General features: G+C 47.1%; 126 protein-coding genes, 1 other RNA gene, 1 pseudogene and 1 riboswitch (2 of these 129 running past the window's edge). Of the genes and pseudogenes, 40 read left to right on the top strand and 88 right to left on the bottom strand.

Features of this window, described 5'->3' with window-relative positions; all coding sequences use genetic code 11:
* From L985_RS06995 to L985_RS06980, 4 genes are all read right to left on the bottom strand, one after another.
* Positions 1-780, bottom strand: partial view of a PTS ascorbate transporter subunit IIC gene (locus tag L985_RS06995; RefSeq protein WP_047395867.1) — the 5' portion only. 483 nt of this gene lie to the left of the window's left edge; 780 of the gene's 1,263 nt are visible here — the first part of the coding sequence; its start codon is at positions 778-780; its stop codon lies beyond the left edge, outside the window.
* A gap of 32 nt (positions 781-812) precedes the next feature.
* Positions 813-1,079, bottom strand: a complete 267-nt coding sequence (locus L985_RS06990) for a PTS sugar transporter subunit IIB (RefSeq protein ID WP_047395870.1) — start codon at positions 1,077-1,079, stop codon at positions 813-815.
* 3 nt (positions 1,080-1,082) lie between these two features.
* Complete coding sequence (locus L985_RS06985; protein WP_047395877.1) at positions 1,083-3,098, bottom strand: BglG family transcription antiterminator; 2,016 nt, start codon at positions 3,096-3,098, stop codon at positions 1,083-1,085.
* 237 nt (positions 3,099-3,335) lie between these two features.
* Positions 3,336-4,292, bottom strand: coding sequence for a sensor domain-containing diguanylate cyclase (locus L985_RS06980; RefSeq protein WP_047395880.1), 957 nt, complete (start codon positions 4,290-4,292; stop codon positions 3,336-3,338).
* A 385-nt stretch (positions 4,293-4,677) separates the two neighbouring features.
* On the opposite strand from L985_RS06980, the gene L985_RS06975 reads away from it, so the two are divergent.
* From L985_RS06975 to L985_RS06950, 6 genes and pseudogenes are all read left to right on the top strand, one after another.
* Positions 4,678-5,670, top strand: a complete 993-nt coding sequence (locus tag L985_RS06975) for a siderophore ABC transporter substrate-binding protein (RefSeq protein ID WP_047395883.1) — start codon at positions 4,678-4,680, stop codon at positions 5,668-5,670.
* Between the two features lie 20 nt (positions 5,671-5,690).
* The gene (locus L985_RS06970) at positions 5,691-6,686 is read left to right on the top strand and encodes an ABC transporter permease (RefSeq protein WP_148662051.1); all 996 of its coding nucleotides are present in this window, start codon (positions 5,691-5,693) and stop codon (positions 6,684-6,686) included.
* Positions 6,687-6,719: 33 nt separating this feature from the next.
* Positions 6,720-7,747: pseudogene (locus L985_RS06965) on the top strand (iron chelate uptake ABC transporter family permease subunit).
* The gene (locus L985_RS06960) at positions 7,744-8,496 is read left to right on the top strand and encodes an iron ABC transporter ATP-binding protein (protein ID WP_029341425.1); all 753 of its coding nucleotides are present in this window, start codon (positions 7,744-7,746) and stop codon (positions 8,494-8,496) included. The pseudogene L985_RS06965 and the gene L985_RS06960 overlap by 4 nt, the downstream one beginning before the upstream one ends.
* 27 nt (positions 8,497-8,523) lie before the next feature.
* Positions 8,524-9,219, top strand: a complete 696-nt coding sequence (locus tag L985_RS06955) for a bifunctional nitric oxide dioxygenase/dihydropteridine reductase 2 (RefSeq protein ID WP_047395892.1) — start codon at positions 8,524-8,526, stop codon at positions 9,217-9,219.
* A gap of 124 nt (positions 9,220-9,343) precedes the next feature.
* Positions 9,344-10,123: an HAD-IIB family hydrolase gene (locus tag L985_RS06950; RefSeq protein ID WP_029341423.1), complete on the top strand. Its 780-nt coding sequence runs from the start codon at positions 9,344-9,346 to the stop codon at positions 10,121-10,123.
* A gap of 53 nt (positions 10,124-10,176) precedes the next feature.
* Here the strand turns inward: L985_RS06950 and L985_RS06945 are convergent, their stop codons facing one another.
* Entirely contained in the window at positions 10,177-10,443 is a 267-nt protein-coding gene (locus L985_RS06945) for a hypothetical protein (protein WP_029341422.1), read from the bottom strand.
* Positions 10,444-10,622: 179 nt separating this feature from the next.
* On the opposite strand from L985_RS06945, the gene L985_RS06940 reads away from it, so the two are divergent.
* From L985_RS06940 to L985_RS06930, 3 genes are all read left to right on the top strand, one after another.
* On the top strand, positions 10,623-11,729 hold the full coding sequence (locus L985_RS06940; protein WP_029341421.1) for a citrate synthase/methylcitrate synthase: 1,107 nt from the start codon (positions 10,623-10,625) through the stop codon (positions 11,727-11,729).
* 57 nt (positions 11,730-11,786) lie between these two features.
* Entirely contained in the window at positions 11,787-12,698 is a 912-nt protein-coding gene (locus L985_RS06935) for a helix-turn-helix transcriptional regulator (protein WP_052169508.1), read from the top strand.
* 75 nt (positions 12,699-12,773) lie between these two features.
* A complete protein-coding gene (locus L985_RS06930; protein WP_029341419.1) occupies positions 12,774-13,412 on the top strand; it encodes a type 1 glutamine amidotransferase family protein in 639 nt (212 codons plus the stop codon).
* Between the two features lie 1,019 nt (positions 13,413-14,431).
* On the opposite strand, the gene L985_RS06920 is transcribed toward L985_RS06930, so the two are convergent.
* The 9 genes from L985_RS06920 to L985_RS17120 form a co-directional block, all read right to left on the bottom strand.
* On the bottom strand, positions 14,432-14,986 hold the full coding sequence (locus L985_RS06920) for a DUF1349 domain-containing protein (RefSeq protein ID WP_047395900.1): 555 nt from the start codon (positions 14,984-14,986) through the stop codon (positions 14,432-14,434).
* Positions 14,987-15,027: 41 nt separating this feature from the next.
* Positions 15,028-15,741, bottom strand: a complete 714-nt coding sequence (locus L985_RS06915; protein ID WP_029341416.1) for an N-acetylmuramoyl-L-alanine amidase — start codon at positions 15,739-15,741, stop codon at positions 15,028-15,030.
* Between the two features lie 123 nt (positions 15,742-15,864).
* Positions 15,865-16,392, bottom strand: a complete 528-nt coding sequence (locus L985_RS06910; RefSeq protein WP_029341415.1) for a hypothetical protein — start codon at positions 16,390-16,392, stop codon at positions 15,865-15,867.
* Entirely contained in the window at positions 16,389-17,435 is a 1,047-nt protein-coding gene (locus L985_RS06905; protein WP_029341414.1) for a DUF871 domain-containing protein, read from the bottom strand. Before L985_RS06905 ends, L985_RS06910 begins: the two co-directional genes overlap by 4 nt.
* An 82-nt stretch (positions 17,436-17,517) precedes the next feature.
* Entirely contained in the window at positions 17,518-18,891 is a 1,374-nt protein-coding gene (locus L985_RS06900) for a PTS transporter subunit EIIC (protein ID WP_029341413.1), read from the bottom strand.
* A 12-nt stretch (positions 18,892-18,903) separates the two neighbouring features.
* Positions 18,904-19,788 (bottom strand): N-acetylmuramic acid 6-phosphate etherase, encoded by an 885-nt coding sequence (gene murQ / locus L985_RS06895; RefSeq protein WP_029341412.1) that lies wholly within the window; start codon positions 19,786-19,788, stop codon positions 18,904-18,906.
* A gap of 120 nt (positions 19,789-19,908) precedes the next feature.
* Positions 19,909-21,462, bottom strand: a complete 1,554-nt coding sequence (gene lysS / locus L985_RS06890; protein ID WP_051656243.1) for a lysine--tRNA ligase — start codon at positions 21,460-21,462, stop codon at positions 19,909-19,911.
* A 419-nt stretch (positions 21,463-21,881) separates the two neighbouring features.
* Positions 21,882-22,559 (bottom strand): SMI1/KNR4 family protein, encoded by a 678-nt coding sequence (locus L985_RS06885; RefSeq protein ID WP_235609875.1) that lies wholly within the window; start codon positions 22,557-22,559, stop codon positions 21,882-21,884.
* Positions 22,556-22,870, bottom strand: coding sequence for an SMI1/KNR4 family protein (locus L985_RS17120; protein ID WP_235609873.1), 315 nt, complete (start codon positions 22,868-22,870; stop codon positions 22,556-22,558). The genes L985_RS06885 and L985_RS17120 overlap by 4 nt, the downstream gene beginning before the upstream one ends.
* A 156-nt stretch (positions 22,871-23,026) precedes the next feature.
* Here L985_RS17120 and L985_RS06880 point away from each other — a divergent pair, with 156 nt between their 5' ends.
* Together L985_RS06880 and L985_RS06875 are read left to right on the top strand one after the other, a co-directional pair.
* Positions 23,027-23,938, top strand: a complete 912-nt coding sequence (locus L985_RS06880; protein WP_047395904.1) for an EamA family transporter — start codon at positions 23,027-23,029, stop codon at positions 23,936-23,938.
* 3 nt (positions 23,939-23,941) lie between these two features.
* Positions 23,942-24,403, top strand: a complete 462-nt coding sequence (locus L985_RS06875; protein ID WP_047395906.1) for a hypothetical protein — start codon at positions 23,942-23,944, stop codon at positions 24,401-24,403.
* Between the two features lie 79 nt (positions 24,404-24,482).
* Here the strand turns inward: L985_RS06875 and L985_RS06870 are convergent, their stop codons facing one another.
* The 6 genes from L985_RS06870 to L985_RS06845 form a co-directional block, all read right to left on the bottom strand.
* Complete coding sequence (locus L985_RS06870; protein WP_047395909.1) at positions 24,483-24,959, bottom strand: glutathione peroxidase; 477 nt, start codon at positions 24,957-24,959, stop codon at positions 24,483-24,485.
* Positions 24,960-25,032: 73 nt separating this feature from the next.
* A complete protein-coding gene (locus tag L985_RS06865; RefSeq protein ID WP_047395912.1) occupies positions 25,033-25,251 on the bottom strand; it encodes a hypothetical protein in 219 nt (72 codons plus the stop codon).
* 74 nt (positions 25,252-25,325) lie between these two features.
* A complete protein-coding gene (locus L985_RS06860) occupies positions 25,326-25,550 on the bottom strand; it encodes a hypothetical protein (protein WP_047395924.1) in 225 nt (74 codons plus the stop codon).
* 46 nt (positions 25,551-25,596) lie between these two features.
* Complete coding sequence (locus tag L985_RS06855; RefSeq protein ID WP_047395926.1) at positions 25,597-26,070, bottom strand: GNAT family N-acetyltransferase; 474 nt, start codon at positions 26,068-26,070, stop codon at positions 25,597-25,599.
* 25 nt (positions 26,071-26,095) lie between these two features.
* Positions 26,096-26,386 (bottom strand): hypothetical protein, encoded by a 291-nt coding sequence (locus L985_RS06850; RefSeq protein WP_029341403.1) that lies wholly within the window; start codon positions 26,384-26,386, stop codon positions 26,096-26,098.
* A gap of 46 nt (positions 26,387-26,432) precedes the next feature.
* A complete protein-coding gene (locus L985_RS06845) occupies positions 26,433-27,761 on the bottom strand; it encodes a M20/M25/M40 family metallo-hydrolase (RefSeq protein ID WP_051656242.1) in 1,329 nt (442 codons plus the stop codon).
* A gap of 116 nt (positions 27,762-27,877) precedes the next feature.
* On the opposite strand from L985_RS06845, the gene L985_RS06840 reads away from it, so the two are divergent.
* Complete coding sequence (locus L985_RS06840; RefSeq protein ID WP_158513335.1) at positions 27,878-28,789, top strand: tol-pal system YbgF family protein; 912 nt, start codon at positions 27,878-27,880, stop codon at positions 28,787-28,789.
* 85 nt (positions 28,790-28,874) lie between these two features.
* Positions 28,875-29,063 carry a hypothetical protein gene (locus L985_RS06835; RefSeq protein ID WP_029341400.1) on the top strand — a complete coding sequence of 63 codons (189 nt, stop codon included), beginning with the start codon at positions 28,875-28,877 and terminating at the stop codon, positions 29,061-29,063.
* On the opposite strand, the gene L985_RS06830 is transcribed toward L985_RS06835, so the two are convergent.
* Together L985_RS06830 and L985_RS16930 are read right to left on the bottom strand one after the other, a co-directional pair.
* Positions 29,056-29,553 (bottom strand): hypothetical protein, encoded by a 498-nt coding sequence (locus tag L985_RS06830; protein ID WP_029341399.1) that lies wholly within the window; start codon positions 29,551-29,553, stop codon positions 29,056-29,058. The genes L985_RS06835 and L985_RS06830 overlap by 8 nt on opposite strands.
* A 101-nt stretch (positions 29,554-29,654) precedes the next feature.
* Positions 29,655-29,807, bottom strand: a complete 153-nt coding sequence (locus L985_RS16930) for a hypothetical protein (RefSeq protein ID WP_158513334.1) — start codon at positions 29,805-29,807, stop codon at positions 29,655-29,657.
* A gap of 202 nt (positions 29,808-30,009) precedes the next feature.
* On the opposite strand from L985_RS16930, the gene L985_RS06825 reads away from it, so the two are divergent.
* On the top strand, positions 30,010-30,204 hold the full coding sequence (locus tag L985_RS06825) for a hypothetical protein (protein WP_029341398.1): 195 nt from the start codon (positions 30,010-30,012) through the stop codon (positions 30,202-30,204).
* Between the two features lie 519 nt (positions 30,205-30,723).
* Here the strand turns inward: L985_RS06825 and L985_RS06820 are convergent.
* Both L985_RS06820 and rnpB read right to left on the bottom strand, forming a co-directional pair.
* Complete coding sequence (locus L985_RS06820; RefSeq protein WP_029341397.1) at positions 30,724-31,869, bottom strand: THUMP domain-containing class I SAM-dependent RNA methyltransferase; 1,146 nt, start codon at positions 31,867-31,869, stop codon at positions 30,724-30,726.
* Between the two features lie 111 nt (positions 31,870-31,980).
* Positions 31,981-32,354: RNase P RNA component class B (gene rnpB, locus L985_RS06815), an RNA gene on the bottom strand.
* 134 nt (positions 32,355-32,488) lie between these two features.
* Between rnpB and L985_RS06810 the strand changes: the two genes are divergently transcribed.
* Positions 32,489-32,932 (top strand): hypothetical protein, encoded by a 444-nt coding sequence (locus L985_RS06810; RefSeq protein ID WP_029341396.1) that lies wholly within the window; start codon positions 32,489-32,491, stop codon positions 32,930-32,932.
* Positions 32,933-32,979: 47 nt separating this feature from the next.
* On the opposite strand, the gene L985_RS06805 is transcribed toward L985_RS06810, so the two are convergent.
* The 4 genes from L985_RS06805 to L985_RS06790 form a co-directional block, all read right to left on the bottom strand.
* Entirely contained in the window at positions 32,980-34,323 is a 1,344-nt protein-coding gene (locus L985_RS06805; protein ID WP_047395931.1) for a S8 family peptidase, read from the bottom strand.
* Between the two features lie 49 nt (positions 34,324-34,372).
* The gene (locus L985_RS06800) at positions 34,373-34,786 is read right to left on the bottom strand and encodes a hypothetical protein (protein WP_023467922.1); all 414 of its coding nucleotides are present in this window, start codon (positions 34,784-34,786) and stop codon (positions 34,373-34,375) included.
* 59 nt (positions 34,787-34,845) lie between these two features.
* On the bottom strand, positions 34,846-35,538 hold the full coding sequence (locus L985_RS06795; protein WP_029341394.1) for a hypothetical protein: 693 nt from the start codon (positions 35,536-35,538) through the stop codon (positions 34,846-34,848).
* A 69-nt stretch (positions 35,539-35,607) separates the two neighbouring features.
* Positions 35,608-36,603, bottom strand: coding sequence for a potassium channel family protein (locus L985_RS06790; protein WP_231884689.1), 996 nt, complete (start codon positions 36,601-36,603; stop codon positions 35,608-35,610).
* Positions 36,604-36,671: 68 nt separating this feature from the next.
* On the opposite strand from L985_RS06790, the gene L985_RS06785 reads away from it, so the two are divergent.
* From L985_RS06785 to L985_RS06775, 3 genes are all read left to right on the top strand, one after another.
* Complete coding sequence (locus L985_RS06785; protein WP_023467919.1) at positions 36,672-36,899, top strand: DUF1659 domain-containing protein; 228 nt, start codon at positions 36,672-36,674, stop codon at positions 36,897-36,899.
* A gap of 36 nt (positions 36,900-36,935) precedes the next feature.
* Positions 36,936-37,142 carry a DUF2922 family protein gene (locus L985_RS06780; protein ID WP_029341392.1) on the top strand — a complete coding sequence of 69 codons (207 nt, stop codon included), beginning with the start codon at positions 36,936-36,938 and terminating at the stop codon, positions 37,140-37,142.
* An 89-nt stretch (positions 37,143-37,231) separates the two neighbouring features.
* Complete coding sequence (locus L985_RS06775) at positions 37,232-38,125, top strand: hypothetical protein (protein ID WP_029341391.1); 894 nt, start codon at positions 37,232-37,234, stop codon at positions 38,123-38,125.
* Between the two features lie 90 nt (positions 38,126-38,215).
* On the opposite strand, the gene L985_RS06770 is transcribed toward L985_RS06775, so the two are convergent.
* The 8 genes from L985_RS06770 to L985_RS06735 all read right to left on the bottom strand — a co-directional run bounded on the left by L985_RS06770 (position 38,216) and on the right by L985_RS06735 (position 45,520).
* On the bottom strand, positions 38,216-39,313 hold the full coding sequence (locus tag L985_RS06770; protein ID WP_047395941.1) for an ABC transporter permease subunit: 1,098 nt from the start codon (positions 39,311-39,313) through the stop codon (positions 38,216-38,218).
* Positions 39,310-40,362 carry a hypothetical protein gene (locus L985_RS06765; protein ID WP_158513333.1) on the bottom strand — a complete coding sequence of 351 codons (1,053 nt, stop codon included), beginning with the start codon at positions 40,360-40,362 and terminating at the stop codon, positions 39,310-39,312. Before L985_RS06765 ends, L985_RS06770 begins: the two co-directional genes overlap by 4 nt.
* The gene (locus tag L985_RS06760; RefSeq protein ID WP_047395950.1) at positions 40,359-41,240 is read right to left on the bottom strand and encodes an ATP-binding cassette domain-containing protein; all 882 of its coding nucleotides are present in this window, start codon (positions 41,238-41,240) and stop codon (positions 40,359-40,361) included. The genes L985_RS06765 and L985_RS06760 overlap by 4 nt, the downstream gene beginning before the upstream one ends.
* 54 nt (positions 41,241-41,294) lie before the next feature.
* Positions 41,295-42,365 (bottom strand): hypothetical protein, encoded by a 1,071-nt coding sequence (locus L985_RS06755; RefSeq protein WP_047395952.1) that lies wholly within the window; start codon positions 42,363-42,365, stop codon positions 41,295-41,297.
* A 12-nt stretch (positions 42,366-42,377) separates the two neighbouring features.
* The gene (locus L985_RS06750) at positions 42,378-43,196 is read right to left on the bottom strand and encodes a hypothetical protein (RefSeq protein ID WP_029341386.1); all 819 of its coding nucleotides are present in this window, start codon (positions 43,194-43,196) and stop codon (positions 42,378-42,380) included.
* On the bottom strand, positions 43,193-43,873 hold the full coding sequence (locus tag L985_RS06745) for an ABC transporter ATP-binding protein (protein ID WP_047395957.1): 681 nt from the start codon (positions 43,871-43,873) through the stop codon (positions 43,193-43,195). Before L985_RS06745 ends, L985_RS06750 begins: the two co-directional genes overlap by 4 nt.
* Before the next feature lie 402 nt (positions 43,874-44,275).
* Positions 44,276-44,710, bottom strand: coding sequence for a hypothetical protein (locus L985_RS06740; RefSeq protein WP_235609872.1), 435 nt, complete (start codon positions 44,708-44,710; stop codon positions 44,276-44,278).
* 135 nt (positions 44,711-44,845) lie between these two features.
* On the bottom strand, positions 44,846-45,520 hold the full coding sequence (locus L985_RS06735; protein ID WP_052169510.1) for a CPBP family intramembrane glutamic endopeptidase: 675 nt from the start codon (positions 45,518-45,520) through the stop codon (positions 44,846-44,848).
* Positions 45,521-45,627: 107 nt separating this feature from the next.
* Between L985_RS06735 and L985_RS06730 the strand changes: the two genes are divergently transcribed.
* From L985_RS06730 to L985_RS06720, 3 genes are all read left to right on the top strand, one after another.
* Positions 45,628-46,311, top strand: coding sequence for a lytic transglycosylase domain-containing protein (locus L985_RS06730; RefSeq protein WP_047395963.1), 684 nt, complete (start codon positions 45,628-45,630; stop codon positions 46,309-46,311).
* Positions 46,312-46,326: 15 nt separating this feature from the next.
* Complete coding sequence (locus L985_RS06725; RefSeq protein ID WP_047395966.1) at positions 46,327-46,908, top strand: DUF1643 domain-containing protein; 582 nt, start codon at positions 46,327-46,329, stop codon at positions 46,906-46,908.
* Positions 46,909-47,013: 105 nt separating this feature from the next.
* A complete protein-coding gene (locus tag L985_RS06720; RefSeq protein WP_047395969.1) occupies positions 47,014-47,814 on the top strand; it encodes an SMI1/KNR4 family protein in 801 nt (266 codons plus the stop codon).
* 75 nt (positions 47,815-47,889) lie between these two features.
* Here the strand turns inward: L985_RS06720 and L985_RS06715 are convergent, their stop codons facing one another.
* The 8 genes from L985_RS06715 to L985_RS06680 form a co-directional block, all read right to left on the bottom strand.
* The gene (locus tag L985_RS06715; protein ID WP_047395972.1) at positions 47,890-50,265 is read right to left on the bottom strand and encodes a glycoside hydrolase family 31 protein; all 2,376 of its coding nucleotides are present in this window, start codon (positions 50,263-50,265) and stop codon (positions 47,890-47,892) included.
* A 152-nt stretch (positions 50,266-50,417) separates the two neighbouring features.
* A complete protein-coding gene (locus tag L985_RS06710) occupies positions 50,418-51,941 on the bottom strand; it encodes a cardiolipin synthase (protein ID WP_047395976.1) in 1,524 nt (507 codons plus the stop codon).
* Positions 51,942-52,052: 111 nt separating this feature from the next.
* Positions 52,053-53,174 (bottom strand): GTP-binding protein, encoded by a 1,122-nt coding sequence (locus L985_RS06705; protein ID WP_047396172.1) that lies wholly within the window; start codon positions 53,172-53,174, stop codon positions 52,053-52,055.
* A 507-nt stretch (positions 53,175-53,681) separates the two neighbouring features.
* Positions 53,682-54,569 carry an alpha/beta fold hydrolase gene (locus L985_RS06700; protein WP_047395978.1) on the bottom strand — a complete coding sequence of 296 codons (888 nt, stop codon included), beginning with the start codon at positions 54,567-54,569 and terminating at the stop codon, positions 53,682-53,684.
* A 19-nt stretch (positions 54,570-54,588) separates the two neighbouring features.
* Complete coding sequence (locus tag L985_RS06695) at positions 54,589-55,035, bottom strand: DinB family protein (RefSeq protein WP_047395981.1); 447 nt, start codon at positions 55,033-55,035, stop codon at positions 54,589-54,591.
* Positions 55,028-55,546 (bottom strand): GrpB family protein, encoded by a 519-nt coding sequence (locus tag L985_RS06690; protein WP_047395986.1) that lies wholly within the window; start codon positions 55,544-55,546, stop codon positions 55,028-55,030. Before L985_RS06690 ends, L985_RS06695 begins: the two co-directional genes overlap by 8 nt.
* Positions 55,547-55,636: 90 nt before the next feature.
* Positions 55,637-56,374 (bottom strand): acetoacetate decarboxylase, encoded by a 738-nt coding sequence (locus L985_RS06685; RefSeq protein WP_029341374.1) that lies wholly within the window; start codon positions 56,372-56,374, stop codon positions 55,637-55,639.
* A 13-nt stretch (positions 56,375-56,387) separates the two neighbouring features.
* Positions 56,388-57,407 carry a ketopantoate reductase family protein gene (locus L985_RS06680; protein WP_029341373.1) on the bottom strand — a complete coding sequence of 340 codons (1,020 nt, stop codon included), beginning with the start codon at positions 57,405-57,407 and terminating at the stop codon, positions 56,388-56,390.
* Between the two features lie 101 nt (positions 57,408-57,508).
* On the opposite strand from L985_RS06680, the gene L985_RS06675 reads away from it, so the two are divergent.
* A complete protein-coding gene (locus L985_RS06675) occupies positions 57,509-58,390 on the top strand; it encodes a LysR family transcriptional regulator (RefSeq protein WP_047395991.1) in 882 nt (293 codons plus the stop codon).
* Between the two features lie 38 nt (positions 58,391-58,428).
* Here L985_RS06675 and L985_RS06670 read toward each other — a convergent pair whose 3' ends face one another.
* From L985_RS06670 to adhE, 3 genes are all read right to left on the bottom strand, one after another.
* Entirely contained in the window at positions 58,429-61,149 is a 2,721-nt protein-coding gene (locus tag L985_RS06670) for a bifunctional 2',3'-cyclic-nucleotide 2'-phosphodiesterase/3'-nucleotidase (protein ID WP_047395994.1), read from the bottom strand.
* A gap of 471 nt (positions 61,150-61,620) precedes the next feature.
* Positions 61,621-63,021, bottom strand: a complete 1,401-nt coding sequence (locus tag L985_RS06660) for a hypothetical protein (protein ID WP_047395999.1) — start codon at positions 63,019-63,021, stop codon at positions 61,621-61,623.
* Positions 63,022-63,212: 191 nt separating this feature from the next.
* Positions 63,213-65,807, bottom strand: coding sequence for a bifunctional acetaldehyde-CoA/alcohol dehydrogenase (adhE, locus tag L985_RS06655; RefSeq protein WP_047396002.1), 2,595 nt, complete (start codon positions 65,805-65,807; stop codon positions 63,213-63,215).
* A gap of 336 nt (positions 65,808-66,143) precedes the next feature.
* Between adhE and L985_RS06645 the strand changes: the two genes are divergently transcribed.
* The 8 genes from L985_RS06645 (at position 66,144) to L985_RS06605 (ending at position 73,117) form a co-directional block, all read left to right on the top strand.
* The gene (locus tag L985_RS06645; RefSeq protein ID WP_035397969.1) at positions 66,144-66,695 is read left to right on the top strand and encodes a beta-class carbonic anhydrase; all 552 of its coding nucleotides are present in this window, start codon (positions 66,144-66,146) and stop codon (positions 66,693-66,695) included.
* Between the two features lie 315 nt (positions 66,696-67,010).
* Positions 67,011-68,330, top strand: coding sequence for a Na+/H+ antiporter family protein (locus tag L985_RS06640; protein ID WP_047396175.1), 1,320 nt, complete (start codon positions 67,011-67,013; stop codon positions 68,328-68,330).
* A 123-nt stretch (positions 68,331-68,453) separates the two neighbouring features.
* Positions 68,454-69,047, top strand: coding sequence for an undecaprenyl phosphate transporter UptA (locus L985_RS06635; protein WP_023467894.1), 594 nt, complete (start codon positions 68,454-68,456; stop codon positions 69,045-69,047).
* Between the two features lie 58 nt (positions 69,048-69,105).
* On the top strand, positions 69,106-69,990 hold the full coding sequence (locus L985_RS06630; protein WP_052169511.1) for a hypothetical protein: 885 nt from the start codon (positions 69,106-69,108) through the stop codon (positions 69,988-69,990).
* A 163-nt stretch (positions 69,991-70,153) separates the two neighbouring features.
* Positions 70,154-71,524, top strand: coding sequence for an amino acid permease (locus tag L985_RS06625; protein WP_035397971.1), 1,371 nt, complete (start codon positions 70,154-70,156; stop codon positions 71,522-71,524).
* Positions 71,525-71,857: 333 nt separating this feature from the next.
* On the top strand, positions 71,858-72,400 hold the full coding sequence (gene amaP, locus L985_RS06615) for an alkaline shock response membrane anchor protein AmaP (RefSeq protein ID WP_047396014.1): 543 nt from the start codon (positions 71,858-71,860) through the stop codon (positions 72,398-72,400).
* Between the two features lie 20 nt (positions 72,401-72,420).
* Positions 72,421-72,627 carry a DUF2273 domain-containing protein gene (locus tag L985_RS06610; RefSeq protein ID WP_029341361.1) on the top strand — a complete coding sequence of 69 codons (207 nt, stop codon included), beginning with the start codon at positions 72,421-72,423 and terminating at the stop codon, positions 72,625-72,627.
* Between the two features lie 52 nt (positions 72,628-72,679).
* Positions 72,680-73,117: an Asp23/Gls24 family envelope stress response protein gene (locus tag L985_RS06605; RefSeq protein WP_047396019.1), complete on the top strand. Its 438-nt coding sequence runs from the start codon at positions 72,680-72,682 to the stop codon at positions 73,115-73,117.
* Between the two features lie 55 nt (positions 73,118-73,172).
* Here L985_RS06605 and L985_RS17115 read toward each other — a convergent pair whose 3' ends face one another.
* The 6 genes from L985_RS17115 to L985_RS06580 all read right to left on the bottom strand — a co-directional run bounded on the left by L985_RS17115 (position 73,173) and on the right by L985_RS06580 (position 76,976).
* Entirely contained in the window at positions 73,173-73,613 is a 441-nt protein-coding gene (locus L985_RS17115; RefSeq protein WP_235609870.1) for an ABC transporter permease, read from the bottom strand.
* Positions 73,520-73,939: a hypothetical protein gene (locus L985_RS17110; protein WP_235609868.1), complete on the bottom strand. Its 420-nt coding sequence runs from the start codon at positions 73,937-73,939 to the stop codon at positions 73,520-73,522. The genes L985_RS17115 and L985_RS17110 overlap by 94 nt, the downstream gene beginning before the upstream one ends.
* A 1-nt stretch (position 73,940) precedes the next feature.
* Entirely contained in the window at positions 73,941-74,864 is a 924-nt protein-coding gene (locus L985_RS06595; RefSeq protein WP_047396178.1) for an ATP-binding cassette domain-containing protein, read from the bottom strand.
* Positions 74,865-74,971: 107 nt separating this feature from the next.
* The gene (locus tag L985_RS06590) at positions 74,972-75,253 is read right to left on the bottom strand and encodes a hypothetical protein (protein WP_047396025.1); all 282 of its coding nucleotides are present in this window, start codon (positions 75,251-75,253) and stop codon (positions 74,972-74,974) included.
* Between the two features lie 102 nt (positions 75,254-75,355).
* Positions 75,356-76,153, bottom strand: coding sequence for a transporter substrate-binding domain-containing protein (locus L985_RS06585; protein WP_047396029.1), 798 nt, complete (start codon positions 76,151-76,153; stop codon positions 75,356-75,358).
* On the bottom strand, positions 76,146-76,976 hold the full coding sequence (locus tag L985_RS06580) for a transporter substrate-binding domain-containing protein (protein WP_047396032.1): 831 nt from the start codon (positions 76,974-76,976) through the stop codon (positions 76,146-76,148). Before L985_RS06580 ends, L985_RS06585 begins: the two co-directional genes overlap by 8 nt.
* 264 nt (positions 76,977-77,240) lie before the next feature.
* On the opposite strand from L985_RS06580, the gene L985_RS06575 reads away from it, so the two are divergent.
* On the top strand, positions 77,241-77,879 hold the full coding sequence (locus L985_RS06575) for an SDR family oxidoreductase (protein WP_047396036.1): 639 nt from the start codon (positions 77,241-77,243) through the stop codon (positions 77,877-77,879).
* 53 nt (positions 77,880-77,932) lie between these two features.
* Here L985_RS06575 and L985_RS06570 read toward each other — a convergent pair whose 3' ends face one another.
* The 10 genes from L985_RS06570 to L985_RS06525 all read right to left on the bottom strand — a co-directional run bounded on the left by L985_RS06570 (position 77,933) and on the right by L985_RS06525 (position 86,895).
* The gene (locus L985_RS06570; protein WP_029341353.1) at positions 77,933-78,550 is read right to left on the bottom strand and encodes a hypothetical protein; all 618 of its coding nucleotides are present in this window, start codon (positions 78,548-78,550) and stop codon (positions 77,933-77,935) included.
* A 20-nt stretch (positions 78,551-78,570) separates the two neighbouring features.
* The gene (locus L985_RS06565; RefSeq protein ID WP_148662011.1) at positions 78,571-79,704 is read right to left on the bottom strand and encodes a hypothetical protein; all 1,134 of its coding nucleotides are present in this window, start codon (positions 79,702-79,704) and stop codon (positions 78,571-78,573) included.
* 285 nt (positions 79,705-79,989) lie between these two features.
* A complete protein-coding gene (locus L985_RS06560; RefSeq protein WP_052169512.1) occupies positions 79,990-80,517 on the bottom strand; it encodes a DUF2812 domain-containing protein in 528 nt (175 codons plus the stop codon).
* Positions 80,510-80,839: a PadR family transcriptional regulator gene (locus tag L985_RS06555; protein WP_029341350.1), complete on the bottom strand. Its 330-nt coding sequence runs from the start codon at positions 80,837-80,839 to the stop codon at positions 80,510-80,512. Before L985_RS06555 ends, L985_RS06560 begins: the two co-directional genes overlap by 8 nt.
* A gap of 135 nt (positions 80,840-80,974) precedes the next feature.
* A complete protein-coding gene (locus L985_RS06550; protein ID WP_029341349.1) occupies positions 80,975-82,633 on the bottom strand; it encodes an FAD-dependent oxidoreductase in 1,659 nt (552 codons plus the stop codon).
* A gap of 20 nt (positions 82,634-82,653) precedes the next feature.
* Complete coding sequence (locus tag L985_RS06545; RefSeq protein WP_047396041.1) at positions 82,654-83,958, bottom strand: arsenic transporter; 1,305 nt, start codon at positions 83,956-83,958, stop codon at positions 82,654-82,656.
* A 127-nt stretch (positions 83,959-84,085) separates the two neighbouring features.
* Positions 84,086-84,400, bottom strand: coding sequence for an ArsR/SmtB family transcription factor (locus L985_RS06540; protein ID WP_029341347.1), 315 nt, complete (start codon positions 84,398-84,400; stop codon positions 84,086-84,088).
* Between the two features lie 183 nt (positions 84,401-84,583).
* Positions 84,584-85,594, bottom strand: a complete 1,011-nt coding sequence (locus L985_RS06535) for an ABC-2 transporter permease (RefSeq protein ID WP_047396044.1) — start codon at positions 85,592-85,594, stop codon at positions 84,584-84,586.
* A gap of 68 nt (positions 85,595-85,662) precedes the next feature.
* Positions 85,663-86,085, bottom strand: coding sequence for a MarR family winged helix-turn-helix transcriptional regulator (locus tag L985_RS06530; RefSeq protein WP_029341345.1), 423 nt, complete (start codon positions 86,083-86,085; stop codon positions 85,663-85,665).
* A gap of 75 nt (positions 86,086-86,160) precedes the next feature.
* A complete protein-coding gene (locus L985_RS06525) occupies positions 86,161-86,895 on the bottom strand; it encodes a nuclease-related domain-containing protein (RefSeq protein WP_029341344.1) in 735 nt (244 codons plus the stop codon).
* A gap of 130 nt (positions 86,896-87,025) precedes the next feature.
* Between L985_RS06525 and L985_RS06520 the strand changes: the two genes are divergently transcribed.
* The gene (locus L985_RS06520) at positions 87,026-87,331 is read left to right on the top strand and encodes a hypothetical protein (RefSeq protein ID WP_047396048.1); all 306 of its coding nucleotides are present in this window, start codon (positions 87,026-87,028) and stop codon (positions 87,329-87,331) included.
* 151 nt (positions 87,332-87,482) lie between these two features.
* On the opposite strand, the gene L985_RS17105 is transcribed toward L985_RS06520, so the two are convergent.
* Positions 87,483-87,785 carry a GyrI-like domain-containing protein gene (locus L985_RS17105; RefSeq protein WP_235609867.1) on the bottom strand — a complete coding sequence of 101 codons (303 nt, stop codon included), beginning with the start codon at positions 87,783-87,785 and terminating at the stop codon, positions 87,483-87,485.
* Positions 87,786-87,824: 39 nt separating this feature from the next.
* Positions 87,825-88,304 carry a MerR family transcriptional regulator gene (locus L985_RS17100; RefSeq protein WP_235609865.1) on the bottom strand — a complete coding sequence of 160 codons (480 nt, stop codon included), beginning with the start codon at positions 88,302-88,304 and terminating at the stop codon, positions 87,825-87,827.
* Between the two features lie 191 nt (positions 88,305-88,495).
* On the opposite strand from L985_RS17100, the gene pssA reads away from it, so the two are divergent.
* Genes pssA through L985_RS06500 form a run of 3 tightly spaced genes read left to right on the top strand, consistent with a single transcriptional unit; the run spans position 88,496 to position 90,052 of the window.
* Positions 88,496-89,011, top strand: a complete 516-nt coding sequence (gene pssA, locus L985_RS06510; RefSeq protein ID WP_047396051.1) for a CDP-diacylglycerol--serine O-phosphatidyltransferase — start codon at positions 88,496-88,498, stop codon at positions 89,009-89,011.
* Positions 89,011-89,484 carry a DedA family protein gene (locus L985_RS06505; RefSeq protein WP_047396184.1) on the top strand — a complete coding sequence of 158 codons (474 nt, stop codon included), beginning with the start codon at positions 89,011-89,013 and terminating at the stop codon, positions 89,482-89,484. The genes pssA and L985_RS06505 overlap by 1 nt, the downstream gene beginning before the upstream one ends.
* Positions 89,485-89,509: 25 nt before the next feature.
* Positions 89,510-90,052 carry a GNAT family N-acetyltransferase gene (locus tag L985_RS06500; RefSeq protein WP_047396054.1) on the top strand — a complete coding sequence of 181 codons (543 nt, stop codon included), beginning with the start codon at positions 89,510-89,512 and terminating at the stop codon, positions 90,050-90,052.
* A gap of 42 nt (positions 90,053-90,094) precedes the next feature.
* On the opposite strand, the gene L985_RS06495 is transcribed toward L985_RS06500, so the two are convergent.
* From L985_RS06495 to L985_RS06475, 5 genes are all read right to left on the bottom strand, one after another.
* Entirely contained in the window at positions 90,095-90,832 is a 738-nt protein-coding gene (locus tag L985_RS06495; protein WP_047396056.1) for a Bax inhibitor-1/YccA family protein, read from the bottom strand.
* 57 nt (positions 90,833-90,889) lie between these two features.
* The gene (locus tag L985_RS06490; protein ID WP_047396058.1) at positions 90,890-91,681 is read right to left on the bottom strand and encodes an AAC(3) family N-acetyltransferase; all 792 of its coding nucleotides are present in this window, start codon (positions 91,679-91,681) and stop codon (positions 90,890-90,892) included.
* A gap of 13 nt (positions 91,682-91,694) precedes the next feature.
* The gene (locus L985_RS06485; RefSeq protein ID WP_047396061.1) at positions 91,695-94,700 is read right to left on the bottom strand and encodes an AAA family ATPase; all 3,006 of its coding nucleotides are present in this window, start codon (positions 94,698-94,700) and stop codon (positions 91,695-91,697) included.
* On the bottom strand, positions 94,682-95,803 hold the full coding sequence (locus L985_RS06480) for an exonuclease SbcCD subunit D (protein ID WP_047396187.1): 1,122 nt from the start codon (positions 95,801-95,803) through the stop codon (positions 94,682-94,684). Before L985_RS06480 ends, L985_RS06485 begins: the two co-directional genes overlap by 19 nt.
* Positions 95,804-96,008: 205 nt before the next feature.
* Positions 96,009-96,248: a hypothetical protein gene (locus L985_RS06475; RefSeq protein WP_047396064.1), complete on the bottom strand. Its 240-nt coding sequence runs from the start codon at positions 96,246-96,248 to the stop codon at positions 96,009-96,011.
* Positions 96,249-96,479: 231 nt separating this feature from the next.
* On the opposite strand from L985_RS06475, the gene L985_RS06470 reads away from it, so the two are divergent.
* Entirely contained in the window at positions 96,480-96,848 is a 369-nt protein-coding gene (locus L985_RS06470) for a hypothetical protein (protein ID WP_047396066.1), read from the top strand.
* 130 nt (positions 96,849-96,978) lie between these two features.
* Here the strand turns inward: L985_RS06470 and L985_RS06465 are convergent, their stop codons facing one another.
* The 8 genes from L985_RS06465 to L985_RS06430 form a co-directional block, all read right to left on the bottom strand.
* Positions 96,979-97,335 (bottom strand): hypothetical protein, encoded by a 357-nt coding sequence (locus L985_RS06465; protein WP_047396069.1) that lies wholly within the window; start codon positions 97,333-97,335, stop codon positions 96,979-96,981.
* Between the two features lie 122 nt (positions 97,336-97,457).
* Complete coding sequence (locus L985_RS06460) at positions 97,458-98,465, bottom strand: ThiF family adenylyltransferase (RefSeq protein ID WP_071908758.1); 1,008 nt, start codon at positions 98,463-98,465, stop codon at positions 97,458-97,460.
* A complete protein-coding gene (locus L985_RS06455; RefSeq protein WP_047396072.1) occupies positions 98,462-99,226 on the bottom strand; it encodes a thiazole synthase in 765 nt (254 codons plus the stop codon). Before L985_RS06455 ends, L985_RS06460 begins: the two co-directional genes overlap by 4 nt.
* A gap of 2 nt (positions 99,227-99,228) precedes the next feature.
* A complete protein-coding gene (thiS, locus tag L985_RS06450) occupies positions 99,229-99,429 on the bottom strand; it encodes a sulfur carrier protein ThiS (protein ID WP_047396075.1) in 201 nt (66 codons plus the stop codon).
* Entirely contained in the window at positions 99,426-100,370 is a 945-nt protein-coding gene (locus L985_RS06445) for an FAD-dependent oxidoreductase (protein ID WP_047396194.1), read from the bottom strand. The genes thiS and L985_RS06445 overlap by 4 nt, the downstream gene beginning before the upstream one ends.
* A complete protein-coding gene (locus L985_RS06440; protein WP_071908755.1) occupies positions 100,367-100,960 on the bottom strand; it encodes a thiamine phosphate synthase in 594 nt (197 codons plus the stop codon). The genes L985_RS06445 and L985_RS06440 overlap by 4 nt, the downstream gene beginning before the upstream one ends.
* 82 nt (positions 100,961-101,042) lie before the next feature.
* Positions 101,043-101,145, bottom strand: a riboswitch (TPP riboswitch).
* A gap of 56 nt (positions 101,146-101,201) precedes the next feature.
* Positions 101,202-102,422, bottom strand: coding sequence for a beta-N-acetylhexosaminidase (gene nagZ / locus L985_RS06435; protein ID WP_047396078.1), 1,221 nt, complete (start codon positions 102,420-102,422; stop codon positions 101,202-101,204).
* The gene (locus L985_RS06430; RefSeq protein ID WP_023467853.1) at positions 102,419-102,844 is read right to left on the bottom strand and encodes an OsmC family protein; all 426 of its coding nucleotides are present in this window, start codon (positions 102,842-102,844) and stop codon (positions 102,419-102,421) included. The genes nagZ and L985_RS06430 overlap by 4 nt, the downstream gene beginning before the upstream one ends.
* Before the next feature lie 190 nt (positions 102,845-103,034).
* On the opposite strand from L985_RS06430, the gene L985_RS06425 reads away from it, so the two are divergent.
* Positions 103,035-104,219 (top strand): MFS transporter, encoded by a 1,185-nt coding sequence (locus L985_RS06425; RefSeq protein WP_047396081.1) that lies wholly within the window; start codon positions 103,035-103,037, stop codon positions 104,217-104,219.
* 127 nt (positions 104,220-104,346) lie between these two features.
* The gene (locus L985_RS06420) at positions 104,347-104,835 is read left to right on the top strand and encodes a DoxX family membrane protein (protein ID WP_051656236.1); all 489 of its coding nucleotides are present in this window, start codon (positions 104,347-104,349) and stop codon (positions 104,833-104,835) included.
* A 28-nt stretch (positions 104,836-104,863) separates the two neighbouring features.
* On the opposite strand, the gene L985_RS06415 is transcribed toward L985_RS06420, so the two are convergent.
* The 8 genes from L985_RS06415 to L985_RS06380 form a co-directional block, all read right to left on the bottom strand.
* On the bottom strand, positions 104,864-105,157 hold the full coding sequence (locus L985_RS06415; protein ID WP_047396084.1) for a hypothetical protein: 294 nt from the start codon (positions 105,155-105,157) through the stop codon (positions 104,864-104,866).
* A gap of 82 nt (positions 105,158-105,239) precedes the next feature.
* Positions 105,240-106,334, bottom strand: a complete 1,095-nt coding sequence (locus L985_RS06410) for a hypothetical protein (RefSeq protein ID WP_029341328.1) — start codon at positions 106,332-106,334, stop codon at positions 105,240-105,242.
* A 10-nt stretch (positions 106,335-106,344) separates the two neighbouring features.
* Positions 106,345-107,160, bottom strand: coding sequence for a hypothetical protein (locus L985_RS06405; protein ID WP_047396088.1), 816 nt, complete (start codon positions 107,158-107,160; stop codon positions 106,345-106,347).
* A complete protein-coding gene (locus L985_RS06400) occupies positions 107,157-107,834 on the bottom strand; it encodes an ATP-binding cassette domain-containing protein (RefSeq protein WP_029341326.1) in 678 nt (225 codons plus the stop codon). The genes L985_RS06405 and L985_RS06400 overlap by 4 nt, the downstream gene beginning before the upstream one ends.
* Entirely contained in the window at positions 107,827-108,207 is a 381-nt protein-coding gene (locus L985_RS06395) for a GntR family transcriptional regulator (protein WP_023467846.1), read from the bottom strand. The genes L985_RS06400 and L985_RS06395 overlap by 8 nt, the downstream gene beginning before the upstream one ends.
* A 152-nt stretch (positions 108,208-108,359) precedes the next feature.
* Positions 108,360-108,548, bottom strand: a complete 189-nt coding sequence (locus L985_RS06390; RefSeq protein ID WP_047396090.1) for a hypothetical protein — start codon at positions 108,546-108,548, stop codon at positions 108,360-108,362.
* Positions 108,549-108,561: 13 nt separating this feature from the next.
* Positions 108,562-109,437, bottom strand: a complete 876-nt coding sequence (locus L985_RS06385; RefSeq protein WP_047396092.1) for an SDR family oxidoreductase — start codon at positions 109,435-109,437, stop codon at positions 108,562-108,564.
* Positions 109,438-109,524: 87 nt separating this feature from the next.
* On the bottom strand, positions 109,525-109,986 hold the full coding sequence (locus tag L985_RS06380; protein ID WP_047396095.1) for an NUDIX hydrolase: 462 nt from the start codon (positions 109,984-109,986) through the stop codon (positions 109,525-109,527).
* A 326-nt stretch (positions 109,987-110,312) separates the two neighbouring features.
* Between L985_RS06380 and L985_RS06375 the strand changes: the two genes are divergently transcribed.
* A complete protein-coding gene (locus L985_RS06375; protein ID WP_047396097.1) occupies positions 110,313-111,050 on the top strand; it encodes a peptidoglycan DD-metalloendopeptidase family protein in 738 nt (245 codons plus the stop codon).
* A gap of 258 nt (positions 111,051-111,308) precedes the next feature.
* Positions 111,309-112,247 carry a peptidoglycan DD-metalloendopeptidase family protein gene (locus L985_RS06370; protein ID WP_047396100.1) on the top strand — a complete coding sequence of 313 codons (939 nt, stop codon included), beginning with the start codon at positions 111,309-111,311 and terminating at the stop codon, positions 112,245-112,247.
* 61 nt (positions 112,248-112,308) lie between these two features.
* On the opposite strand, the gene L985_RS06365 is transcribed toward L985_RS06370, so the two are convergent.
* Complete coding sequence (locus L985_RS06365) at positions 112,309-113,460, bottom strand: FAD/NAD(P)-binding protein (protein ID WP_047396103.1); 1,152 nt, start codon at positions 113,458-113,460, stop codon at positions 112,309-112,311.
* Between the two features lie 147 nt (positions 113,461-113,607).
* Positions 113,608-114,585, bottom strand: the 3' portion of a protein-coding gene (locus L985_RS06360) for a glycerol dehydrogenase (protein WP_029341318.1). Its footprint extends 135 nt past the window's final position; the window shows 978 of its 1,113 coding nt (coding positions 136-1,113); its start codon lies off the right edge, out of view — the gene reads right to left on this strand; its stop codon occupies positions 113,608-113,610.

Below are 114,585 nucleotides of genomic sequence, written 5' to 3'. Positions count from 1 at the left end.
AATGATGGAGAAGACGATATAGTTCGAACCACTCGATAATTCTTTTTCAATAAATCCTGGTCCAGCAAACAGAGCAACGACAACAAAAAGTAATGTCATCGTCAAAGAAACGGCAACGGATGTATCTCTTAAGAAGCCTAGTTGTTTGGGCACCTTAATTTGCTCAGTTGAGTGTTCTTTATTTCCTGCATATTTACCAATCGTTCCAGAAATAAAGTATCCAAGAGAACCAAAATGTCCGACTGCAAAGTCATCAGAACCAGTGATTTGTCGAACAAATGGTTGTAAGAGAGCTGGGAAAAGAACCATACATAATCCTAGTAGAACTGATCCTACAACAACTAATAGAACACCACTCAATCCGGACACCGAAAGAATTGCTGCAAGTAAACTCGCCATGAATAACGTATGATGTCCAGTCAAGAAGATGTACTTGAATGGTGTAAACCGTGCCAAAACAATGTTCATGACCATTCCGAACACCATGATCATTGCAGTCTCTACACCAAATGCATCTTGAGCAACTGCTACGATTGCTTCGTTATTTGGAATGATTCCCCGAATGCTGAATGCGTGATCGAACATTTTACTAAAGATTTCAAGTGCTGCGATGATGACACCGGCTCCTGCTCCGATAATGATAAAGCCCATGATTGTCTTCAGTGTCCCCGAAACAACTGTTGCAATATCCTTCTTTTGCAACAGTAATCCAACAAGAGCAAATATACCGAGCAAGATTGCTGGCGTTCCTAAAATATCTCGCATAAGTAAATCAAGCAAGGTCAGTCCCCCCTTCTGTTATGTGTTGTTACTTAAAGTCTCGTACTAAGTTGTGCCTTAATGTCTTCGATATTCATGACATTTTCAAGAGCAACAATGTCACGAGTACCGTTGTCGAGCGAAATAATGATATCTTTTGCACCTAAATAAATATCAGCAGGTTCAGTTTGTGCAGTCGAAAGATCTGTATGAGAAACATCTGCTTCTTTCCCCATTTGTTCAAGTGCCTTTTTAACGTTAAGTTCTATGATAAAACTTGATCCAAGTCCGTTTCCACATACTACTAAAATTTTCTTCATGATTTAGTCCTCCTCAGAATATGGTTCAATGATTGTTTCGATTTCTGTTACAGAGCTTGCCTCTAGTAAACGTGTGACATCTGCTTGATTTCCTAAAAGATTCGTCAGTTGGCTTAGCGCTTTTAGATGCGTTGTTTGATCAATGGCTGCAAGAACAAAAAACAGACGTACTTCTTTATCTTGTGGAAATAAAACAGGTTCTTCTAATTTCAAAATACTCATTCCTAGTTGAAGTACACCGTCTTCCGGTCGTGCGTGTGGAATCGCCACATCTGGCATTAAGACAATATATGGACCATGAGACTCAACGTTTTGAATCATCGTTTCGATATACGCTGGTTGAATTTTCTTTTCAAGTAGTAAAGGACTTGCTGCCACTCGAATGGCATCCATCCATGATTCCACCCGTTGGTGTATCTGTATTTGGTTTGTTGTGATTAAATCATTTAGCACCGGTTGCCCTCCTTGTAGCAGTTTTGGTTGTCTTGGATATAACAGCTGATTTAATTCCTGTCGTAACGCTGATTCACTTTGGATTGTTGCATGTTGTTTGATGACAGCAATCAAATCCTCCAATTGAATTTCATCTGATTGGTTTCGTTTTAGAAAACGCTGCTCCACCGACCGTCTTAATGTAATTTGCTCAAAACGTGTCGGCAAGGTAGGTACAAGCATGACATCTGCCTGCAAATGAATGCTCTCTTCTAACGGAACTGTCGTAAAAATTACATCGATAATTTCCACGAATTGACCCACTTCACGTTGTGACACCGGTGGTAAAAATACAATCTCAGGAAATTGATTTTTTAGAATGTAATCGAGCATATGCGATACACTAATCCCACTTGGACAGACAACAATTGCTTTTAACTTTTTATCCAGTTGCTCTCCTTGCTGATTTAGATGTGTGGCAAAGTGAAGCGTATAATACATGATTTCGACATCTGGTATGTCTTGATTCATGAACTTGCGGAATGGTTCTAACGCTTTCGATACAAGAACATGTAATACTTGGTGTTCTTCCATGACATACCGCTTTAATTCCGATGATGATTCCAAACCTGAATAGAGGCGCTGCATCGTAGCTTTCGAGTGAAGTACTAACTTTTCACAAAGAGCCTCTTTTTCGATAATGAAAGTGCAAGAAATCGTCTCAAAATGAGTAATCACCTCATGCATGATTTTGAAAAGACGAGCATGAAGATCTTTTTGAATTTCCTCTTCTACCTTCGGACCACTTTGGATAAGGAGATCTAACGTATCAACGAATAATGTCCGTTCTTCGAAATAAGAAATGAGCGTTGAATCAATGTTCTTCACGAACAGCGGTTCTTCACTGGGTACTACTTCCTTGATAACTATTGATCGACCTAACATCAAAAAATAAGATAGTTTCTCTCGATGCTCTTCTACAAATTGAAATTGTTGTTCTGCTTCATATGATTCGATGTGTTGTTTCGCTTTAATTAAACGCTCTGACCAATCATCAATGATCATAGACATCAAATCGTTTTTCGTAGAAAGTCGAATTAGGCGCTCAATCGCTCGGTACAAATACAAATAAATAGTTTGTAGATGCCCGTAGAAGTGATATCCATCTTTTCGAGAATAATTGAGTGTAATCCCAAATTGAACAGCATCTTTTTTCACGGCGTTTAAGCTTTCTTGCACTGTAAATTTCGATACATTCAACAACTGTTGATAATGAACGGAAGACACAAAATCTTTTTCCATCATCGTATAGAATGTGATCAACAACTCACGTTCTTCTTCCGAAAAGATTAATTCAGCTTTCTCTAATTTTTCTCCAATCCCCTTATCAGATGGAATCTTCAAAATCGGTCCATTCACATTAATCAATGGTAATTGATGATATCCAAGCCATTCTTGAATACGTTCGATTTCATATTCTAAAGTTCGTTTAGAATACGGTAAGATCGTTAATAAAAATGGAATTTGTACGATTTCTTCATGAAGCATCACATGAAGGATTCGTTTACTTTTTTCGTTCAGTAACATAAGTGGAGGCCTCCTACGCATTCAGTATAAAACGAAAACACTATCTTTTTGTAAGCGTTTACGGTTGATGTTTGTTCTAGCTATTAACAAAAAACTGTCTCTAATACTTCAAAACAAAAAAAACACTCATTCGTCACATGAGTGTCTTACAAGCAATTTAATTTTTATTTCTATTTTACCATAATAAACCAAACACCCTGTTCTATATCGAATAAATATTCATCCGAATGATAGACTTCACTCTTTTACTAACTCGTAGAATTGATACGTATTCTTTCCAGACGACTTAGCAACATAAAGCGCAACATCCGCCTGTTGTAACAAGGCTTGCAACTCTGGACGAAACGCAGTGTCATACATCACGATTCCGATACTCGTCGACACGCGATAGTCCGTTTCCCACTCACTTAACGCAGTGACGATCCGCTTTGCGAGTCGTTCCCACCCTTCCCTTGAATCCGAATGGCCGAAATGTAAGATGAACTCATCGCCACCTAGTCGTACAGCCATCGCATCATCTTGTTCGCGGACGAACTGTCGCAAGCGTTGTGCGACTTCTTGCAGGACGACGTCTCCTGTTTCGTGTCCATAGACATCGTTGACTTGCTTAAAGCCATCGAGATCAAGGAAGAAGACGGCTCCTGTCTGCCCGGGATGCTCCTCGAACTGCTTCGTTAAGTACCTCCGATTATGCAGTCCTGTCAACGCATCCTTCCAAGCATGACGTTCGAGCTCCAAGTAGTACAAGAAAAGCCGGACGATTCGTTGCAATAGCTGAACATTTTTCTGTTCATACAAGCTGACTCGATTATTGATCGCACATAATGTCCCGAACGTCTCCCCGCTCGTCAAGACGATTGGAATACCCAAGTAGGACCGGACATGAGCCTCCTCCAAACCCTTTCGCCAGTCGCCGAGTTGTTCCGCGTTCGGAATATCTTCGAGGACGACCGGCTGTCTCGTCTCGAAATCAATCAGCTTGCATAACGATTGGTTCAATTCAATCTGCATGCCTTCCACCATTGGGATATCCGCTTTATCGTTCGCGATCTTCAACATCCGTTGTTGCCCTGCTTCGATCGCTGATAAATACAGCATCTGCTCCGGTAAGATCTCTTTCGCAAAATCGAGGACATCATCTGCAAGCTCATCAAAATTTTGATACATCTTCAAGTCTTCAAATGGTTGATTCATACAGCACCTCATTTCGAAGTCATCCTCTGCAGCGTCTCTGATTTGAAAAACAAAAAGGTTACATTTATTACCACTTTCTCTTTTCACTGTCGCTTAAACCTGTTTTTGTAAAAAGCGTTCGATGGTCCTATTTCGAGTCCTAATTGAGAAAGATTATCATTTTTTATTTTCGTATAGTTTATAGAAGTAAAAAATTTGGACAGTCAATTGACTGGAAATTAGCGTTGCATCTTCCAAATTCGTTTGCTATGATTCTCGGTGAACATGACAATGATAATCATTATCACTTATTGAGAACAGATTAATCACGTAGGTATACATAATCCATCTGCTACTCAATCCGTGATCCATGTTTATCAAATCGAACAAGAGGAGCTGAATCATCATGGGGAAATGGAAAACACCACTCGTCGTGAGTTCGCTTGCTGTCTTACTGGCGGCATGCGGGAACGCAGGAGAAGCAGACACGAAGAAGAACGCGGAGGCACCGAAGACGGTCAAAATCAAGGACGCACACGGAACGGTCAACGTCCCAGTTGATCCGAAGAAAGTCGTCGCACTCGACAACCGGACGTTTGAAACACTTGCTGCATGGGACGTCGAACTCGCAGCAGCACCAGTCGGACTACTCCCGGCTGAGTCACCATACGCAAAAGACAAGGATATCGTCGATGTCGGCATGCACTTCGAACCGAACCTCGAAGCGATCGCTGGTGTCAATCCGGACGTCGTCATCGTCGGACAACGATTCGCTGATCATTATGAAGACATCAAAAAACTCGTTCCGAACGCCGCTGTCATCGACCTTGATATCACATTACCGGAAGACTCAGGTACACCAGGGGAATTACTCGTCAAAGGACTTGAAGATACGACAGAAACACTCGGACAAATCTTCGATAAGAAACAAGAAGCCGACCAACTCGTGACAACGCTTGAGCAATCGATCAAAGACGTTAAAAAATCGTATAACGGTCAGGACAGCGTCATGTCGGTCATCGTCTCAGGCGGTGATATCGGTTTCTCGGCTCCGATGAGTGGACGTGTCTTCGGACCGATGTATGATCTGTTCGACTGGAAACCAGCACTCGAAGTCAAACAAAAATCGGGCAACGACCAAGGGGACGAAGTCTCGGTCGAAGCGATTGCTCAAAGTAACCCGGACTGGTTACTCGTCCTTGACCGCGACGCACCACTCGGAAACGCTGAAGGTGCCGTGCCGGCGCAAGACGTCATCGACCGCGCGCCTGCCCTGCAAAAAACGAAAGCAATCAAAGACGACAATATCGTCTACGCACCAAAAGATACGTACTTGAATGAATCGATCCAGACGTACTCGGAATTCTTCAACGATATCGCGAAAGCACTTGCGAAGTAATGGCACACGCACAGCAACAAATGAATGGAAGAGTCGAGCCACCCGCTCGACCTTCCTTTTCTGTCGTTTGGACGAAACCGTTCGTCTTCACCTTATGTCTGGTTTTAGCGCTTGCAACGGCGTCCCTTTTCACGGGCGTCTACGAACTGCGTAGTGCAGCGAACGATTTCGATATGTTCTGGATCACGCGTGTTCCACGGACACTTGCCTTGATGCTGACGGGTGCTGCGATGGCAATGGCAGGACTCGTCATGCAACTGATCACGCAAAATCGGCTCGTTGAACCGACGACGACGGGAACGATCGAATGGGCGGGACTCGGACTGTTAGCCGTTTACTTACTCGTTCCGGCACCGTCCTTGTTGATGCGGATGACCGGAGCCATCGTGTTTGCGTTCATCGGGACGATGGTCTTCTTCTGGTTTCTCCGTTCGGTCCGACTGCGTTCATCGTTGATCGTCCCGATCATCGGTCTGATGCTCGGAGCCGTCATCTCCGCGATATCGACGTTTCTCGGGTTGTTTTTCCGTGCTAGCCAAGCGATCGAAGGCTGGTTCGTCGGTTCGTTCGCGTCCGTCCAGATCGGTCGCTACGAATACCTCTGGATCATCATCGGTGTCACGGTCTGTATCTTCTTTCTCGCGAGTCGCTTGACGCTCGTCGGACTCGGGGAGGACGTCGCGACGAGCCTTGGCGTCAACTACAATCGACTGATGCTGATCGCGACTGGGCTGATTGCCCTATCAGTCGGTGTCGTCGCGACTGTCATCGGCAATTTGCCCTTCCTCGGCTTGATTGTTCCAAACATCGTCTCGATGTTTCGCGGTGACGATCTCCGTAGTAATCTACCGTGGGTCTGTCTGATCGGGATGGCGACGATTCTAATCAGTGATTTGATTTCGCGCACGATCATCCGTCCGTTTGAACTGCCGGTCTCGTTGATTCTCGGAACGGTCGGGGCAGCTGTCTTCATCATCATTCTGTTACGTCGACGGAAGACTGGAGGTGTCAGATGAGTACCGCGATTAGACAACACGAACAAACACAATATCAACCGGACGTTACACGTGAAACCAATCGCCGTGCGTCTGCATTTCAGTCGAAACGACTCGAGCGCCGCTACTGGATTCTCCTCATCCTGTTCCTCAGCGGCGGAGTGCTCAGTACAATCGGTCTCTTGCTCTACAATAATCCGGTTCCGTTTGATTCTCCGTCCTTTTGGCCGGTTGTCGAACGCCGAATCACCGCTGTCATCACGATGGCGATTGCAGCAATTTGCCAAAGTCTTGCGACCGTCGCCTTTCATTCGGTCACGAGCAACCGGATCATCACACCATCCTTGCTTGGTTTTGACGCTCTCTATTCGACGATCCAGACATCGATGATCTTCTTCTTCGGTGCGGGAGCACTCGTCGGCTTTACCGGCACGAGCGCCTTTTTGACACAAGTCGCGATCATGCTCGCGATGAGCCTCTTATTATACGGATGGCTCTTATCCGGAAAATACGCGAACCTGCAGCTGATGTTGCTCATCGGAATCATTCTCGGCACTGGTCTCAACTCGCTGTCGTCATTCATGCGAAAGATGCTCGCGCCGTCCGAGTTCGATATCTTACAAGCACGATTATTCGGTTCGGTCACGAATGCCGACGCGTCCTACTTCCCGATCGTCATTCCGGTCGTCCTTATCGTCGGTCTGTTGCTCTACTTCTCTGCTGGACGACTCAACGTCGTTGCGCTTGGAAAAGACGTCGCGACATCGTTAGGTGTCAATCATCGCGGCAGTGTCATCTACTTCTTGATCCTGATTTCACTCCTGATGTCAATGTCGACGGCATTGATCGGACCATTGACGTTCTTCGGTTTCTTAGTCGCGACTCTCAGTTATCAGGTCGCTGCGACGTACGATCACAAATACGTTTTCCCGATGGCATTCGCAATTGGTTTCTTCGTTTTAACAAGTGCTTATTTCTTCATGTATCACATTTTCAACACGCCAAGCGTCGTCTCCGTCATCATCGAACTGTTCGGCGGTCTGATTTTCCTTATCGTGTTGCTTAGAAAGAGGTCCCTATGATATCACTCGAACAAGTAAAAAAATCGTATACGGACGACGTCCGGATCGGTCCAATTGATCTATCGATTCCAAAAGGCGGATTCACGGCATTGATTGGTCCAAACGGTGCCGGCAAGTCGACAACGTTGATGATGATCGGCCGGTTGCTTGATCTCGATGCTGGGCAGATTGAAGTCGCTGGCATGGATGTGACAAGTAGCAAATCGAAAGACTTAGCGAAGATCATCACCATCTTACGACAGGAAAATCATTTCGTGACCCGGCTGACGGTCCGGCAGCTCGTCGGCTTCGGACGTTTCCCCTACTCACAAGGTCGCTTGACGGCTGACGATGAGACGATCATCTCGAAATACATCGATTTTCTCGAGTTGACGTCGCTTGAGAACCGCTATCTCGATGAATTATCGGGTGGTCAGCGGCAACGGGCGTATGTCGCGATGGTACTCTGTCAGGAAACGGAATATATTCTACTCGACGAACCCCTCAATAACCTTGATATCGCCCGCTCAGTCCAAATGATGGGTTATCTACGACACGTCGCCGATACGTTCGGACGGACGATCATCACTGTCTTGCACGACATCAATTTTGCTGCGAAATATGCCGATCACATCTGTGCGATGAAGGACGGACAAATTGCCGCTTTCGGAACGGTCGCCGAAGTCATGGATGAAGCGCTGTTATCCGAGATCTTCGAGACACGACTTGAGATCATCGAAGGTCCATACGGTCCGATTGCTGTGTATTGATACTTATATAGAAATGAGGAATGAACGATGCAGATCGATTGGCTACCACTAGTACAGGTAACGCAAGAAGGCGAACACACCTATACGTTTCATTTGAAACGCCCAGATGGTTTCGTTTGGGAGGAAGGCGCCCATACGCATATGGCGCTAGAAGGGTTTAATGCAGGCGAAAAGCCGAACCGCAGTCTGATTCGGCATATGTCGATCTCGACGCTCCCACATGAAGGAACGATCGGCATCACGACACGGATCAAACCGGAATGTTCCGTCTTTAAGGAGACACTTCGGCAGCTGAAACTAGGTGAGAAGATTGCTTTGTTTAAGACGCATTCGAACATTCCACTACGCCGGGAACATCGTTCGGTGTACTTACTGTCAGCAGGCGTCGGTCTGGCAACGTTTCGTCCGATCATCCTGCAACATCAGGCTGATAGAAGTGGCATTCCGCACATGCACTCGTTGAACGTCGATTCTGCGCAAACTGAACTATTCAAAACTCAGCTTCCTTCGCATGAGCAGTTCAGCCCGGCTTATGTCGAGAGTCGCGCTGCCTACTACGATGCTGTCAAAGCGATGACAGCGGACAAGGAAGGGTTGTTCTACATCGTTGGTAGTGATGAATTTCTCCGAGACACGATTGACGTGTTGCAGACCGCTAACATTCCGGCAGCACAGATCATGATTGATAAACGTCAGGACCAGCGAGATACGTTTTTAGCATAAGGTACCAATGATTAGACTTCAGCATTGACTGGAGTCTTTTTGTTTTCTCAAAATAAAGAATTGGTATGTTATCTGTAAATATTTGTTATGATAAGTGCATCAACTGACTTTCGGAGGGTTGCTTATGAATTTTGTATTTGATCTCGACGGCACAATCTGTTTTAAAGGAGAACCGATGTCTCAAGACATCGTACAAGCGCTTCATGCAGTCGAGAACGACGGGCACCGTGTGATTTTTGCTTCAGCACGTCCTATCCGTGACATGCTACCTGTCATTCATCCTTCATTCCATGATCATATCTTAATCGGCGGAAACGGATCGTTGGTCGCATCGGAACAAACAATCGTTCAGTCCAAATCGTTCGACGATCGTGAGCTTTCTTTTATCACAGAATTACTCGACAAGCACAAAGCCACATATTTAATCGATAGTGATTGGGATTATACATATAATGGACCGCAAGACCATCCTATCCTGAACAATCTAGATCCGGCTAAGACGGCACAAAATGTTCCGCTAGCTCACCATGATCGAATCATAAAAATCCTCATTTTGAGTGCCAACAATCTGAAATCCTTAGAAAACGAGCTACTTCGAATGGATGTCGTTGTTCATTATCATGGATCGGAACAAGTATTGGACATTAGTCCGACCACCATCAATAAACGGACTGCTTTACAATCACTTGGGATCGAGAGCGAGGGGTACATTGCTTTTGGGAATGACGCGAATGATATCGAGCTATTCAAAGGAGCACAGTATGCGGTCATGATCGGAAGCCATAAATCACTCCGTTTTTACGCAGATCACACCATTGACTCCACCAGTCCTTTAGAATCTCACATAGTCGAACAAATCAGGCATCTAAGCCAAAAATACGTCTATTCCACGTCGTATTCCTAAATAACGCCTGGTGAAATTTTCGGATCAATAGTTAAATCTCTATCAATAGTTACTCATCCAAAGAGGAATACGATGGGTAAGAATAATCCGCCCATCAGGAGCATCCCTAATACGACAACGAGACTCGATTTGAAAACCGACAGGGTTTGTTCTTCTAGTGGCTTAAATCGTTTTACGGGAATGAGCATGGTCAATGAAGCAACGACTAATGCAAGCGGCTCAAGAATCGTTCGGCTCACTGAAAAGAAAATATCGATCATTAAAAAAACATTTAATACAAAGAAAAATCCCAATAAGCGAATGATCATTGCTTTATTCATATGTACTCCTTCTTCAACTATGTACGTCATAGTAGATACAATTTTCTATTAAACCATTATAATTTCTTCTTTGATTATAGAACAGCTCAGAATAATTTTGGAAACGCATTCAAATAACTGGTGATTTGGTATCGTTGTAAGTCATACTGACAGTAGATATTAGAAAAGGAGTGTTGAAGATGGAATACAAAAAAGGACTCGAAGGCGTCATTGCCGCTGAAACACAAATCGGTTTAGTCGATGGAACGTTAGGTCACCTTATCTATCGCGGACACTGGGCAAAGGAACTCGCATTATCCTATTCATTCGAAGAAGTGGCGTATTTCATCTGGAATGGTGAATTCCCGACTGAATCGGAACTTTTGACATTCAAAGAACAGATGACGAGTTATCGCGAACTTCCTTCTTACGTTAAAACGATTCTCGATACATTGCCGAACGAGATGGATGTCATGAGTACGATGCGAACAGCAATCTCGGCACTTGGTACACCCGCTTTCGCTTGGCCACCGACAATTGATCAAGCGATGCACGTAACAGCACTCTTACCAACAATCATTGCCTATAAATATCAAAAAAATCAAGGTGCTGACTTCATCGAACCGAATCCGGAACTCGATCACGTCGCGAATTACATCTATATGATCAAAGGACAATTGCCGAGTGAAGTCGAGATCAAAGCACTGACGGCGTATCTGATCCTAACGATTGAACACGGCATGAATGCTTCAACGTTCGCTTCTCGTGTCGTCGTCTCGACGGAATCGGAAATGATTTCTGGCGTCTGTGCCGCGATCGGATCCATGAAAGGACCGCTTCATGGTGGTGCTCCGTCAGAAGTCATTGAGATGATTGATGAGATCGGAACAATCGACAACATCGAACCGTGGATCCGGAACAAGTTAGAGAAAGGCGAAAAACTGATGGGCTTTGGTCACCGCGTCTACAAAACACGCGATCCGCGTTCAGAAGCCTTAAAAGTCGTCTCAAAGAATCTCGCACAAGAGAGCGATTGGTTCAACCTGATTACACAAATGGAGCAAACAGCGATCGATTTACTCGAGGAATACAAACCGGGTAGAAAACTGTATACGAATGTTGAATTCTTCGCGGCAGCCGTCTTAAAAGGACTCGACATTCCGAAAGAACTGTTCACACCGACGTTCACCTCTAGCCGTATCATCGGCTGGACGGCACACATCCTCGAACAATCGCAAGACAACCGGATCTTCAGACCTCAATCGTCATACACAGGACAGATGCCGGAACAAGCAGCTAAGTTTTGATGAATCATTGATTGGAGGACCTCTTTTGGCGAAAAGTGATCACCTATTAGCAATTCTTTGGATGCTACAATCCGGAAAAAAGTAACGGCTCAATACATCTCCGAACAACTTGAGATGAACATCCGGACCGTCTATCGATATATTGATACGCTTTCCGCAAGTGGAGTTCCGATTGTTGCCGAAGCAGGTCATCATGGCGGATACAGCTTATTACCTCAATTTATAGAAGCACCTTTATTCTTCGATGCTGAAGAGCAGCAGTCTTTATATCACGCTGCTCTTTTTGCAGAAGAAGCCGGTTACTATGGTAATACAGCTTTAAATCGCGCGATTAAAAAAATAAAACAGCACGCTTTAAAACCATCGACAAGTGCTCCGCTCTTGGATGTAATTCCCTATCAACCCGAAATGTCGTCGAGAGCCGAAATCCTGTTACGAGAAATCGATCAAGCCATTCGCAGTCGAACAACAATACATATTCAATACTGTCGCGCGAACAATGAAGATGTTCAATCACGTGACATCAATCCTTTTAGATTAACTTATTGGAAACACGCTTGGTACGTCACTGCATTCTGTCAGTTAAGAGAAGAAATCCGCCATTTTAAAATCAATCGTATAAACAGCTTTAAATTGTTGTTGAATCAATTCGATATTCCAGATGATTTCGATGTTCAGTCTTCTTTTATGACCGATTTACTACCAAATCCAAGAGAAACTCAAGGTGAACTAATCCTCTCCGGTGACACCTCTACTATTGATTCAATTTGCCAACACTGGTACTTTAAGCACTGTTTAATCGAACAAAATCAAAACCGTGCTGTTTTTATGATTGAGACGAGCGTTTTAGACGAACAAGTCCCGAGTCTCCTTATTGCTTATGGAACATCGATACAAGTCGTTTCTCCTGTTGAAATCAAAAGTAAAATCATTGATCGATTACACGAATTGATCGCTTCGCATCAATGATTTATTTTCACTGACAGTAGTTGTCAGGATAACTTTTCTATACTAAATGTATCTCATATAGTAAAGGAAGCGGTTATCTTGACTCACACTGTCTATTTATATGTATTCGATTCAATTTCAGATTGGGAATACGGTTACGTGATGCCAGAGTTACATTCACGAAGATATTTCAAAACAGATGCTCCTCCATTCAATGTCGTTACAGTAGGACCAACGCTACACCCCATCACGACTATGGGCGGATTACGTATTTTACCGGATATCGCCGTTTCACAATTAGAGATGACTTCAAAGGATGCATTAATTCTTCCCGGTGGACAGACATGGCAAGAGTCTCTTCATGACCCTCTACTGAATAAAGTAGGAAACGCGCTGAGTAATGGAACAATCATCGCTGCGATTTGCGGTGCGACTGAAGGGTTAGCAAAGAGTGGATTCTTAAATCTGCGACTCCATACAAGTAACGATTTGTCTTACTTACAATCCGTTTGCTCGAATTATTCCGGAGAATCTTTTTATCAACATACTCCAGTTGTCCGTGATGATTCGTTAATCACAGCGTCAGGAATGGCAGCATTAGAGTTTGCTTATGAGACGATTCGTGCACTCGATGTATTCACACCTGAAACGTTAGAAGCATGGTATGGTCTTCATAAGACGAATGAAGCGAAATATTTTTTTGACCTCATGGTTGCAACGTCTATTAATTATTGAACTCCCACTCCTAATTAAGAATATTCCATTATTAATATAGTTTATCTTTATAAACAAAAAAAGGCTTGATGAAAATTTACGAACATTCATCAAGTCTTTTTTTGTCTCACAGCTTTTAACTAACTGTTAAAATACTTTTTAAACTTTACGTAATCATCGTTTATTAATTTAAAAATCCGATCGGAAGATAAATAGAATAAAAGAAAAGTCGTAATTAATAACGAATTAATACTAAAATCTTGTGAATTATTAATACTCACTACTGAATTCTTTAAATCCTCATACCAAGCAGTCGTTCCAAGAACAAATATGATTAAGTAACTAATCATTTTTTTCTGGGTAGTATATATATCATTCTCATTAGTACTTTCAAGTGGGTTAATTATATTATTGTAAATGTAGTTTTCTAAAACGAACATGTTTGAATACAAACTTAATAGAATAACAAATCCAATCAATACACCTAAATTAAAATCCGGAAAAAAATTTATAGTTATACTCAGAGTGAATATGACAGATAGTATAAGACTAGATACAACAATAAAAAAAGAAAACATTGTATGTTCTATAAAAAAAAGTAAACGTTGATTAAGATAATTTTTGCGGATAGAATTATTGTCATTTATCGGATTATCCATCTTGTTCTGGATAATTAAAACGTTATCTAAAAAAAGAACTAAAAATAATTCTAATGCTAAAAAAATTAATCCACAGAGTTGAAAATATAAATTATTAGTTATAATTGATTGGATAAAAAGAAATACTACTAAAAACAATAGTGATAGAAAAATTATTAAAATTAGGTAGCTTAAAACTCCACCTTTTTTTATTGTAAGAAATTTTTTGGACTTCCCCTTCTTTAATCCTTTATTTTGATTAAATCTGCTGTTAGATATTGTGTTTGAAATTTTTAATCCCGTCTTAATACCAATTACTGAAATAAGCCATGAGAGTGAATGAAGAATGCAAATAGATACTATTACTGAAATAATAATTAACAACACACTACTCCTCTGAATTTAGTAAATTTTAAAATCTATAATTCCCACTTCACACCCTGCCGCTTCTACATCCGGACTACACGCATACGGTCCAATCTTCAAATCGGTCACGTCATGTAAGTGTGCGATCCGGAGTTGCTCTTTGTGCTCTCCTGTTACGTGATACAACGTGACATCTTGATTGAGATAGTGGAGTTCAAAGACAAGCGGTGCATCAAACAGCGTATTGTCGACATCCCGACACGACCAGTCCGAGTACCCGAAGCTCGTCACGACGGCACCCAGATGCGATGGACCATCCGGAATGAACTCAGCCGAGACCTTCACCCAGTGATCGTCGTTCACATAAAGCAAAATCCCCGCCTGATCATATGTCGCATTCGGATTTAACTTTACTTCAATCCGGCACTTGAACTCCCCTTCCGGAGCATCCTGCAACAGTGCATGCCCCGTCAGACGGTTGAACTGATAATGAGTATTGCGCCAAAAATCCGTATCCGGATCCGTCATGAAGCGTAATGGTGTTTCCTGTTCGATACGTGTCGGTGGATTTAACCAACTTGTATTCTTCATCGAATTCTCCCCTTTTTAATCATTGATGATCTATTGAACCTTTATTTTAGCGACGCATCGATCCCTTTTACCATTCCGTTCACTAGCTTTTTTTGATAACTGTCAGATGCTAATTTTTGATCTTCTGTTGGATTTGACATGAAGCCCATTTCAATCAACACAACAGGTGTCTTCGACCAATTGAAACCCGTCAAATCTTTTCGTGGAACAAGTCCAGTTCCGTAACTCTTTTTCGCCTTCGTCGATTCAATCAAGTGCTTCAACATGATGGTTGCTTGTTTTTTACTCGTCTTATTGATCGCCTTTGTCACTTGATCATCTGGATATAAGACGGAAATTCCTTCTACCTTTCGATCCGTGCTTCCATCTGCATGAATCCGAACGGTTAAGACAGCTTTCTTCGCATTACAATATTTTGCACGCTCTGCATTGCTGATGTTGACGTCATGTGTCGTACGCGTCATATGTACCTGGTATCCCTTTTTCACTAATGCAGCTTTTAGTTTCAACCCGACTTGTAAATTCAGTTTATACTCCGGAATTTTCGTCTTTACTCCGCTCGTCCCCGCGCTCACTTTCACTTTCATGACCTTCGAGCGTGGAGCGACCGGTTCTTTTGCTAAGTTTTGCTTTTTTTGATGACCCGGATCAATACAAATCGTTTCCTTCTTTGACGTCGATTTCGCCTGTCCATTGAGCGGCGTCGCACTTCCAATCAATAGACTTAACATGATGAGTAAACCAATCCGTTTCACTTTTCATCACACTCCATACCATCCATTTTGCAAAACTTTTTACCGTCCTCTTAACTTTCGTAACTTTCGATAGCCACGAATGAGCATATCGAGCATACAATCCCTCCTATTTTCTATGAACCCTTAGACTACTTTACGAAGTCGTTGCATATCCTTATTCAATGCTGATCGTTTCAAACGTCTATTCTGTATTAAGTATTGCACATCTGACCGGTTATCGTACATAAGTTGGATATGGAAATAATTGATATATTCAAGAATCGCGAATACATATAATAACAAGGCAAGTTGTGTTCCGGAGACCGGAAGCTCAGATCGGAAACGCATCCAATCGATTCCGAACGCACACGCTGTCAGGACGATCAAAGCCAGATTGATGACACGACAGTGACGTAATCGTCGGACGACGGGTACCGGGGTGACTGACGTTCCTTCCTTCTTCAGACGCCTTGACTTGCTGTACCAATACCAAGCTCCTTGAATCAACAACAGCTCAAACAAAAACAGTGACATCCAAAATGCACTGAGTTCAAATAACTGCAGTCGTGGAAAGACACGATTACCAAACCAACTCAGCGGTAAAATCGTGACGACCGTGAACAGCTCCCCTCGGTACAGATAGGCGAGTCGTTCCGCAACGAGTTGCTTCATGGCGTCACCCATTCGATGCGAAACTTACTTCCTGGACCAAGCCGTGCGATCAATGGTTGATCTGCCTCGATCACGCGTCCGAGGACGTTGACTCGCTCATCTGCCGACAAATTACGTTTCGTGATTTGAACCTCGCCCGCGTATCGTCCGTATTTTTCATTATCGATCGTGATCGTTCCAAGCGGACGGGCAGACGGATCTTGCGGGGTCAAATCAATCGACGATGGCTTCATTCGCGACTCGACGGACCGAATGACATCCCGCGCAGGATCAAACCGATTCGTTTCCGTATCTCGTTGTACCTGTCGTCCGTTCGCCACGGCTCGGAGGATGATGATGCCGTCTTGCTCTGCTTCGAATTGCCGAATCGTCGCCTCCGTCAATCGTGGATCCCCAACAAGAATTCGATCAACGGTCGCTTTTAAATCGATGTAACTGGCGAACGGTGCCGCATGCCGGTGTTCTTCAAGTGTCGGTAACGTCTCAAACAACGGTCCACGAAGTGTCCCGTCACCCGGTATGAACGCTTGAACTCGTAATCCTTGCGCCTGCAACCAGGCATTCTTTTCGTCGAACCATGTCCGGTCGAGTCCCGTTTCCGGTCGCGGATAAAAATTATGCCACGCTTCCGTTCGATCGATTCGCAGCCCGTGTGCCTTCATCTCCGTCAATTCATCTGCTGTTAACGTACTGGCGTTCAATGCGACCATCATCTGATTGGATAACGTCGCGATTTGCTGCGGACTGATGCCGTAATCAAGACGGAGTCCGGTTACACCCCAGTCCGTTAACGTCGCTGCCGTCTCCCATGTCTTGCCGAGCGTCGCGAGTGACGCCGGTGCGATGTCCGCTACGAGTTCGAATCCAAGCTCACGTGCTATGCGACCGAGTGCTTGCAAGCGTTCGACGTACAGTGAGGAATCGTCCTCGGGAATATGTAGTGATGTAAAGAGCGACGTAAAGCCAACAGCATGCATCCGCTGTAGCCACTCGCTCGTCTCGTCTGTAATCGGTTCACTTAAATAGATTGATAATCCTTTCATCCACTCACTCCTTCCTTTCTCTACTTAGGGAAAAAGCAGCTGATTCCTTCTTTTTCGAAGGATTCAACTGCTTTTCAATACCTTAAATACCGTCTGCCATCTCTTCTTTGAAACCGAACCAATACGTGAACAGGAATCCTGCCGCGTACGAAATGACGAGACCACCGATGTACGTCAAGTACATCCCGTTGTCGATCAACGGTGTCAATGATAAACCGGATACGCCGACTCCAAGCGCCGTCGTCTTCATCGTTGCTTGGAAGGCACCACCGACTGCTGCGCCGAGACATGCCGTTACGAACGGGCGACCGAGCGGCAACGTAACACCGTATAATAACGGTTCACCGATTCCGAGGAATCCGACCGGAATCGCACCTTTAATGATGTTACGCAGGCGCGGATTGCGAGTCTTGACGAAAATCGCCATTGCCGCCCCGACTTGACCCGCTCCTGCCATTGCAAGAATCGGTAAGAGTGGCGTATTGCCAATCGTATTCAAGAACTCGAGATGGATCGGTGTCAGTCCATGATGGAGACCGACCATAACGAGTGGTAAGAAGAAGCCGGCCAGTACTGCCCCGGCAAGTGGTCCACCGACCTCAAGCACGGCATTGATTGCTTTCATGATTCCGTCAGACAACAGTCCGGCAATTGGCATGATCGCATAGAGTGAGGCGAATCCGACGATCAACACCGTCAACAGTGGCGTAAAGATGATATCAATCGATGCTAGCATGAAGCGACGGATATGCTTCTCAAGATATGTCATCAACCAAGCCGCGAAGATGACTCCAAACAAGCCACCCCTGCCCGCAACAAGCGGTTCACCATAAATCGTGATGTCCGCAAGTACCGGGTTGAATAAAATCCCACCAGCGATTGCTCCGAGCACCGGCGTCCCACCGAATTCCTTCGCCGTATTCCACCCGACAAGGATCGCAAGATATAAAAAGACCGTCCCACCGATCAGCAGTAAAATCTGCATCCATGTCTGCGTTTCGTCGACACCCGCATTCTTCGCGAAGTTCGCCCCCCCGTTGATGATACCGGAAGCAACAAGACCCGGAATGAGCGGGATGAAGATATTCCCGATCCGGCGTAAGAAACGCTTGAACGGTGATTGTTGTTTTGCTTTCACTTTTTGCCGCTCGACAGCTGCTCGTTCTTCTGGTGTTAAATTCGGATCCACGGACTCTTCCCCGATCGCGAGTCCTGTTTCACGACTTAAGTGATCGGCTACCCGATTGACTGTTCCCGGTCCAACGACAATCTGTAACGTCTCGTCATCGATGACCCCCATGACCCCATCAATCCGCTTTAAGGCGTCGATATTTGCTTGCGTTGGATCTTTTAACGATAAGCGAACCCGCGTCATGCAGTGCGCGAGCTGCCGGAGATTATCTTTTCCACCGACGTGCTCGAGTATCGCGTGTGCCAGCACTTCTTCCTTCTTCATCGTGTTTCCCCCTTAGAGTGCGTCACGGACGAATCCGTTTGCTTGCTGTAATCGTTCGATGGCTTCCGCATGCGGAACATTTGCGAGAATCATGACGATCGCCGTCTTGACGTGCCCGTGTGCCTCCCCGAAGACACGCTCCGCCGTTATGGCATCAACTCCTGTCGCCTCACGGATCATCCGCTTCGCCCGGATCTCCAGTTTTTCGTTCGTCGACTGAACGTCGACCATCAGATTTTGATAGACCTTACCGACACCGATCATCGCCGCCGTCGAAATCATGTTCAAGACGAGCTTTTGCGCCGTTCCAGCCTTTAATCGAGTTGACCCCGTCAAGACTTCCGGACCCGTTTCGACTTCAATCGCATAGCGCGCGTGCCCACTGATGACCGCATCCGTATTACAAGAAATCGCAGCTGTCACCGCTCCGACTTCCTTCGCATAATCAAGCCCGCCAATGACATACGGTGTCCGACCGCTTGCAGCGATCCCGATGACCGTATCACGTGCTTCTAACTGGAGCGCTCTCAAATCATCGACGGCAAGCGTCCGACTATCCTCTGCTCCCTCGACCGCTTTGATTAACGCGCGTTCGCCACCAGCAATCAATCCGACGACCATGTCTGGTGAAACTCCGAACGTCGGCACACATTCTGCCGCATCGAGAATCCCGAGCCGCCCGCTCGTACCGGCACCGATGTAAATCAAGCGTCCTCCGTTTTTGAATGACGCAATGACGTATTTGACGACTTCCGCGATGACGGGAATTTGTTCCCGAATGACCGTCGCGACCGTTTGATCCTCAGCGTTCATCACCCGTAAGACATCTTCGACTGTCATCTCATCGAGTTGCATCGTCTGTTCATTCCGACGTTCCGTTGCTAATTGATCTAACATCTGCTTCACCCTTTCTCTTCCCTCCCTTTATTATACAATTGAGAAATTTTAATTCAATATTATTTATTTAAATTTGAAATAAAATTTCGATATATAAAAATAAGGTTTTGTCCTTCTTTTTCAGGCTTGGTCCCTTGATTTCCTGCTTGTTGTAATTTCCTCATTCACAAAGTCCAGTAACGCAGACATTCGCTCCCGTCCAATCGTCGCGACGAGTAACGGGATGCGTGGTCCGTAGGATTGATTGATCGTCAGTTGATAGAGTAGCGTCGCATAGTGTTTCTGCAGGCGAAGTGTTTCCTTTTTTTCAGCTTGCCGTGTCAAACGGTAGAAGGCAGCAAGGACGTCTTCATCCGTTCGGAGAGCAGCGACGAATTGTCGGATCCAGTCCTGTTCCGTTTCCGTCAGTTGCGCATGTAGTTCACGATTCGGAACAGTACTGATTTGAAGTTCACGTTCCGGACACCACTGCGTAACGAAAGTACGGGCACGTGCAATCTGTTCAGGCGGAACGCTCGCGCAAAACACATTTTCAATCAAATCAGTGTCAAAACCAACCATCGGACCAATCATCGTCAACTGCGTAAACGAAACGAGATGAGCAGTTCCACGATGACTCCAACGCAGACTTTGCTGAATGTCTTCGGATTGACGCGATGAGTGTGCGACAAATCGCTCGAACTCACTGTAATTGCGTAACACATCTTCATCTAGCCCGATATGAAACGCGTGATTCGGACGATGTTTCGCAAATAAGAACAGAAGAATGCTCGGTGGATAGACGGCGAGTAGATCTTGCGGAGTCAAGACACCACCGCTTGAACTCGACATTTTTTTCGACTCCCCTTTTAGACGAATGAATTCATACGGGAGATAGAGCGGTGTCGGCTGTTGGAAAATTTCTTGCGCAATCCGGGACGAAACCGTGTAACTTCCGTTTGCTGCCGAATGATCTTTTCCACCCGGCTCGAAATCGACGCCTTCATGCGCCCAGCGCATCGCCCAGTCGACTTTCCAATTCAATTTCATCCGGTGTTCGGTCCGCATATCGACCGTTGCCATATGACCACATCGACAGCTGTAATGGTACGTGGCTTCAGCTTCATCGAACGAATCGATGGTAGTCGCGTCGGTTCCACAAGCAGCACAATAGACGGTCGCCGGGTAAAACGCTGCTCGCTCAGCATCGGATCCTGCCGCTGTCTTATGGTCGATCAAGATGTCATAAATCGCGTGACGATGGCGAAACGCGTGGATGATTTGTTCAGCATAAATGCCAGACGTATAGGCTTCGTGTTGATAACGGTAGCCTGGTGTGATCTCGAATGCTGCCAGCATGGTTTCGAATTGCTGTTCAAAGTACGTCGCGTAACTCATGTCGGATCGATCCGGTGCCGGAACGGCACTATAAGGCATCCCGATATATCGAGTAAATGCTTGATCGACATCCGCAGGCACTTTCCGGAAGCGATCGTAATCGTCCCACGAAAACAGGAAGCGGACCTCTTTGCCGAGGTCTTGCAGTGCACGCGCGACGAAGTACGTCGTGACGACTTCCCGAAAATTGCCGATATGAACGGGACCCGATGGACTGATCCCGGCAGCACAGACGTATGTCTCTTTATCTGGCTGACGTTCGATAATGGTTCTTGCAGTGTGTTCTGCCCAATGCATGATGATTCCTCCAGTAGTAGACAAAAAGCTGATTTTCGCCCGTTAGTTGCCTAAAGGACGAGAATCAGCTTCCCGTGGTACCACCTTTGTTCGTCCGCCTGTCACCAGACGAACCTTCACATGTACAATCATACATGCTCTCGATAATGGGAGAACCCATCGTAGCATCATCCATATCGGAATCCGTACGAAGCTCGGAGGCTTTTTTCAGAGAGAAACCCGGTCATCCGCTCTCACCATCTCGGACTCGCTTGGCACCGTCAATTTCTTCCTACTCTTCTCGTCATCGCCTTGATTATGTAATTTTGATTAGCATACAGATTCATCCAGTTCGTTGTCAATTCTTTTTTGAAAGATTTGTTTATACAATCAATTCGAGTTTCGACAGTACCGATCATCGAATTCGAACACTTATTGTATCATTCCCATCCTGGAAGTGGGCGTGGTGGCTCCTCGACAAAGGCACGATATCCATCGAATCGTAGTCCTTGACGTTGCGGATTATGGTTGCGGATCAAGGGATCACCCGTCTCGTCCTCATTCTGCCAAAATCGGTGTTCCGTTTGAAAGACCATGATCGACGCATACTGGAATCGCTCTGCCATTAGATATTCCCGTACCGATTGCACAACTTTCTCAAAGCGCGAATCTGAGTCGTAGCTTGAGCCAAGGCGTTCTTGTTCTTGTTTTCCCTCGAAAATCTTAACTGAGAAACAAGCATTTTTCTTCGCCATCGGATACTCGATTTCAACGCGAACCGAGTCGACGAAGCGAATGGGTCGTGGTTTGTTCACTTCCTCTTCAGAATTGTGATTCTCTACATAATAATCATTTGTTGCAATCGAGAAGTCCTTGAACTCCCAGAACATATCCCCTTGCGCAATGATCGCATACTCGAGGAACGTGCCGAAGTTCTGTCCAATCGGGTCAGTCTCCTCTGTCGATAACTCATGAAACATCCAGTGCATATACGGTGTCTCATCTGTTTTCGCATCTTCCGTCTGAATCAAGACATATCCTTCGTTTATTTCGCCAATCATCAAGAAGTGATCATAGTCTTCATGGATCAGGTCGTCCTCTTTAGCTTGGATTGTCATTGGATCAGGTCGTCCTCTTTAGCTTGGATTGTCATTTCAATGACTTTATCAAGTGGATAGAGTTCGATACCGAGACCTTGAATCATGAACAACTCCGCTCCATCATGTAAACGAAGGAATGTCTTATATTCACTTGGTAACGTTAGTTTGAACTGTTTTTCAAATGACTGAATCGCCTGTTCCGTCACCGGATCATTTAAATTGAATTGAGCGACTCCTGTATCGTATCGCCGCTGAATGAAGGTCGACCCGTGATTGATTTTTTGTGATAAGACGTCAAGTACCGCTTCGATTTGGTTCATTTCTTTCATGGGTCCCATCCTTATCATTTTCGTATTCGTGAATGATACGACTTCACCCTATACACCATACCATTTTTTCAATTATTTGGTGTATTCCATCCTACTCGTTCTGTGGTATTCTCGTTCTAATATCATTTTAAAAAATTGCATTCGAAGAGGTGACCCATGTCTAAATCATCATCGATGTTGCTCATATTACTTGCTGCAATCTTTTGGGGCACGACGGGAACCTCACAAGCCTTTGCGCCAGAGGATGCACACCCGATTGCAATTGGTGCCGTTCGTCTGGCTGTCGGTGGACTGTTCTTACTCTGTTTCGTTCTCTTCAAAGGAACGCTGACGTTACGCGACTGGCCGGTGCGGACGATTTTACTCGCTGCCGTCAGCATGGCGGCTTACCAACCGCTGTTCTTCTCAGCTGTTTTGATGACCGGTGTCGCCGTCGGTACCGTCGTCGCAATCGGTAGCGCGCCGATCTTTTCCGGGTGTATCGAGTGGCTGTTCCTAAAGAAACGTCCAGCGTTGCTGTGGTGGGCATCGACCGGACTATCGATCACCGGTTGTCTGTTGCTTCTGAACAATCAAGGAACGGTTGCGATTGATCCAATCGGAATCATCCTTGCACTCGGTGCCGGACTATCGTTTGCCGGGTACACGTTCGTCAGTCGAGACCTCGTCAAGACACACGCACCGCTGTCAGTCGTTGCCGTCATTTTCACGACAAGCGCCTTGCTGTTGTCGCCTCTGCTGTTTTTATTCGACCTCTCCTGGTTGTTCACGTCACGTGGTGCTGGAATCAGCCTCCATCTTGGCGTCGTTGCGACCGGAATCGCTTACTGGTTATTCGCGAAAGGACTATCGAACGTACCATCGTCGACTGCCGTCACGCTCTCGCTCGGTGAGCCGCTGACTGCCGCCTTGCTTGGTGTGTTCGTCCTCGGTGAAGAATTAAGTGGTACGGCCTGGTTCGGAATCTCGTTATTGTTACTCGGAATCGCCTTATTGATCGGTTCGTCTCGCCTAGCAGCGCGCCAAACCGTTTTGACAGAAGAACGACAAACTCGGACTGGAGGCTAAATCATGCAAGAAATCACGCTTGAGAAACTACAATTTCGCGAAGATTATCACATCGGACTCAATCAGTTCTTGATGGATGTCGCAAATGGTAACCGATTGATCTTTCATTTCCGTGGGCATACGGAGGAGACGATGGTCATCGTCGGCGACTACAGCTGCAACTACTTCCAATTGACCTTCGAAGCGGATGCGATTCTACTCCGTTCACCGGACCTCTATGAACTAAAAGAAGACGTCGAGATCAATCCGATTCCACTTCTGACGCTGACCGATTCAAAGCTACTGACGTTCGCACGTAAAATGATGGGACTCGATCCTACAAAAGACTGGGTCCATTACTGGCTCCGGGCGTTCGAACAGGATTTTCATGTCTTGTCGCCCCGTCCACCGGTCCTGACCGATCTCGGACATAAGCGAAGCGATACGATCGTCACCTATTCATTTGATTCGCTCATCGTTGAATGACATAAAAAAAGCCCTACCTCGCCAAAGGTAGGGTATTCGTTCATCCCGTCCAACGACTCGCGCCGAACGGTTACTTGGATTATAGATATAAGGATAAGGTTTTTTCAACCGACTGGACGGAATCGACCGGACTGAACCGCTGTACGACACGTCCTTGGCGATCGATTAAAAACTTCGTATAGTTCCATTTAATCTTTGACGACAGCAGACCCGACCGTTCGCTTTTTAGAAATGTATAAAGCGGATGTTCATTTGGTCCATTGACGTCGATCTTCTGAAATATCGGAAACGTCACGCCATAGTTCAGCTGACAGAACTGCATCGTCTCTTCCTGACTCGCGAACTCCTGCTGATTGAATTGATCGCACGGAAAGCCAAGCACCGTGACTCCTTGCTCGTCATATTTATCGTACAATGCTTGTAATTCGCCAAGTTGTTTGACGAGCCCACATTTGCTTGCCGTGTTGACGATCACGAGGACACGCCCCACATAGTCACCTAATGAAACAGTCTCTCCCGTTGCGTTTTGTACGGTTGCATCATATACGGTTTGCATGTTTCCCAGCTCCTTTGCCCCGAGTATAAGACAAAACGCGCACCCTGTCGTTCTCAGACATGCGCGTAATGCTTCACCAAATCGTCTCTTCTTTGTCGCTCAGTTTGATGACGAACGGTAGAATCAAGACGAACAAGAGACTGACATATCCGAGCGATAAGTAATGTTGCGAGTCTTTTGAAATGTACTGCTTCATGCCGCAGTTCGGACACGCTTTCCCATGTTTCGCCAATCCGACAGCAAGCACTTCTTTCGTTTTGAACGTATACTGGCAATTCGTACAACGCACCATCTGATCATCTCCTTCTTCCTTATCTACTGGTGGATTCAGGAAAAAGTTTCATGAAATTGAAGGTAACCGACACCTTACCTCATCGATTCTTCCCGGTCGCTCAACCGAATCAGAAACGGCAAGAACAGGACGAACAAGAGACTGATATTCCCGAGTGATAGATAGAATTGTGACTTCCGGGACATGTATTGTTTCACGCCACAGTTCGGACATGGTTTGCCTTTCCCGTGTATCGTGACACTGACAGCGAGTACTTCTTTTGTGCTGAACTTATACTGACAATTCGTACAGCGTGCCATGACATCATCTCCTTTTCTGTTATCTACTTATAGAGTTTGGAAAAGGTTACGTCGAGTTGATGGGTTGTAAACGCATCTTCAAAAATTCATAGCTTCCACCATTCGTCGCCTGTTGGAAGCGTTCGACGGGAAGGAAGCCACTTTTCGTATACAGGCGAATCGCCCGCTCGTTGAATGTCGCGACATCTAATTCAATTTGTTTAGGTGCATATCGGTCCATGATGAACGAAAGACCGGCTTCTAAAAATGCCACTCCATTTCCTCGTCCCGTCAAGTCTGGTCGCATGCCAAGCCCGACGTCAACGACGTCTGCGTTTGGTTCAAATACATAATAACCAATCAATTCTTCCCGATCCAACACAGCAAAATAATGTTCCGTCCGCTTTGCTGGATCGAGAAATTCTGCTAAATCTTCTTCGTCATTCGGCATATCATAAAATGCAAACGCCCCGTCATATTGCCACTCGTAGGCAATCTGTTCCGCCTGTCGTTGCGTCAGCGGTGAAAATGTATAGCTCATCAGGATTCAGCTCCTCTTCGGTTCGTCAACGCGATCGATTTTTTCGGTAGTCTAACAGTAGCGGCAATACATTTAATCCGATCGAGATGAACGTCAATACCCACAGTGCCCGCTCCATGCCCGGTACGACGTCTTGTAACGCTGCCCAGTCCTCCCGCGCCACGAATTCTGCGACAAGTCGGTATTCCGCGCACAGCGTCAGTGCCGTAAAACTTAGTCCGAGCACCATCAGAAAACGATACTCCTTACCGATCAAATAAAAGATGATATTCAGTGCAGTAAAACCAATCGCTATTAAACCCAGTATGATCCACATCGAATCGTCTCCTCTCACCTCTCCTTTTTACTATATTTGGAATCCATTAATCGGTATATCCGCCTGGAGGTGGATTTTCTGTCCGCTCAGCGAAATAGCGCTCGAGCAATCGATGATGGAGTAATGTTTCGACCAAACGTACGGTTTCGAGCGTCGCCGCAAAATCAACCTGTTCAAAATCCGTATGCTCATGCAGATAACCGACGGATAGGTTAACGGACGGAATAGCTCGTAACGCGAATAGTTTCGCATCACTGCTCCCCCCGTACCGTGTCGTTCGCCAATCTGGCATATCACTCAACAGACCGGCTTGCTCAAAACATGAGCCAAAAGCCTCCTTACAAAAATCAAACTCGCCATAACAGCCCGTAACGATGTCGCGTGTACCGCAGCGATCAAAGACGATTGCTGCGTCAACGTCCTTTAAAAAGGACGCGTCCATCGCTTCCGCACCGCGACAACCAATCTCTTCTTCGACTGAAAAAGCGAGCTTGATCGTTCCGCGGAAGTCAGTCGCTGGGATGCGTTCCATGAGTTCAAGAATCGCAGCGATTCCCGCTCGATCATCTGCCCCAAGAATCCCGTTTGAACTCGTTAAGATTGTTCCTTCCTGAAACAGCGTCCGGTACGAATCGATACGTTCGACGGTATCGAGATGTGCCGATAATAAAATGACCGGTCCTTCCCCTTGATGGTAGGTCACGAGCAGGTTCCCTTTTTCATCGATAACAGAATCGTCAGCAAATCGGCGGACTGCCTGTTGTACGCGACTGCGAATCATCTGCTCCCTTCTGCTTTGTCCAGGAATAGCGAGCCATTTTAGCAGACGCTTTCTGAAGCGTTGCAACTCCAGCTCTTGTATCATCGACGCGTCTTGTTTGATGCGGTATAAGACTTCCGCTAAATCCAGCAACAGCGAACGTTGGTCTCTCACTTCAAGTTGAATCCACCGACTCTGTAAGGACACAGTCAACCCTGGAACCGTATCTGCCGCTAAACGAAGCAGATATCGTTGCTGGTTCGTCAGCAGATCCTGCGTATAAACCCGAGCAGCTCGTTTACCGTGACCGTCACAACAGGAACTTGTCAAAATCCCAAGTTCGTTCATCATACGAACGATGCCTCGGACATACCCGTCAAACAGATGATAGGGTAACGCCTGTCTTCTTGGATCAAACAATGCTTCCATCCCATGATCGTCAAGTGGTGCATAGCGATGTTTTGCTTCTTCGATCCAATCGAGAATCTCTTCATCTGTCGCTTCTTGTTGACCCGCTCGTTGCACGACATCTTGTACACAAGCTGACCATGTTGGTTCTTTGATGACTTCCCCACTTAAAATGCCATATCGGATCCATTTGGTTTCGTTTTTCATCTCACATCGACTCCTTTAATGTTGATACCTATAGAGTAGCAACACCGCTGTGACAGCTTGTCACACACGTTGGTCCGCCCTATGATGAAAGAAAAGAGACAGAAAGGATGACCGGAATGATAACGAGTTATGCACGAGCGCAAGAACTCCAGCGCGCCATTCGGGAAACGACGGATCGAGATGAAAGAAGACAATTGGAAGACGAACTAACGAATCTGTATGTCCGCCAAGCGGAGTACTCGAAATTTTCGGAGACGCCGGATTATAGCGCAGCGCGTCGAGCATTGAAGTTGGCAATCCGCCTTCGTCCGAACCACCCACTTGCGAATTACCGTCTCGGCTATATTCTTTATGTCAAACGCCAGTATGCGGAAGCGATACGTCACTTCAGCCGAGCGCTCGACGGTACGGTTGACGCTACTTTGAGCGACATCCAGACGACGCTGACGCATATGTTCGTCGTCAACTGCAGCATCTACCTGGCTCGCGAATCACTTGCTGAACTCGAATACCGAGAACACGAGGAGCATCCGGATGAAGCGGCACGACTCAACAAATACCGAAACGAATTACTCGTTGAAGATGAGCACCTGTTCGATCGTCTTTACTATCGAAAACTCCAAGACGGAACGGAGACATTGATCAATGAACGTTCGTTTCAGGAATATCAAGCTGACGGTCAAGAAGTGGTCTTACGAAGCAGTTCAGAGGGAACCTTCGTCGAGTGGAAAAATCAAACTATCTTACTGAATCCGAACGGTTTCTTGACACTCTTCGTTATCATCACGAACACGACGTCGACGTATCCTGCGCTAGCCGATCGATTGACGGAATTGAGTGGTCAAGCGATAACGTACGATCATGTCCGTCAGCTTCTCCGTCGTTTACGAAGTGACCTATTTTTCTTCCAGGACATCGTCCAAACGACACCGCTTCGCATGAATGATGGCACACGAATGAATGGCTTTTCTGTCGCTGATGGTGTGAAGGTGACGATCTTATGTCGAGCGGATCATTTGTTAAACTAGAAAGACAAATGGATATCATTTGTAAATGAGTGTTTCGAGCGCTATACTCTTACTTTCGCATCCGCTGCTTAGGAGGAGATTACGAATGGAATCGCTGAAGGAGTCATATGTAAAGCTTGATGGGTACGTCGTCGTCAAAAAAGATGGTGGCCATGTACCACACGAGGAATTTCTCGTCGAATTCACCAGCTGGCTAGAGACAAAAGGTCGTGGCTGGACAGGACTTTCTACTCAAGTCGATCAAGACGGCAACGCCATCGACAATATCAAATAACTACATACCTCAAAAAGACCGGTCGAAGGAGCATTCCTTTGACCGGTCTTTCGATTGCTACTCCATGAAATTGATTCTTACTCCGAATGATTTGTTTATCTCGATTTTTCTTTACTTTCAGATGATAGATGCCGTCTCCATATCCAGAATCGGTCATGATACCCGCTCGAAACAAATGGACGTCCTGTTGACCGAAAAAGAGTTCCTCGGCTAGTTCCTCCTCACGAAACGCAACATCATCACCAATCAGTACAAATCCCGAATCAATCGCAATCTCATGCGAGCGCGTCCATCTGCCCGTCGGCTGTTCAATCAAGAGGTTGAACAGTTGCACATATCGGATGCTCTCCACGCTGAATGCGAGGATGGCTAAGTAATCTTGCAGTGGTTGTTCTAACACGACCTCGACGGCATTAAAATTAGCGTCCGCTTCAATCGAAATCGACAACGGGTTCGGGACAAGCACGATGTCGTTCGCGATTAATGCCACTTTCGCACTTACCTTACCTCGGCTTCGGTAATCTTTTCGAGCGTCAGCATTCTTTCCTTTTAGACGACGAGCACCGAGGTACTACCAGGTGTCGGATCAGCTCAGAAGACTTTCGCCTTCGTGATGCCCACCGCCTCAAGCGCACACGCTTCATAAGCTCCGAGGTTGATTGCGTCTTCGATCGGGTTGAAGAAGATGCCGAGATCACTCGATGTTGCTGTGCTCGATGCCTTTACGGGAATCGGGTAATCCAAGCCCGGTTATTCCTTACTTTTGGTCAACAAAAAAGACAGCTTGTTTGCGGTCTTTTCGACAATAGAGACGTGAGAAGCGATGAGATTCTTGATTTTACTTGGCAATTTTTATCAGCCTATTCCGGTAAAGAGATAAAATGCTTGATATCTCTTAGTCAACTGCTTATACTCGACGCAGAAAAATTAGAGAGGAGGAACTCGAATGCCTAAGAAAATAGGAAATAAACGACCGCTTATGGAAGATTGGTATTGCGAAAAATGTGATAAAACAGTTGGGGTACTGTATGAAAAATCCTCATCTCAAGAAGGCGAGCGCACGGATTACTATTGTTTCCCGGAGAAACATTATTTAAAGTCCGAACTCGACCGAACTAAAAAGCAACGTCCACGTCCTTAATCAAATTGATTAATGACATCCTGTCGAAGAGTCTTTTTCTCTTCTAGCGTCAAACCTAAGATGTTCTTATTTACGACCGGAACCGTCTTGCAATGGCAGTTGACGCGTTGCTTAGCCGACAATGATATATCTCGAGGATACTCGCCAGCTAACTTTCAACATCAAAGAACTCATTCAGCCCCTTCTGCGTACCGCTCAGTGCATGCGACAGACGGGACTAATTCTTGCGCCCTCCGCTGTGTAATCACTCGATACCAATGACAGCGGGTGATTGCCGGTAGGCTTCATCGTCCCCGACAATGGCAGCCGTGAGCGTCTCCATGATGCCGATGCGACGTTGACGATGGATACGTACGCTCACGTATTGCACACTTTACAATCGGATACGGCGACGCAATTCGAACAGCTTTTGAAACGCAAAAAAACCGCTCAACAGAGCGGTTCGTGAGGAAATTCCCGCTTTTCACATCAAGTGTGCAAAAAGTGTGCAATGGGTTTTCTGTAAGTGCTAGAAATGGCTTAAGCCTGCGGACGTTTCCGACGCAAACCATAATATTGATAGAACTGAACTTCGATGTTCCCATTGTACAGCTTCCGGCGTTTCGTCGCTGGGCGACCGTACGCTTTTTCGAACTCAACATACGACGTGATCATATAGACGCTGTAGTATGGGAATTCTTTATACGCCGTACCAATCTTGCGGTACAACTGATGGACTTCACGTGCGTCTTCCAAACGTTCCCCGTACGGCGGGTTCCCGATGATGACACCGAAGTCTTCCTTCGGTTTGAAGTCTGCTGCGTCGCGTTGCATGACGTTGATTGCATCGCGGACGTCTGCGAGTTCTGCGTTCGTTTTCGCGAGCTTGACCATCTCTGGATCGACATCGCTTGCGTAAATCTTCAATGGTTTGTCCCATTCGGCTTTTTCGTTCGCTTCGTTGATTGCATCGAACCACGCCTTCTTCGGAATGCATTTCCATTCCTGCGAGACGAACTCCCGGTTGATCCCTGGTGCGATATTACGCCCGATCATCGCTGCTTCGATTGCAAGCGTACCTGAACCAGTGAAGACGTCGTAGAGCGGCATGTCCGGCTTCCAGTTCGTCAGCATCAGCATCGCTGCTGCCATCGTTTCTTTGAGTGGGGCTGCTGAGTGGAACTCACGGTAGCCACGTTTGTGCAACGCATCGCCAGACGTATCGATCGTTAATGTTGCGATGTCTTTTAACAAAGCAACTTCAATCGGATAGCTCGCACCTGTCTTCGGTAACCATTCCGTCCCTTTGTTGTACTGTTCTTGCATGTGCGAGACGATCGCTTTCTCGGTGATCTTCTGACAGTCACGGATCGAGAACAGCTTCGACTTGACCGAACGACCGTTGACGATGAAGTTCGCATCCCACGGCATCAATTCGTGCCACGGTAGTGCCTTGACTTGATCGAACAATTTTTCGAATGTCGTCGCGCGGAACTCGGCAACGACGAGTTTGATCCGGTCCGCTGTCCGAAGCCACATGTTCAAACGAGGAATGTCCTCCATCTCACAATCGATGTAGACCTTTCCGTCCTCGACCGTACATTCATATCCTAACGCACGGACTTCTTTTGCGACGAGCGCTTCGATTCCCATCGCCGCTGTCGCGATGACTAAGCGTTTTGCCATATCGCGTTCACTCCTTTATTGTTTCTTCCACTGAATCGTTTCATTGCAATAAAAAAAGAGCCCAGGGTGGACCTGGACTCTCGTTCAACTTAAAAATAACAGCCTATGTGGTCCTGTAAGCCATGTTCTGTTCCTTAGTGTTCCAAACGGTTTGACCCTCACACGCAGGCGACAATCATCTATCTCCGTATTTGCATACGCTCTCCTTCGCGTTCAGTTCCGCTCCGGAAATTCCCCTACCAAATTTGGGTTTCTCGCTCGTGGGGTTTACCTCGTTCCACCTTCATGGTTTCCCATGAAGCTCCGTCACTGTGGCACCTTCAAGAAGTTTCGGCCCTATCCGAAGACTTAGGCGTTCCTTCTGCCGTCAGCTTGACGCTGCCTACACTTATCTTTTTGTGTAGCACGATCACTACAGCCATCGCAGGCTGTGCGAGCATGGACTTTCCTCAAAGCACCGAAATGCCCCGCGATTGTCCGAACCAACATAGTCACTGCTTATGAGTGTAGCGTAGATGTCACTTTCCTGCAAGAGGCAATTCTCGTTTTATAAACGAAAAAGTTGCGTCTCTGCCTCATTTCACGGTATAGTACAAGAGTTCAGAAGGGGGCATGTAGCATGAAAAAACGACGCTCTGGTACGAACCGGCGAACGGTTCGCAAGTTGACATTCCTGATCGAAATCGATGAGATCAAGGCACTTCATCTGCGAAACGGCATCTTCGCCTTCTATCGTCAAGGGGAGCTCATCCACGCGTTCGAGCCGTTCAACGTCAAGGCGCCCGATGCACTCTCAAAACGTAGCTATCATTTCGATCAACACGATATCTTGCTTATGAATGAACGTTTCCCTGAGCAAATCCCGTTGTATGATGAAGCAATGACGTTACGCTCTTGGGCTGACCAGGTCGCTTATGGTTTATACCAATTGATCGATTCCAGTCGCCTGTCGTTCGTCCATGAGGATGACACAGGATACAAGATGGAAGCGATGATTACGTGGACTGGAGAGGCATTAACGCCTCCGACGCCCGTCTATAAAAAAGGAAAAGACCCGAAGTAATCTCCGGGTCTCGTACAGCGTTTCTCACTAAGTGGGAGGCGCTTTTTTTATTTCACTGTCAGGAGTCGTTCGACCGTCCGCGTATGGCGTCCGCCGGTCGTCGTAAAGACGAGCTTGTAAGAACCCTTCTCTTTCAACTTATACGTAAACTTATGCGGTCCATTTTTTAAATTCGATTGCGTGAACGTCTTGACAACCTTCCCGTCCTTATAAAGACGTGTCATCGTCTTCGCACTCGCGTACTCATCGAAATAGAATGAAAACAGTTGATTCGGCTTGACCGTTGACGGCAACGAGATCTTCGAGATCGGTGCCGGCAGTGTCGCCAAAATCCCGGCGTTCAAGCGACCCGTTCCATAATGCGACTTCGTATCGCCTGATTTTTTCGTCGCTGCCGCATATAACTTACTGCGCATCGTCGTGTTCGAGACGAATGGATTCTTCGATTTCGCGAGTGCCAGTACACCGCTGACGACTGGTGTCGCCATCGACGTTCCGTCCAAGTAGCCGTATTTGTTCCCGACGATCGTCGAGTAAACCCCTTCACCCGGCGCCATGATATTGAGTCCTTTCCCGTAGTTCGAGAACGTCGAGGCACGCCCAAGCGTCCCGACCGATCCAACGGCAACGACTTGACTCATCGAGCCTGGGAAAAGCACTTTCCCCTTCCCGTCGTTTCCGGCTGCACCGACGACGAGGATGTTTTTCGCTTCTGCTTTTTTGATCGCGGACTCCATATACGGATCGTATTCATATTGTCCGAGCGACAGATTTATGACATCTGCTCCCTGCTCGATGGCATACAAAATACCGTCGCCGATATCGATCGACCCGGCATATTCTCCGTCAAAGACGTCCGCTCCAATCAGTTTGACACCAGAAGCGACACCGACAATCCCTTGACCGTCTTCACGCGCCCCGACGATCCCCGCGACATGTGTGCCATGATCATCTGGTTTACGAATCCCGGAAATCGTCGTCGTTTTATAGATGACATCCTTGAACTCAAGGTGTTTCGTATCAATCGCGTCATCGATGATCGCAACACGAACATCCGATTTCCCGCGGCTGTACTTCCAGTAAGCCGGAATCCGTGACTGATCGAGGTACGTTTGCTGGAATTGGGCAGAATCCGTCGCTTTTTTGACGTCCGTGATCGGAATCAAATCGGCGTCGATATCCTTTTCTTCGAGGTGCGCAAGGGGCTCGACGAGTGAGAACCCTTTTTGTTTCAAGGCACGAATCTCGGTCAGACCTTGATTCGCCAACCATTCTTGTTTTTGTTGTTCTGTAAAGGTTGGGTCGTATTGTACGTATTGAGACTGCGCGAAAGCAGACGTTGGCATGGCGACGATTGTCGCTAGCGTGAGTAGTGCAAGTTGCTTTTTCATGGGAACCCTGCCCTTCTCTGTTTACGCGCCGACCGAAGAATCGTTTGGACTAAAGCGGAACCGTACCGTCCGGTTCTTCGCTGACTTCAAAAGGAATGATCTTTCCGATCGTCACGTAAGCATAATAGCGTGCAAGGACCGCACGCCAACGCGTTGCATCGATACCCGTCAAATCTTCACCTAACGGGGAACCGTCGAACGTCTCGAACTGTTGGCAAAAGAACGCTTCCTCTTCTTCATGCCACGTTACTTCTTCGCCGATGAACCCAGTCGAAAAGCGGACGAAGTCCGCAATCGAGGGTCCAATCACTTCTGCCGGCAAGCGTTCGCTCATCCGTCCGACCAGTTCATACCGGTCACGTTGTGCTTGTTCCGCTTCTTCAATCGAATGACACAGCAGCACTTCACGATTTATTTCTACTAACACGACATAGTCACCACTCGGTAAATTGACGTGAATCATCCCTACACCCCTTGGATTGGATTCGTGCGGCTTCTAGGTGTCATTTTTTCTTCGATAATTTATAATGTCCATTTTCGATCAAATGTTAATTCAATCGGCTCGTTATCTTTCGACTTTAACATAACGACCCGTGTCGTTTCAATTTGATCGACGAGATCCGCTTGACGAAGAGACTGAATTTCCTTCGATGAACCGGCTTCAATCCGGTCTCTGTACGGGGCAAGCAACTCTTGTTGATTGCTTGCGAGTGCGTACCAGGCAAGACGAGCGAACGGTTCATCCTTTGCTGTCTCGAGCGCATAGCTCTCGAAGATATCTGGAAGATAACTGCTAAATTGATCGAGCGCGTCAATCCGTTCTGCGACATCTAAAATCGTCAACCAGCTCGGGAGTGACAGTAAGGATTCACTTGACCACCAGTCGAGTAAATCAACATGTTCTTTAAGTAATTGCTGCGCTTCTGGTCGATCGATCATATGTTGTAGGGTCTGGATGAGTTCGTTCCAAGCAAGTGACCAGTATTCCTCAGATGGATTAGCTGAGAGGAAGAATTGACGATACACCGTCAGTAGTTCCGAAACGTCCGTTAATGGTTCGACTTCCAATCGTTGATTAAAACGACTAACTGCTTTTGTAAAATAACTTGGTTCAAGAGTCAATGCCATATAGAGTAATTTCGGTGCATTTTTAATTTCGCCTTGATCGACCGTCTCAAATAATTCTTGGATCCATTCTGGTTGTGGTTGTGTCATAATCCTTTTCCTCCGTCTAGTAAATTTGTTTACTATACCCGAAAAAAGATTAGTTGAATCATGCCCGACCTAAATTGCTCCGATTCGTTGGGCGGTTTCCTCCGAACATAAGACGATCAGCGTTCCATTTTTCGGAATCGTTTCGTCGAGACGTTGGTTCAAATCCAGCCGCTTCCCGTCGGATAGAATCGTCACTCCTTCTTCCAGCAAGGCGTGAAACGCATCGCGGTATGTCGCCCATTCCGGTCGTGTCGGAATCGAGAACATTCCCTCACCATCCTTCGTCAATAAGTTCGTCACGACTTTCGTTACGCCAGGATGATGGGACGCGAGGATCGCCATCCGGGCAATCGTCTCGTCACCGAGCAATACCTCATCAACCTTGACCTGTTCAAAGCTGTCGAGGTGTTCTTCGAGCATCATCTCGACGATCGTGTAAATGTTCGGATTCGCCCGTTCGATGCTTGAAGCGATCAACAGTGTTCGTCCGTCAGCATGGACCGGCGGAATCGAATGATCCGCAAGGACGATCGCGCGGACCGCCTTTTCGATGTGAGCTCGCTCGAGCGTCGACGTCAGTGCCGGATCACCACAGACGTAATGGAATCGGGGATGACTGAATGGCTCTCGCTCTAGGTCGTCGACGAGGACGACATCCGTATGTTCAAGCAATGACTCGATGACGTGCTTCGAACGCCGACTGTAACCGAAGACGACCGTATGTCCTGTTTCCTTCACTTGTAACAACCCTCTTTCCTTTTGATTACGAATCAACTGGACACCGTCGACCAGTTTTGAGATCAATCCACCGACGATCCCGATCCCGAAGATGAACACGAAGATCGTCAGAATCCGACCGGTATCCGAGTTCGGGAAGAAGTCACCGTATCCGACCGTGACGACGGTCGTCATCGTCCAGTAGACGGCGCGGAAGTAGGACCCGAACGTCTCCGGCTCAAGAGCATACATGATGCCCGCGACACCGAAGACGAAGATCAACGATGCATATCCGAGCGTCCGCATCCGTAGAAACGAGACTTTTCGTAAAAAACGTAACCAGACCATGTTTTTTTCATTCCTTTCGAACAATCCGGTCTCTTCCCCTGTCAATAAGGGCGAAGGAGGTGATACACATGACACAAGCAGAAGAGATCAAGACGAGTCTCGTCATCGTCTTCGAGCGTAAGGACAAGGTGACAGCGAACGGTGATGCCGTCGTCGCTCGCCGCCGCTACAACGGCTTACGTTCGAATCTTCCAGCAGACGTCGTCGCTTCGATCGGGCAATCGATCGGCAGCTTACTCGACGGACGTTACGCGCTGACGGAAATCAGCCGTGACTACGCTTTACTGAAGGCATGACCCATCCTCTACATTTCACGAAAGGAGTGACCATTGATGGAACATACGATCGTCCTGACGTTCGATACGGTGACGAAAAAGCCGTATCGCTTACGGATCGCTGGTGCGAAGGAGAATGCGACCGTGGCTGAGATCAAAGCAATCGGTGACTTGTTCGTCGCCCATGACCCGTTCATGAACGGTGTCACACGTCTCGCGTCCGCTGAATTGCAAAACAGTTCGGAATCGGCATTCGTCTTGTAAGCTTTTTCAGACCATCGTCACGGGATTACGTGACGATGGCTTTTTTTTGGTATACTAGAAACATCAACCAGCTGAAAGGAAGTCAATTTATGGCCAAACGCCCACTCACTCCTCGCGAATGCGAACTCGTCGTCTGTAGTCTCTACGTAATGGAACTCATCCCGTTCGAAGGCATCATGGAACGTCTCGAATCCATTACGCTCCGAGACATCATCGGCCCCGTCGCACGTGGCGAATCGACGCGGGAGCAAGCTGCTGACGCGCTTGACCAGTACATCAAGGTTCGACGTCGCCGGTTCCGTAACGTTCCACCAGAGCATCTCTGGTCGCTTGACGACCGGATTGAACAGGAAGCACTGCGGATGATCCGCAAGCGCTCGCCACTCTCGGCAGGAGAAAAGCTTCAGCCGAAAGCCATTCCCCATGAAATGGGGGATACGGTCGAGATGAAAGTGACTGAAATCCAAGATCGCAACAATAAAGTGACCTTGATCGGGAAAGTCGGTAATGTCACGGCGAAGCTCCCGGTCGCGAACCGTCAAGCCTATAAAGGCAATAAGACGATCTCCGCTTGGATCACGGGTGTCGAAAAGAAACCCGCCTTACTTCATCTGTCGACATCTGATTACGGCAAACACCAACCGTCGGAAGACGTCAAGGCAGCATATGCGACTGCTGTCGCAGCGTTACGTCTTTATTTCGAGACGAACGAACTCCCGACGACCGAAGAAGTCGATCTCGCGAAATCATTGTTCCAACGGATGATCCGTCGCGATCAGAACGATTGGTTCACGGTATACGTCGCGATGGGTCGCCCGCAACTCGATCACGTCCGGCGCTGGGTCAAGGTCATTCAGATGCTCGCCCGCTCCCTGCGTGGGGACGAAGAAGCGACACAACAACTCGCTTCGCAGGAAGATCGCTTCTTCAAGGATGCTTTATTGCGTGCCTGTAAAGCGGCAGAGAAAAACTTCACGTCTTGATGCTTTCGCCTTAGGACACATCGATTCCTAGTCAAAACGAAAAAAAGAACGCTTCGCACCGGACAACTTTTTCCGGTGCGAAGCGTTTTTTTAGGCAGACTGACGCGAGACAAGCTTGTAACAACCCCAGCCGAACAAGAAGATCGTCGTGATACTACTGGCGATGACGACTACTGGTAAAGTAATGGGTTGCCCAAACACCGGTACAGCTAGGTAATCCTTAAACAACACGAACACCATCAATGACTGTCCTTGTGTCAGGAGGAGAAGTGAGCGAATCGTTTCGCTCGCCATGATGCCTCCAAAGAACTTTTCAAGCACGAACGGACTAATCAGCCAGATCGATGCGAGTATCAGAACAGCAAGGACCTGCCGGACGAGTAACGAGAAAAACGTGAACGTCATGACTAACGAGATGCCGACCAGCCACTGCATCAAGATAGCGAGCAGATACAGTTGCCCGGATGTCAACGGGTATGGAGAATCATGATAGTTAAACTGAATCGGTAACTCCCAGCCGCTTGACTGACGGAAAAATAAGAGCCACTGCACGATATTGTAAACGAGGATGATGCCAGTGACGAGCAGGATCGAGAGTGTTAATTTTGCCGTCAGGACGTCTTTGCGACCATGCTTTGAACTATAGAGCAGTTGCAACATCCCGGTCTGCGCTTCGCGCGAGTAACTCGTCGCGGTTACTAACGTCAAGACGATCGCCAGCAACGCAAATCCTCCGACACCGAGAAACACGATGAATTGATCAAGCGTCCGGTAGTTGCCAACGTGTTGATAATCGATTTTCGCAAGCAACGACGCTTCTTGTTCGAGTTTTCGTTTTTTGATGTCAGATGTCGCTGAGCGCGCTTCTTGACGCAATTCGTCGACACGTTGCGATTGCGACTGATGCCGGCCGTCTGCCTTCAGAATCTGCAAATAAATGTCGTGTTCACGCTGTTCTGCTTTCGTGATCCCATTCTTCGTTACACGCTTTTCTCCTTCTGTTGCCAGTTGCACGAAGTCCCTCGTCAATTTCCCTTCGAACGGTGCATTCGTCCGTTCCGTTCCAGGCAAGCCCATCCGACTAAACGAAAAAATCAGACCGACGATAAACACAAGGCACAGCAGAACCCACACCATCTTTTGTTGCTTTACCTTTTGCCATTCCACCTTCAATAAGTCGCGGCTCATGTCAGCTCCCTCCTTTTGACAGATCGCATCATGAATACGTAAAGGGTGACGATCAGTACAATCCAAACGAGCATCACAAAAATCGGTAAGACGAACGGTATATCTGTCTGGAACAGTTCACGCGTCAGCACGCCGCGGCTTGGGAAAAAGAAGATCAGCACTTGCACGAAATCTGGGAAGAACACGTCCGGAATGACGTAACCATACGTCAATGGTAAGCCGATCAAAACCATTACGTAAATGAAGGCGTGACTGTACTGTTTCGCGAATAACGAGGCACATAAAATAGCTGTCGCTAGCGTCACAAAGGCTAGTTCCTGATAAATGAACGTACACAGTACATATCCACCAATCGATAATGGATACGGCGCTGCAGTTAGTCCGTCCATCGCTTGCATCGGTGCCGACCAATCGATCGGTCCGAGTTGATAACGGACGACTAAGATCGTCGCAAGATACGTTAATACGTGGATGATCGTCACGTACATAACGGCAGCCATCCATTTCGCACGTAATAAGAGATGTCGTCCATTCCGCGACGTCAACTGGTACTGTTCGACTCCGGTCATGCGTTCACGTGTATAACTGATCGTCACGAGTAGGAGTCCGATCAACGGGAACAGGAGTCCGGATTGATTGACGAACGTCGCTACGATTTCCGCCGGATCGTGATAGCGAATCGATGCGACGTTGATACGATTGACGAGCTTTTGCTCGAACGTATCGCTTTTTAAAACGTCGAGGCGTTGCTGCCGTTGAATTTGCGCTTCTTCCATATGTAAGATTTGAGCATAGATTTCATTCTTGTAAAATATGTCGTCTTCTAACATTCGTGTATCTGGATCATTGATGATGTTGCGATCTGTCTCAATCATCTTAAAGACGTCTTTCGTTGCTGGTCCTTCGAACGAAGAATAGCGGGACTTGACGACATGATCAATCGGTTCCACTAATGTCGGTAAGAAAAAGATTCCCGTTCCGATCAACAGCAACCAGACGATTAGCGATTTATATAATTTATATGATTCGAATCGTAACATCGACATCACGCGCCACGCATCCGTTCATCTAAGTGATAAAGGTATAAATCTTCTAGTTGCGACTCTTCCTGAACCGCATCTGGATGCGGTCGATCGGATGAGATGATCCGGACGCGGTTTTTACCAGACCGTGTTTGTTGAATCGCACCCATTTGGTACGTCTCCTGCAAGACGAGTAATGTCTCGTCCGATACATCGACGGACCAGATCGAGGTCGCGATCTCATCGAGCAAGGTATAAGGATTAGCTTGGCGGATGATCTTCCCTTGCTGCATCAGGATGATTTCCTTTGCGATCGACCCGACGTCCGAGACGATATGTGTCGACAGTAAGACGATTCGTTTTCGCGCAATCGTCGCGATGACGTTCCGAAAATGAATCCGTTCTTTTGGATCAAGCCCTGCCGTCGGTTCATCGATGATCAGAAAGTCCGGGTCGTTCAACAGTAGTTGCGCGATACCGATCCGTCGCTTCATTCCACCTGAGAAGCGGCGTAGTTTCTGATTTTTTTGTTCTAGCAAATTCACATCGATCAAGGCTTGTTCAACGCGAGAGGTGATGTCGGATTTAGGAACGCCCTTGACCGTTGCCAAGTACGTTAAAAACTGTGTTGCCGTGAAATCACCGTAAAGCGGTGTCTCCTGCGGCAAATACCCGATTCGTTCGCGGTACGTTTCTTCTAGTGGTGAGACGACGTGACCGTCGACTCGAATCACCCCTTGCGATGGACGTAACAGTTCAGCGAGAATCTTCATCAACGTCGTCTTCCCTGCTCCATTTTCACCGAACAAGGCATACACTCCGGCTTCCAGTGTCAACGTGATCTCCTGCAACGCTTGTTTTCGATTCGGATAGATTTTTGATAACTGTTCGATTTCTAGTTTCATATCATTCTGTCCTTTCAAAAAGACGTCATCCGGTTTCGGTATGACGTCTCCATTTCATTGAATCGCAAAATCATAGATATGTGTTCCTTTTTTATGATTCGCATCCTTGATTTCACCTTGATACATCAGTTGTTCATTCTTCAGATCGATCACGGACACTTGGAATCCAGCGTTCGTCTCTGATGAGAGATAGAGCTGCATCTCGTCCGTCGAATCCAACCAATCGATCTTTTTCAAAACAAGCGGACTGCTTACGCTATGCTCGGATAATCGTTTCGTTTCCAAGTCGAACATCGACCATTCGATTCGTTTCGTCTCTCCTTCCGGCAGGCGGAAGCCAATTAGATAACGACCGTTCGCATAGGGGGTATAACCGATTTGTTGCTGATTTAACTCCTTGATGGACCGAACGACCTTCCCGTCATCGAGAAAATAAGATAGTTTTGTGTTCTCTTCATCGCTGTCAGACGGTTGTTCCGTGTAGACGACCTCATTTTGATGAATCGCTAAAAATTGACGAGCGTTTTTAGGCGCTACTGGTTTTTGAAGAACGATCTCTTCGACCCGGTCGCTTGTTAAATCGAGCACAAGTAGTTTTGTTTCCTTTGGCTGATCGACTCGATCGAGTTGGATATAAACCTTCATCGCCTGTTTATCGACGACACTGGCTTGTAAGTCCCTCCCTGTCTCAAGTTTTGTATCAAACTGAAATGTCTTCTCGAACATTTTCTCTGTCTTGAACGTAAACATCTTAAATTGCAGTTTATTGTGTTTAATCTGAATCGCATATTCCGATTGCCCACTCCCACTGACATTTGTTTCCATTTGTGTCGTGAACTCATAATATTTGTCTGGTAAATCCGTCATGCTATCTTCACGGAAAAGTTGTCCGACGTAAGAGTTTGACTGTTTTTCAATGGCTCCCTTAGCATCGACATCATAAACCGTCGAACGCATGCCTTTCGTCTGAAGACGTAGATTAAAATTTTCTACTTGCGAAGGTTTTCCACTGACGGTCTCGAGCGACAAGTCTGCGCCTTGGATCGATAGCGTATAGCCGATGTAGCTCCCGATTGTCATGAGAATGATCAATCCATAGATCAAAAGTTGACGATATCGTTTCATGAGATTTCTCCTTTATACGGATAGGCGCGTCTGGACTAACCGCAGATTTTTGTATGACACATATAACGTTAAGAGCACGACGTATCCGAAATAAAATTGCATATGCAGCTGACTCAGGTTGCTCGAAATAGCTGACAAGGCTACGCCTAAAACGATATAACCGCCAATCAGCGCAACCCCGTGTAATCCGACGAGCAAGAACGCTTTTCCTCTTCGAAACGACCGCTCAAGTAATACTGTCATGAAGACGAACGAGATGACGATGAATGTCATTAGTAAAATGAATAAAATGTCAGTTGGGTACATCGTATAGAACAACTTCATGTAGAAGGAGTATTCGTTGATGCTGGCTGTGACCTGTTGAGCATCTGGCAATAGCCATAAGTAAAGATTACGACTAAGCAACAACAACACCCACTGAATTCCGATCAGACTAGCGACGACGAGAAGAACGGCCGTCAGTTTTGATGCAATAATCGCCCGGCGTGAACCAGGTAACAATAGCAATCTGTAAATGTACTTCGTCTCGCCCATCCAGTCGCGATACCAAATCCAGAACGCGAACAAGAGAATCATCCCCATCGCTAAAACAATGATTGAATCGTAAAAATCCGTTGCCTGTGCGAATGTCAACGCACCACCTACTTGTGCAATTGCGTCCATTTCTGAAATCTGATCGATACGCATCGTTTTCTCGATCGTGCTTTGATAATCGTAAATCTGATAGAGCAGTGACGCGATTTCCGCGACGATCAATCCTGAAATCAAGAACACCAGTAGTTTCGTACTCCGTTTCAGTTCTTCATTTGTTAATAACAACCAGCGTTTCATCCTTGATATACCTCCCGCATCCGGTCTTGGACCGATTGATGATGACGGCCACGTAACTCATCCGTCTCTTTGACTTCGACGATCTTCCCGTCCCGTAAGAATAACACTCGGTCAATCACCTGCTCGACCTCAGCAATTTCGTGAGTCGTCATCAGGATGCTCCGTCCTTCCATGAACTCACTTGAGAAAATCCAAGCGATCTGTTCCTTCATGAAGAGATCGATTCCCGCGAGCGGTTCGTCGAGTAATATGTACGGTCGATCGAGGGCGAATCCTAAGACGAGATTAAACTTCGCCTTATTCCCTTTTGATAAGTTCGCCATTTTATCCGTCGTAAACAGCTGGAACGTCTGCAGCAATCGTTCTGCTGTCTCTTGATTCCAGTCTGGATAATGATCCGCCATATACGCGAGCGCTTGTCCGATCGTCATGTAGCTCGGCATCGTCTGGAGATCAGGCACGAACGCGATCTGGTCGCGCGATGTTTTGCCGTCGACCGTCACCGTCCCGGCATCTACCGGAATCAGATCGAGAATTGCTTTTAAAATCGTCGACTTCCCCTCCCCGTTCAAGCCGATCAGACACGTCACTTCGTTTAGACCGACAGAGAACGTCACGTCACGTAAGACCTGCTTTTTTCGTCCATATCGTTTTTGTAGCCCCTTCACTTCAAGCACTAGACTTTCCTCCTTCATTATCACCATTGTATTAAGACAATAGTACATCTGTTAACTGTATGGTACATGCCATACAGTCTGTCGTCAACCTGTTTTTCCCTGAATATATCCAGAAAATGAAAAAGAGTCGGACAATCATGTCCGACTCCGCGAGTCTTTCGACTTCGTTTCTATCTGGAAGAAAGAAACGCGATTTGTTCACTCGAAATCGCTTCCTAGGGAAAAACAAACAGGAGCGACCCTGCAACGAAGTAAAGCGGCGCGATGCTTGTCCCAGGAAAACGATTCGAGATGAACAAAAAAGTGCACGTTATCCTCATGACATCTGACTCTTTCGATTCGTTGATCAAAAAAAGAGAGGACGCCCTAATGGACGTCCCCTCTGAACACGTGACTGGTGTTTCAATAAATATTAATCGTTGACTCCAGTGCCCGGCATGTCCGACGCACGGTCGGTAAGAAGTCGGTCCGTTTTGCGACACCGCCTTCAATCTGGACATGCTGAATGCCTTTCGTCCGCTGCATCGCTGTTAAGACGGTGACCAGCTCGATGAACCAATTCGAAATCAGTTCGACGACCTGTTCGTCAAAAGCGGCAGCGCCATACACATCATACCCGTTCTCGCAGAGATGGTTCGGGAAGCGGGCTTTGAACCGATGAATCAAAGTGTCCGTCGTCGGAATCAAAAATTCGTCGTAGACAACACGTTGCTCGGCATCAAGCGTTTGTTCTGTCACACCATCCATCATCAAATGTGGCTGATTGCCGATATTCAATGTCCAACTCGTCTTCTTTCGCTCGCCAGTGGAAGTGATCGTTCGCATGGTTTCATCCATCTCCTTTTGATGTGTAAGCGTTTACCTTCTCATTCTACCTGTCATTTGACCTGTTCTGCAACCGTCAACTTGACCAATTTAAACGATAACTTCGCTTGACATTTAGTCTACCAAATTCAACGCTTTTTGACGATGTCAGGAATTAACATCGCCCTTGTAGATGTAGACGGCAACGAGGTCGATCAAGACATGGATGATGATCAGCGGCCAGAGTGTCTCAAGTGCTAGGTATAAGTAGCCGAACCCCGCTCCGATCAGACCTGTGACGAGGATCGCAAACCACCCTTGATAGCGATGGGCGACCCCGAAGAGGATGGCACCGATCCAGACGAAGCTGACGTCAGAAAACGGTAAAAATAATCCGAGCGTATGAAACAGAAATCCGCGATAGATCAATTCTTCCGTCACACCTGCCATCAGCGCGACCATTTGGAATCCGGTCCGCTCCTTTTTCGTTCGCGGCAGAATCAGTCGTTCCGCCTCACTTTGATAGAGCGGTAGCAGACGTTTGCGAAACGCTGGAACGGTCGCCGTCAAAAGCAAGACGATGCAAAGAAAAACGATCAGTCCAATCGTCGCGTACCAGACCGGACCTCTTGGGACAAAAAACGTTAAGCCGATTTCCGGCAATAGCGTACCGCTAATTAGCGTTCCGCCGACGAGCAACAGACATAAAATCCCGCTCGACTGGACCATCGAGGGATAAAACTCCTTGCGGGGAACGATTGTCAAATCAACCGGACGGACCGCTGCGATGATCGAAAGGACGACGAGCAATCCGAGTAAAAAACCATTTACGAAGAGATACATGACTTCGACTCCTTTTTTGATTCCACACTCCCGTCACAGAAAGTGCTATTAGACCCTACTAAAATATGATACCATTCAGTGGAATCCTATACAGAGGAGAGAACAACATGCGAAAAGTTTTTCGAATCAGCATCTTGTTCGTACTGTTCGCCCTCATCGTCAGTAGCTTCATCTACTGGCAAAATCGGGAACGTGTTCAAAATGAAATGTATCGTACGTATTATGGACAGCATGGCGTACCTGCCGAGAACATCGACATCTACGAACAAGCCGCGGCACGTTACGGCATCGACTGGAAGCTACTCGCCTCCATCCATCGCGTCGAGACGATCTTCTCAAACTCGTCAGCGATGCAATCGTCCGTTGGCGCCATCGGTCCTTTCCAATTCATGCCGAAAACATGGGTCGGTTGGGGATACGAAGGTGGCACGTCGCTCGGTGACATCGAGCATGACGGCATCGACGTGACGGATCCGGAAGCCATCAAGAAATATGGTGGTCTTGGAGTCGACGCGGACGGCGACGGGAAAGCCGATCCGACGAGTCTCGTCGACAGCGCCCACACGGCGGCGAAATACCTGAACCAACACGATGTCGCAGAGACATCCGACCGAGACACGCTCGCGACAGCACTGTTTGAATACAATCGCAGTGAACAATATGTTTCTGACGTGCTCGCCCAATATGATCGTTACCAACAACATGTCGAGGCGATCGATGCGAACGACCTCGACCTCAAGAAGAAGACACTCGCATTCTTCCTTCGCATCAGCTCACGTTTGACCAATTAAAAGGAGGCACCACCCATGACACCAGCCGATTCTTCCGAACTCTTGATTGAGGAATCGTCGATCCGCGTCCAGACGACGTTTGATCGAGACAAGACGAAACGCTATTTACGCAGCTATATCTTTGACGACATCGCAGAAGGAACGCACGTCGCCGCTTTAATCTACACACCACGGACGACGGACGCCTTTCTCTCTGGAACGACGACACAACGTGCGTACAATTTGATGAAGAAGTATGTCAGTGACCCCGTCAAACAATATGACATCATCAGTTTGATGCCGGACCTGCTCGTCAGCGAGGATCTGCCGTTCGCGCAAGCGAGCTTCGATGAGACGAACTATGAGTTCGTCGCGAAGACACTTGCTGAAGTCAAAGCAAAAAATGGCGTCGTCCTCTGTGGCTGGGGATCGCCTGGTCGCCTGATGCACCACCTGCCGGCATATGAGGAACTGTTTGATCAGTATGCCGACATCCTCTATTGCTCCGGCATCACGAACAAAGGTGAACCGAACCATCTGCGCTTGACGATGGACGATAGCCCGATGATTACGTACAACGACATGAAACAAAAAGCGAAAAAATTGCGTCGTAAATGACACAATAGACCCTTCCATAACGGAAAGGGTCTTTTTTTGAAACATTTTCCATCAGCTTCGCGTATAATCAAGGTCTACATATTACATAGCAAGGAAGGTCATACGATGCCATTTTGGGATGAAGAATTACAGGAAGAAACGATGATTTCAGTCAAAGAAACAGACATTAAACGAATCGAGCAAGCCGTCAACGGTCGACTCCCCGTCCGTTACCTCGAACAAATCCAGGAACAAAACGGCGGTGCTCCGGAAGCCATGGCCGTGATGGTCGAGTTTGAGAATACATGGTCGGACGAAGAAACTGGATTGCATCTCCCACTCCGCTCCATGTCGTCATTGACATTCGAACGGTATCTAGACGAATTGTCGATCCTCCGGGAATGGGACGTCGAGGGAAACGTCATGATGTTCGCGGAAGGCGAAGGTAGCTATTTTTGGTACTTCCATTTCTCGGAAACTGCCGAGCCAACTGTCTGGTGCCTCGATATTTCTGTCGCAGAAACACATTTTGTCGCAACGACCTATGACGAATGGTTAACGAAGCTGAGTAGCGATGTTCCGGAAGTCGTCATGCCAGATGTCGTATTTCTGACGTTACCTGAAATCAAGGACATTCTCCGTGGAGATGACGAGAATGAAAAACTCCTCGCCTACTCCCACTGGATGATTCTCGATGAAGAACAGGAAGAACTGATCGAAGCGTTCATGACACTGATCGAACGAAACGATCAGCCTGATTTCCTTGACTCGTATGCGTATTACCTCATGGAAGTCTTGACGAACAACCCGGAGTTATTAGAACAGAAACGAGATGACGTCACGACCTTGATCCTCAGTAAAGGTGACGATCTCGATGCAGAAGACTTACTATCTTGGATGGATGAAGAGGTAGACGAAAAGTTCTGACCTCAATCAAAAAGCCAGTATTCCTCGTCCATTCGGATGACGAATACTGGCTTTTTCGCATGCCTATCCAATCGTTTAAGACAACATCAACTCAAGCAGACAGTCGACGAGATCCTTCTCGAGTTCGAGTGCTTGCAATTGGTGCATCATGTTGACCGGGTCGAGTTTTTGTGACAATAGACGGTACAAACGATCTTTCAGGTCATAGCTGATTTCCGCTTGGTCGAGGAATGCATACAACCGGTCCATCTTGTTCTCGTTCGTCGAGATCTCGACTTGGAGTGACAACGTGATCGTATCCGTCACTTCACCGAGTTCGACACGAAGGGACTGCGTCGCATGATCATAGACGCCGGTGACACTCTCTCCGTCGCGCTGAACGTATCCTTCACGGACTCCACGTAAGATCAATGTAATCGAGCGGTTTTCAGGTAGCAAGTCACGGTGTCCGGTTGGTGCCGCGATCGTCAGCTCACGTGCTTCCCAGTCGAGCGCAAACGTCGTCTCGACGTTGACACCATCGCGGTGCGCGACACCTGTACTGTCATCTTCAAACAACGTAAAGCGGTTCGATGCTCCCGGGAAGACGACGACTTCGAGATCCTCTGGATTATGCAGGGCATTCGACTGTTCGAGATGACGACCGAGTGGCACGATCGCACCGGCTTTTGCAAGTACGCCTTGGTCTTCGAGATAACGGAACAGACGGATTTGTTTGCCGCCACGGTATCGATGCCCGTTGAAGAAATCGAACCATTCGCCTTCCGGCAACCAAGCGGTTGTCGCCGTCATGTGCAGTTTCCGATGCATCGGTGTGACCATCGGTGCGACAATCAGTTCTGTTCCGAAGTAGAACTGGTTCGGGACGTTATACGCTTGATCGTCTTCCGGATGTTCATAATACATCGGTGAGACGAGTGGCAAACCGTCAAAGTGATTGCGGGCATTCATCGTGTAGATATACGGTACGAGCTGGTGCCGGAGCTGCAGGTACTTCTTCATGACGTTCGCCGCATCGGTCGAATAACGCCATGGTTCTTTCCCGTTAAAGATGCTCATCGTACTGTGCAGGCGCATGATTGGACTGAAGACGCCATACTGAAGCCAACGCGTCGATAACTCGTCATCCTTTTCCCCACGCTGGTGTCCCCCAATATCATGGCTCCACCATCCGTAGCCAATGTTTGACGCCGTCGCCGTGAAATACGGCTGGAATTGGAGCGATGCCCACGAGATGATCGTATCGCCCGAGAAACCAACCGGATAACGATGACTTCCGGGTCCCGCGTAACGTGAGAAGATCAGTGGTCGATTGCCATCGCGGGCGATATCAAGTGCGTGGTAATGATTGAGCATCCAAAGTGGATCAAGCCCCTTCATCTTCGAGTTCGCACCCTGTTGCCAGTCGATCCACCAGAAGTCAACGCCATCTGCCTCGTGCGGATGATGCAGCTTCGTGAAGTAGTTCTCGATGAACGTCCGGTCCGAGAAATCGAATGGGATTCGGACATCCGATTCGGGATCGACGCCCATCGCGACCGCCATCGCCTCGTATGCTTCTTCAAACCCACGCACACCGTCCGCCGGGTGCAAGTTGAGCGTGACCATCCGGTCGTCATCCTTCAACCATTGTAAGAATCCGCGTGGATCCGGGAATAGATCACGGTTCCACGTATAGCCCGTCCAGCCACTTCCGTAGCGTTCTGGGATATCGGTGACGTGCCAGTCCATATCGATGACACTGACCGAGAACGGAATGTCTTCCGTCTTGAAGCGCGTCATCAAATCCTTGTATTCCTTCTCACTATAACGCCAGTAACGACTCCACCAGTTACCGAGCACTTGACGCGGTAACATCGGTGTCGGTCCTGTCAGGTGGTAGAAGTCACGCAATGCCTGTTTGTAGTCGTGACCGTATCCGAAATAATAAATGTCATGTGTACCAGAGCGACGCGGTTCGACGAAGTGGTCCTCCGTCAGGACGAACGCGTTCGAATCGTCGATCGCTGCGTAACCTTGTCGGGAGACGATTCCTTCTTCGAGTGGAATGACACCGTCCGCATGATCAAGCGTCCGTGCCGTTCCTTTTAACGTCCGGAGCGGTCCGCCGAACGTATAGCGGCTGTAGTAGGTACTGAAGTTCCCTAAAACATCGATATAAAGTGTGTTCGCAGCGAACGCTCCCTTCGTATAATGCAGATGGACGTGCTCGGTGATGATTTGCAATTCTTCCTCGTTTTCGACGATGCGGTAAGCAGGTACCGGGAAATCACGATTGAAGACCGTTTGAGTTGGTCGATCCTCGAACTGTCCGTCCGCCGCGTATTCGAGTCGAATCATCCGACTCGTCAAGACCGTGAAACGGTAGACATCTCCTTGGATGATGGCGTCTGGTCGTGCTTGTGGTTTCATGTCGCGCGTGTAGAAATGGGATTCATCAATTGTTCGCATACGGGTTCGGGACTAACGCCCCTTTCACTTCCTTCCAGGCTAAGTAGTGTGCAACCGATTACACATCTAGTGTATAAGAGTTCATGTTCCCACTTCAAGGAAGAATCAACCCAAAAATGTCCCGCACCTGAAAATCGATGCGGGACACTCGGTCATAATAAGGGTGAAATCAAACGTGAGAGTGACTCAAAAATCCGGAAGCGGAGCGGTCGTTTGACGTAATCATTCGATGATAACTGAATCGAAACGTCAAAATCAGCGATGAAGTCACGCTCGAGCTGCTCGGTGCTTTCCGTATCATATAAAAATGCCATCAGTTCATAGTTGAGAACAAAACTGCGAATGTCCATGTTTGCCGTTCCGACGGCACCGATCTTCCCGTCGACGAGAAACAACTTCGCATGGATGAAGTGACGGTTGTACGTATAAATTTTGACGCCGTCCTTTAAGAGTGGTCCGAAGTAGGAGCGGGTACCGTAATAAGACGTAAAACTATCGCCTTTCCCCGGTGTCAGGATGCGGACGTCGAGCCCGGCACGTGCTGCGAGCCGAAGCAAGGTCATCGTCTCATTGTCCGGAATCAAATACGGTGTCGCAATCCAGATGGAGCGTTGTGCCGAGATGATCGCGGCAATCAAGGCATTACGAATCGCGGGATCCTTCGAGGTCGGTCCGCTCGTGACGATTTGAATCGCTCCGTCTGACGCCACGTCATGTTTCGGGAAGTACTGATGGATCGTCTCGTCACCCGCAAACGTCTCCCATGTGTCACCCGATTCGATTTGGGCATAGATCCAGTCGTCGAGGAACGTCGCTTGTAATTCCTTGACGGCGCGTCCTTCGAGCCGTAAATGCGTATCGCGCCAAAAGCCGAACTTCTTACTCTTACCGTCGTACTCATCCCCGACGTTCAAACCACCGGTGAAGCCGACTTTTCCATCAACGACGACGATTTTCCGGTGATTGCGGAAGTTCGCTGTGAAGATGAACAAAGGACTTGAGATCGGATCATAGGCTGCGATATGTGCTCCAGCGTCGCGTAGCGGACGCAAGAAGTTCTCACCGAGCATATAGCTTCCAAGTCCGTCATACATGAACCGGACCGTCACACCGGCTTCGAGTCGCTCAATCAATGCTTCCCGGATCGCCTTGCCTGTCTCATCATTCCGATAGATGTAATACTGGATGTGGACGTGATGCTGCGCTTGACGAATCGCGTCAAGAATCGCCGGGAACGTCTTTTCCCCGTTCGTCAGAATCTCACTTGATGTATGAACGTCCACCCCGCCACCACCGAAGTTGCGAATCGTGTTCGCAAGCTTCAAGTGATTCGGTGGCAACTCACTGACGGCAAGCGACCGGACTGGACGAATTGCTTGTTTGAGCAATTTTCGTTCGTCATGCGAACGACGATTCCGGCGACGACGCCGTGGATTCCGACCGAACATCAACCAAATCACGACACCGAGAATCGGTAGGAAGATCAGGACGAGAAACCAAGCGATCGTTGATTCCGCTGTCCGGTTTTCAATGAAAATGATCATGATGACGGCGAGCGGCACGACTGTCGCTGAAATCGTTAAGACATAAAATAAATAGCCGAGTTGATATAGTCCCCAAATGATGCCCCCGGCGACTAAAAATACGAGTGCGAATTGTAAAATCCGGTTGCGCACAGACCTTCCTCCTTCAATTAACATACCTTCACTAGTATTCTTTCCCCATTTACTATGAAAATATAACAAAAAAGAGAAACCGCAGATACGGTTTCTCGAAAGATTTACCTCTTATAGAAAGTTTTCTTCGTACATCTCGCGACCAGGAATTGGATCATTCAGTGACGCCCAGTCCGTTTCATCTGCTTGGACGAGACACGCATCGAATAATGCTTCGAGCTTCTCTTCCTCCAGTCCGATTCCGATTAAGACGAGCTCGGTCCGTCGATCTTCGTCTGATGCAAAACGACCAGCGTATTCCATGTTCGACGCATATCCTGCTTGGTGGAACAACAGTGCCATCTCAGGACGGGTTGCGAGGAACAAGAAGCCTTTCGCCCGGACGACTTCTTGCGGCCAGTCTTCGATCAAGGCAAGCAAGCGCTCTGGGTGGAACGGCACGTCGCGCTTGTAGACGAACGAGCTGATCCCGTACTCTTCCGTTTCCGGAATATGTTCTTCCGCATTCAACTCACGGATCCAGCCGGCACTTGCTGCCGCTTGTTCAAAATCAAATAGATCAACGTCTAAAATCTCTGCCGGATCGACTTGAGCATATGTTGTCTCGATCAAACGAGCAACTGGATTTAATGCCTTTAGATAACCGATAACGGTATGGCGTTTTTCCGGTGTCAGGCGATCGACTTTATTCAAGACGATGATGTCTGCGAACTCAACTTGATCGACGAGTAGATCGACGACTTCGCGCACGTCTGTCTCATCGACGGCCTGTTTCCGCTCAATCAACGATTCACCAGACTCAAAGTCCTTTAGGAAACGGTATCCATCGATGACCGTGACCATCGCGTTGATTTTCGTGACTTGTGATAAGTCGATTGCACTGTCCGGATCTTCGTACGTGAAAGTCTGGGCGACCGGAATCGGTTCCGAAATACCACTCGACTCGATGACGATACCGTCAATATCTCCTTGGTCGACGAGGCGTTTGACTTCAAGCAATAAATCATCGCGTAACGTGCAGCAAATGCAGCCGTTCGAGAGTGTGACGAACGACTCTTCCGTCCGCGAGAATCCGCCTTGCTCAATCAATGCCGCGTCAATGTTGACCTCACTCATGTCGTTGACGATGATCGCGAGGCGGCGTCCTTCGCGATTATGTAGTAAATGGTTTAGTAATGTCGTTTTACCGGATCCTAAGTAACCGGATAAAACCGTGATCGATATCGGTTGCATCATCATTCATCTCCTAAAACGTAATCATTACGTTTTATAGAGTAACCGACTTTTCACCTGACGTCAATCGGAATGATTTCGATTTATTTCATTAAAAAAAGCCGACAAGCGTCGACTCAAGGAATAGACGGGGCTAACTCCAAAAGAGAATGACGCGTCTTTTCACGCCCTTTCCTTAGGCGAGACACAAGCCAGTTTTCCTGCTTCATTCAAGCAAGAAAGCGGGTCTTGTTTGTCTCTGACAGCGCATAATGCGCTTGTTCCTGTAGGAGTGGCGTGTGACGCGTCATTCTTTTTGTTATGAGATAGGGGATTATTCTGCCACCCCTATCTTTGTAGAAACTGACTTTAGAGTCAGCTCCGTCAGTGTTCCGAAGCACGAGAAAAGAAACGTTTTGTAAGCTCGGAATCGCTTCTTAGGGAAAACAAGCAGGAGCGACCCTGCAACGAAGTAAAGCAGCGCGATGCTTGTCCCAGGAAAACGATTCGAGAGAAAAATGCGCAACCTTACCGCTGAGTTTGAATCGGTAAATCCCATGTCGTCCCGATCAAATCGGTGATCCGCTCTGCTGCCTCATGCGAAAAGCCAGCGATCGTATAATGATTCGTATCCGCAATCACATGATACATCCCGTTCGGTAAACTGTCGGCGAACGCAGCGTGAGCCGCATTGATTTGTTCGGTCAATGCCGGGTTCAACCAACTTTCCGGCATACCACCTGCCCAGTTCGAAGCGGACAGGACGAGGACCGGCTGTGTCACGTCTTCGAGCAACGAAAGAATCAGCTGATTGTTCTCTTCGACCGATTGCCACTCGTCGAGTGTTCCCCGCCAATGTCCAGGCGCCGCAAAATGCCGCCACATTGGTAATTGATCGGCTTCCGGTAAGACACTGAACATCTTTTTTCCTAGACGGTCAGGAATCATCCAGGCGATCGGTCGGACGTGACTAAGGAAATAGAGGAATCGATTCCACTCCTCTTGTGTTCGTTCGTACCAGTTCGGTAATGCCGCATCGACATCCGGATGCGACGGATCGAGCAAGACGATGCCACGCGTCTCGTCTGCAAATAGGCGTCCACTTGCAAGCGAGATATAGGCTCCGAGCGAGTGACCGATGAAGACATATGGTCCTTCGACACGAAGCATCCGTAAGACGTCCGCGAGCTCATCTGCTTGATGCGAAAAAAGTCGTTTACTTTTGCCACGACTCGAACGACCGTACCCGAGACGCGAATATTCAAAGACCCGTCCCCGTTTTAACAATTCAGTCCGTAACCAGCCCCACTGGTGTCGATTCGACATCATTCCGTGATCGAGGACGAATGTGACGTCCCCACTTCCAGTCAGCCGGGTATCAAAGCGACCGGCTGATGTTTCAACGATATATTCCATACACTATCCCTACTTCCATTCATTCAAATAACGAGATCTCTAGCTCGTACCCAAAGATGTTCAAGTAATCAAATAACTGGGATCGATGATGATAGAGATGCACGGCTGCTTCAATTGCCCAGCCATTCATCGAGTCGGTAACCCCCCAGTACGTCGGACGCGTCGAAAATCCGGTCGTGACTTTTTCTTGATAGACAGAAAACGCATGATCGATTCGCTCTGATAACTGATCGCGCGGAACCGGTGTCGCATAAAACGACTGCATCGCTTCAGCCGTCGCCCCGTCTGCGATCATCAAATCGGCTTCGAGTAACACAGCGAGATGGACAGCGACTTCACCGACGGTCCGTTTCCCGGGAATAGGTCGCGCGTTCCAGTCCTGTGCTTCAATCTTTTCAAACAGCGCTTTCGACGTCTTTACACCAATACTGACATGACGAACGAGGGCATGTTCCCAGTCAGTCATGTGCTTTTCCCCAATCGATCGCACGTTGTTCGAGCTCCTTGACGAACGCATCCTTACCATTGATATAGGCTTCGATATCAAGCGGATTTGTTGTCGCTAACTGTTGTTTTAATGCCCCATAAGCAGCAGCTTCTTCTGGATGGGTACGTAAGTAGTCCCTGAAGACGAGATGACGCTTGATTTCTGGATTTCCCACCGCATAGAGATGGATGTGATGCGTCCGTTTGTCGCCGCCTTTTCGATAATAGCGGCGTCCCGGCATCCCGAATTCACCCTTCGCCTCGTAACCGAGCGCTTTCATCTGTGCGTCGAACTGCTCGATCCCCTCGAGCGTATCGACGACGGGTAGGATATCGATGATCGGTTTTGCTGTGAGTCCCGGAACTGATGTACTTCCCATATGATGAATGCTATGTAGACGTGCCCCAAACACGTCTCGTAATTGTCCCGCTTCTCGTACGTATTCACTCGCCCATTCTGATTGATACGGTAACACAATAACTTGTCGCATGGTCGTTTCCCCCTCTCAATTCAGTATGCCAGTTTTTGGGGTAAAACAAAACGACCATCCATTTTGGAGGTCGTTGATGTTAGAGAGTCGTTAATCCGTTAAATAATCATACAGTTTCGCAGGTCCACCAAGTCGAAGATCAGCGATGATATGCTGGGCATCGACGATCTTCCGAACAGGGAAGTCAGCGAGTGGTGCCATGACATGTTCGAATAACTGAAGTCGCGCCGGTCCACGATATGCTTCTTTAATCTCAAGATCCGTGATTTGACTCCGCGTCAGTTCGGAGATAATCAACTCGCCTTGATAACCGCGATGTTGTTTGAGCATGAATTGCGGCGCACCGATGATTGATTGTGCTTCTTCAACTGCCATCGGAATATACTTGTATCCCATCGTCGCTTGGGCGACACGGAGTGAATGGTAGTCAAGCGTTCCAACGAGTACATCATTATCGAGATAAAGCCGGGGTGAGCCATACTTCTTCGGAAAAGCAGCCACTTCACGACCAGAGGCGATCGCCGGCTGATTGTTGACATACATCGAGAGGTAAAACTCACCGACCTCTCCTTGATACCGAACCGGAATGACTTGCCCGCACTCGAGATAACTCCCAAGACCCGTGCTATCCGGCATGTTGATGATCTCAAACTTGATCTGATTACTCAGCACCTCGAGCGGTTCCGGAACGACTGCTTGTAAGGCTTCGATGTCCGTCTCATAGATGATGTTCAAGTATTCCCGATTCCGAAAGAAGATATCGACCGCCGGAAAGACCGGTGCATTGATCGGTGTCGCGACGATATTTTTTACATCTTCCTGTCTCATCTGAATCCCTCCTTCATGCGTTTAACAATGCGGCAAAGCGTGCGACACTTGTTTCAAAATTTGGAACCGTCTTCGCTGCTTGCGCTTCTTCGACGATTTCTTGAATGAGTGAGTTGAATGGTGTTTTGATATCGTATGTGTTGCCATACATCGTGACGATCCCATTGATGAAACGAATTTCGGTCGGTTGCCCTTTTTGTAAGTCCTGCAACATGCTTGCTTCTAAGTCACGCGACCCGTGCATCAATTGTGGCACGGTGCTCAGTTTTTCATCGATAGCGTCTAGTGTTGCGTAAGCTGCCGGCTCAAACGTACTCATCGGTGCGAATATGATGCCGTGGGCGTGACCGACTTCAACGACTTCCTGCATCGTATGGATCGCTGCCCGTAACAAGACCGGATGATCGAGAACGTCGCCATACGTACCGTTACACGCAGCGGATAACCCACTAAACGTACTATTGATGACGAGTTTTGACCATTTCGTTCCCGGTAGATTATCAGAGATTTCCGTCCCACCGATGTGATCAAGGATTTCCTTCAAGTGAATGATTCGGTCCGTCTTCTTGCCGTCCAGTTCACCGATTTGCATCGCATACGTCTTGAAGTGCTCGTAATCCGATGTCAGACGTGACTCACCTGGTCCGACGTATGTCGCTCCGAACTCGACGGATCCCGCAATGATACGTTCGCGTGGAATCTGTTGTTGAATGAATTCTTCTGGTACACCGTTTTGTAAGGAGACGAGAATACCGTCTTCCTTCAAGATCGTCCGGACTTTCGCCAGGACCGGTTCATTGTAGACCTGTTTCGTCAGCAACAATACGATATCGTACATCTCCGTGATGTCATCCGGATGCATCGCATGGACGGCTTGCGTCAAATCTGGTCCAATGACATGCGCGCCTGTTGTGTTTAGCGCTTCGATATGTGCGCGATTCGTATCGATCAGATCGACACCCGCATACTGTTGACTCAAATAAGCTCCCATGATGGTTCCTAGTGATCCTGCTCCGTAAATTCCGATTTTCATATCTATCACCTCTGGTATTTACGATATACTGGTTTCATCATAAACAGAAATATATATATTTATATATTTTAATAACCTATAGGTTATGTTAGGAGGATATCATGGAACTCTTACATTTGAATTATTTTCGTCACGTCGCGGAGGAATTGAACGTGACGCGTGCTGCCGAACGATTATTCATCAGCCAACCCGCCCTCAGTGCGACGATCAAAAAACTAGAACGTGAATTGAACACGACGTTGTTTCATCGAAAAGGCAGAACGATCAGCTTGACCGACAATGGACGACTTCTGCTGCAATCAGTCGAAAAAATCGAACACGAGCTGACACGGGTCCAGGAACGCATGGCGCGAAATGATGCCTCTACCGAAACACCACTCAGTCTTGCCAGTTCGCACGGTCGCTTCATCCAATTAATCCTACGGGAATTTCTCTTGCCGCAGACTGCGCCTTTGTTCAACTCGGACATCCTCTCGAATCGCGACATTTTAAGTGGCCTGCTCCATCAAGAATTCCATTTCTCGATCAGCTTCATGGAACTCAAGCATCCGCTCATTACGAGCGAACCGATCGTGGAAGAGGAGATTGTCATCACCTATCCTGCTTCCTATTCAGAGAAAGAAGCGATCACGGCGCTCTATGCGGACGCAACGGAGACTGCCTTTTTATTTCCCTCTCACAATAAGGATTACAACCGCTTCATCCAATTGAAGATGGCGGAACTGAACATTTATGCCGATACCACGCACTATATTGATGACGTCTCGCTGCAACTCGCCTTACGTCAGCAACGGTATTTCAGCTTCGTTCCTGTCTCCGTCTGTCGCGAGATGGGGCTACCCTTCATTACGGACGATGTGTTTACCGTTACGTCACGACTCTACATGTCGCACGTGACGAACCAATTAACAGTCGAGCAAGCAACCATCTATGAACGCATTAAACGGTTTCTGCTCTCACAACGCACATATCTAGCCAAATAAAAACGGATGTCTGCATGTGCAGACATCCGTGTGACATGTTACTTCGTGATGAAGTAACGCGATTGATCGAGATGATCCTTCGCTGTATAGATGTTGAGTTTGTACGAGCCGTTCGTCAATGCCTTACGCATCTTCAAGACATAGTTCCCGTGCTGATCCGCCACGTCTTGAGCAATCAATTGATAACCAGCTTCTGTTTTTTGGTAGAGGCGGACGATTTGTCGTTTTTCGACTTTACCTGTCAACGTCTTTTTGCCTGACCATTTTTTGACCGGATACGTGTTCTTGATCGTGAACGACGCCTTTTTCGTGATCTTGTTCGAGATGTCTGTCGACTTGACCGTGTACGTACCTGTCGTTAGACCGTTCTGGACCGCAATCTTGAAACCACTTGCCGTCGTTTTCGCTTTCGCGATCTTCGTTGATCCTTTATAGAGCGTCACGTCAAGACCTTCCGTTGCTTTACCGCGGAGGACCGTCGATCCGTAGACTGCTGACTTTTTATCGATCGCTGGTGTCGCAACGACACCTGTTCCGACTGTGACGTTCGTTTCTGTCTTCATGAAGCTGAGTTCAGAGACGATCGTCAACTTGTCACGCAATTTGAGCGGACGTGTTCCGACTTCGTATTGACCCGCTTCGTTTGCTGTTGCTGTACCGAGGACTTTATCGCCAAGTTTAACTGTGATTGTTGCGCCCGGAACTGCCTGACCAGTAACGACTTTCGCACCTGGTTTAACTGCTTTTGCCGAGACCGTGAAGTCTTTCATCGGCACGTTCATGTTGAATTTAAGGAAGGTTCCTGTCTCACCTGGACGTGTTTCACCTGTGTTCGTGATTCCTTCATACCGCTTGACGTACGGTGCAGCTGCAACCGCTGAATCAAAGCTGACCGTCATCGGCTTACTTGCGACGAGTGACCAGTTGTCATCAGCTTTATAATCAACCGGTTGTTTCGCTTTGATATAGTCCGAGATGACGTTACGTGTTTCGTAAGCCGATTTGTAGACGATATTTTGACCTTTCCCAAGACCCGGGAACGTCGCACTACCAGCGCGGTAGTTGTTCGTCGCAACGAGGAATTCTTGGTCGTCTGTGATTGCTTTGCCTTGATACTTGATGTTTTGGACGCGGTTGTCACCTTTAAATTCCTTCGATAAGTCACCATTATAGTCAAACTTCGCTGGTTTCGTGATATCAATTTCATACGTCAATCCATCGAGGATATCGAAGTTGTAGCTACGGAAATCTTTGTTCAACAAGTTCGTTTGCTCACCGCCGACTTGGTTGAACTGACCGGCTGACATTTCGAGCCAGTCTTTGACGTCAGCACCTGTTACTTTGACGACTTCGAGTGTATTCGGATAAACATAGAGATCGGCGACGTTCTTGAGTGCGATTGGTCCTTTTTTGATCAATGTATAATCGGATGCGTTGACTTGGTTACGACCACCAGTCTTGAATGGTGCACCTGCTGACAACAACGGGAGATCTTTATATTTCGCGAGATCGGCATTTTCTTTGAGTTGTTTCTCGACATACCATTTCTGAGCGTTCGTTACGAACTGAACTGAATCATCGTCTTGCGCGAGAGCGAAGAAACTTTGGATGTCGTCATTAATCGTTCCGACTTCTTGACGAATGTACGCGAGTGTTCCTTCATGTGCTTTTTCAATCAACTTGACGGCACCGGCATCTGCTGTCGTGTCTTTCGTCACGTCCGCTAGTTTCGCACCTGACGTATCAACGACCCATTTCCCGTCGACTTGCTTCAACTCAAGATCGATGACACCGACGTTCTTTCCTTGTGTGTTTGCCATGACGACTGGTTTACCATTGATTAGACCTTTTTCTTTATCAACATTCGGCAATTTATTGAACGCTGAATCGACTGCCGGGAACTTTCCGTGCTGATGACCTGTCATCAAGACATCGATGTCTGCAACTTTTGTCAATGCGTAGCCGACATTCTCATCGCCGTCTTTTTGATCCGTCGTATCCCCGATACCTGTGTGTGCGAGTGCAACGACGACGTCTGCGCCAGCATCTTTTAATTTCTTCGCTGTTGCTTTAGCAGTCGGGATGATATCTTCAGCCGTGACTTTCCCAGTCAGGTTCCCTGCATCCCATGCCATGATTTGTGGCGTGACGACTCCGAACACACCCACCTTGACTGTTTTCATGTCACCGTTCTGGTCCTTGACTTGACGTTCGATGATTTGATAGTCTTTTCCATCTTTGTTGTAGTCCGCGACGATCGGCTTTTTCGTGACTGCATCCAATACGTTCGAATTGACGAACTTGATTGAACCGCTCGAAGCACTCATCGCTGACTTAAGGAAATCAAGACCGAAGTTGAATTCATGGTTTCCGAGCGTGACCGCATCATAACCGAGGTATTCCATCAATTCGTACATCGGATGTTTGCCTTTGTTTCCTTTGTCGTACTGGTTCTTCACGTAATCACCGAATGGCGTTCCTTGAAGTGTATCCCCGTTATCGAATAAGAAACTGTTCGTTGCGCCCACTTCAGTTTGTTGCTGTTTAATGACCGTAGCGGCTTTGACGAGACCAATCGTTTCGTCCTGCGCATCCTTGAAGTAATCGTAGTTCATTGAGTTCGTATGTAAATCCGTTGTTTCTAAGAAGCGTAACTTGACGACACTGTTGTCGGCAGCAAGTGTCTTGACTTGAACGACTGGTACGAGCATCGGTGCGATCAACGTCGACGCGATGACGAGTTTCGTAGCTTTTTTCATATGGATTTCCCCCCAGGATGTTTTGACTGCTTCATTAATTTAGCATGGTTCGATTATAGCTAATAGTCCTTTCAAATAGGTCGGACATCCGTCTTATTTAACCTACTTAACTAATTCCAAATACTGGCTTAACATTGTTGATTTTACCTTTACAAACCAAGTTTGAATGGTAAAAAAAGGGGGTGGTGAAAATGAGATGAACCACGTAAAAAACGATACGTTTTCAGGACATGAACCTGAAAACGTATCGTTTATGCTTGATATAGAACGTAACTGTTCATTCTCGACTCCTACAGGGAAAGAAAGCATGTTTTTCGCTTGCGTCAGGGTCAGGTGAGACCCGGTAGACGAAACGTAGTTTAGGATACCGCGGCTTACCTCCCGCCTGTGGAAAGCGAGAATGACAGCAACGTTCGTCGTCCCCATTCATGGTACATCTCCTAATGGAGGAGCTTCATCACTCCACGTTCCTTAAACCGCTTTGTCTGGTTTCCGTCGGACGACGTAACCGAGAATTCCAGCAAGTAACGCAAGTCCTGTGGCATAAAGTACTGTCCAGCCTGCGGTTTGTTGAGCGAATTCGAATAAGACGTCACTCCGCCATTTCATCGCGAACTGAACGTATGAAGCCTGACTGACGATGAAGCTGATCACACCAATCGTGATCGCAAAGACGAACGGATCGATAATCGACTTGAAGCTTCGGATGCTACAGACGAAGTAGATCGCGAACGTTACCAGCAATAATACCCAATACCCACTCTCACTCGAGACATTCGGTGGCGTCGCTCCTGCCGATTCCGCATCAATCACTTGAATCGTCTGCCGCGCGACACCGTAATCAACAGGGTCGAGCTTCAATTGTGTTGCTGACAAATCCGGACGTTCTCCACCGAGTAACGTCAACAATTGTTCTGTCACCCGGTCCGTATCGATGCCATCGACGACTTTTTGGATCGAGTCATTAAGCTGATCCGTTGAGGTCTCCCCGTTCAACATCGAGACCGGGATTTCCGCGTTCGCTCCAAGAACGTCTGCTTGATACACGACCTGTCCGCCGTGGATCCAGTCGTACATTCCGCCATTTCCGGCGTTTAGACTCGCGACGGTGAGTGCCGTCCGTAGTGAGGAATCACCGTCATACGCCGCTTCGTCCTGCACCGTAAAGACGAGTTGGAGCGTACTTGCGAGCATCAAAATCAGTAAGCCGGCACGTCCGGCAGCTGTCAGACCGGATAACTTTTGCGGGAAGAACGCCATCCAACCAAGTAAACTGACGACGAGAAGCGGCAAGATGCCGCTCATCGCATAACCATCTTGTAACGAGAGAAATGGCACGTCGTTTCCGCGTCCAGCAAGGATGAACCAGATGATTCCGACCGTTAAGAAGAAACTGATCGATCGAATCGTCCACCCGAGACGACTCGCCTTAATCCGTAACACTAAAAATAACAGGACGATCAAACCGATGCCAAAAACGGAATAGAGTAACGTGCCGTAAGAGACATCGAACGTAAGTGGTGCAAGGACCTGTTTTAAGTCGATCCCGAACAAGGATAAGACATCACCGGCAGAACTCGCATCGAGCACCTGATTGATGATTCCTTCTCGGACCGCGCTCGGCATCGTGATTGACAGTCCACCGACGAACAAGAGCATGAGAGAGACCGTGATGTCTGCATCTTTCCAGGAGACATCCGCCTGTTGCATCTGCGTCACGAGATCTTGATAGTCTGAGGATGAGGTAATTTGTGAAGTCAAAAATGCCATCGCGCCATAAATGACACCGAAAAAAATGAGACCGATGAGGACGCCAAACAGGACATCCCAGACGGAAAACCGTCGTTGTTTCCTTTCTTGCCTTGACTCCATCCCATTTCCTCCTTTTAATGTCTGATGTTTGAATATTCCTGCTTCAGCGAAACCAAAAACATCAAATTCATTCAACAGCCATTATATCCCACTTTTTCTCCGACTGTCTCCATCGATTTCCAAAACAAAAACCGACTTCTCAAAATGAGAAGCCGGTTAAACGATCAGGTGCCATGGTATTTTTTTCTCTATTAGATGCCTTCGTACGCTTGTTCCATGATCGTCCGTAACTCAGCAACAAGCGGCATCTTTGGATTCGCTGTCGTACATTGATCTTCGAAAGCATCAACTGCCATCTTGTCGAGTTTTGCCTCGAAGTCTGCTTTTTGAATGCCTTGCGCCTTGAATGACATCTTGATGTTGAGACGTTGTCCGAGATCGGCAACTGCTTGAATGAGTGATTCGACCCCTTGTTCCGTCGTTGCTGCCGGAAGACCGAGGTAGCGTGCGATGTCGGCATACCGTTCATCGGCGACGAATGATTCATATTTCGGGAATGCTGCTAGTTTTGTTGGGCGTGACGCGTTATAGCGAATGACGTGTGGCATTAGGATCGCGTTCGTCCGTCCGTGTGGTGTGTGGAACTCCCCACCGATTTTGTGTGCGATCGAGTGGTTGATTCCAAGGAAGGCGTTCGCGAATGCCATCCCTGCCATCGTTGACGCATTATGCACTTTTTCGCGTGCTTCGGCGTCTGATCCGTTAGCATATGCTCGTGGCAAGTACTCAAAAATCATCTTGATTGCTTTGAGTGCCAGTCCATCCGTGTAGTCGTTCGCAAGCACCGAGACGTATGCTTCTGTCGCATGCGTCAAGACATCCATTCCGGTATCAGCAGTGATCGAAGCCGGGACGGTCATGACGAATTCCGGATCAACGATTGCGACGTCAGGTGTCAACGCATAGTCAGCAATCGGGTATTTGACGTTTTTCTCTTTATCCGTGATGACGGTGAACGGTGTCACTTCTGAACCCGTACCTGACGTCGTCGGAATCGCGACGAACTTCGCTTGACGACCGAGTGCCGGGAATTGATATGCCCGTTTGCGGATATCGAGGAATTTTTGACGTAAGTTCGAGAACGTTTCGTTCGGTTGTTCGTAGAAGAGCCACATTCCTTTCGCAGCATCCATTGCTGAACCACCACCAAGAGCAATGATCAAGTCAGGCTTGAAATCACGCATCGCTTGAGCACCTGTCTGAACAGTCGTCACCGATGGATCTGGTTCGACTTGGTCAAAGATCCGGTAACTGACGGACTGTGGCAAGTTTTGAATCACTTTATCGGCATAACCGAACTGTACCATCGTTGGATCGGTCACGATCATGACACGTGAGACGTCAGTCATCGACCGCAAGTATTGAACGGAGTTCTTTTCGAAGTAGATTTTCTCTGGGACTTTGAACCATTGCATGTTCACGCGTCGTCTCGCCACCTTCTTGACGTTGAGTAAGTGCTTCGCTGTCACGTTTTCAGATACAGAGTTTTTCCCGTATGATCCGCAACCGAGTGTCAATGATGGTGTCAACTCGTTGTACAGATCACCGATCCCACCGTGAGCAGATGGACTGTTGACAAGGATCCGGCAGGCTTTCATGCGGAGTCCGAACGCTGTCATCAAATCATCGTTCGTCGTATGAATGACAGCTGTATGACCGAGACCACCAATTTCAAGCATCTGTTCGGCAATCGTGAACGCTTCTTCAGTTGATGCAACGCGGTACGCACCGAGGACCGGACTGAGTTTTTCATGAGACAATGGTTCTGCTGCTCCGACGTACTCGAGTTCCGCGACGAGCATGACCGTTGTTTCCGGAACGTCGATGCCGGCTTTCTCCGCGATCCATGTCGCTGGTTTCCCGACGATGTCCGCATTGACGGCACATGTATCGGTTTTGATGACGAGTGATTCGAGACGTTGTTTTTCTTCCGGTGTACAGAAGTAACAACCGAGTGCTTCCATTTCCGCACGGACCGTCGCATAAATCTCTTGGTCGACGATGACGGCTTGTTCAGACGCACAAATCATACCGTTATCAAACGTTTTTGAGAGAACGAGATCGCTGACTGCCCGTTTGACTTTTGCTGACTGTTCGATGTAACACGGAACGTTCCCTGGTCCAACACCGAGTGCCGGTTTACCTGTTGAATACGCTGATTTGACCATTCCCGCTCCACCTGTCGCAAGGACCATCGCGATTTTTTCATGGTTCATCAAGACTTTCGTTGCTTCAAGTGATGGTTCTTCCACCCATTGAATACAGTCTTTTGGTGCCCCGGCTTTGATGGCTGCGTCGCGGAGTGTTTTCGCTGCTTCAACGGAACAACGTTGTGCCGATGGGTGGAACGCGAAGACGATCGGGTTGCGCGTCTTGATCGCAATCAATGCTTTGAACATCGTCGTTGATGTCGGGTTCGTGACTGGTGTGACACCACAGACGACACCGACGGGTTCAGCGATATATGTGATGCCGTTTTGGACATCTTCTTCTAAAATCCCAACTGTTTTTTCATGACGTAGACTATTGTAGATGTATTCTGTCGCAAAAATGTTTTTAATCATCTTATCTTCAAAGACACCGCGTCCCGTCTCTTCTGCAGCGAGACGAGCGAGTTCGACATGCCGTTCAAGTCCGGCAAGTGCCATATCCCGGACGATCGTATCGATTTTTTCTTGATCGAATGTCAGTAATTCTTGTAATGCACGTTGCCCTTTTTCAACGATTTGTCCAACTGCTTGTTCGACTGGTGTTGCCGTCGATTTTGTTTTTTCTTTCACAGCCATGAGTGGTTTCCTCCCTGTCGTGGAACGAATCTGAGTTTGATTTGCCAACCATTATGTCAGGAATGCCAAGCTGTTTTTCAATAGTTTGTGCTTTCCTTCACAAATCAATCATAACCCCTTTTTCCTGTTTTGTGCATGACCATCCTGTGAATTCCATCACACTTTTGATAGCGTTTACAACTGTTGTGCGTTCTTCTTTTCCAACGTTTTGCTTCATGTACATAGATGTGTGCGATTTATCACACCTCGCATTTTCCTGACTTGATAGCCGTTTCATCATCTTGTATTCTGATATGGGGTACATATTAAGAGCTACCACTAAAGGAGGACACTTGAATGTCAGTTGTACAGGAAATGCTAGCCTTCAACGAGCGATTCGTCGCCGAAAAACAGTATGAGCAGTTCGTCTCGGATAAGTTCCCAGATAAAAAGGTCGTCATCCTGACGTGTATGGATGCCCGCTTGACGGAGCTCCTCCCACACGCACTTGGTCTTAAGAACGGGGATGCGAAAATCATCAAAAATGCCGGTGCAATCCTATCGCACCCATTCGGCTCCGTCATGCGCTCGATTCTCGTTGCGTTGTATGCTCTCGGCGCTGAAGAAGTCGTCGTCATCGGTCACCACGACTGTGGCATGAGCACGATTGATCCTAACCACATGATCAACGAGATGAAGGATCGGGGAATCGACCAACAGATTCTTCATACACTCGAAGTATCCGGGGTTGATTTGAATCAATGGTTGCGTGGCTTCACGTCAGTTCAAGAAAGCGTCGCTCACTCAGTCAGCCTCGTGAAGAATCACCCATTACTGCCACCTGGGACGAACGTCCACGGACTCGTCATCGATCCAGGTACTGGTAAGCTTGACGTCGTCGATTGCTGATCACTCTCTATAGAAGAAACGCAAATAGACTCGCATATTCTATTCCGTCTTAAACTAAAGACAACGTGCCATATTTTCTCGTAACGGAGAATTATGGCACGTTTTTTCGTATGAGTCATTCTCAGTGATCAACACGCTTCTCACTTCATGCTTCGGGGTATAACAGAATGTAACTTCTTGTGGGGAGCTAAAAAGCGTATCCCTCATCTTTTGATTACGAGGTCAGACTTTTACTCTTGACAGCATTCCAACATGGCTGTAAGATACTTTAGTATAGTACAGTGATAACAAAAGAAAGTGTGGTTTTACTGAATGATAAACGCCGTATTGTTTGCCGTCTTTTTACTATTTATTTTAGCGATCTTCCGCGTCCACATCGTGCTCGCGATGGTCATCAGTTCGTTTGCCGGTGGTCTCGTCGGTGGTCTTGACCTGACTGCGACGACAAAAGCGTTCTCCGGTGGTCTTGGTGACGGGGCAGAAATCGCCCTGAGTTACGCATTGCTCGGTGCGTTCGCTGTCGCCCTCTCGAAAACGGGCTTACCCGATGCACTCGCACATGCCTTGATTCAACGTTCGCGTGGTAATGCAAGTGCCTCATCGGTCAAAAAGTTAAAAGGATTCATCTTGTTTGCGATTCTGTTACTCGCGATCAGTTCACAAAACGTGTTGCCAATCCACATCGCATTCATTCCAATCATCATTCCGCCGCTCCTTGGTCTGTTTAATCAGTTGAAAATGGACCGTCGCCGGATTGCGATAATCATGACGTTTGGTCTTGTGACACCTTACATGTTCTTACCAGTTGGTTTCGGAGACATTTACCTCAATCAGATTCTACTAAAGAACTTGAAGGCAAATGGTCTTGATACAGCAGGAGCATCCGTCATCGAAGCGATGGCGATTCCGGCACTCGGGATGGTCGTCGGTCTCTTAATCGGTCTATACTCATATCGTAAAGAACGGACGTATGAGATGCGTGATATCGCTCCAGACGATTATGAAATCCCGGTCATCACGAAAACGAAGCTTGCCTTAAGCGGTATCGTCGTCATTGCGACTTTGATCGTTCAACTGCAGACCGGATCAATGATTCTCGCTGCAACAACTGGTTTAATCCTCTTCTTGTTGCTTCGTCTTGTTCGCTTCAGCGAAGCAGATGACGTCATTACACGCGGTATGCGCATGATGTCATTCATCGGTTTCGTCATGATCTCAGCGAACGGATTCTCGAACGTCTTGCGTAAGACGGGCGATATCGAGCCACTCGTCGAGAACTCAAAAGCATTGATGGGCGATTCCCAACTCGTTGCCGCCTTCGTCATGCTGTTGATCGGTCTTCTCGTCACGATGGGGATTGGTTCAAGTTTCTCAACCGTTCCAATCATTGCTGCCATCTTCGTTCCACTCTGTATCCAGTACGGATTCAGCTTAGAAGCGACGATTGCGATCATCGGTACAGCCGGTGCGCTCGGTGACGCGGGTAGTCCCGCATCAGACTCGACACTCGGGCCAACAAGTGGTCTAAATGCGGATGGTCAGCACGATCACATGCGTGAAACGGTCATTCCGACGTTCTTGCACTACAACATTCCATTGATCATCTTCGGTACGATCGCCGCGGTCGTATTATAAAAAGAAGACGGATTCGCCGTAATTGCGAATCCGTTTTTTGAATTGTCTCCGTTTTTTTCCTTTTCATTTCGCCGCTTGTTCTCTAAAATAAAGAAATGAACTGATACAAAGGAGTTGTCTAACGTGTTATCTCAAGTCGTCAACCAGATTTTACTTTCGCTTGCCGATCTCGGATATTTCGGCATCGCCCTCGGGTTGATGATTGAAATCATACCGAGTGAAATCGTCCTCTCTTATGGAGGATTCATGATTTCTCAAGGAACGATCGGCTGGCCGCTCGCCATCGTCGCTGCCGTCATCGGTGGATTATTCTCGCAATTATTCTTATATTGGTTCGCTCGTTACGGCGGTCGTCCCCTTATCCTGAAATACGGAAAGTATGTTTTAATCTCAGAGCATCACCTGGATTTAGCTGAGCGTTGGTTCTTGAAATATGGACAAGGTGTCATCTTTGGCGCTCGTTTTATTCCTGTCGTTCGTCATGCCATCTCGATTCCGGCTGGTCTTGCGAAGATGGACCAAACGAAGTTCTCTCTCTATACGGTGCTTGCCATCATCCCATGGTCGATCTTGTTCCTGTATCTTGGTGAAACGCTCGGAACGAACTGGCGCTCAATCAAGGAAGTCGCTGCACCGTACACGAACGGCGTTCTGATTGCTGCCGTTGTCTTGATCATCTTCTACGTCATCTACAAACGCCGTCAACGAACGGTTTGAACAACTAGCAGTCTGTCTGACGACGGACTGCTTTTTTAAACAAACAGGAGGTCCTGCCATGCTAACATCCCCGCTTGCTCATTTTACATTACGTCGTTTGACTGCATCCTATCGGACGGGTCGTCCTGTCGCGACTGGGATCACCGTCGATGGACGTATTTTAATCGTCGAAGAAACCCTCGATGAATCTCGGAATGAACACGTTCTCTCCATTCATCAATTGAAAGATGACTGGCGAAAAACGACAATGATTAAAAGAAGCGAGGTGGACTTTTCACTCATCGACCGCTTTCCGGACGGTCGTCTGTTACTCGTCGCTTCCCGTTGTGACGACGATGTAGATGGAACGTGGTTACCAAATGCCTTTGTCTATGATCCTCAAGGGAATTTACTAGACAGCTTTTGTTTAGACGATGGGATTCAGAATATGCAAATCGATGAACAAGGATGGATTTGGGTCAGTTATTTCGACGAAGGAATCTACGCTGATGCTGCAACTAGTTCGAATGGCGCATTTGGTCTCGTCGCTTTTGACGATACAGGTGTAGTCCAGTATAAGAATCGTCAATATCCAATCGATGATTGCTACGCCTTAAATGTCTGTTCGTCGAAGGAAGTCTGGTTTTTCTATTATTCCGATTTTCGCTTCATTCGTATCAATCAAGAGGACGATCTCGTTTGTGAGGCACCTACGATTGCCTTTTCTCAGTTCGCTCGGTACGACGATTTTCTGCTTGCTGCAAATTCTGATGAAGCACATTTACTTGAACGTAAAGGAACGCTTTTTGAGAGTATTCGTTCGATTCGATTCATGACAGAACAGGGAAATACCCTGTCAGGTGACCTTACAATGCGTAACGACTTGATCGTCTTAGCGACTTCAGAACACCTGTATTTCGGGAGACTCGGTCAGCGACTCGTCTCTCTCATAGCAGGCAAATGAAAACAGTTACAAAGTTGTTTCATAATCTTTTCACTTTTGAAAACCTTCAACCCAAATTTTCAAAAAGACTAGCGAGTCCTATCTGAGGATAGTATACTCAGCGTTATAGTTATTCGGACAAGTTGTCTGAACATTATGACGTCACAGAATTTTTTTGGGGGAAATGATGAGTTCGAATTTGAAACGCGATTTAACAGCACGACAGGTACAAATGATTGCACTCGGAGGAACAATCGGGGTCGGTTTGTTCCTTGGGGCATCAAGCACGATCGCTTGGACAGGACCATCGGTTTTGCTTGCGTACATGCTAGCAGGAGTCTTTATCTTTTTCATCATGCGTGCACTTGGTGAGATGGTCTACACCCATCCTCACAGTGGTTCGTACGCAAAGTTCGCAAACGACTATATCCATCCAGCTGCTGGTTTCTTGACAGCAAGCAGTAATATCTTCAACTGGGTCGTCGTCGGGATGAGTGAAGTCATCGCTGTCGGGACATATTTACGCTTCTGGTGGCCGGAACTACCGACTTGGATTCCAGGCGTCGTCGTCATCATTCTCTTGACGCTTGCGAACCTTGCTTCCGTCAAGATGTTCGGTGAACTCGAGTTTTGGTTCGCCTCAATCAAGGTGATAACGATTCTTCTGATGATCGTCGCCGGATTCGGCATCATCTTCTTTGGTCTAGGAAATGACGGAAACCCGGTCGGCTTCTCGAATCTGTGGGCGAACGGTGGATTCTTCACGAATGGTTTCACCGGCTTCTTCTTTGCCCTCTCGATCGTCTTCGCCTCTTACATCGGTGTTGAGTTGATTGGCGTGACAGCTGGAGAAACGAAAGATCCAGAGAAGAATATTACGAAGGCGATTAATGGTGTCGTCTGGCGAATTTTAATTTTCTACGTCGGATCGATCTTCATCATCGTCACGGTCTATCCATGGAACGAGTTGTCGGATCTCGGCAGTCCGTTCGTTGCGACATTCGCCAAGGTCGGTGTCACGATTGCTGCCGGTATCATCAACTTCGTCGTCATCACGGCCGCTTTATCCGGTTGTAACTCCGGGATCTTCAGTGCAAGCCGGATGATCTATGCCTTGGCTGAAAAAGGACAAGTGCCGTCCTTCTTCTTAAAGGTCAATAAACGTGGCATTCCATTCTACACGGTCTTCGCGATTTCAATCGGGATTTTCTTCGGTGTCATTCTTGATATCACCTTGCCACTCGTTCTCGGGAAGGATACGAATATCTTCGTGTATGTCTACAGTGCTTCGGTACTGCCAGGGATGGTGCCATGGTTCGCGATTTTAATCAGTCATATCCGGTATCGTAAACTTGAAAGCGAACGGACAGCCTCACATCCGTTCAAGATGCCTGGTGCGCCGGTGACGAACTATCTGTCGATCGTCGCGCTGGTGACAGTGCTCGTCGGGATGTTGTTCAACGATGAGACGCGCGTCTCGATCTTAATCGGAGTTGCTTTCTTGATCTTAAGTACGGTCTATTACATCGTAAAAGTACCGAAGATCGAAAAATAATGATATTTTATCTTCCTCTCATGACATCATGGGAGGATTTTTCGTGTTTTCCATTTTTATATTGACATTATATTTTTCCCATGATAGATAATCAAATGCGAACTAATATGCCTTAGAACGCTAAATCATTCATAATTTTTTAATAAATATCGTATTTCATCTACTATTTTTCTAATAAACAGACTAATTTTCAGAATAAATAGTCTTTTTATTTTAAGTGTATTTTTATGTTTTGAGTTCGTTTGAACGGGAATATTCTCACCATACACATAATATTTCATGTGTAGAACAATCATGTTAAAACATTTTAACGACAGAAAGGAGAGATGTAACATGAACGGATTCAATCGTTTCCTACTCGTCCTGATCGGCATTCTCGGTTTAGTCAGCGTCGGTCTTCTTGTACTCGGCGTCTATGATGTTCCACGACTCAGTCCTTTGATTGAACAGTGGCAAGATCAACAATGGTATAGCTACACGATTTTATCACTTGGTGGCTTCCTAGCATTCGTATTTGTCATTCTATTATTCACTGGACTACTCAGTCGTTCAAAAGGACAACGTCTCCTGATTCAGACGGGTGACGGGAATATCACGATCTCTAAGCAAACGATCGAACGAACGGCACTCGAGTCGATTCGTGGTATCAACGGCGTACGTTCGCCACGCGTCAACGCGGATATTCACTCGAAAAAAGAAACCGTAGCGTTAGAAGTCGACTGTTCCGTCTTCGGTCAAGAAGGCTTGCCGACAATCGGCAAAGACATTCAAGAACGTGCCAAACATGCAGTCGAATCGTTGCTTGAACTACCTGTCACAAAAACACGCGTCCGGATCAGTGACACGAAGAGCAAAACATCTGAACGCGTCGTCTAAGATACGAGAGGAGGAAGATCATGAAAACGAGCGAAGCACTTCGTCCGTATCGCTACCGTCTACTCGGCGGGCTAGTCGGACTGATCCTCGCCATCTTGTTCTTGACGATCGGTTTTGGACCGACGTTGTTGATCATCGTATTCGCAACAATCGGTTACTTGATCGGTCAGTGGCGGGATAATGCGCTCGATGTCGAAGGATGGATTCAGTTCTTTCAACGGGATTGAGCATACAGAAAATAAAAAATCATTCAACTCACATTAAAAGGAGAGATTTCTCATGGCTAACGAAATCAACACGAAACAAAACGAAAACGAAGTAGTACGCGAAAATAAACTCACATTCGAAGATCAAGTCATTAAGAAAATCGCCGGTATCGCATCAAATGATGTCAAAGGCATCCTCTCAATGAGTGGTGGCTTCATGAGTGGATTGACAGATCGTTTACGGAGCACGGAAGATATCACAAAAGGCATCGACGCGGAAGTCGGCGAACGACAAGTCGCACTCGACTTAAAAGTCATCGTCGAGTATGGCAAAAACATCCCGTCGATCTTCCAAGATGCTGTAACGAAAATCAAAAAATCAGTCCATGATATGACAGGACTCGATGTCGTCGAAATCAATATGCATGTCGAAGATGTCATGACACGTTCTGAGTTCGACGCAAAAAGTAAATCGTCGAAAGAAGAGGAAGAAAAACGCGATTTGAAATAAGACCGTCAACTAGATAGCCGCATGAAATGGCCCCGTCTAAAAACGGGTCCATTTTTTACTTTTTCAATGCCCCACGTGCGTTCAACGCAGCAAAGATCACCATCGCGATGCTGAGAACAGCAGCGACGATCAAACCTTGCCAGTAAACCGACCAATCAATCTCCGGGCGCGTCAACACACTACGCATGCCTTCCATGATGTAGGTCGTCGGATTGATCGTCGCAGCAATCTTGAGCCACTCGGCTTCAATCAAGTCTTTCGGTACGAACGTCGTCGACAGGAAAATCAGCGGGAAGAATAAGAGCGTTCCGGCTTGAGCGGCTTGCGCATTCCGTGTCTTCAAAGCGACTCCAACCGAGTAACCAGCAAAGGCGAGTCCAAATCCGAGCGCGAGTAAGATCGTTAAGAAAAAGCCACTGACATCGACTGGGATCGATAGACCAAGCAAAAAGGCCATCCCGAAGATGAGTAATGTTTGAACGAATAATTGCAGCATCCCGGCAAGCATCGGTCCGAGGACGATTGCTGTTCGCGAGACTGGTTCAATAAGAGTCGTGCAAAATAACCACTCTCGATATCCTTGACAAGCGCTTGACCGGCGCCCCCCGCTCCACCAACAGCACCCGAGACGATTGAAACTGGGAGAATGAAGTTCAAATAATCGATGCTGTCGAACTGCGGTAAATTCGAGATTCCGGACAAACCACTCGTGTAGACGAGCAGGAAAAAGACACTGATGATCAAGTTCGGAATGAAGGAAAACGGATTACGTAACGTGACGAGTAGACTTCGCCGCATCAAAAACCACGTTTCTCGAATCATGTCACGACTCCTCCTTATAGGCTTGTCCGGTTAAACGAATAAAGACATCATCGAGTGACGGTTGTTTGACGACCAGTGACGTCGCAATCATCTTCCGTTCGTCAAGAAAGCGGACAACAGCGCGTAATGTCTCCGTTCCATGTGAAGGAATGACCAGTTGACCTTTTTCCTGACGTCCTTTAAACGTTTCTAAGACAATCCGCTCGTCCTCTTTTTCAGCAAGTGTCAACTCAATCCGTTCCTCTCCGTTTGCTGCCTTCAGCTCAGCTGCCGTTCCTTCCGCAATCAGTTTCCCTTCGTTGATGATGGCAATTCGGTCCGCCAACTGATCGGCTTCTTCCAAGTACTGTGTCGTCAAAAAGATCGTCGTGCCGAACTCTTCGTTTAATCGCCGGACCTCGTTCCAGATTTGTACACGACTCGCGGGGTCAAGCCCAGTCGTTGGTTCATCGAGAAACAGAACGGTTGGTTGATGGACGAGCGTCAAGGCGAGATCAAGCCGTCGTTTCATCCCACCGGAGTAAGTGCCCGAACGGCGCTTCCCATCTTGATCGAGTTCGACGAGTCGCAGCAATTCCTCTGCCCGTGTTTTTGCTTCCGTCTGACTTAATCCGAATAATTTTCCTTGTAGGACGAGTAATTCAAGTCCGGTCAAGTCTTCATCGATGCCGGTATCTTGTAAGGCGACCCCAATTTGCAACCGAACCTGTTTTTCCTGTTTGACGACATCAAATTCCTGAATCGTCGCCCGACCACCGGAAATTGGAATCAATGTCGTCAGCATCTGGACGGTCGTCGACTTTCCTGCCCCGTTCGGTCCTAGAAAAGCGAAGATTTCCCCGGCTTGCACGTCGAACGAAATCCCTTTGACGACATCCTTCCCATCGTACGTCTTCGTCAAGTTCTCGACATGAATCATCTTCATTCCTTCTTTCTCTGAATTCAAAGTCATGTCCAAGATTTTCCCGTTTTTTATGTTCTCGAATCAAAAAAAAGACACCTGATTCGGTGCCTAAATTTAAGCTCTAACGATTACGCTACAATCTGATACACACCGTACACGACACCGGCGGATACCACGAGCGTCGTGACGATCGACACCATCATCATCGTTAATCCGATTCCTGTTAATCGAACGGCTCGTGCTAACGCGAGACTAAACGAAAGCACTGTACCACTCGCAAGTACAATCGCCCCTGCGAATAACAATGTAGGATTGATCCATGCATCTCCGATGACGATCCATCCATAAGTGATACAGGCAAAAAGAACGGTCATGATGAGCCATCGTCTCGCTGACACGTTTTTCAACATATGGTTTCCTCCTAATTTGCTTCTACATACTTGTTCGCCCTTTCCCATTAGATTCCTGTTACTAAAAAATCGTGCCTCCTGTTATACGGAGGCACGATTCCTTTATGACGCTACTTGCCATTTCTCTTTTAATTGCTCCATCTCTTCTTGACCTTCGTGCGATTGCATCCACATATTGAAGACATCAACGACGTCCCCTTCCGACTCTCGGACGAGGTAGCTCTTCTCCGCCGGAATCCATTTTTCTTGAATTCTTGGTGCCGCAAGTCGTTTGTCGAGCGCTTCATAATGAATCGCCTCGACCGTATCGGTGATCATAACATCGACTTCGCCCGATGCAACCGCGTGCGGGATGTCGAGATTTTGTTCATACATGACGATGTTCGCCTTCGTGAACGTCTTACGGACGAACTGTTCATTCGTTCCCCCTGGATTTAGACCAATCGTCACGTCTGGACGATTGATTTGTTCGATCGAAGCAAGACGCTTAGCATCTTCTTTACGGACGAGCGGTGTCTTATGGAACGACAGATAACTCGACGTGAAGTCGCCGATGATTTCGCGCTCGATGTTTTTCGTCACACCCCCGACGACCATATCGAATTTCCCACTTGCGAGATCAGCAGATAGCGTCGGCCATGTCGTCGGGACGAACTCGACATCGATGCCGGTCGTCTTCGCGAATGAACGGATCACTTCGATATCGAACCCTTCGTACTCGTTCGTCTTCCGGTTCAAGTAGGTGAATGGTTTGTAGTCCCCGGTCGTTCCGACGACGATTTTTTTCGTCGCAAAGACGTTCTTCGCTTGTACACGTCGTGGTTGCTCCGTTTGCCATAGCGTCAGTAAGCTCGCAAACAAGACGCCACCTCCGACGACGATCCATCCCCATTTACTCATATGCTCCCGCTCCTTTCGCTCCGACCGTCTCACGTGTCGAGACTATGTTCCATTTTTTCTTCAATTTTTGAACTTGTTCTTGCCCCTCTGCACTTTCAATCCAGACCCGGAAGACATCTCCAAGCTGTTTTTGATCCGGTTTCATCAAATACGCCATCTCGGCTGGTTCCCATGCCTCTGTTAGTTTCGGCACCGCAAGATCGAGTTCTGTCGCGTAATGCAACGCCTCGATGTCGTCCGTCACCATGACATCGACTTGTCCGCTTTTTACGGCTTTCGGAATGTCCAAGTTGTTCTCAAAGACGGTCACATCTGCCTTCGGAAAATGCTTCTTCACGAACGCTTCGTTCGTGCCACCCGGATTGACACCGATTTTGACTGCTGGATTATTGATTGCAGCGAGCGAATTCAAGCGTTCGACATCTTTCTTCTTTACGAGCGGTGCTTTTTGAAAGGAGAAATACGACGATGTAAAGTCTCCGATGACCTCGCGCTCGACTTTCTTCGTGATGCCACCGACAGCGATATCAAACTTTCCTGATTTCGTATCCTCCGATAATGTCGGCCATGTCGTCTTGACGAACGTCACATCAAGATTTGCTGCTTTGGCGAACGCTTGGATGACATCGATATCAAAGCCTTGATAACGATTCCGTTCCTCGTTCCAGTATGTAAAGGGCTTATAATCCCCCGTCGTCCCGACGACCAGCTTGTGGTCTTCGAAGATCTCATGTGCTTCGGCATCCGTCTGTTGATTCCAAATCATCCAAGCGGCAACGCCTGTCAAAACAAGTCCTGCCAGTAGCCATGGTTTCTTTCTCATCGTATCTCTCCTTTCTGTTTCGTCGTTGCCCATTCACCGAATATTGCTACAATTTAACCCAAATGATTTTCGGTGTGGGTAATAGTCATTATCCTACCACACTTACACGTGATTTCAAGATAATTTGATGATTTTATGCATAAAAGCGTTAAAAAGATGTTTTGATGACGGTTGCAGTTCTACAAGTCGTCTTTCTTTACAGAATCCCCTCGTCTTTTCCATACTGAAACAGAATCATCAAATCGTGAAATGGAGGAATGGAACATGAGTCAGATTTTCATCATTGGTGCAAATGGTAAAGTAGGTCGTCACGCTGCTCGCTTACTGCAGGATTCGGAGCACGATGTCAAAGTAGGATTACGTTCCAAGGACCAGTTCAGTGATTTTGAGAAATTAGGTCATACCCCGGTCCATCTCGATCTTGAAGCGGACGTCGCGACGATCACCGATGCATTACAAGGATCAGATGTCGTCATCTTTACGGCAGGATCCGGCGGTCACACAGGAGCGGACAAGACGATGCTGATCGATTTCGACGGTGCCGTCAAATCGATTGAAGCAGCGGAAGCAATCCATGCAAAACAGTTCATCATGGTCAGTGCCTTGAATGCCGATTCGCCGGAAACATGGTCCGACAGCATGAAGCCGTATTACATTGCAAAACGCTACGCGGATCGTGTCCTGAAGGAATCGTCACTTAATTACACGATTCTTCGCCCAGGCGGACTATCCGATGAAGCCGGCACAGGAAACGTCACGACGGATCCGTCCGAACAAGCAACTAAAAAGATTCCGCGTGAGGACGTCGCCCGTGTCATTTTAGCTGCGCTCGGTCACGACAACGCCTCGAAGCAAGTCGTCACATTGCTTGAAGGTGACACACCAATTAACGAGTTGTTCTAATACAAAAGCTCACGTCTCAATCTCTGAGACGTGAGCTTTTTCGATGAAATCGATTATTGGTAGAGTTGCAGATACATCGTCCGCATCGTTTCAGCAATAACCGGTAAGGAAGCTGGAATGTCGATCCAGCGCCGACTATCGTAATCAAAGTAGAGCCCTTCCGTACGCATCTTCTCTTTTGTATTGATCTCATCGAACTCAAGAAACATATCCAGCTCATCATCCGCGTTCTGAAAGTCGTCCCACGGTCCAGGACCAAAATAAAAGAGTAGTCCTTCCGCATCGTAGCCAGCAAGCTCGTTCATTGCCCGTTCCAAATACGCTTCAGACTTGGCAGATGTCCTGACGGAGTCAGCGAGTGTTTGATGAATTCCAAATGCGTTTCCACTCATTAAGTGACGTTGCTGAGCCCATTCCCAGATGTTTTTCCAGCGTTGTATGAAAATATTAAACCGATATGCTTGTGTTGCTTCATCCCGTTCTCGCACGTCATATGACCAGGAAATCTTTTCTCCACTGATCCACATGCTTACGTGAAAGTTTCCCTCCCGCGCTTCATCATCTTGTAAAGAAGACCAATCTGATTGTTGTTGCTCAAGATACGTGAAAAGTGAAAATCGTTCTCCCGCTTTTTTTTCAAACTCAAATTCAAATCGCTCGATACGGTTCAAAATATTTTCCTCTCTTTATCTCATTCGATCACAAAGTCGATTCCAATCGGTCCTTCCACCGGAATCTCGTGAAGCAACTCATACTTTTGATTCGTAATGAGCAGTTTCCCTTTATCCGGTTTTTCAGGGTCAAATTCGATGAAATATGATTTTTTCGTCTCGGGATGAATATATACGTACTTGTACCGTTTATCGGCTTTCCAAAACTTCGGTTTGATTTCCTGAACCGAGAACGATTGTCCGAACGTCCATTTAACTAGAATTTGATGATCCGCATCTAGGTTATTCTGTGAGAATTGCTGAACGACTTGAATCCCTTGTGTTGCATCAATCATTCGAATCGGATCAGTACTATCAAAATTCGTATTCTGAAGAAACGGATAATACCGCTCGGTTTGTTCACCTGCCTCATTGATCCGAATCATCCAACCATCTGTACTAGCGAAGTATGCCGTATCGTCCTTCCCATAAAGGGCTGAATATGCATAAGGTTCTTCCTTGTTACGGTACACGATTGGTTTTTCAGTCTGTTTATTCATGAAAATCATCGCTGCTTTTTCTTCTTGTTCATCTTCACTACCAGCACTGGCATAAGCTAGATGATGCTCTAGGTCAATCATCATCGAATTTCCTGGTTCGAAGCGCGCAGGCGTCTCATAGTTTTCTTTTGTATCAAAATTAGAAAAGGTGTGCGAGAATCCTGTTCCTTGAGACGATCGTTGCGTACCGGTTTTGTATGAATTCAACGTCTTGAACCATGTATCCGTTCCAAAATGTTTGATGGATTCTATCATGGGATCGTGCTTGAAATACGTCACATGATGTTGAACAAACCGTCGCTTTGTAAAATCGAATGTATAAAAATAATTCGGATAGCCTTGCACTGATGCATACAACACATTCGGCGTACTCAGTTTTTGCACAAGCGTCATGTTCGTAAAACGTGGATCATGGACCTGTCGTTCGCTTACTACCTTTCCTTTCATGTTGATCGTGACAATCGAACTATAGGCAAGTTCAGGATCATTCGTTTTCCCTTGCCCCTGTCCTGGATAGACCAACATCACGGTGTCTTGTTGAGGACTAAAATCGATGGCTGTAATCGAAGAACGTGGTAGGACAGTTGCGTTTGTGCGACCCTGTTGCACTTTCATCCAGGTCGCTAAAAGGATACTTCCACTGACAAAAAACACTAGACTAAAAAAAATCCACTTTTTACGGATAGACTTATCCATTCGATTCATGACCCCTTGACTTGTTGATTTAAACAATTTCTTCTACCTAGTTATACACTGTTAGATCGATGTAGTACGTCTTTCTTACAACACTGTTAGACGAATTGACCAACTTTACAACATCCTCCTGAACTCTAACGACTAAAAAAATTCCTCACGTTTCATTTAGAGACGTGAGGAATTTTGAAATCAGGTTATATGCGTTTAATCCTGCTCCGCGATGGCACGCAATCCACGTAACGTTTGAATTTTACGTTCGTGGCGTTGCATCACGAATGAGAGACCCGTCACGATCGCGAGATTGAACCAGATCATCGTGTCGGTAGTCGGATTAAACAAATTAATGAGTACTGCAATGATGTTCACGAAAAAAACGACTTTATAGAGTTGCAAAATTCGATGTTCGTGATGGATCTGTGAATCAAAGTCCGAGTACAAATGAAATGGTTCATCCGAGGTCCGTTTTCTTAAGAAGACCCAGCGGAACGATGTATCCACGACTTCGATGCCCATCTCTTCCAAAAACGCAAAGTAATCCTGCGACTTCGGATGCTTTGACATGTTTTCTAATAACTCGATTCGATACGTGTACATACCAGGTTCACCTTTGATGAATATATAACGTCCGAGTCGAAACTGCTGTAAGTACCAGCCGTTGTTTGCCATCTCGTTTAACCACACTTCTTCTTTTGCATAATCAGCGTAAAAGCGATAGACCGTTTTACTACTCACCTTGATCCACTCCCATCGTTTCTTGTCCATGTCGCACGAGTTCTTTTAATCGATCTAGCTCTACCTGTAATCTCTCCCGCCCCTGATTCGTCATGATGTACTCTTTCTTTCGCCCTGCTTCTTGCTCGATCGCTTCAATCCACCCTTTATCGACCAGACTGCTGAGTGCGCCGTACAACGTACCAGCAGCTAACTTGACACGATCATTGCTCAACTCCTGGACGAATTGCATGATGCCATAGCCATGACGGGGTTGTTGAAGCGACAGTAAAATATAATAGACAGCCTCAGTTAATGCCGTCTCTTGGATTGTCCGTGCCATTTTCTCACTTCCTTATTCCGTCTTCCGTTATATCGTCTACCGATATACTAAAAATATCCTATTTCTAACAATTTGACAACAAAAAAACGTGATGATCCCTAAGTAAATAGGATCATCACGCTATATTGTTCGATTTTATGAAAAACATTTTTTAATATGTTGATAGTTCTTGTTGCCACCTGATAAGTTGCATACATCCGTAAATCCAAGGTTTTTCAAGACGTTTTGCGCAGCATTCCCCGTCACGCCTTTGTTGCAGTAGACGATCGTCGGTAACGTCGGATCCAATTCCTTCGCGCGTGTCCGCAGTTCACCAAGTGGAATATGGATCGCTCCGTCGACATGATTTTTCTCGAATTGTGCTTTCGAGCGTGTATCAATGATTTGGAACGACTTCCCACTCGCGACTTGGTCAATTAATTCGTTCGGTGTCATCAAACGCGCTGTTTTTTTGATGGCATTATCGAGTGCCATTCCCGTATAGAGAACGGGATCCTTCGTCGTCGCGAACGGTGGAGCGTAAGCTAAATCGAGATGGAATAAATCCTCTGCCTTCGCTTTAAAGGTGATCGCCGTCGCTAGGACATCAATCCGTTTGTCGACACCTTGCGGACCAACGATCTGGGCTCCGAGGACTCGCCCTGTTGCCCGATCGGCAATCGCTTTGATCGTCATCTCTTTCCCACCCATGTATTCCGGACGATCTGGTTTGATGTTATGCAAGACTTCGATGTCATACCCTGACTCACGCGCTTCTTTTTCCGTCAAACCCGTCTGAGCGACAGTCAAATCGAACGCCTTGAAGATACCCGTCCCTAAGATACCACGGTGCTCCGCTTCCTCACCCGTAATGACCATGCCGGCAATCCGTCCCATCTTGTTCGCTGTTGAACCAAGCGGACGATAAAGTGCTTCACCCGTGATGACGGAGAAACTCTCTGCGACATCGCCGACTGCGTAGACATCGGCTACATTCGTCTGCATGTGACGGTTGACTGCAATCGCTCCTGTTTTACCAAGCTCTACGCCGATCTGCTTCGCAAGACCCGTGTTCGGCTTGACGCCAACAGATAAAATGACGAGATCCGTCTCGATCGTTTTTCCACTCTCAAGCGCGACCTCAGAAATACGTTCTTCTCCGTTGAACGCTGTCACGGATTCGCCAAGCAAGAGGGATACCCCTTTATCTTTCAAGTGATCCGCTACGCGTTCTGCCATATCGCGATCAAGTGGCGGCATGACTTGCGGCAAACGTTCGACGAGCGTGACTTGAATGCCCCGATACGTCAATTGCTCTGCCATCTCGAGTCCGATGAATCCTCCGCCGACAATCGTTGCTGTCTTCGGATCGTGAGCATCAATGTAGGACCGGATCGCGTCGGCATTGCGGACATTTCGAACCGTAAAGACATTCTCATGTTCAACGCCTGGAAGTGGTGGAATGATACTTGAAGCACCGGTTGCCAGCACTAACGTATCATACGTGTCCGTGAAACGATCCCCTGTCAGGAGATTGACGATCGTCGCCGTTTTTGTCGCATGATCAATCGATTCGACTTCGTGTTGTGTATGAATATCGATGTTATATCGTTTTTTAAAGAAAGCGGCATCGCGCGGTGTCAATTCGTCGATGTCAGCGATCTCCCCACCGACGAAGTAGGGAATCCCACAACCTGAATACGAGATGTCCTGATCCCGATCATAAATCGTAATTTGCAACTCTTCACTGTTACGACGTGCTTTTGCTCCTACTGATGTTCCCGCAGCAACTGAACCAATAATCATCAATTTCATCTCTAGTTCCTCCTTAAAAATCAATAAAGTATCAAGCTGATATACAAGCCAAGCAATGTGATGGCAAGTGTCGGGATCGTCAGAATCGTTCCGATCTTAAAGTATTGACCCCAACCAATCTTCACGCCTTTCGTCCGAAGCACGTGTAACCAAAGTAATGTCGCTAAACTACCAATCGGCGTGATCTTCGGTCCAAGATCAGATCCGATGACGTTCGCATAGATGAGCGCTTCTCGAATCGTTCCAGTTGCCTGGCTCAAGTCGATCGCAAGGGCATCGATCATGACGGTCGGCATATTATTCATGATCGACGACAAGATGGCAGCCAAGAAGCCCATACCAAATGTCGCGGCTGCTAAATTCGTCGCAAAGCCATCAATGATGTCAGCGAGAACTTGTGTCAATCCGGCATTTTGAAGTCCGTAGACGACGATGTACATTCCAAGTGAGAAGAAGACGATCGCCCACGGTGCACCACCGATGACCTTTTTCGTCGGTACGCTCGGTGAACGGCGTGCCATCAATAAGAAGAACAAGGCGATGATACCAGCGACAAGACTGACTGGAATGCCGATGACGTCACTCGTGAAGTATCCGACGACCAGCAAGACGAGGACGAACCACGATAACTTGAACATCCGTTGATCCTTGATCGCTGTCGCGGGTACGACGAGCTGCCCGACATCATAATTCTTAGGAATACTCTTTCGGAAATAGAGATACAAGACGATCAGACTGCCTACGACAGAAAAGAGATTGACGAATACCATCCGTGACGCATACTCCGTAAAACCGATATTAAAGAAGTCTGCTGAGACGATGTTGACGAGGTTCGAGACGACGAACGGTAAACTGGCCGTATCGGCAATGAATCCGGAAGCAAACACGTAGGCTAACACGACATAATCCGGAAGTTTCAAGTGACGAACCATCGCGAGGACGATCGGTGTCAGGATCAAGGCTGCCCCATCGTTCGCAAATAAAGCCGCAACGACAGCACCGAGCAATGTCATATATACGAATAGTTTGACACCACCACCTCGTGCGATGCGTGCCATGTGGAGTGCCGCCCATTCGAAGAATCCAATCTCATCAAGAATCAGTGAGATAATGATCAGAGCGATGAACGTAAAGGTGGCATTCCAGATGATGCCCCAGACAGTCGAAACATCATCGAGATTGACGACTCCCGTCAATAGCGCAACGAGCGCCATCCCCATCGCGGAGTAACCGATGCCGAGTCCTTTCGGTTGTTTGATGATTAAGAATAAGGTGATCAGAAAAATTCCGATCGCTAGTAAATGTGTACCGGTCAATGCGTTCACTTCATTTCTGTATTAAATTTCGAGTGGTTCTATTAACGATTCGCCATCCTTGAACGTGTGCCATCAAGAATGGAATATCGTCTCAATTCCAATGCCTTGCTCGTGCTAATCCATTTCATCCATGGTGCTAGCAACTTCTGTCCGGGATGTCCGGAGTGTCCATTTCTTCTAAAATCGTCAATAACAACTTGTGTTGCGGATGATCTGGATTGATTCGAAAATAAATCCATTGTCGTTCACGTCGTTCCAAGATGAGATGGGACTGACGCAATAATTTTAGATGACGACTGACTGCCGGTTGCGAAATATCAAACATTTCGACGAAATCACAGACACAATGTTCCCGAACGTGTAGTCTTCGCAAAATTTCAAGACGTGTTCCATCGCTCAGTAGCTTTAAGAACTGACTCATCTCTTCTACCCGTTTTGCTGTCTCGATCAATGGAGAGTCCTCCTTTCTCTTAAACGTATAATCCATGCCTGTTACAGGAACGAATTTATCTTTTTCGCTTTTCACATAACCATATTATTATATAACATTTTTGTTATGCAATGATTTTTTCATAAATCTATCTCAAATAAAAAAAATCGCCATCTCATTCGATGACGATTCTTCTTATATTCTTCATGCAACAACACGTTGTGCTTGTCGTTGCTCCCTCCAACTCACCACTAAGCACGTTATGATAAAACTACCGAAACAAAGCAGGGATAAGTGCAACACTTGGGTACCGATGGATCCATTCATGAATAACAATCGACTGAATCCAGCCACGGCATTCGGAACCGGTAAGAACGTTCCGAGCGATTGATAAAACGGTGCCAACATCTTCGCTGGCACGATGTTTCCGGCAGTCATCAACTGGAAAGGAATCAATGCGACATTGATAAGTGGCGCAATCGGTCCAAATATCGCGAAGTTCATCTGTGTGACGGCGATACAGGTCGCGACAACGAGGAACTCGAACGCCCACAACTTCATGAACGGTGTCGTGATGTCCGTTAATACATGTGCCACAGAAACGAGCAGTAACGGAACGACTAGAAGAACGATTCCGTGCAACAGTTGGCGACTCCAAAATAGTGACCAGATTGAATGACGCTTACTTAAGATCGTGCTGACGAGATTGAACTGAATCCCCATCGTCATTGTTGCGATATAGATGACGAACCCGAGGACGAGTGGCAGCATCGACAAGGCAAAATCTGAGACGGCATGCTCCGTGACGACCGACGTCGTGAACGTCGGCTCACCATTCAACTGTTTGCCGATCGTTTCCGTTGCCCGCTCGAGAATCGCATTCGCAAATTCGGCATTCGTCTGGCTGACGTGTGCCGTCAGTTGACGCGTTGTATCATCCTTTTGTAGGACGAGATCGACTTCATTGGCATCGAGTGCTTCCAACCCTTTCGCTTCGGTCGGAACTGCTTGGACCGTGAACGGTGCTTCTTTTAGTGATGTGACGAACGGGTCGTTCACTTCGCCAACGACACCGACGTTCAATTGATCGAGTCGTTCCGTTGTTCCTTCGTAACCAGTCATCCAGACGACGAGGAACAAGAGCGGGACGACGATCGCGAAGACGAGCCCCACTTTCGTTTGTGTCATTGACCAGACATCTTTCCATGCTTTCATATTACAATCTCCTTTTATATGCATTACTTATAATATCATGTGCAACTATATGTCCGAAGGAAAACCATTCACGTCACATTCCGGTGAATGGTCTCAAGTGTTTCCTTTAATTGCTCGATTTGCTCCCGCGAGAGTCCTCGGAACGCTTCGAATTGTAGCTGATCGAGCTCTGGTCCGAGACGATCGACGATGTCACGTCCTTCTCGTGTCATCAAGAGCAGAACCGCTCGTCGGTCCCGAGGATCCGGTGTCCGAACAATCAATTCTTTTTTACCGAGTTTATCGAGAATCTTACCGATCGTTGTTTGATCACGTTCCGTCACGAGTGCCAGCTGCTTTTGCGAAACACCATCTTGTTTAGCAAGTTCACTCAGGACAGAAAACTGTTCCGGCGTTAAACCGAACGTCTCCATCCGTTTAGCGGCAGCACGTTTGAACGCATAATAACTACGAGATAATTGCATGCCAAGCGACCATTCCGATTCTTTCATCCCATCATCTCCATATAGTTGCACTACTTATTATTTATCCACTATACCTGAAGGAGAGCCAGTCCGTCAACGCTGTCATTTGGCCTGGCGCTGACGAATCCCATCGATATGCGCCTGTTGGGTGGCACGATCGACTTGTGAATGAACCCCGAGTTTTCCCGCGATCGTATCGACTTGACTTGGTGTCAACGCCTTTTCTGTCGCGAGTTGCTCAATCGTCTTACGTAAGACGTTTCGTTTCAAGACACGGACATGCGCTGAAACGACGGTGATCTTTTTGAGTTCACAGCGTTCGCTGAAGACGATCAAGGAGTGAAAGAGCGTAGGATCCGTTCCTTCTAAGAAACGTTGCATACTTTTAAGGTGCCCTTCATTTTGTTTAATCGGATTATAGAACCGTTGCTTGAAGCGATTCTGGAACTGTTGTGTCCACTGACGGTCCTGCTCGCGTCCGAAAATCCACCCGCTGTAGTTTTTCGATTCGAGCACATAGATGCCACTTTCATGAATAAACGTCACATCGATCTCCGTCGTACCTTCTCCCCGCGCACGAGGTAAATATGTATTAAACACATACGTGCCGTATCCTGACACTTGATCGAGTTGACGTGTCGTCAAGTACTCGCCCCATTTCCCCTTATCACGGACAATCCGTAAAAACGGTTCACGTGTCAGTCGATAATAACGACTGTTGTGATACGAGCTGCGTTTTACGAAGAAAAACAGACCAAACGTTCCGAAGAAGAACAGCACCATGATTAGTCCGATTTGAATCAAGAATGGCAAAAATGTCACTAATACATTATCCACTAGATTTATCTCCTTTCCATATTAACCCTTTATTTTCCACTATATCAGCATAATCAATTTCCACCTCGTTTTCCACTATTTGTTATGAATCATTTCCTATGGTACGGTGGACGAAAGGAAGGTGTTCACTATGGATTCTGTCGTCACGTTCGCTCCACTGATTGTCTTATTCTTCATTTGGATGTCCTTATCGCAAAAAGCGGACGAAGCAAAACGCCGCCAACAAACGATTCTAAAAAAATTGCAACGAATCGAAGAACACCTCGGTCTGAACGAAGTGTCTTTAGAAGAAGCAGCGTTACAAGTCGAACTGGTTCAGTTGCTCAAAGAAGGCAAAATGGTCGAAGCCGTTAAACGTGTTCGCGAATCACTCGGTTTATCCTTACTCGAAGCTAAACAATATGTTGATCAATTAAAAAGCGAGCACGGATTTTGAACAAAAAGACCATCTGACACGCATGCGTCAGATGGTCTTTCAATTACTTATTTTTCACGCAATCTTGTTCAAGCATTTGAATCCTTGGTCAATCAATACAATAAGTGAGACATATCAAAACATCTTAAAAAGATTCTTAGAAAATACACATTCAAGATGTTGAAATGATTTCTTTTACTTTCACACTAATCTTCGTGATGAACTCCTCTTCTTCAAGCGATGCAATGGAATGAAGTAGATACTCCTCATACACATCTCCGTCCATTTCAAAGTTTTGCTTCGCTAATGAATCCATAAGCTGTGTATAAGCAGTATCGATATTGTCAAAAGACCCTTTAAAATAGAGAACAGCGTATAATCCGGCCGGTTTTTTCTTCGAATGACTTGTTTCTACGTGACAAAACAAATGATGTAGGTTACCTTCCTCCAGCAAGAATTTTTCTTTTTCATACACGATTCCATGTGCAGCTGTACTTTTCACACCAAGTTTTTTTTAAAATACACTAGAGTGCTGATACAACTCTTCAATAGACAATGACCAATCTAGTTTTTCCTCACTCAGTACAATCGATTCTTCAGCTAACTTTTTAAAATGCACTTCTCCGAACGAAATCGCTTGCATTTCATCTGTCAGTTCTACGACACGATGTAAAAAAAGCTGAATATCCTGCAATTTTTTTAATTCAAGCGCGACTTGTTCACTTTGTTTTAATGCCAGTTGTCGCAACGATGGTATCGTCGGTGTTTCAAAATATGTTTTTAATTCTTTAATCGGGACTTCTACTTGTCGTAATGAATGGATTGCCATAAATTGATCAAATTGCTCAAACGTATAGTAGCGATATCCGTTCGTATAAGTACCAGCCGGTTTAAACAAATTAATTTTATCGTAATACAAAAGTGTGTCTTTGTTGATATCAAGAAGTTTTGCAAATTCACCGGTTGTAAATTTCTTTTGCAAATAAGTTTTCATCTTTTCTTTTTTTTACCCCCTTTACCCTGGAGTGACTCCATAGTTTATGCTCTTTTTGTGAGAGTAACATATACCTGCAAAAACGACCATCGTGTACTCTGACTAAAAATTATTTTGAATGAGTCGCTTAGGGATTCAAATCCGCTCATTCATGTCAGGAAAGGAAGACTTCATATTATGCCGAAACTGCTATACCCGCAACCTTAAAGATTAGTAACTTCGTCTGTGGAATGTTGTCTATCTTTGCCGTACTCGAGGAGAACTTTAGTGCAGCAATTGGATTTATTTTATTAGGGTTATTGTTTGATCTATTTGACGAGAGGATCGCTAGAAAACTAGGAACTGTATCCGAATTTGGAAAAGAACTCGATTCTTTTTCAGATTTAGTAACGTTCGGTATTGCCCCAGTACTTTTTGCTTATCATGTTTTATTAAGTGATTTTGGACAAATCGGTCTTTTCGTCGCTGTGTCATACAATGTCTGTGCATTACTTCGCTTAGCACGATTTAATACGACGCAAAGTGAGTTACCGACTTTTATCGGGTTACCCGTACCCGCGGCTGCTGTCATTCTACTGTTAACTACGATCTTCTTATCACCTATGTTCGTCGCCGGAATCATGTGCCTGCTTTCTTATTTAATGATCAGTCATGTGAAGATTCCACATGCTAAAAAAATCAGCACAGAAAATGAACAAACAATATGATGGCATTATTTGAATCGATGATTACAGACTATGGCTATCTCGCCATTTTTCTCGTACTTGCCTTCGGCATATTCAGCCTTCCGATTCCAGATGAATTGATGATTTTACTCGTTGGCTATTTTACAAAAATCGGTCTTCTACATTATGGTATAACATTTGTCGTCGTATGTATTGGGTCGTTCATCGGAATGCTATTCAGTTATTTCATTGGACAACGAGCAGGCCGTCCTTTACTTGATTGGCTAGGACGTTGGATGAGCGCTCCCCGAAAATGGAGTAGCAAAGCTGAAACGTGGATTGGGAAGTATGGTGCAGTAGCGCTTGTCGTGAGTTATTTCGTACCGGGAATGCGTCATTTCGCTGGTTACTTCTGCGGGATGTCGCATATGTCGATAAAAACGTATGCGTTCTATACCAGTATTAGTATTGGCATATGGAGTTTAATATTTTTAACCATTGGACGCTTTTTTTAATTTTTTAGGATGAGGTGAAAACAACATGGATTCAAAAATCGAGCTATTACCCGTAACAACAGAAGACTTACCAAAATTTAAAAAGGCATTACAAGATGACTTTATGAAAGGTTGGCAAGATAGCTGTCAACATGAAGACTTAACAGAAATGGGACCTATTCCTTCAGAGGAAGATATACAGCGTTCATTGTGTGCGAAGGGCGCTACTATTCTTCATATCGTCCTAGATGGTGAAAAAGTCGGAGGTGTGGTGCTACGGATTGATGAAAAAACACAGCATAATGAAGTCGATTTTATATATATAAGTGCAGATGGAAAAGGGATTGGTACGAAAGCCTGGGAAGCAATTGAAGTCGCCTTTCCACAAACAAACGTATGGGAGCTGCATACCCCGTACTTTGAAAAACGTAATATTCATTTCTATGTGAATAAGTGCGGTTTCCACATCGTCGAATTTAATCATAAAGGGAACCCTGGTCCGAATGTAGAGGGCGAAGCGCCCTCGTCCGATGAAGAATACGAATTCTTTCGTTTTGAAAAAGTAATGTCACCCTTAAAGACAAATTGACGATAAAAAAACAGACGACGGAGAACCCGTCGTCTGTTGCTATTAATCCCGTGCCGCAAGGCGATACAGGAGATCGAGTAATTCGATATAGAGCCAGATGATCGTCACGATCAATCCGAATGCTGCAACCCACTCCATCGATTTCGGAGCACCCGCACGAACTTGTTGCGAGATAAAATCGAAGTCCATCACGAGTGACAAGGAAGCGACGATGACGATGACGAACTGAATACCGATCGCAAGCGGTGAGCTACCTGTCATGAATGGGAGGTCGACACCGAATAACGAGAGAATCAAGTTGACTGCGTACAAGACGAAGATCGAAAGAATCGCCGCTGTGACTGCAGAACGGAAACGTTGCGTTACTTTAATCATACCCGTCGAGTAGACGAACCACATCGCGAATGCAACGACGAATGTTGCGAGGACTGCCTTTCCGACGATTCCTGGGTACATGCTTTCAAAGACGAGTGACAATGCTCCGACAGCGACACCTTCTGCCAGTGCATAGACTGGTGAAAGAACCGGTGCTGTTGCCGGTTTGAATGTGATGATCAAGGCAAGGATCAGACCGATGACGAATCCACCGATTAATGCTGGGAATAGGAACACTTGATTTTCTGCGAGGAAGAACCAACTGCCCCCTGCTGCTGCCGTGACGAGAGCGAGCATCAAGAAAATCTTGCTCATCGTCCCGCTTTTTGTCATTGGTCGTTCTCCGACACGTGCCGTATCGAATCCGCGACGCAATGCCGGGTTAACTTTAAAACGTGAAGCCATTGCTTTCACTCCTTTTTATGATTCTGTTTTCTACTACGATGGTTTCCCGAAAAAGTTTCAAAATAACCATTGATCAAGCGCTTTTAATTGTAACATGACGACTGGGATCGACGCTTTAGCATCAATTCGGTACGATTTTGCCTGTCCAATCAAACCGGACGTGACGAAATCGGCGTCTTCTAATGCTTCCCCGATCGGACCAAACGCATCACTATCGATTTGACGGTGTCGGTAATGGATGAATCGTTCCGTCGTTCCCTCTTTGATTTTACAGCCATCCTCGACGTCCGGACGATTCAATCCGTATTCCGCGTAATGCCAGACGGTTGTCGTATTCCAAGGGGAACCGATATGCAGAATTTGACCGTCCGCCTCGATGAAGCGTTCGATCGGAGAACCGGGTCCGAAGCCATTTTCTAATGTATGATCAGCAACGAATGTCACCGCATCTTTCCCCCAAGCGGTGACGGACCACATCGGGTGGTCGCTTCGAACGACGCCGGGATAGGTTCGGAAGACTTCCGGTACACGACCGATGCCGCGTGTGACCGTTTTTGTTGGATCGTAAGCCGGCATTTCACGGCGGATCGTTTCCCACCATTCTTCAGGCACAGCCGGTTGGCTCCAGTTTTTCGGATCTGAATTATCGGTGCTTTGCGCCGGCATCATGATTAACCCATCGGTCGTGACGACTTCCTGTAAGGCCTCGATCAGCGCTTGCACGCCACCAGGAATCCAGCCGATCTGTTTGAGTGACGTATGGACGAACAGCTTCATCCCAGGTGTCACACCTAATTCGCGTAACGCTTCTTTGATTTGTGATTTCGTGACCATGTTTCGTGTTTCCATCAATCTTAGCTCCTTACTCGACGACTAGTGTAATCGTCGACCCCGTTTTTCCTTGTTTGACCTCAATTTTGGCGTCAGCGCGTGACTTCAGTTCCTGGACATGACTGATGATCCCGACCATCCGACCGCTCGCTTGAATCGAAAGCAACGTCTCGATTGCTTGTTCAAGTGATTCTGGATCAAGTGTTCCGAATCCTTCATCAATGAACATCGTCTCAAGCGACACACCACCGCTTGCTTCTTGAACGACTTCCGACAATCCGAGCGCAAGCGCAAGGGATGCTTTGAAGCTTTCGCCACCGGATAACGTCTTGACGTGACGTGTTTGTGACGTGTACGCGTCAAAGACGTTTAAATCAAGCCCGTATTTCTTGAGTCCTTTTCCCGCCTCCGTTTTCCGTTCCAGCTGGAAACGACCAGAGGTCATCTCGTGCAAATGTCGGTTTGCGGCGAACAAAATCTCATCGAAGTAAGCCGTCTGAACATACGTCTCGAATGTCATTCGTTGTGCGTTTTCGCCAACACCGACGCGGGCGAGTTCGCCAATGATGCCGTATCTCGCATCCTCATCCTCGATTTGTCGTTGTAAGCTTTCCCAAGCTGCCATCAACTGATCGATATGTGCGCGTTCCTTCTCAAGCCCGACACGTCGGTCAGTGCGCTCCGTCAGTTCGAGCGACACCGTCTTCACATCCATCCGCAACTGTTCAAGATCCGGACGAACCTGCCCGTCCGTCTTCAAGCGAGCCTGTTCCTGTTTCAGTTTCAGTTCCTGCCGCTCGAGGCGATCTTGTTCCAAACGGTTTTGGAGGTGACGGAGTTCGTCACGAGACCGTCTTGCATCACGGAAGGCTTCGATCGTCGGAAACGCTTCTTCTGCCAAGACTGCGTGTAATTCGTTTTCGCGTTTCGTTAATCGGCCGCTTTGTTCAGCAGATGCCTCAGTCAATTGGCGGAAACGTCCTTGTTGTTCTGAGACATCACGATCGAGCTGTTCCTTCTCGCGTAGCTGGCGTTGTTTGTCTTGTTTGAACTGCTCAATACGTGTTTCTGCCTGTTGTTGTTCCTCACGGAGTGCTAGTAGCGACTTCGTGGACTCTCCTGATTGACTTAGGCGACCAGACAAGTGTGCCAATTCCGATTCGATAACGGTCCGGTCTTTGATCATTGCATCGATATTCAGTTGTAGCTGGTCCATGGATTGCTCGAGTTGTTGCAGGCGAGTCTCAAGACGCGCTTTTTCCGTCTGTGCTGCCGTTAATCGGGCTTCCGTCTGTTCGACTTCCCGAAGCTGTGCTGAAACATCCGCATGAGATGACTTGTTTTCACTCGTCTTTTGCATCTCGGTCGTCAGTTGCTGCAGACGCTCCGCAACTATCCGGTACGAGGATTGTAACTCTTGATGTGCTTGTTGCGCTTCTAGGAACCGCTGTTGTGCTACATCGACGGATCGTTCCTTTGCGACGGCGACAGCATGCTGCGGATGCGATGTACTCCCGCAAACCGGGCAAGCCGTCCCGTCCGTCAATCCTTTGGCAAGTTCAGCAGCCCGTTGTTCCCGTTCGTGTTTGCGGGCTTCTTCATACTGGCGCGCTGCAGCCTCTTTTTGATCCCGAACGCTCGTACCGCGGACGATCAGCTGTTGTCGTTCTGCTTCCAATTTGTCGTGTTCCGCTATCTTCGTTGCCAGTTGTTGCAGGATGAAGCGCCGTTCTTGCACCTGTAAGCGCTCTGCTCCGACGTTTTGCAATGGATGCAGTTGTTCTTGAACGTTCTTTCGATCCGTCCGTGCTTGTTCGAGTTGCTTCCGTAATGACTCTGGGTCAAGAAGCTTCAAACGTTCTACTAGTTGTTGCTGTTGTTGTCGTAAAGCCGTTTCTGCTTCCAAGCGTTCGCGCTCTTCTTGAATCTTTTCGAGACGACGACTGAGTTGCTCAATCTGTGGTTCCTCCGCTAGCAATCGATCCACTTTTGCTTGCACGACCTCTTGTTGCTCTTTCAAGCGAGCGATGTGCTGTTCAGTTTCCTGTTTTCGATGCGTCAGTTGCGTCAATTGTTCTTGATCCTGTTGCCACTGGTCATAGATCGGTCCGACGATTTGAGCGCGTTCAGCCGCCATCGCTTCTTCTTGCATCTGCTTGATTTCCGGTAAGCGGTCAATTAGCAACTGTTCCGTCTGTTGAAGTCGCTCCTGCTCTTGGAAAACCGCTTCAAGTTGCTCGCCTTGTCGCAATTGCGTCGTTTTCTTCTCAACGATTGCACGAGTCTCTATTTCAGCTTGACGTGCAGCCGTTAACCATTCGTCCCGTTCTGTCGTCAATGCCTCCATCCGTAACCGGATGTCGCCTTCCGTCAGTTCACTCCAGTTCGCTTGCAATGGTAATTCCTCAAGCTTTGCCCATTGTTTCGTCTTTGTTTCCTTGATGCGTGCCGCAAGATCGAGCGCTTGTCGATGCAATCGTTGCTGGAACTCACCATAATGTTCCGTCTTAAACAGCTGCTTCAGAATCTGCAGTTTGTCTTTTGACTCTGCCATCAACAGTTCGCGGAACTTATTTTGCGGCAACAGGAGAATTTGCGAAAACTGTTTATGGTCGAGCTGAATCAGCTCTTGAACCCGTTGCTTGATTTCTGGAATTTTGACCGCGAGCGGTTTCCATGTCGTTCCGTCCAACCGAGCGAGCTCGGCTTCATGCGAGTAGCCAGTTTTATTGACCGGATGTGGTTGACTTGGTTGGCGGATGATCCGGTACCGTTCCCCTTTAAGGGTAAACTCCAGTTCAACTTCCGTCTTTTGCTCAGGCACGGCAAAATGACTTCGCAGTTCGCTCATTTCCCGTTCGCCACCTGACGTTTCGCCATACAGGGCGAACGTCAATGCGTCAAAGATTGTCGTTTTTCCTGCTCCGGTATTCCCGGAGATGACGAACATCGTCCGTCCGGCAAGTGCCGTGAAATCAATCGTCTCTTCACCAGCAAATGGTCCAAAGGCGCGTAATGTCAGTCGTTCTGGGCGCATGTCGCTTCCTCCTTCAGGACGGCTTGCATCGCTTCCGTCGGTTTCTTCTCACGGACTGCTTCATAGAACTCACTGAACAGATCCGCAACGGATGCATCCTTGACTTGCTCACGCGACGCCTTGACCGCCCGCGTACTCTCGCGGACGAATCCAATTCGCTCGAGGTGCAGGATATTCGGATAGATTTTTTTCAGCTTTCCCATCGGATCCATCAAGGCTTCGCCGTCCGTTAGATTGATCTTTAGATAATCGTCCGTGTCTTGTGTCGCGACGAACGCCGGATCTGTCAGTTCAGCAAGACTTCCAGTCAGTTCCCGCAAGTCACGTTTCGGTGCAAGTGGTTCGAACCGGCGATCGAACGTACCTGTATCGTTCAACGTCAACACATCGACCCCTTTGACATGATTTGCTTCCGAAAACGAATATTTTAAAAGCGATCCGCTGTAACGAACCGTCTCGGATTGAATCGCAAGCGGATTGTGCAAATGACCAAGTGCCGTATAGGTGAACGGTGCAAACTGGCTCGCACTGACCTGCCCTGCCGTTCCGACGGACAATTGTCGCTCCGAATCCGTCTCGAGTCCACCGATCACAAAGGCATGACCGACGAGGACACTCGGTCCGTCCGGAATACATCCGGCAAGGATCGTCCGCATCGCATCATCATGTGTCTTGATCGTTTCGTCTTGATGCACGTACCGAACGGTCGCTGGATCCGCAAATGGCACCGGGTAAAACGACACTCCTTTGATCGTGACCGGAGTAATGACCGGCGTTAGTTTTCCGACGAGATGCAGACCTGCTCGTTGGAGTAACGTCGTTCCGAAACTCAAGCGTTCGGCCGAGTCATGGTTCCCGCTAATCGCAACGACCGGGATATCCCGGTCAAGGATCAAGGCAGCCAGTGTCTCATCGAGTAGTTCGACGGCTTCCGTCGGTGGCACGGCACGGTCGTATAAGTCACCTGCAATGACGATCGCATCCGGCTGTTCGCGGTCGACGAGTGCCAAAAAATCCGCTAAGACCGCCCGCTGGTTCTCGAGCATCGACTCGCCATGAACGATTTTGCCGAGATGCCAATCGGCAGTATGTATCCATTTCATCTTCATCACACTCACTTTTTGAATATAGTAGCTTAAGTGTAGCATGCAAGCGTTCGTTCTGCGACGAACATCTGTTTGGAACACAAAAAGCAGAAGTTTTCGTGTTGCACATCAATCCAATGATACGTAATGACGAAAAAAGTGTAATTCTTCTCGACTAAGAGAAAAACTACACATTAGTTTCAATAGAAAATAGATAGAACGTTTACTTTTTATCTACAGTCTGTTTTAGTTTTCTTTTCCCATCTGTAACAATCAAAGTAATACCTATGATACATTCCAAAAGAATGATCCACCAAGTAAGGCTCGGAATCATGTCAATCGCATCACCTCCGACACTTTTGTACACCTCTAGCTCTCTAAGAAATAAAAACTCAGCTAAGTAAATAGATAGCCATAGTTTAGTCAAAGCTACTAATACAAAACAAAATCCCATCTTACGCAATTAAAACCCTCCGATTACTATATAACTTAAAATTGTTTAAACTTGATATTACATCGCTATTTATAATTATAGAAATGAGTTAATCAATAGTATTTACTTTACCATTTTATTTTTTTGTGAATCAATAATATGGCTAATATAGAAAATTTTATTAGTTTTTGAGGTCTGCATACTTTAAAAAACTGTTAAAATACAATGTATACTTCTCATTTGAAAGCCAGGAGGGAACACATGAAAAGACTTATACTGTTAGCTCTGTTATGTACTTTGTTATCAGCCTGTAGCATCAACGAGTCTAAGCTCAGTTTTAGTGAGTTAAAGATTGTACCAAACGAAATACAAACGAAGATCAATCCCGACAATACCTTGCAATTGATCAATACGAAAGACAAAGTCGCTTATGTTGTTTATCAGTCAAAGAAAACAGTTGCTACTGATCTTGAGGAACAAGGAGATACGCTAAAGATTAAATTGAATGAATCTAAAACTCATAAGAAAACGAAGCAGCATGTCTACAAGTTAACATTAGATCCTGAACATAAAATTATCGATGTTTACGTGAACGGTAAATCTACCGCATTTGATAACGTAACTAACTGATAAATCTAGATATAACAAGTAGAAACAACATACATACTAAAACCTCTTCATTTCTTTTGTGAAACGAAAGGGTAACACAAAAAGCAGAAGGCGATTGCCTCCTGCTTTTTGTGTTCGAACAACGAACGTTTTATTTCGTCCGTTGTCTTCTAAATCGTTGAACGGAACGAATCACAGAAACCGATCCGCCGATAATCGCACCGACACCGACGACGATGCCTGTCTTGAATTTTTTGCCCGATTGTTCTGATTTATGCGTTGCTTGATTGTGTTCAAAAAGTTGTTGGAGGGGCGACGACGTCTCGACTTCGAGAATTTTCGATGCATCCTGATGCACGTCTTCTCTACGTTCGACACTACAAGGTGACAGATAGAATGGGTTCAAGTTCGTCCGGTACCGATCCGGATTCCAGTTGGCTTGCTGAACAACTGCTTGGGCGTCTTCCGTCTGTGCTTGATCCTTGATTGGATCGAATTCTTGTTTCATCTGAATCACTCCTCTTCACGTTCAAAACTTGTAGACCGATTTATGTCTGAAGTCTTATTTACCTGTTTTTCAAACATTTAAAACATATATATTTAAAATTAGTTTTTAATGTTTTGTGAACGTTAGCCGAAATAGGCATGATAGAGCCGCTTCGCTTTGACGAGATCCGCCTCGCCATGAATCAGAACGCGTCCATCTCGGAAAGCAACCATCCGATGTTCGTCCGTCGTAAACGCCAGCAAATATGGATTATGAGCGGAAATCGCAGCGACCGGCTGGAGACGTTGTTTCAACTGTTCCAGATCCCGCTGTCCGTCTCCCCGGATTTGAATGGCATCCCGACCGCACAGTGCCGTGAAATGAACCGTTTGATCCGATAAGTAAGGGTAGGACGGTTCGATGCCGCACGACGGGCACTCCGTTTGCTTCAGTGACTGGACGTTAATTTGTTGAAACGTATTCGACCAGACATCAAACGCAAGCAAGCGCGTCCGCATGGCGTCCGTCTTTCCGCTTAACCACTTCAACGCTTCTGTCACCTGCAAGGAAGCGACCATCTGTACAGCTGGTCCGATGATTCCCGCTGTATCACACGTCTCCTGATCTCGCGGTAATTGATCGAGCAGACAATGCAGACACGGCGTCTCCCCGGGACGGACGGTAAACGTGATCCCATAACTGCCGACGCATCCACCATAAATCCACGGAATAGAACGCATCAACGCCATGTCGTTCATCAGCAAGCGAATATCGAAATTGTCCGTCGCGTCGATGATCAGATCGATATCATCGAGAAGCCACGTCAGCGCTGCCCGGTCGACGTCTAATACATACGCTTCGATCGTCACCGTCGAATTGATCGCTTCAAGCCGTGCTTTTGCGGCAATCGCTTTTGGTACGATGTGACGCGCATCTTCCTCGGTATAAAGCTGTTGTCGTTGTAGATTACTCCACTCGACATAGTCGCGGTCGACGATTCGGACGACGCCGACACCGGCGCGGACGAGTTGCTCTGCCGACGCCGTTCCGAGCGCTCCCATGCCGATGATCAGTATCTTCGCTGATGCCAAGCGTGCTTGTCCCGCTTCCCCGATCGGTTGAAATCGAGTTTGCCGTGAGTAACGGTTCATCGAATCAATCCACTCGTTGGACTACTCGCGATCGCATACTGTTTCTTCTCGATACGTCCCGCTTCGTATCCGAAGCGCCCTGCTTCGACAGCTAGTCGCATGGCGTGCGCCATCTTGACCGGATCTTGAGCATGGGCGACAGCGGAGTTCAATAAGACACCATCCGCTCCTAGTTCCATCGCATAGGCGACGTCGGTCGGTGAGCCGATCCCGGCGTCGACGATGACCGGGACCGTCGTTTGTTCGATGATGAATCGTAGATGAAGTGGGTTGAGAATGCCTTGCCCGGAACCGATCGGTGACGCTGCCGGCATGATGGCGTGACAACCGAGTTCTTCGAGTCGCCGTGCAAGGACGACATCGTCCGACGTATACGGTAAGACGATGAAACCTTCTTTGAGTAATTCTTCAGAAGCCCGTAACGTCTCGATCGGATCAGGTAGTAACGTCTTGTCGCAACCGATCACTTCAACCTTGACCATGTCACACATACCGGATGCCCGCGCAAGCTTCGCAAGCCGAACAGCTTCTTCCGCCGTCTTCGCACCTGCCGTGTTCGGCAGTAAATCGTACTTCGCTAAATCAAGCGACTCCAAGAAATTCGCTTGTTGTTTGTCGAAGATATCGAGCCGACGGACGGCGAATGTCAATATTTGTGAAGCGGACGCATCGATCGCCTCCTGCTGTACCGTAGCATCCGTATATTTCCCTGTTCCGAGTAATAACCGTGATTCAAATGTCTTTTCTCCAATTTTCAGCATGTTTATCCTCCTCCTACGAAATGAACGATTTCAAATGTGTCATTGTTCCGAACGACTGTCTGACCGTACGCCATGCGATCGATGATTTGTCGATTCTGTTCGACGATGACGAGCTTTTCCCCTAAGCCGAGTTGTGTGAGCATGTCCTCGATCGTTTTAATCTGTTCGATCGTGTGGTCATTGCCGTTAATCGTAATGTTCATCGGACTTCCTCCTTCAGAATCAACCGTAATGTATTTACCAAGACTTCCGCTGTCGCCGGTGCGAGTAAGATGCCATGCCGATGATGCCCCGTCGCTAGGAAGATCCGACGGGATGAATCGGTGACTCCGATATATGGCAAGCCGGACACCGTTTGTGGTCGTACACCGGACCAGACTTCTTCGATGACCGCGTCACGAATCGGTGGATACAGTCGTTCTGCTGCTTGAAGCAGTGACGTGATCCCAGCGACACTGACACCGACCGTCTCGTCGTACGGCAGTTCGGTCGCACCGATCAAAATTCGTCCGTCTGCTTTTGGCACAAGGTAGACAGCGTCGTCAAACAGGATCGAGCGTAACGGCTGACCCGCGAGACGGACGGCGAGACATTCCCCTTTGACCCCATATGTGGCGATCGAAATACCAGCTGTATCGAGCAAAGCTTGCGAACCCCGTCCGGCAGCGACCGTCACTGTTCGTCCGGTCCAGATTCCCGCATTCGATTCGATCCTAATGAAGTCATCGTTCTCTTCGATGCATGTGACATCTACCTGTTCTTCAATCGATATGCCACGTGCGTGTAAGGCATACATCAATGCAGTCGTCAGTCGTCGTGGATCGATTTGACCGACAGCCGGAAACAGATGCTCGCGTCCTTTACGTTTTAACAAAAACGGTTGTTCCCGGTATCCACAATCGATGCCTGTTTCTCGCTCGAGACGACGTGCAAGCAGCGGATACAGACGACGACTTCGCGCGGCAAGTGCATGCAATTCCTCTCTGAGCTCGATGTCCGTCGCAAGCATCCCGGCAGCCGCGCGACTCGTTCCTTGTCCACCTGCTCCGCGTTCTAAGACGACGACGGATTCATTCTGACAGGCGAGACCGTAAGCAAGCGTCAAACCGATGACTCCACCGCCGATGATGATGTGATTCGTCATACCCGTACCCCCTGATAATGCTTGACGGCGGCGAGTGGATCCGCTTGACCGAGAATTCCCGATAAGACGGCGATTCCGGTTACACCGGTCGCTGCGATTTCAGGCATGCGTTCTGGTGTAATCCCACCGATCGCAATGACTGGTTTCGTCGTGAAGGTGACGACTTGCTTCAAGGCGTCAATACCTCGTGGTGGCACGTCCGGCTTCGACGCTGTCGGATAAATATGACCGTACAGCAGTCGGTCGGCTCCTTCCGCTTCTGCTGCCAGTGCCTCTGCTAGTGAATGGACCGATTTTCCGATGACGAGATTCGGAAAATGACGTCGCACATCGCGGACACGTAAGGAACGGCGCGTCAGCTGCACACCGATGCCAGTGACATGGGCGACATCGACCCGATCATGAACCGTTAACTGATCAGGCGAATAACCGTGCGCAAGGAGCGCTTCAATTAGATCAAGTAATTCTGCCGCCGATAAGTTCGGTTCACGTAGATGCAGCTGATCCGTATAGGGTTGAAGCGATTGAAAGGTCTTTATTTCGTCAAGCGGATTAATGGATCCCGTCGAAATCAGATGTAAACGCATCATGTTCTTCCTTTCCATACGAAAAAGGACCACTCCCGATGTTGAAGGGAGTGGTCCGAAAATGCGCTGAAGCGCTAAGGATATCTAGGGTTTCGAGCCACTTCCCTCCGCTAGTACGAACTAGATCAGGTTCAAAGGGTCCGGATACTTCCGTCTCAGTCTGCTGGGAGACTCCCCTAGTGTCTTTTCGTGTTTAATTGGCTTGCCCCATTAGTCTAGCATGAGTCGCTTTGCTTCGCTAGTCCTAGTTGAGCGCTTCCACTTGCTGAATCAGTTCCGATTTCGTTGGTCGCTGTTGCTCTTGGCTGTCGGCATACGTCTGCTTTAGCTTCAGGATGCGTATCACTTTGCCATCGAGCATCTCCGGCGTCAGCGTCTTTTCTTTGACGGCTTGCATCACTTCAGCATGAACCTTTGTGTAAGCACCTGCCTCTGAAAACATCGCCATATCAGCTCCGTTGACGAGCGACTGACGTGCCGCTTCCGCGAGACCATATTGTTTCGTGATCGCCCCCATGACGAGATCATCTGTGATGATGACACCGTTGAATCCGAGTTGCTGACGCAAGAGGTCAGTCAAGATCGGCTTTGAGAGCGAGGACGGATTCGTATCGTCATATGCGGGATAGAGAATATGGGCGACCATCACCATCTCGGCGCCCTCTTGAATCGCTTCTTGGAACGGTAACAGTTCCGTCCGCTTCAATTCTTCCTTTGATGCCGTCACTTTCGGTAGCCCGACATGGGAATCGACACTCGTATTGCCGTGACCGGGAAAATGTTTGACGACTGGAATCGTTCCCGTCTCCTGCATCCCGTGCATCAGGGCCGTACCAAGCGTCGCGACAGTATTCGGATCAGCACTTAACGCACGGTCGCCGATGATCGGATTGTTCGGATTACTGTTGACGTCAAGGACCGGCGCGAAGTCCATGTTGAAGCCATAAAAACGTGACAAATGTCCGAGCGTACGTCCGACGTCTTCCATTTTCGCATCATCTGCTCCTTGCGCCATCCGTTGACTCGTCGGTAGACGTAATCGTTGATCCGGTACCCGGCTGACGCGTCCGCCTTCTTCATCAATCCCGACGAACGCATACGGTTTTTGGTTCGTCTCTTGAATCGCACGCGTGAACGTCAAGAGTTGCTCTTCCGACGTGATGTTTCCGCCAAGCAGTAAGACCCCACCAATCGCATGCGTCTTTAACAGTTTCCGGTCATCTGCTGAAAGTTCCGTGCCGGCGACTCCGATGTAGAGCAGTTGATCGATCTTTTCTGACGTCGACATCGTTTTTAATTGTTGCTTTAGTTGTGCTTGTTGTCGATCTTCTTTCGTCGGTTCAGGTTTCGGTTTCTTTTCTTCTGTCGGTTGCTTCGTTTCTGATTGTGATGGTTTCGTTGGTTCCGTCGTCTCCTGTGCACACCCTGCAAGCAACAGGCAACCGATCAGTACGACTTTCTTCACAAAGGATCCTCGCTCCGCACACCATTGATCGAATAATAGACAGAAATCTCAGCATTCAGGGATTGCGAGACCGAACAATATTTATCCTTTGATAACGAGATGGCACGACGGACCTTATCTTCCGGGAGATCACCTTCAAGCCGGTAATGAATCGAGATCGACGTAAAACGTCGCGGATGATCCTCTGCCCGTTCTCCTTCGATATCCATTTCGAAATGGGTGATCGTCAAGCGCATCTTCTCTAAAATCGAGACGATATCAATTCCAGTACAGCCGGCAACGGCATGTAGCAAGAGTTCGGTCGGTCGTGGTGCTTGGTTTTCACCACCGTTTTCGGGTGCTGCGTCCATCGCAAGATGATGCCCTGATTCCGTCTGTCCACTAAACCCCATCTGTTTGTTCCATGTCACTGTCGCTTGCATCGTTTCCACTCCTTTATAATTAGTCTTCTTCTGTAGTATACGCAAAAAATAGCAAGCCTGGAAATTCACACGCTATTTCGAATAATGGTTCTTTTCCCGAAATCTCGCTTTGCGATACCCGACGAAATCGTTTCATGCTATCCTGTTACTCATAGTTTCGCGCGCAAGCGCTAGAATTGAGGAATCATCCATGTCACCTACTACTCGTTTAAGTCGACGCGATTGGCTCTTGATTGCTACGTTGTCGCTCCTGACATTCGTTCTCGGAACAAGCGAATTCGTCATCGTCGGGATCCTCGCTGAAATCTCCTCAGCCCTTGATATCACGATCGCAACAGCCGGTACGCTCGTCTCGGCCTTTGCCATTTCCTTTGCGATTGGTACGCCGATCGTCATGTCGATGACCGGTCATCTGGAACGGCGTCGCCTGATCCTACGTCTCTTACTTGCTTGGATACTATTGAATCTTGCCAGTAGTTTTGCACCAAGTTACGAAGTATTGCTCGCAACCCGCATTCTGACAGCCATCCTGACTGGTGTCTTGATCTCACTCGCAATGGTCGTCGCAAGTGACGGTGTACCTGTCGCGAAGCGCGGTGTTGCCGTCTCGTTCATTTTCGGTGGTTTTACACTTGCGAACGTTTTAGGTGTTCCGATTGGTACGTTCATCGGGCAACACGCTGGCTTCGAAGCCACGTTCTGGCTGACGACGGTCATGGGAATAATCGCGTTCCTCGCTGTTTTAAAGATCGTTCCGGTCCAGCAATCGACGGGTTCTGGTTCGATTAAGGAACAGCTCGGATTGCTCGCCAACCCACGGATCCTGATCGCCTTCTTCATTCCGTCATTTGGGTTTGGGGCAACCTACGTCGTCTACACGTACCTCGTACCAATTCTTCAAACAGAACTTGGGATTGCGAAAACGTGGATCAGTCCGATCTTGCTCGCTTACGGCGTCGTCTCGATCTTCAGTAACATCCTTGCCGGAAAGATTGCTAGCAAAAATCCGATGGGACGCTTACGGTTCGTCTTCGTCGTGCAAGCAGTCGTTCTTGCTGCGTTATACTTCACGACAGCATCCCTTCCGCTTGGTCTGTTCAACATCGCCTTGATGTCGTTGATGTCGATTTTACTAACGACTTCGACACAGATCTACTTGATCGACCTTGCTAAAAAGTTCAATCCGGAAGCAAAAGGACTCGCCGCTTCATTGATGCCGGTTGCGAGTAACGTCGGGATTGCTTTTGGTTCGGCACTCGGTGGCATCGTCTATGCGAACGGTCCGATGATGAACACGGCACTCGTCGGTGGACTGGTTGCGCTCGTTGCTGCTTTATTAACTGCAATCAGTCATCGCCTCGATCAACGGTCATGAAACCGTTACCTTATCCTTTTTTGTAACAGGTCGATGACGGTTCGATGACGTTATGATGATAGTCCCCATCTCGCTGATGATTTTTCAGTATGATGGGGACTATGTTGTAGTAGAGGAGTGTCTGAAAGTGAAAGCATTACACATCATCGGTCTCGGTCTATTGACGATCATCCGACTCTGGCTCGGAATCCAGTGGTTCATCGCCGGAATCGGTAAGTACATTAATGGCTTCGATGCGAAACCGTTTCTCGAAGGAGCGCTTGCGAAGTCAACTGGCGAAGACGCACTCGTCAGTTCGTGGTATGCGACGTGGATCGAGCAACTCGCCTTACCGAACGTCGGGCTGATCAACGCCTTGATTCCGTTCGCGGAACTCGTCGTCGGGATCCTGTTGATTCTTAGTCTGTTGACGGTTCCTGCACTGGTCGTCGGAAGCATCATGAATCTCAATTACTTACTCGCTGGGACGATTGCGTTAAACCCATTGTTCCTAGCAGCGTCAATCGCCTTACTGGCTGCAGGACGCTTTGCGTATCATATCGGCATCGATCACTGGATCATGCGCTGGTATCGTTCGTCGCAGCAACCGCATCCCCTTGACCGGATTCCAGTCTAACGAAAAAACTCTCCCGTACGCGGGAGAGTTATTTTTTTTGTTGCTCGAGAATCGTCTGCTGTGTCGGAACCCCGCCGACTGAGACTGTCCGCTCGAGGAACAGATAGGGTTTGCCATCAACTTCGAAACGACGGTCACCGAGATAACGTGCCGAGTGCCCATCCGTTGCGAGCTTTTGTTCGATGGCTGAGACATGTTCGTCGAGTGAATAAAACCGATCATCGAACGTCAGCGTGATGTTCTTCTTACGATACCCGAGTAAGAAGTTGTAGTAGAACCAATACATGGCACCTGCGAAAACGACAAAAATCAAGAATTGCATGTCAGTCCCCCCTTCGTATAGTCTTTATACGTTGGAAGAAAACGGTAGGTTTCAAGTGATGTGTAGAAATTGGTTACTTTTATTAATTTGTTACGACTTCATTTAGATAAATGTTATTTTTCGAACCTTGTTTCTGAATATTAGCTTCGTAAACGATTTCAGATGTCACCGGATTGATCACCAATGATTTGACCTCATCTTTTTTCGTTCGATAAGCGAAATAGATATGGTCGTGATCTACAGTAAAGCTCGTATGGGAAAAATCTTCTTCTAATGTAGGAGATTCGAGGTTAATCGTTTTGGTAATTAGTCGCTCTGACTCAACATCATAGATTAACCATCTTAACTTTTTCTTACTCGATGGTTTCAGAGAGATTTCAAGAAGTCCTAGATAATATTTACCATCATTTATGACATTTGATTCGTTGACTTGATCGAATTCTTTTAATACTTTTGTTTGTTGACCATCCTTTACGACGGTTTCAGACAAAAAATCATCAGGATATTCCAATTCTTTTAATTGATCGACAATCATTTTTCCATTGTATAACGATCGAATCGTATCACCTTTTCCTAAACGGTCAGGTAATTTGATTTTAGTTATCGTTTTCTTTTTTAAATCGATTTGGTAGATATATTCTCTTTCAATCTGTCTATTAAGAGGGGTCGCATCAATGAGTAACTTGTCCTTTGTTCGTTGAAACGGAGAAAAACGTAACTGTTTATTCATTTGATCTTCAGGCAGCTTAATCGTTGTGCTCGTCAATTTCTTAGTCTGCGCATTCCAATACTGAAGTTCAAGTTTATTTTCGCTTAATCTATTGATTCCATATGTAATCGAATCTTTTGTAAACACATGTGTATCATTCTTCCAAGCAAATTGTTGGAACGATCGTGGAGCATCGGTCCAATTAGATTCATTATAAAAAAGTAACGAAAGTATTGTTTGACTATCCTTCGTCATATCCCCATTCATCGAAATACTATATTCATTCGGATTTTGTCCCCACTCACTAAGACTAAGTTGCATGTTTCGGACGACTTCTTCGTTTGGATCACCTTTTTTTGTTTCAACGACGAATTTCGTCTTATCGAACGAAAGTACTTGTCCCACATAAATTCCTAAAGACACGATAGAGATGACGCCTAAAAGTAAAACATATTTTATCGAACGCATAGTGTCCTCCTTAAACCGTAATTTTCCATTTTAATAAACGTAGACTTCTCCAAATCACATAAGCAAAATAGAGGACGAACAACCCAATCAATACAAGCGTCTTTTCTGAGTTCAACAATAATTTAGTTTGCTCTAAGAAATAAAGACCTGTCACAGTAAAAATAACCACGATGAAAATCTCGACTCCCATTCTCAGAAGACCAGTCCATTTACGGTAAGAACGTTCGATTAAAACAAGAAGGAATATAAAACTCACGATAAACATCGATATTGAAAGAATTACAAATAAATTCGTCAAATTCAACGAAAAGAGTTCGCCTAACGTACTTCCTAGTGTACGATGACTGTCTTTATCCAGATAGTCAACTCGGACAGACCAATTAAATAATAGATTTCCGAATTGGATCAAACACCACTGGATACCGAGAAAACTCGTGATGATCAAAAGTAATGTCGTCCACTTCGAGAAGAAAATGCTTGCTCGATTTCCTGGAAGCATCAATAAACGATAGATATATTTCGTTTCACCAACCCAATCCCGGTACCAAATCTGAATTGTATAAATAACGACTAACGCCATACCAATCAATGTCATGTAACTGAAAAAGGAGGTTGTATCAATGAACGAAATTTTTCCAATGTCATTGAATGCGTCATACAAAGTAGCAGTATTCGCCTTCAAGTAATCTTCGATTCTGCGCTCATGTAGTTTGACGTTTACAACGACCGATACCAGCTCAATCGCTGCCATCACAAGCACGGCGATTATATAAAGCTTAAAACTCCGTTTGATCTCTTCATTCGTCAATTGTATGTATTGTTTCATCGCAAATAGACCTCCCGCATCCGGTCCTGAACCGACTTCCCGTACAGTTCTCGCATCTCTTCCGTCTCATGTTCATCGATGATTCGACCGTCCTGTAAGAAGACGACTCGATCGATCAAGTGCTCGATTTCCTGAATTTCGTGTGTCGTCATCAGGATGCCGCGTCCTTCCATGAAGTGACTCGAGAATAATCCTGCAATCTGTTCCTTCGTAAACAGATCGATCCCAGCGAATGGTTCGTCGAGTAATAAGTACGGACGATCGAGAGCGAAACCGAGGATCAAGCTGACCTTCGCTTGGTTCCCTTTTGATAAGTCCGTGATCTTATCTGTCGAGAGTAGCTGGAAGATCCGCATTAGCTCATCCGCTGTCGCCGGGTTCCAGTCGGAATAATAATCCGCCATGTACGTCAGCGCATCACCGACCGTCATGTAGCCGGGCATCGTCTGGATATCCGGAACAAAGGCAATCTTATTTCGGTTGATCTCGCCATCGATGAGAACTGTTCCCGCGTTAACCGGGACAAGACCTGCGATTGCCTTCAGGATCGTCGATTTCCCTTCACCATTCAAACCGATCAGACACGTCAGTTGATCCATCGGAACCGAGAATGAGACACCTTGAAGGACTGGTTTTTTTCCGTACTTCTTTTGTAAGCCATGGACTTCAAGCATCGATCTTCCTCCGTTCCGTTTCCTGATAGACGGTCTCGACCTTCGAGACGACCTCATCGAGTGGAATTTGAATTGCCTTGACGGCATCGATGAATTCAGAGACGGCTTCTTCAAGCATCTCGGCCCGTACTTTTTGGACGACTTGTGGATCACGTGTAATCTTACTCGGGACATTCCGTTCTGTCGTAATCAATTGCTGCTCCTCCATCTCTTTATATGCTTTTTGTGCGGTATTCGGATTGATTCCGAGCTGTGCGGCGATTTCGCGACGGGACGGGATTTCTTGCCCGCTTTGCAATTCCTCAGTCGCGATTCGTTGTTTGAACCAACGCACGACCTGCAGGTACACCGGGCTTCTTTGATCGAACTGCATCGGTAGACCTCCCTTTCCTGTTTAATGTATTAAAACAATAATACACTTCTCTTCTGTATCATACTCACCATACAGTTTGACTGTCAAGACGGTTTTTTTCTTTCGCCATGAAAAACCACCATCCGATTTTTGGATGGTGGTTATTTCACTCCTTAGTATGGATTCGGATCCTCTTGCGGTGTTTCGGGAATTTCAGTCGGTTCTGGGAACGTATCCGGTTCCGGCTGACGAACAGGGTCTTCCTGTGGCGTATCCGGCACCTCGCTCGGTGGTGTCTGCGGGACTTCGTCCGGTTGATGATCCGGTTCGCGTTCAGGCACTTCATTCGGATTTTTCTTCATCTTGTTCTCCCCCTTAAGACGTGATGTAATCGCCGCCGTTGATATGAATCGTCTGACCTGTGATGTAACTTGAATCGCGAGAAGCCAAATAGACATAAGCTGGTGCATTTTCTGACGGTTGTCCTCTGCGTTTCATTAACGTATCTTCACCATGCGACTCGACTTTTTCTTTTGAGAATGTCGCTGGAATGAGAGGTGTCCAAATCGGACCCGGTGCAACGGCATTAACGCGGATTCCCTTCTCGATCAAGCTCGAGGCGAGTGAGCGTGTCAATGTCGTGATTGCTCCTTTCGTTGCTGAGTAATCAATCAACGTCGGTGCTCCACGATAGGCTGTTACCGATGAGGTATTGATGATCGTATCTTCTTTATGCAGATGCGGAATCGCTGCTTGAATTAAATAGAACATCGAAAAAACATTCGTCTCGAACGTTTCCTTCAATTGATCTGGTGTGATTGATAGGAAATCATCTTGCGGGAATTGCTTGCCGGCATTATTGACGAGAATGTTCAATTGACCGAACTCTGCAATGACCGTATCGATGATCGCTTGTGCATTTTCTGGCTGACTGACATCTTTTGCGATTTTTAAGGCTTTGACCCCGTAGCCTTCAATCAACGATTTCGTCTTTTCAGCGTCTTTCCCCTCATTTAAGTACACAATCGCGACGTTTGCCCCTTCTTTCGCATAAGCGACAGCGACGGCACGACCGATTCCACTGTCCCCGCCTGTGATCAGCGCGACCTTCCCTGTCAGTTTTCCTGAACCAACATAATCCGGATCATCGTAGATTGGTTCTGGTTTCATGGCGTACTCGACACCGGGTTGTTGTTCCTGTGTCTGTCCTCGTGCTTCTTGATGCATCGCTTCGAACTGTTCTTCTCTCATGAACGATCAGCTCCCTTATCACTGTTGAATGAACTACATGATTAACCATTCCCTTGCGATACATCTATAAACGTTTTTCTGGAAAAGTCAGATGTCATTCGTCAGTAGTGTCGGAAACACATTTGTTTGAATCATTTTTGATAATTCGCTTGGATACAACGTATACTGATCCAGTTTATCGAACGGAACGAAGCGATACGTCAATCCTTCACCTTCTGGACCGTAAAAATCCTCTGTTAATAAAGGCAGCGGTTTTCTGCAAACGACATCATAAAACATTCCTAGTTCATGAAACTGGTGATCGGCGTACTCAAAGAAATTTTCATGCAGGAAACGGAAGACCGGTGGCTCAATCGACTGACCGAGTTCTTCTACTAATTCACGTTCAATCGCTTTGGCACCACTTTCACCGAACTGGACGCGCCCTCCCGGTAATGACCAAAAATTATCTTCTCCTTGACGATGAATCAAAAGATGTCCATCTTGAATCAACAGCGCCACTGCGCGAATGTTAAGCTTTTTTTGATTTACTGTAAACGTCAAATCCATCCCATTACCTACTCTCTTCTTATTAGACTCCCATACTTTCTCATCATTTCCCACGATTGCATTTTGTCATCAAATTCATCTCGTTGTAACACGGATTCATCTTGATTTTAAAGGATTTTGAGATTGAATATGTATTCAATATTACAACAATTGTTATTAGAATATATTTAAGCAATCAAATTGAAACACAACCGTCTGATGTTTGAATGCTATACTCTCGTTAGTCAAATGACCGCATTACTCACTTCAACACACACTAAACGCATCCACTTCTATAGATGTCATTCCGACGACAACACTAGATATTCAACTTAGGAGGAACATTCATGAAACGAACAATCACGACGTTAGCAATGAGCGCCCTCGTTGTTTCAGGTTTTGCAGCTACGGGTACAGGTAAGGTTGAAGCCTCTTCAGGCTCATCGTATAAAGTTAAGATCAAAGCAGACGGACTACGTGTCCGGACTGGTCCATCGTTAAAACACCGCATCGTCGACGGCGTCAATGCGGGTCAAACATTCAAATATCTCGGTCGGACAGGGAACTGGACGAAGATCATGCATAAAGGCGAAAAACGCTTCGTCTATTCAGGTTACGTCAAGAAGTACAGCGCTTCTAGTAAATCAGCGAAAAAAGCATCTTTCTCTTCGTCGACTGGTTTCATGCGTCCGACAAGCGGACCGATCACGCAAGGTTACGGAAACGCTAGCGGCAAATACGGTTACACGTTCCATAACGGTATCGACTTCGGAGCACCTACTGGAACACCAGTTAAAGCAGCCGCTGCCGGAAAAGTCATCAAGTCGTCATATCAGGGAGCATATGGAAACCATGTCATGGTCGAACATAAAGTGAACGGTATTTCGTACACAACAGTGTATGCTCACCTTAGTAAACGTTCCGTCTTCGTCGGTCAATCGATCCCGAAAGGCGCTAACATCGGAGCTGTCGGTAGTACAGGTAACTCGTTTGGGTCTCACTTACACTTCGAGATCCACCGCGGAAACTACGTCTACAGCGGTTCTTCTGCAGCAAGCAGTGTCAACCCACTCGCTTTCTTATAAGCATTTCAAGGTACCTCATTCGGGGTACCTTTTTTGTTATTCATATGGCATTTCATCTTATCCAATTCCATCCAATCTTGTCAAATGAATTTGTCGACAATTGGTAAATAGATAAAATTAAGTCTGTTTAATATAATTTATTGAAATAATATCGAAATGTGAATGTAACAATTAAACATTTTCGTAAATGTTATACTCATCTATGAAATTTACATAACGGTTTGGTCACACAGATTACATACTCAGGAGGAATGAATCATGCATGGTTTTTGGAAAGGTGTCTCTGCGACAGCGATCGCTGTGGCGAGTGTTGCTTCGTTTGCCATCCCACGTGCGGATGCAGCAACGACGTTCTATAAGGTAAAGGTCATGGAAGACGGCTTACGTGCTCGAACTGGTCCTTCAACGTCTTACGGTACGGTCACGAGTTTTGAAAAAGGTGACACATACAAGTATCTCGGTCGGACAGGGAACTGGACAAAAATCCTCTACGGTTCGAAAAAAGTCTACGTCTCTTCTACATATGTTAAGAAATATTCTGTAACACGTATCTATAAGATTAAAATCAACGTCGACAATCTTCGCGTTCGTAGCAGCAACTCGACGAGCAGTGCAGTCGTCGGAAGTGTCGATAAAGGCGAAACATTCCGCTACCTCGGTCGGACAGGTGACTGGATCAAGTTCCTATACGGTGGCGACAAACGATTCGTTCACGCTGACTACGTCTCGAAATATGCTGTCTTGACACTGACAAACAGCAGTGGCGCATCAAAAGCCTCTACGTCAAAAAACTTCGCGACACCAACGAGTGGTCCAATCACGCAAGGTTACGGTAAGGCAAGCGGCGCTTACGGCTATACGTTCCATAACGGCATCGATTATGGCACAGCGAAAGGCACTCCAGTCTATGCAACAGCAAGCGGTAAGGTCATCACTTCGCAGTATAAAGGCGCATACGGCAACTACGTCATGGTCTCACACACTGTCAACGGATCGCCGTTCATCAGTCTGTATGCACATATGAATAGTCGCTCCGTCTCGGTCGGTCAAACCGTCGCGCAAGGTCAAAAAGTTGGTACAGTCGGTGAGACAGGTAACGCCTTCGGAACACATTTACATTTTGAACTTCATAAGGGATCGTACGTCTACAGCGCAACATCAGCTGGCAGCAGCGTCAATCCACTTGATTATCTCTAAAAAAAGCCCCGACCGCATGACGTCATTGATAAGTCATGTGGTCGGGGCTTTCCCTATTCTTTTAAACGGAAACAAGCGTATTCTGCTTCACTTGAATCGTTGAGACAATCGCACGTGCTGCGGCTTGTCCCCCGTAAATCGATCGAGCGAATGGTCCGACTGTCAAGTCAGCGAGACTGCCAGTTGCGAATAAGTTCTCTCCCCATTCAAAAGTCGTTTCATCCAGTAACGGTGTCCGGCAAGGCGATAAGGGTAGCTTCAACTCTTGCTGTACGGCTTCAAGCCATGATCCTTCGACGACCATCGGACGGATACCCGTTGCGCAAATAATCGATTCAGCGGTGATGATGCGGTCATCCGTCAGCTTTACTCCGCTTCCGACTTCCTGCTCAACTTCACCGATCACATGATTGATGATCCCTTCCCGAATCAAATGTCGGACACGTTGAATCAAGTCCTGTGTTGCCGTTCCGGGGCGACGCTCCTGTACGATCAACGCTCGTTTTTCGCTAGCCGACAAGGACTTGAATGGTGTAAGTCCTTTTGGTCCCATGAACTTCCGATCCGCATCGAACGCACTTTTTTCGAGCGGACGTCGTGAAAGGAGGATCACCTGCCCGGGATAGCGCTCAGCACATTGAATCGTATGATGCAGCGCACTGATCCCACCTCCGATGATGACGACCGGTGGTGTGTCTTGTTTTGATAAGAACAGATGACGCGCCGATTTCGCCCACTCTGGCATGACGTGATGCTCCGATTGCCCGAGAGCGAGAACGACACGGTTTGCCAATAAATCTCTTTCACCTGTCGAGACGATCCACGTTCCACTTTCTCGTCTTAGTCGTGTGACTTCTCCTTGTACCCAGCTCGCCTCCACTTCATTTCGTTGCGCCAATTGAAGGGCATGGTCGTTAAATAGTTCCAAGGATGGTCGCCCGTATGTATCCTTGAAGGCTTGATGTGTGTAATCTTGTTCTTCAGCATGATGTCTGAGACTCGTCGGATTCGTCGAAGTGTGGTGAACACGTGTCGAACGTAAGTAAGGCATGCCAATCCGTTCGGTCTGTTTACGCCAGTTCATAAGTGGCTGCTCATGACGGTCGATGATTCGAATCATCTTTCGGTCTATTCCTTTTTCACTTAAGGCATTAAATACCGTCATCCCATGAATTCCTCCGCCAACAATCACCCATTCATATCGATCCGTCATCACAAAAACTCCATTACCTGAATTAAATCGTAATCATTACGTTTTATAAAGATAGCGTGTTTTTAAGAAGAATTCAAGGGCAAATCGATATAGACTCATAAAAAATCCGCTTCCTCTCGGTAGAGGAAGCGGATTTGAACGCATCAATCAGGAAGAAGCATGTTTCGCTAGATACGCTTTTGAATAGCGATCGGCTGCGATGATCGCATCCGCGACTTCGTCCGCCGTGACGTTGAAACCGCTGTGGATCGTCTCACCTTCAGCGGTCGCTGCCTCGCCGACCTTGACGATATCTTCACGCGACGCATCCTTTAGCTTGACGTCCTCGAGCGTCACCGGTAGACCAAGATCCGTGTAGAGCGCGATGTAGCGTTCAATCTCTTCTTGTGGATGTTCTTCGAGCGCCAACTGGACGAGTGTACCAAAGGCGACCTTCTCCCCGTGCGTCAAGTGGTGAATCTCACCGTCAAGCGCCGTAAAACCGTTATGGATGGCATGGGCTGCAGCTAATCCACCACTCTCGAAACCGAGTCCACTTAAGAGCGTATTCGCCTCAACGACGGCTTCGAGTGCTGGTGTGACGACTTGCGCCTGGACGGATTCATACGCCAGTCGTCCATGCTCGAACAAGACTTCCTCACACCGTTTGGCAATCGCTTGTGCCGCAATTGTCGGTCGCCCGCCTGCCATCGTCTGTCCACCAAAAGCGACGACACTCCGAACCTCGACCCAAGTCGCGAGCGCATCGGCGATTCCGGACGCAAAGAAACGCGCCGGCGCTTGCGCAATCAGTTTCGTATCGACGAGAACGAGATCAGGATTCTTCTTATAGAAGCGATAACTTTCGAAAATCCCTTCGTCGGAATAGATGACGGACAAAGCACTCGTCGGGGCATCGGTCGAAGCAAGCGTCGGAACGATGACGACGGACACGTTCAGCTCATCTGAGACCGCTTTTGCCGTATCGAGCGTTTTCCCGCCACCGACACCCATGACGAACCGAACATCTGCCGCTTTTGCTTGCTCCGCGATTCGTTTTACTTCATGCCGTGAGGCTTCGCCACTGAAATCGGCTTTCTCGATGCCGACGTTTTCACTAGACAACGATTGTTCAACGCGTTCCTT

It is taken from the genome of Exiguobacterium sp. ZWU0009 (assembly GCF_000798935.2).
GTDB classification, from domain to species: Bacteria; Bacillota; Bacilli; order Exiguobacteriales; family Exiguobacteriaceae; genus Exiguobacterium_A; species Exiguobacterium_A acetylicum.
This window is presented reverse-complemented; position numbering and strand designations above follow the sequence as displayed.

What these genes read in the sequence shown, in the direction of transcription:
- L985_RS06990 (WP_047395870.1), bottom strand. Translation starts at nt 1,079, where the DNA reads ATGAAGAAAATTTTAGTAGTATGTGGAAACGGACTTGGATCAAGTTTT.
- L985_RS06985 (WP_047395877.1), bottom strand. Translation starts at nt 3,098, where the DNA reads ATGTTACTGAACGAAAAAAGTAAACGAATCCTTCATGTGATGCTTCAT.
- L985_RS06980 (WP_047395880.1), bottom strand. Translation starts at nt 4,292, where the DNA reads ATGAATCAACCATTTGAAGACTTGAAGATGTATCAAAATTTTGATGAG.
- L985_RS06975 (WP_047395883.1), top strand. Translation starts at nt 4,678, where the DNA reads ATGGGGAAATGGAAAACACCACTCGTCGTGAGTTCGCTTGCTGTCTTA.
- L985_RS06970 (WP_148662051.1), top strand. Translation starts at nt 5,691, where the DNA reads ATGAATGGAAGAGTCGAGCCACCCGCTCGACCTTCCTTTTCTGTCGTT.
- L985_RS06960 (WP_029341425.1), top strand. Translation starts at nt 7,744, where the DNA reads ATGATATCACTCGAACAAGTAAAAAAATCGTATACGGACGACGTCCGG.
- L985_RS06955 (WP_047395892.1), top strand. Translation starts at nt 8,524, where the DNA reads ATGCAGATCGATTGGCTACCACTAGTACAGGTAACGCAAGAAGGCGAA.
- L985_RS06950 (WP_029341423.1), top strand. Translation starts at nt 9,344, where the DNA reads ATGAATTTTGTATTTGATCTCGACGGCACAATCTGTTTTAAAGGAGAA.
- L985_RS06945 (WP_029341422.1), bottom strand. Translation starts at nt 10,443, where the DNA reads ATGAATAAAGCAATGATCATTCGCTTATTGGGATTTTTCTTTGTATTA.
- L985_RS06940 (WP_029341421.1), top strand. Translation starts at nt 10,623, where the DNA reads ATGGAATACAAAAAAGGACTCGAAGGCGTCATTGCCGCTGAAACACAA.
- L985_RS06920 (WP_047395900.1), bottom strand. Translation starts at nt 14,986, where the DNA reads ATGAAGAATACAAGTTGGTTAAATCCACCGACACGTATCGAACAGGAA.
- L985_RS06910 (WP_029341415.1), bottom strand. Translation starts at nt 16,392, where the DNA reads ATGAAGCAACTCGTTGCGGAACGACTCGCCTATCTGTACCGAGGGGAG.
- L985_RS06905 (WP_029341414.1), bottom strand. Translation starts at nt 17,435, where the DNA reads ATGAAAGGATTATCAATCTATTTAAGTGAACCGATTACAGACGAGACG.
- L985_RS06900 (WP_029341413.1), bottom strand. Translation starts at nt 18,891, where the DNA reads ATGAAGAAGGAAGAAGTGCTGGCACACGCGATACTCGAGCACGTCGGT.
- murQ (WP_029341412.1), bottom strand. Translation starts at nt 19,788, where the DNA reads ATGTTAGATCAATTAGCAACGGAACGTCGGAATGAACAGACGATGCAA.
- lysS (WP_051656243.1), bottom strand. Translation starts at nt 21,462, where the DNA reads ATGCATTGGGCAGAACACACTGCAAGAACCATTATCGAACGTCAGCCA.
- L985_RS06885 (WP_235609875.1), bottom strand. Translation starts at nt 22,559, where the DNA reads ATGACAATCCAAGCTAAAGAGGACGACCTGATCCATGAAGACTATGAT.
- L985_RS17120 (WP_235609873.1), bottom strand. Translation starts at nt 22,870, where the DNA reads ATGAAAGAAATGAACCAAATCGAAGCGGTACTTGACGTCTTATCACAA.
- L985_RS06880 (WP_047395904.1), top strand. Translation starts at nt 23,027, where the DNA reads ATGTCTAAATCATCATCGATGTTGCTCATATTACTTGCTGCAATCTTT.
- L985_RS06875 (WP_047395906.1), top strand. Translation starts at nt 23,942, where the DNA reads ATGCAAGAAATCACGCTTGAGAAACTACAATTTCGCGAAGATTATCAC.
- L985_RS06870 (WP_047395909.1), bottom strand. Translation starts at nt 24,959, where the DNA reads ATGCAAACCGTATATGATGCAACCGTACAAAACGCAACGGGAGAGACT.
- L985_RS06865 (WP_047395912.1), bottom strand. Translation starts at nt 25,251, where the DNA reads ATGGTGCGTTGTACGAATTGCCAGTATACGTTCAAAACGAAAGAAGTG.
- L985_RS06860 (WP_047395924.1), bottom strand. Translation starts at nt 25,550, where the DNA reads ATGGCACGCTGTACGAATTGTCAGTATAAGTTCAGCACAAAAGAAGTA.
- L985_RS06855 (WP_047395926.1), bottom strand. Translation starts at nt 26,070, where the DNA reads ATGAGCTATACATTTTCACCGCTGACGCAACGACAGGCGGAACAGATT.
- L985_RS06850 (WP_029341403.1), bottom strand. Translation starts at nt 26,386, where the DNA reads ATGTGGATCATACTGGGTTTAATAGCGATTGGTTTTACTGCACTGAAT.
- L985_RS06845 (WP_051656242.1), bottom strand. Translation starts at nt 27,761, where the DNA reads ATGAAAAACGAAACCAAATGGATCCGATATGGCATTTTAAGTGGGGAA.
- L985_RS06840 (WP_158513335.1), top strand. Translation starts at nt 27,878, where the DNA reads ATGATAACGAGTTATGCACGAGCGCAAGAACTCCAGCGCGCCATTCGG.
- L985_RS06835 (WP_029341400.1), top strand. Translation starts at nt 28,875, where the DNA reads ATGGAATCGCTGAAGGAGTCATATGTAAAGCTTGATGGGTACGTCGTC.
- L985_RS06825 (WP_029341398.1), top strand. Translation starts at nt 30,010, where the DNA reads ATGCCTAAGAAAATAGGAAATAAACGACCGCTTATGGAAGATTGGTAT.
- L985_RS06820 (WP_029341397.1), bottom strand. Translation starts at nt 31,869, where the DNA reads ATGGCAAAACGCTTAGTCATCGCGACAGCGGCGATGGGAATCGAAGCG.
- L985_RS06810 (WP_029341396.1), top strand. Translation starts at nt 32,489, where the DNA reads ATGAAAAAACGACGCTCTGGTACGAACCGGCGAACGGTTCGCAAGTTG.
- L985_RS06805 (WP_047395931.1), bottom strand. Translation starts at nt 34,323, where the DNA reads ATGAAAAAGCAACTTGCACTACTCACGCTAGCGACAATCGTCGCCATG.
- L985_RS06800 (WP_023467922.1), bottom strand. Translation starts at nt 34,786, where the DNA reads ATGATTCACGTCAATTTACCGAGTGGTGACTATGTCGTGTTAGTAGAA.
- L985_RS06795 (WP_029341394.1), bottom strand. Translation starts at nt 35,538, where the DNA reads ATGACACAACCACAACCAGAATGGATCCAAGAATTATTTGAGACGGTC.
- L985_RS06790 (WP_231884689.1), bottom strand. Translation starts at nt 36,603, where the DNA reads ATGGTCTGGTTACGTTTTTTACGAAAAGTCTCGTTTCTACGGATGCGG.
- L985_RS06785 (WP_023467919.1), top strand. Translation starts at nt 36,672, where the DNA reads ATGACACAAGCAGAAGAGATCAAGACGAGTCTCGTCATCGTCTTCGAG.
- L985_RS06780 (WP_029341392.1), top strand. Translation starts at nt 36,936, where the DNA reads ATGGAACATACGATCGTCCTGACGTTCGATACGGTGACGAAAAAGCCG.
- L985_RS06775 (WP_029341391.1), top strand. Translation starts at nt 37,232, where the DNA reads ATGGCCAAACGCCCACTCACTCCTCGCGAATGCGAACTCGTCGTCTGT.
- L985_RS06770 (WP_047395941.1), bottom strand. Translation starts at nt 39,313, where the DNA reads ATGAGCCGCGACTTATTGAAGGTGGAATGGCAAAAGGTAAAGCAACAA.
- L985_RS06760 (WP_047395950.1), bottom strand. Translation starts at nt 41,240, where the DNA reads ATGAAACTAGAAATCGAACAGTTATCAAAAATCTATCCGAATCGAAAA.
- L985_RS06755 (WP_047395952.1), bottom strand. Translation starts at nt 42,365, where the DNA reads ATGAAACGATATCGTCAACTTTTGATCTATGGATTGATCATTCTCATG.
- L985_RS06750 (WP_029341386.1), bottom strand. Translation starts at nt 43,196, where the DNA reads ATGAAACGCTGGTTGTTATTAACAAATGAAGAACTGAAACGGAGTACG.
- L985_RS06740 (WP_235609872.1), bottom strand. Translation starts at nt 44,710, where the DNA reads ATGGATGAAACCATGCGAACGATCACTTCCACTGGCGAGCGAAAGAAG.
- L985_RS06735 (WP_052169510.1), bottom strand. Translation starts at nt 45,520, where the DNA reads ATGTATCTCTTCGTAAATGGTTTTTTACTCGGATTGCTCGTCGTCCTT.
- L985_RS06730 (WP_047395963.1), top strand. Translation starts at nt 45,628, where the DNA reads ATGCGAAAAGTTTTTCGAATCAGCATCTTGTTCGTACTGTTCGCCCTC.
- L985_RS06725 (WP_047395966.1), top strand. Translation starts at nt 46,327, where the DNA reads ATGACACCAGCCGATTCTTCCGAACTCTTGATTGAGGAATCGTCGATC.
- L985_RS06720 (WP_047395969.1), top strand. Translation starts at nt 47,014, where the DNA reads ATGCCATTTTGGGATGAAGAATTACAGGAAGAAACGATGATTTCAGTC.
- L985_RS06715 (WP_047395972.1), bottom strand. Translation starts at nt 50,265, where the DNA reads ATGCGAACAATTGATGAATCCCATTTCTACACGCGCGACATGAAACCA.
- L985_RS06705 (WP_047396172.1), bottom strand. Translation starts at nt 53,174, where the DNA reads ATGCAACCGATATCGATCACGGTTTTATCCGGTTACTTAGGATCCGGT.
- L985_RS06700 (WP_047395978.1), bottom strand. Translation starts at nt 54,569, where the DNA reads ATGGAATATATCGTTGAAACATCAGCCGGTCGCTTTGATACCCGGCTG.
- L985_RS06695 (WP_047395981.1), bottom strand. Translation starts at nt 55,035, where the DNA reads ATGACTGACTGGGAACATGCCCTCGTTCGTCATGTCAGTATTGGTGTA.
- L985_RS06690 (WP_047395986.1), bottom strand. Translation starts at nt 55,546, where the DNA reads ATGCGACAAGTTATTGTGTTACCGTATCAATCAGAATGGGCGAGTGAA.
- L985_RS06685 (WP_029341374.1), bottom strand. Translation starts at nt 56,374, where the DNA reads ATGAGACAGGAAGATGTAAAAAATATCGTCGCGACACCGATCAATGCA.
- L985_RS06680 (WP_029341373.1), bottom strand. Translation starts at nt 57,407, where the DNA reads ATGAAAATCGGAATTTACGGAGCAGGATCACTAGGAACCATCATGGGA.
- L985_RS06675 (WP_047395991.1), top strand. Translation starts at nt 57,509, where the DNA reads ATGGAACTCTTACATTTGAATTATTTTCGTCACGTCGCGGAGGAATTG.
- L985_RS06670 (WP_047395994.1), bottom strand. Translation starts at nt 61,149, where the DNA reads ATGAAAAAAGCTACGAAACTCGTCATCGCGTCGACGTTGATCGCACCG.
- L985_RS06660 (WP_047395999.1), bottom strand. Translation starts at nt 63,021, where the DNA reads ATGGAGTCAAGGCAAGAAAGGAAACAACGACGGTTTTCCGTCTGGGAT.
- adhE (WP_047396002.1), bottom strand. Translation starts at nt 65,807, where the DNA reads ATGGCTGTGAAAGAAAAAACAAAATCGACGGCAACACCAGTCGAACAA.
- L985_RS06645 (WP_035397969.1), top strand. Translation starts at nt 66,144, where the DNA reads ATGTCAGTTGTACAGGAAATGCTAGCCTTCAACGAGCGATTCGTCGCC.
- L985_RS06630 (WP_052169511.1), top strand. Translation starts at nt 69,106, where the DNA reads ATGCTAACATCCCCGCTTGCTCATTTTACATTACGTCGTTTGACTGCA.
- L985_RS06625 (WP_035397971.1), top strand. Translation starts at nt 70,154, where the DNA reads ATGATGAGTTCGAATTTGAAACGCGATTTAACAGCACGACAGGTACAA.
- amaP (WP_047396014.1), top strand. Translation starts at nt 71,858, where the DNA reads ATGAACGGATTCAATCGTTTCCTACTCGTCCTGATCGGCATTCTCGGT.
- L985_RS06610 (WP_029341361.1), top strand. Translation starts at nt 72,421, where the DNA reads ATGAAAACGAGCGAAGCACTTCGTCCGTATCGCTACCGTCTACTCGGC.
- L985_RS06605 (WP_047396019.1), top strand. Translation starts at nt 72,680, where the DNA reads ATGGCTAACGAAATCAACACGAAACAAAACGAAAACGAAGTAGTACGC.
- L985_RS17115 (WP_235609870.1), bottom strand. Translation starts at nt 73,613, where the DNA reads ATGCTGCAATTATTCGTTCAAACATTACTCATCTTCGGGATGGCCTTT.
- L985_RS17110 (WP_235609868.1), bottom strand. Translation starts at nt 73,939, where the DNA reads ATGATTCGAGAAACGTGGTTTTTGATGCGGCGAAGTCTACTCGTCACG.
- L985_RS06595 (WP_047396178.1), bottom strand. Translation starts at nt 74,864, where the DNA reads ATGAAGATGATTCATGTCGAGAACTTGACGAAGACGTACGATGGGAAG.
- L985_RS06590 (WP_047396025.1), bottom strand. Translation starts at nt 75,253, where the DNA reads ATGTTGAAAAACGTGTCAGCGAGACGATGGCTCATCATGACCGTTCTT.
- L985_RS06585 (WP_047396029.1), bottom strand. Translation starts at nt 76,153, where the DNA reads ATGAGTAAATGGGGATGGATCGTCGTCGGAGGTGGCGTCTTGTTTGCG.
- L985_RS06580 (WP_047396032.1), bottom strand. Translation starts at nt 76,976, where the DNA reads ATGAGAAAGAAACCATGGCTACTGGCAGGACTTGTTTTGACAGGCGTT.
- L985_RS06575 (WP_047396036.1), top strand. Translation starts at nt 77,241, where the DNA reads ATGAGTCAGATTTTCATCATTGGTGCAAATGGTAAAGTAGGTCGTCAC.
- L985_RS06565 (WP_148662011.1), bottom strand. Translation starts at nt 79,704, where the DNA reads ATGAAAGTGCAACAGGGTCGCACAAACGCAACTGTCCTACCACGTTCT.
- L985_RS06555 (WP_029341350.1), bottom strand. Translation starts at nt 80,839, where the DNA reads ATGGCACGGACAATCCAAGAGACGGCATTAACTGAGGCTGTCTATTAT.
- L985_RS06550 (WP_029341349.1), bottom strand. Translation starts at nt 82,633, where the DNA reads ATGAAATTGATGATTATTGGTTCAGTTGCTGCGGGAACATCAGTAGGA.
- L985_RS06535 (WP_047396044.1), bottom strand. Translation starts at nt 85,594, where the DNA reads ATGAAAGCATGGAAAGATGTCTGGTCAATGACACAAACGAAAGTGGGG.
- L985_RS06530 (WP_029341345.1), bottom strand. Translation starts at nt 86,085, where the DNA reads ATGAAAGAATCGGAATGGTCGCTTGGCATGCAATTATCTCGTAGTTAT.
- L985_RS06520 (WP_047396048.1), top strand. Translation starts at nt 87,026, where the DNA reads ATGGATTCTGTCGTCACGTTCGCTCCACTGATTGTCTTATTCTTCATT.
- L985_RS17100 (WP_235609865.1), bottom strand. Translation starts at nt 88,304, where the DNA reads ATGAAAACTTATTTGCAAAAGAAATTTACAACCGGTGAATTTGCAAAA.
- L985_RS06505 (WP_047396184.1), top strand. Translation starts at nt 89,011, where the DNA reads ATGGCATTATTTGAATCGATGATTACAGACTATGGCTATCTCGCCATT.
- L985_RS06500 (WP_047396054.1), top strand. Translation starts at nt 89,510, where the DNA reads ATGGATTCAAAAATCGAGCTATTACCCGTAACAACAGAAGACTTACCA.
- L985_RS06495 (WP_047396056.1), bottom strand. Translation starts at nt 90,832, where the DNA reads ATGGCTTCACGTTTTAAAGTTAACCCGGCATTGCGTCGCGGATTCGAT.
- L985_RS06490 (WP_047396058.1), bottom strand. Translation starts at nt 91,681, where the DNA reads ATGGAAACACGAAACATGGTCACGAAATCACAAATCAAAGAAGCGTTA.
- L985_RS06485 (WP_047396061.1), bottom strand. Translation starts at nt 94,700, where the DNA reads ATGCGCCCAGAACGACTGACATTACGCGCCTTTGGACCATTTGCTGGT.
- L985_RS06480 (WP_047396187.1), bottom strand. Translation starts at nt 95,803, where the DNA reads ATGAAATGGATACATACTGCCGATTGGCATCTCGGCAAAATCGTTCAT.
- L985_RS06470 (WP_047396066.1), top strand. Translation starts at nt 96,480, where the DNA reads ATGAAAAGACTTATACTGTTAGCTCTGTTATGTACTTTGTTATCAGCC.
- L985_RS06465 (WP_047396069.1), bottom strand. Translation starts at nt 97,335, where the DNA reads ATGAAACAAGAATTCGATCCAATCAAGGATCAAGCACAGACGGAAGAC.
- L985_RS06460 (WP_071908758.1), bottom strand. Translation starts at nt 98,465, where the DNA reads ATGAACCGTTACTCACGGCAAACTCGATTTCAACCGATCGGGGAAGCG.
- L985_RS06455 (WP_047396072.1), bottom strand. Translation starts at nt 99,226, where the DNA reads ATGCTGAAAATTGGAGAAAAGACATTTGAATCACGGTTATTACTCGGA.
- thiS (WP_047396075.1), bottom strand. Translation starts at nt 99,429, where the DNA reads ATGAACATTACGATTAACGGCAATGACCACACGATCGAACAGATTAAA.
- L985_RS06445 (WP_047396194.1), bottom strand. Translation starts at nt 100,370, where the DNA reads ATGACGAATCACATCATCATCGGCGGTGGAGTCATCGGTTTGACGCTT.
- L985_RS06440 (WP_071908755.1), bottom strand. Translation starts at nt 100,960, where the DNA reads ATGATGCGTTTACATCTGATTTCGACGGGATCCATTAATCCGCTTGAC.
- L985_RS06430 (WP_023467853.1), bottom strand. Translation starts at nt 102,844, where the DNA reads ATGCAAGCGACAGTGACATGGAACAAACAGATGGGGTTTAGTGGACAG.
- L985_RS06425 (WP_047396081.1), top strand. Translation starts at nt 103,035, where the DNA reads ATGTCACCTACTACTCGTTTAAGTCGACGCGATTGGCTCTTGATTGCT.
- L985_RS06415 (WP_047396084.1), bottom strand. Translation starts at nt 105,157, where the DNA reads ATGCAATTCTTGATTTTTGTCGTTTTCGCAGGTGCCATGTATTGGTTC.
- L985_RS06410 (WP_029341328.1), bottom strand. Translation starts at nt 106,334, where the DNA reads ATGCGTTCGATAAAATATGTTTTACTTTTAGGCGTCATCTCTATCGTG.
- L985_RS06405 (WP_047396088.1), bottom strand. Translation starts at nt 107,160, where the DNA reads ATGAAACAATACATACAATTGACGAATGAAGAGATCAAACGGAGTTTT.
- L985_RS06400 (WP_029341326.1), bottom strand. Translation starts at nt 107,834, where the DNA reads ATGCTTGAAGTCCATGGCTTACAAAAGAAGTACGGAAAAAAACCAGTC.
- L985_RS06395 (WP_023467846.1), bottom strand. Translation starts at nt 108,207, where the DNA reads ATGCAGTTCGATCAAAGAAGCCCGGTGTACCTGCAGGTCGTGCGTTGG.
- L985_RS06390 (WP_047396090.1), bottom strand. Translation starts at nt 108,548, where the DNA reads ATGAAGAAAAATCCGAATGAAGTGCCTGAACGCGAACCGGATCATCAA.
- L985_RS06385 (WP_047396092.1), bottom strand. Translation starts at nt 109,437, where the DNA reads ATGAGAGAAGAACAGTTCGAAGCGATGCATCAAGAAGCACGAGGACAG.
- L985_RS06380 (WP_047396095.1), bottom strand. Translation starts at nt 109,986, where the DNA reads ATGGATTTGACGTTTACAGTAAATCAAAAAAAGCTTAACATTCGCGCA.
- L985_RS06375 (WP_047396097.1), top strand. Translation starts at nt 110,313, where the DNA reads ATGAAACGAACAATCACGACGTTAGCAATGAGCGCCCTCGTTGTTTCA.
- L985_RS06370 (WP_047396100.1), top strand. Translation starts at nt 111,309, where the DNA reads ATGCATGGTTTTTGGAAAGGTGTCTCTGCGACAGCGATCGCTGTGGCG.
- L985_RS06365 (WP_047396103.1), bottom strand. Translation starts at nt 113,460, where the DNA reads ATGACGGATCGATATGAATGGGTGATTGTTGGCGGAGGAATTCATGGG.